The sequence below is a fragment of the Streptococcus tangpeifui genome (assembly GCF_011038795.1).
Lineage (GTDB): Bacteria > Bacillota > Bacilli > Lactobacillales > Streptococcaceae > Streptococcus > Streptococcus tangpeifui.
Map to the genome: position 1 here is coordinate 114914 of NZ_JAAKDU010000001.1, position 115343 is coordinate 230256.

At 41.8% G+C, this 115343-nt stretch carries 104 protein-coding genes, 4 pseudogenes and 1 riboswitch; of the genes and pseudogenes, 89 read left to right on the top strand and 19 right to left on the bottom strand.

The genetic code is table 11. The annotated features are described in order from the left end of the window. The first annotated feature begins 69 nt into the window (after positions 1–69). From G7Y32_RS00535 to G7Y32_RS00565, 7 genes are all read left to right on the top strand, one after another. The gene (locus G7Y32_RS00535) at positions 70–639 is read left to right on the top strand and encodes an ECF transporter S component (protein WP_165209159.1); all 570 of its coding nucleotides are present in this window, start codon (positions 70–72) and stop codon (positions 637–639) included. A gap of 21 nt (positions 640–660) precedes the next feature. After that, a complete protein-coding gene (locus G7Y32_RS00540) occupies positions 661–1302 on the top strand; it encodes a phosphatase PAP2 family protein (protein ID WP_165209162.1) in 642 nt (213 codons plus the stop codon). Between the two features lie 126 nt (positions 1303–1428). Beyond that, positions 1429–2676 carry a serine/threonine transporter SstT gene (gene sstT, locus G7Y32_RS00545; protein ID WP_004227231.1) on the top strand — a complete coding sequence of 416 codons (1248 nt, stop codon included), beginning with the start codon at positions 1429–1431 and terminating at the stop codon, positions 2674–2676. Positions 2677–2852: 176 nt separating this feature from the next. Beyond that, positions 2853–3695, top strand: coding sequence for an SAM hydrolase/SAM-dependent halogenase family protein (locus tag G7Y32_RS00550; RefSeq protein WP_165209164.1), 843 nt, complete (start codon positions 2853–2855; stop codon positions 3693–3695). 15 nt (positions 3696–3710) lie between these two features. Beyond that, positions 3711–4256, top strand: coding sequence for an ECF-type riboflavin transporter substrate-binding protein (locus G7Y32_RS00555; RefSeq protein ID WP_004229605.1), 546 nt, complete (start codon positions 3711–3713; stop codon positions 4254–4256). Positions 4257–4258: 2 nt separating this feature from the next. Beyond that, complete coding sequence (locus G7Y32_RS00560; RefSeq protein ID WP_165209167.1) at positions 4259–5941, top strand: ABC transporter ATP-binding protein; 1683 nt, start codon at positions 4259–4261, stop codon at positions 5939–5941. Further along, positions 5931–6761, top strand: coding sequence for an energy-coupling factor transporter transmembrane component T family protein (locus tag G7Y32_RS00565; protein ID WP_165209170.1), 831 nt, complete (start codon positions 5931–5933; stop codon positions 6759–6761). Before G7Y32_RS00560 ends, G7Y32_RS00565 begins: the two co-directional genes overlap by 11 nt. Before the next feature lie 778 nt (positions 6762–7539). Here the strand turns inward: G7Y32_RS00565 and G7Y32_RS00570 are convergent. The 3 genes from G7Y32_RS00570 to rsmG all read right to left on the bottom strand — a co-directional run bounded on the left by G7Y32_RS00570 (position 7540) and on the right by rsmG (position 10401). Then, entirely contained in the window at positions 7540–8211 is a 672-nt protein-coding gene (locus G7Y32_RS00570) for a potassium channel family protein (RefSeq protein WP_165209173.1), read from the bottom strand. Between the two features lie 79 nt (positions 8212–8290). After that, a complete protein-coding gene (locus tag G7Y32_RS00575) occupies positions 8291–9670 on the bottom strand; it encodes a TrkH family potassium uptake protein (protein WP_165209176.1) in 1380 nt (459 codons plus the stop codon). 17 nt (positions 9671–9687) lie between these two features. Then, entirely contained in the window at positions 9688–10401 is a 714-nt protein-coding gene (rsmG, locus tag G7Y32_RS00580; RefSeq protein ID WP_165209179.1) for a 16S rRNA (guanine(527)-N(7))-methyltransferase RsmG, read from the bottom strand. A gap of 287 nt (positions 10402–10688) precedes the next feature. Between rsmG and G7Y32_RS00585 the strand changes: the two genes are divergently transcribed. The 10 genes from G7Y32_RS00585 to G7Y32_RS00630 all read left to right on the top strand — a co-directional run bounded on the left by G7Y32_RS00585 (position 10689) and on the right by G7Y32_RS00630 (position 20618). After that, the gene (locus G7Y32_RS00585) at positions 10689–11240 is read left to right on the top strand and encodes a LemA family protein (RefSeq protein WP_004229648.1); all 552 of its coding nucleotides are present in this window, start codon (positions 10689–10691) and stop codon (positions 11238–11240) included. Positions 11241–11249: 9 nt separating this feature from the next. After that, on the top strand, positions 11250–12146 hold the full coding sequence (gene htpX, locus G7Y32_RS00590) for a zinc metalloprotease HtpX (RefSeq protein WP_165209182.1): 897 nt from the start codon (positions 11250–11252) through the stop codon (positions 12144–12146). Positions 12147–12673: 527 nt separating this feature from the next. Next, the gene (locus G7Y32_RS00595; RefSeq protein ID WP_165209185.1) at positions 12674–13210 is read left to right on the top strand and encodes a YceD family protein; all 537 of its coding nucleotides are present in this window, start codon (positions 12674–12676) and stop codon (positions 13208–13210) included. Between the two features lie 90 nt (positions 13211–13300). Next, complete coding sequence (locus G7Y32_RS00600) at positions 13301–13987, top strand: response regulator transcription factor (protein WP_004227876.1); 687 nt, start codon at positions 13301–13303, stop codon at positions 13985–13987. Between the two features lie 143 nt (positions 13988–14130). Beyond that, entirely contained in the window at positions 14131–14628 is a 498-nt protein-coding gene (nrdR, locus tag G7Y32_RS00605; RefSeq protein ID WP_004225597.1) for a transcriptional regulator NrdR, read from the top strand. Continuing rightward, positions 14615–15784 carry a replication initiation and membrane attachment family protein gene (locus G7Y32_RS00610; protein ID WP_165209188.1) on the top strand — a complete coding sequence of 390 codons (1170 nt, stop codon included), beginning with the start codon at positions 14615–14617 and terminating at the stop codon, positions 15782–15784. The genes nrdR and G7Y32_RS00610 overlap by 14 nt, the downstream gene beginning before the upstream one ends. Beyond that, positions 15785–16684 carry a primosomal protein DnaI gene (dnaI, locus tag G7Y32_RS00615; RefSeq protein ID WP_165209191.1) on the top strand — a complete coding sequence of 300 codons (900 nt, stop codon included), beginning with the start codon at positions 15785–15787 and terminating at the stop codon, positions 16682–16684. A gap of 161 nt (positions 16685–16845) precedes the next feature. After that, positions 16846–18156, top strand: a complete 1311-nt coding sequence (der, locus tag G7Y32_RS00620) for a ribosome biogenesis GTPase Der (protein WP_004226789.1) — start codon at positions 16846–16848, stop codon at positions 18154–18156. Positions 18157–18946: 790 nt separating this feature from the next. Further along, complete coding sequence (locus G7Y32_RS00625; RefSeq protein ID WP_165209194.1) at positions 18947–19939, top strand: aldo/keto reductase; 993 nt, start codon at positions 18947–18949, stop codon at positions 19937–19939. Positions 19940–19943: 4 nt separating this feature from the next. Next, complete coding sequence (locus G7Y32_RS00630) at positions 19944–20618, top strand: endonuclease III domain-containing protein (RefSeq protein WP_165209197.1); 675 nt, start codon at positions 19944–19946, stop codon at positions 20616–20618. Between the two features lie 118 nt (positions 20619–20736). Here the strand turns inward: G7Y32_RS00630 and G7Y32_RS00635 are convergent, their stop codons facing one another. After that, a complete protein-coding gene (locus G7Y32_RS00635) occupies positions 20737–21324 on the bottom strand; it encodes a GNAT family N-acetyltransferase (RefSeq protein ID WP_165209200.1) in 588 nt (195 codons plus the stop codon). Between the two features lie 125 nt (positions 21325–21449). Between G7Y32_RS00635 and G7Y32_RS00640 the strand changes: the two genes are divergently transcribed. From G7Y32_RS00640 to greA, 6 genes are all read left to right on the top strand, one after another. Further along, positions 21450–24542 (top strand): pilus expression-regulating Snf2 family helicase, encoded by a 3093-nt coding sequence (locus G7Y32_RS00640; RefSeq protein ID WP_165209203.1) that lies wholly within the window; start codon positions 21450–21452, stop codon positions 24540–24542. Positions 24543–24622: 80 nt separating this feature from the next. After that, the gene (gene zapJ / locus G7Y32_RS00645) at positions 24623–25267 is read left to right on the top strand and encodes a divisome accessory protein ZapJ (RefSeq protein ID WP_165209206.1); all 645 of its coding nucleotides are present in this window, start codon (positions 24623–24625) and stop codon (positions 25265–25267) included. A gap of 20 nt (positions 25268–25287) precedes the next feature. Next, entirely contained in the window at positions 25288–26619 is a 1332-nt protein-coding gene (gene murC / locus G7Y32_RS00650) for a UDP-N-acetylmuramate--L-alanine ligase (protein ID WP_165209209.1), read from the top strand. Between the two features lie 61 nt (positions 26620–26680). Continuing rightward, entirely contained in the window at positions 26681–27166 is a 486-nt protein-coding gene (locus G7Y32_RS00655) for a GNAT family N-acetyltransferase (protein WP_165209212.1), read from the top strand. A gap of 103 nt (positions 27167–27269) precedes the next feature. Next, positions 27270–29180, top strand: coding sequence for an endolytic transglycosylase MltG (gene mltG, locus G7Y32_RS00660; RefSeq protein ID WP_165209215.1), 1911 nt, complete (start codon positions 27270–27272; stop codon positions 29178–29180). Positions 29181–29275: 95 nt separating this feature from the next. Further along, positions 29276–29758, top strand: a complete 483-nt coding sequence (greA, locus tag G7Y32_RS00665) for a transcription elongation factor GreA (protein WP_165209218.1) — start codon at positions 29276–29278, stop codon at positions 29756–29758. Positions 29759–29844: 86 nt separating this feature from the next. Here greA and G7Y32_RS10290 read toward each other — a convergent pair. From G7Y32_RS10290 to G7Y32_RS00675, 3 genes and pseudogenes are all read right to left on the bottom strand, one after another. After that, a pseudogene (locus G7Y32_RS10290) lies at positions 29845–30108 on the bottom strand (hypothetical protein); the annotation flags it as partial. 255 nt (positions 30109–30363) lie between these two features. Next, positions 30364–31290, bottom strand: coding sequence for a membrane protein insertase YidC (gene yidC, locus G7Y32_RS00670; RefSeq protein ID WP_165209221.1), 927 nt, complete (start codon positions 31288–31290; stop codon positions 30364–30366). A 299-nt stretch (positions 31291–31589) separates the two neighbouring features. Continuing rightward, complete coding sequence (locus G7Y32_RS00675) at positions 31590–31868, bottom strand: acylphosphatase (protein WP_165209224.1); 279 nt, start codon at positions 31866–31868, stop codon at positions 31590–31592. A gap of 56 nt (positions 31869–31924) precedes the next feature. Here G7Y32_RS00675 and G7Y32_RS00680 point away from each other — a divergent pair, with 56 nt between their 5' ends. The 3 genes from G7Y32_RS00680 to G7Y32_RS00690 are packed head-to-tail and all read left to right on the top strand — an operon-like array spanning position 31925 to position 33958. Next, positions 31925–32665: a TrmH family RNA methyltransferase gene (locus tag G7Y32_RS00680; protein ID WP_165209227.1), complete on the top strand. Its 741-nt coding sequence runs from the start codon at positions 31925–31927 to the stop codon at positions 32663–32665. A 36-nt stretch (positions 32666–32701) separates the two neighbouring features. Continuing rightward, complete coding sequence (locus tag G7Y32_RS00685; protein WP_165209230.1) at positions 32702–33205, top strand: HD domain-containing protein; 504 nt, start codon at positions 32702–32704, stop codon at positions 33203–33205. A 48-nt stretch (positions 33206–33253) separates the two neighbouring features. Continuing rightward, complete coding sequence (locus G7Y32_RS00690) at positions 33254–33958, top strand: Bax inhibitor-1/YccA family protein (RefSeq protein ID WP_435796729.1); 705 nt, start codon at positions 33254–33256, stop codon at positions 33956–33958. 193 nt (positions 33959–34151) lie between these two features. On the opposite strand, the gene G7Y32_RS00695 is transcribed toward G7Y32_RS00690, so the two are convergent. After that, complete coding sequence (locus tag G7Y32_RS00695; protein ID WP_165209232.1) at positions 34152–34796, bottom strand: DUF6287 domain-containing protein; 645 nt, start codon at positions 34794–34796, stop codon at positions 34152–34154. A gap of 135 nt (positions 34797–34931) precedes the next feature. Continuing rightward, positions 34932–35108: a DUF3042 family protein gene (locus G7Y32_RS00700; protein WP_002962393.1), complete on the bottom strand. Its 177-nt coding sequence runs from the start codon at positions 35106–35108 to the stop codon at positions 34932–34934. Positions 35109–35177: 69 nt separating this feature from the next. Between G7Y32_RS00700 and miaA the strand changes: the two genes are divergently transcribed. The 9 genes from miaA to G7Y32_RS00745 all read left to right on the top strand — a co-directional run bounded on the left by miaA (position 35178) and on the right by G7Y32_RS00745 (position 42869). Then, entirely contained in the window at positions 35178–36065 is an 888-nt protein-coding gene (gene miaA, locus G7Y32_RS00705; protein WP_165209234.1) for a tRNA (adenosine(37)-N6)-dimethylallyltransferase MiaA, read from the top strand. Positions 36066–36187: 122 nt separating this feature from the next. Further along, positions 36188–38320 (top strand): Tex family protein, encoded by a 2133-nt coding sequence (locus G7Y32_RS00710; protein WP_165209236.1) that lies wholly within the window; start codon positions 36188–36190, stop codon positions 38318–38320. Next, a complete protein-coding gene (locus G7Y32_RS00715) occupies positions 38307–38744 on the top strand; it encodes a SprT family protein (RefSeq protein ID WP_165209238.1) in 438 nt (145 codons plus the stop codon). Before G7Y32_RS00710 ends, G7Y32_RS00715 begins: the two co-directional genes overlap by 14 nt. A 151-nt stretch (positions 38745–38895) precedes the next feature. After that, the gene (locus G7Y32_RS00720) at positions 38896–39162 is read left to right on the top strand and encodes a PspC domain-containing protein (RefSeq protein WP_206221343.1); all 267 of its coding nucleotides are present in this window, start codon (positions 38896–38898) and stop codon (positions 39160–39162) included. 99 nt (positions 39163–39261) lie between these two features. Continuing rightward, positions 39262–40191 (top strand): HPr(Ser) kinase/phosphatase, encoded by a 930-nt coding sequence (gene hprK / locus G7Y32_RS00725; RefSeq protein ID WP_165209242.1) that lies wholly within the window; start codon positions 39262–39264, stop codon positions 40189–40191. Continuing rightward, a complete protein-coding gene (lgt, locus tag G7Y32_RS00730) occupies positions 40191–40988 on the top strand; it encodes a prolipoprotein diacylglyceryl transferase (protein ID WP_165209244.1) in 798 nt (265 codons plus the stop codon). The genes hprK and lgt overlap by 1 nt, the downstream gene beginning before the upstream one ends. Positions 40989–41005: 17 nt before the next feature. Then, on the top strand, positions 41006–41407 hold the full coding sequence (locus G7Y32_RS00735) for a DUF948 domain-containing protein (RefSeq protein WP_165209246.1): 402 nt from the start codon (positions 41006–41008) through the stop codon (positions 41405–41407). After that, positions 41407–41835: a YtxH domain-containing protein gene (locus tag G7Y32_RS00740; protein ID WP_165209248.1), complete on the top strand. Its 429-nt coding sequence runs from the start codon at positions 41407–41409 to the stop codon at positions 41833–41835. The genes G7Y32_RS00735 and G7Y32_RS00740 overlap by 1 nt, the downstream gene beginning before the upstream one ends. Positions 41836–42041: 206 nt before the next feature. Beyond that, positions 42042–42869 carry a DUF6612 family protein gene (locus G7Y32_RS00745; RefSeq protein ID WP_165209250.1) on the top strand — a complete coding sequence of 276 codons (828 nt, stop codon included), beginning with the start codon at positions 42042–42044 and terminating at the stop codon, positions 42867–42869. Between the two features lie 366 nt (positions 42870–43235). Here G7Y32_RS00745 and G7Y32_RS00750 read toward each other — a convergent pair whose 3' ends face one another. Continuing rightward, positions 43236–43544, bottom strand: a complete 309-nt coding sequence (locus G7Y32_RS00750; protein ID WP_165209253.1) for a DUF3270 family protein — start codon at positions 43542–43544, stop codon at positions 43236–43238. Positions 43545–43748: 204 nt separating this feature from the next. Between G7Y32_RS00750 and G7Y32_RS00755 the strand changes: the two genes are divergently transcribed. The 10 genes from G7Y32_RS00755 to G7Y32_RS00800 all read left to right on the top strand — a co-directional run bounded on the left by G7Y32_RS00755 (position 43749) and on the right by G7Y32_RS00800 (position 55976). Continuing rightward, positions 43749–44678, top strand: coding sequence for a peptidase U32 family protein (locus tag G7Y32_RS00755; protein WP_165209256.1), 930 nt, complete (start codon positions 43749–43751; stop codon positions 44676–44678). A gap of 11 nt (positions 44679–44689) precedes the next feature. Then, entirely contained in the window at positions 44690–45430 is a 741-nt protein-coding gene (locus tag G7Y32_RS00760; RefSeq protein ID WP_165209259.1) for a lysophospholipid acyltransferase family protein, read from the top strand. Positions 45431–46053: 623 nt separating this feature from the next. Next, positions 46054–46704: a helix-hairpin-helix domain-containing protein gene (locus G7Y32_RS00765; RefSeq protein ID WP_165209262.1), complete on the top strand. Its 651-nt coding sequence runs from the start codon at positions 46054–46056 to the stop codon at positions 46702–46704. Next, on the top strand, positions 46701–48932 hold the full coding sequence (locus G7Y32_RS00770) for a DNA internalization-related competence protein ComEC/Rec2 (RefSeq protein ID WP_165209265.1): 2232 nt from the start codon (positions 46701–46703) through the stop codon (positions 48930–48932). Before G7Y32_RS00765 ends, G7Y32_RS00770 begins: the two co-directional genes overlap by 4 nt. Before the next feature lie 139 nt (positions 48933–49071). Further along, entirely contained in the window at positions 49072–49977 is a 906-nt protein-coding gene (locus G7Y32_RS00775; RefSeq protein ID WP_165209268.1) for a DUF805 domain-containing protein, read from the top strand. A gap of 533 nt (positions 49978–50510) precedes the next feature. Beyond that, positions 50511–51194: a DUF805 domain-containing protein gene (locus tag G7Y32_RS00780; RefSeq protein ID WP_165209271.1), complete on the top strand. Its 684-nt coding sequence runs from the start codon at positions 50511–50513 to the stop codon at positions 51192–51194. A 99-nt stretch (positions 51195–51293) separates the two neighbouring features. Further along, complete coding sequence (holA, locus tag G7Y32_RS00785; RefSeq protein ID WP_004228518.1) at positions 51294–52334, top strand: DNA polymerase III subunit delta; 1041 nt, start codon at positions 51294–51296, stop codon at positions 52332–52334. Between the two features lie 170 nt (positions 52335–52504). Then, positions 52505–53113, top strand: a complete 609-nt coding sequence (gene sodA, locus G7Y32_RS00790; RefSeq protein ID WP_165209274.1) for a superoxide dismutase SodA — start codon at positions 52505–52507, stop codon at positions 53111–53113. 718 nt (positions 53114–53831) lie between these two features. Then, positions 53832–54878 carry a serine hydrolase gene (locus tag G7Y32_RS00795; RefSeq protein WP_004229723.1) on the top strand — a complete coding sequence of 349 codons (1047 nt, stop codon included), beginning with the start codon at positions 53832–53834 and terminating at the stop codon, positions 54876–54878. 270 nt (positions 54879–55148) lie between these two features. Continuing rightward, positions 55149–55976, top strand: a complete 828-nt coding sequence (locus G7Y32_RS00800) for a hypothetical protein (protein ID WP_165209277.1) — start codon at positions 55149–55151, stop codon at positions 55974–55976. A 478-nt stretch (positions 55977–56454) separates the two neighbouring features. Here the strand turns inward: G7Y32_RS00800 and queA are convergent, their stop codons facing one another. Then, positions 56455–57483, bottom strand: a complete 1029-nt coding sequence (queA, locus tag G7Y32_RS00805) for a tRNA preQ1(34) S-adenosylmethionine ribosyltransferase-isomerase QueA (RefSeq protein WP_165209280.1) — start codon at positions 57481–57483, stop codon at positions 56455–56457. A 122-nt stretch (positions 57484–57605) separates the two neighbouring features. On the opposite strand from queA, the gene nagB reads away from it, so the two are divergent. Further along, the gene (nagB, locus tag G7Y32_RS00810) at positions 57606–58307 is read left to right on the top strand and encodes a glucosamine-6-phosphate deaminase (protein WP_165209283.1); all 702 of its coding nucleotides are present in this window, start codon (positions 57606–57608) and stop codon (positions 58305–58307) included. A 48-nt stretch (positions 58308–58355) separates the two neighbouring features. Next, positions 58356–59072 carry a pseudouridine synthase gene (locus G7Y32_RS00815; protein WP_165209286.1) on the top strand — a complete coding sequence of 239 codons (717 nt, stop codon included), beginning with the start codon at positions 58356–58358 and terminating at the stop codon, positions 59070–59072. 5 nt (positions 59073–59077) lie between these two features. On the opposite strand, the gene G7Y32_RS00820 is transcribed toward G7Y32_RS00815, so the two are convergent. After that, positions 59078–59530 (bottom strand): GyrI-like domain-containing protein, encoded by a 453-nt coding sequence (locus tag G7Y32_RS00820; protein WP_277423841.1) that lies wholly within the window; start codon positions 59528–59530, stop codon positions 59078–59080. Positions 59531–59651: 121 nt separating this feature from the next. After that, positions 59652–59766, top strand: a riboswitch (FMN riboswitch). Between the two features lie 378 nt (positions 59767–60144). On the opposite strand from G7Y32_RS00820, the gene G7Y32_RS00825 reads away from it, so the two are divergent. The 9 genes and pseudogenes from G7Y32_RS00825 to G7Y32_RS00865 all read left to right on the top strand — a co-directional run bounded on the left by G7Y32_RS00825 (position 60145) and on the right by G7Y32_RS00865 (position 67233). Next, entirely contained in the window at positions 60145–60753 is a 609-nt protein-coding gene (locus G7Y32_RS00825; protein ID WP_165209292.1) for an ECF transporter S component, read from the top strand. A gap of 61 nt (positions 60754–60814) precedes the next feature. Continuing rightward, a pseudogene (locus G7Y32_RS10330) lies at positions 60815–61527 on the top strand (creatininase family protein). A gap of 525 nt (positions 61528–62052) precedes the next feature. Next, on the top strand, positions 62053–62871 hold the full coding sequence (locus G7Y32_RS00835; protein ID WP_165209295.1) for an oxidoreductase: 819 nt from the start codon (positions 62053–62055) through the stop codon (positions 62869–62871). A gap of 26 nt (positions 62872–62897) precedes the next feature. Then, the gene (locus tag G7Y32_RS00840; RefSeq protein WP_165209298.1) at positions 62898–63884 is read left to right on the top strand and encodes a helix-turn-helix transcriptional regulator; all 987 of its coding nucleotides are present in this window, start codon (positions 62898–62900) and stop codon (positions 63882–63884) included. After that, a complete protein-coding gene (locus G7Y32_RS00845; RefSeq protein WP_165209301.1) occupies positions 63884–64396 on the top strand; it encodes an HXXEE domain-containing protein in 513 nt (170 codons plus the stop codon). The genes G7Y32_RS00840 and G7Y32_RS00845 overlap by 1 nt, the downstream gene beginning before the upstream one ends. Positions 64397–64468: 72 nt before the next feature. Then, positions 64469–64927, top strand: coding sequence for a LytTR family DNA-binding domain-containing protein (locus G7Y32_RS00850; protein ID WP_206221338.1), 459 nt, complete (start codon positions 64469–64471; stop codon positions 64925–64927). After that, the gene (locus tag G7Y32_RS00855) at positions 64924–65301 is read left to right on the top strand and encodes a hypothetical protein (RefSeq protein WP_165209307.1); all 378 of its coding nucleotides are present in this window, start codon (positions 64924–64926) and stop codon (positions 65299–65301) included. Before G7Y32_RS00850 ends, G7Y32_RS00855 begins: the two co-directional genes overlap by 4 nt. A gap of 124 nt (positions 65302–65425) precedes the next feature. Continuing rightward, positions 65426–66277 (top strand): CPBP family intramembrane glutamic endopeptidase, encoded by an 852-nt coding sequence (locus G7Y32_RS00860; protein WP_165209310.1) that lies wholly within the window; start codon positions 65426–65428, stop codon positions 66275–66277. Further along, positions 66274–67233 carry a ketopantoate reductase family protein gene (locus G7Y32_RS00865; protein ID WP_004227024.1) on the top strand — a complete coding sequence of 320 codons (960 nt, stop codon included), beginning with the start codon at positions 66274–66276 and terminating at the stop codon, positions 67231–67233. The genes G7Y32_RS00860 and G7Y32_RS00865 overlap by 4 nt, the downstream gene beginning before the upstream one ends. A gap of 24 nt (positions 67234–67257) precedes the next feature. On the opposite strand, the gene G7Y32_RS00870 is transcribed toward G7Y32_RS00865, so the two are convergent. Together G7Y32_RS00870 and G7Y32_RS00875 are read right to left on the bottom strand one after the other, a co-directional pair. Further along, on the bottom strand, positions 67258–67644 hold the full coding sequence (locus tag G7Y32_RS00870) for a hypothetical protein (protein ID WP_165209313.1): 387 nt from the start codon (positions 67642–67644) through the stop codon (positions 67258–67260). After that, complete coding sequence (locus tag G7Y32_RS00875; RefSeq protein WP_165209316.1) at positions 67637–68239, bottom strand: TetR/AcrR family transcriptional regulator; 603 nt, start codon at positions 68237–68239, stop codon at positions 67637–67639. The genes G7Y32_RS00870 and G7Y32_RS00875 overlap by 8 nt, the downstream gene beginning before the upstream one ends. Before the next feature lie 176 nt (positions 68240–68415). On the opposite strand from G7Y32_RS00875, the gene G7Y32_RS00880 reads away from it, so the two are divergent. From G7Y32_RS00880 to G7Y32_RS00925, 10 genes are all read left to right on the top strand, one after another. Next, entirely contained in the window at positions 68416–68907 is a 492-nt protein-coding gene (locus tag G7Y32_RS00880) for a YkgJ family cysteine cluster protein (RefSeq protein WP_165209319.1), read from the top strand. Positions 68908–69026: 119 nt separating this feature from the next. After that, positions 69027–70010: a competence protein CoiA gene (locus tag G7Y32_RS00885; protein WP_165209322.1), complete on the top strand. Its 984-nt coding sequence runs from the start codon at positions 69027–69029 to the stop codon at positions 70008–70010. A gap of 32 nt (positions 70011–70042) precedes the next feature. Continuing rightward, complete coding sequence (pepF, locus tag G7Y32_RS00890) at positions 70043–71848, top strand: oligoendopeptidase F (protein WP_165209325.1); 1806 nt, start codon at positions 70043–70045, stop codon at positions 71846–71848. A 200-nt stretch (positions 71849–72048) separates the two neighbouring features. Continuing rightward, positions 72049–73896, top strand: a complete 1848-nt coding sequence (typA, locus tag G7Y32_RS00895; RefSeq protein WP_165209328.1) for a translational GTPase TypA — start codon at positions 72049–72051, stop codon at positions 73894–73896. 133 nt (positions 73897–74029) lie between these two features. After that, positions 74030–74332, top strand: a complete 303-nt coding sequence (locus G7Y32_RS00900) for a DUF3165 family protein (RefSeq protein WP_004229369.1) — start codon at positions 74030–74032, stop codon at positions 74330–74332. Positions 74333–74764: 432 nt separating this feature from the next. Then, complete coding sequence (gene murD, locus G7Y32_RS00905) at positions 74765–76120, top strand: UDP-N-acetylmuramoyl-L-alanine--D-glutamate ligase (protein WP_165209331.1); 1356 nt, start codon at positions 74765–74767, stop codon at positions 76118–76120. Between the two features lie 2 nt (positions 76121–76122). Next, positions 76123–77205 carry a UDP-N-acetylglucosamine--N-acetylmuramyl-(pentapeptide) pyrophosphoryl-undecaprenol N-acetylglucosamine transferase gene (locus tag G7Y32_RS00910; protein WP_165209334.1) on the top strand — a complete coding sequence of 361 codons (1083 nt, stop codon included), beginning with the start codon at positions 76123–76125 and terminating at the stop codon, positions 77203–77205. A 33-nt stretch (positions 77206–77238) separates the two neighbouring features. Continuing rightward, the gene (locus G7Y32_RS00915) at positions 77239–78402 is read left to right on the top strand and encodes a cell division protein FtsQ/DivIB (protein ID WP_165209337.1); all 1164 of its coding nucleotides are present in this window, start codon (positions 77239–77241) and stop codon (positions 78400–78402) included. A gap of 586 nt (positions 78403–78988) precedes the next feature. Continuing rightward, complete coding sequence (locus G7Y32_RS00920; RefSeq protein ID WP_398601168.1) at positions 78989–80368, top strand: hypothetical protein; 1380 nt, start codon at positions 78989–78991, stop codon at positions 80366–80368. 889 nt (positions 80369–81257) lie between these two features. Beyond that, a complete protein-coding gene (locus tag G7Y32_RS00925; RefSeq protein WP_165209343.1) occupies positions 81258–82802 on the top strand; it encodes a peptide chain release factor 3 in 1545 nt (514 codons plus the stop codon). A 991-nt stretch (positions 82803–83793) separates the two neighbouring features. On the opposite strand, the gene G7Y32_RS00930 is transcribed toward G7Y32_RS00925, so the two are convergent. Then, the gene (locus G7Y32_RS00930; RefSeq protein ID WP_165209346.1) at positions 83794–83946 is read right to left on the bottom strand and encodes a hypothetical protein; all 153 of its coding nucleotides are present in this window, start codon (positions 83944–83946) and stop codon (positions 83794–83796) included. A 220-nt stretch (positions 83947–84166) separates the two neighbouring features. On the opposite strand from G7Y32_RS00930, the pseudogene G7Y32_RS10510 reads away from it, so the two are divergent. Then, positions 84167–84299, top strand: a pseudogene (locus tag G7Y32_RS10510) (YSIRK-type signal peptide-containing protein); the annotation flags it as partial. A 347-nt stretch (positions 84300–84646) separates the two neighbouring features. Beyond that, positions 84647–86608 (top strand): annotated as a pseudogene (locus tag G7Y32_RS00935) (prolyl oligopeptidase family serine peptidase); the annotation flags it as partial. Positions 86609–86847: 239 nt separating this feature from the next. Here G7Y32_RS00935 and G7Y32_RS00940 read toward each other — a convergent pair. Next, positions 86848–88629, bottom strand: coding sequence for a glycerophosphoryl diester phosphodiesterase membrane domain-containing protein (locus tag G7Y32_RS00940; protein ID WP_165209367.1), 1782 nt, complete (start codon positions 88627–88629; stop codon positions 86848–86850). 109 nt (positions 88630–88738) lie between these two features. After that, complete coding sequence (locus G7Y32_RS00945) at positions 88739–89596, bottom strand: metallophosphoesterase (protein ID WP_165209370.1); 858 nt, start codon at positions 89594–89596, stop codon at positions 88739–88741. Between the two features lie 99 nt (positions 89597–89695). On the opposite strand from G7Y32_RS00945, the gene queG reads away from it, so the two are divergent. The 16 genes from queG (at position 89696) to G7Y32_RS01025 (ending at position 108397) form a co-directional block, all read left to right on the top strand. Further along, positions 89696–90820 (top strand): tRNA epoxyqueuosine(34) reductase QueG, encoded by a 1125-nt coding sequence (gene queG, locus G7Y32_RS00950; RefSeq protein ID WP_165209373.1) that lies wholly within the window; start codon positions 89696–89698, stop codon positions 90818–90820. An 84-nt stretch (positions 90821–90904) separates the two neighbouring features. After that, positions 90905–92003 (top strand): peptide chain release factor 2 gene (gene prfB, locus G7Y32_RS00955; protein ID WP_165209376.1). Its coding sequence is split into 2 segments (ribosomal slippage): positions 90905–90976 and positions 90978–92003, totalling 1098 coding nucleotides; the frame shifts between segments, so codons are not numbered across the junction. A gap of 12 nt (positions 92004–92015) precedes the next feature. After that, positions 92016–92708, top strand: coding sequence for a cell division ATP-binding protein FtsE (ftsE, locus tag G7Y32_RS00960; RefSeq protein WP_003048823.1), 693 nt, complete (start codon positions 92016–92018; stop codon positions 92706–92708). Further along, on the top strand, positions 92701–93615 hold the full coding sequence (ftsX, locus tag G7Y32_RS00965) for a permease-like cell division protein FtsX (protein WP_165209379.1): 915 nt from the start codon (positions 92701–92703) through the stop codon (positions 93613–93615). The genes ftsE and ftsX overlap by 8 nt, the downstream gene beginning before the upstream one ends. A 641-nt stretch (positions 93616–94256) precedes the next feature. Continuing rightward, positions 94257–95585 carry a hypothetical protein gene (locus G7Y32_RS00970; protein WP_165209382.1) on the top strand — a complete coding sequence of 443 codons (1329 nt, stop codon included), beginning with the start codon at positions 94257–94259 and terminating at the stop codon, positions 95583–95585. Between the two features lie 23 nt (positions 95586–95608). Further along, on the top strand, positions 95609–97390 hold the full coding sequence (locus tag G7Y32_RS00975) for a zinc ribbon domain-containing protein (protein WP_165209385.1): 1782 nt from the start codon (positions 95609–95611) through the stop codon (positions 97388–97390). Positions 97391–97943: 553 nt separating this feature from the next. Further along, a complete protein-coding gene (gene asnA, locus G7Y32_RS00980; RefSeq protein ID WP_165209388.1) occupies positions 97944–98936 on the top strand; it encodes an aspartate--ammonia ligase in 993 nt (330 codons plus the stop codon). An 83-nt stretch (positions 98937–99019) separates the two neighbouring features. Continuing rightward, the gene (locus G7Y32_RS00985) at positions 99020–100099 is read left to right on the top strand and encodes an MmcQ/YjbR family DNA-binding protein (protein WP_165209391.1); all 1080 of its coding nucleotides are present in this window, start codon (positions 99020–99022) and stop codon (positions 100097–100099) included. 182 nt (positions 100100–100281) lie between these two features. Continuing rightward, entirely contained in the window at positions 100282–100821 is a 540-nt protein-coding gene (gene rsmD, locus G7Y32_RS00990; protein ID WP_165209394.1) for a 16S rRNA (guanine(966)-N(2))-methyltransferase RsmD, read from the top strand. After that, positions 100811–101302 carry a pantetheine-phosphate adenylyltransferase gene (gene coaD, locus G7Y32_RS00995; protein WP_165209397.1) on the top strand — a complete coding sequence of 164 codons (492 nt, stop codon included), beginning with the start codon at positions 100811–100813 and terminating at the stop codon, positions 101300–101302. Before rsmD ends, coaD begins: the two co-directional genes overlap by 11 nt. Continuing rightward, positions 101292–102374 (top strand): SepM family pheromone-processing serine protease, encoded by a 1083-nt coding sequence (locus G7Y32_RS01000; RefSeq protein ID WP_165209788.1) that lies wholly within the window; start codon positions 101292–101294, stop codon positions 102372–102374. Before coaD ends, G7Y32_RS01000 begins: the two co-directional genes overlap by 11 nt. Before the next feature lie 157 nt (positions 102375–102531). Beyond that, on the top strand, positions 102532–103095 hold the full coding sequence (locus G7Y32_RS01005) for a YutD family protein (protein ID WP_165209399.1): 564 nt from the start codon (positions 102532–102534) through the stop codon (positions 103093–103095). Between the two features lies 1 nt (position 103096). Further along, positions 103097–104212 carry a dual-specificity RNA methyltransferase RlmN gene (rlmN, locus tag G7Y32_RS01010; RefSeq protein WP_165209402.1) on the top strand — a complete coding sequence of 372 codons (1116 nt, stop codon included), beginning with the start codon at positions 103097–103099 and terminating at the stop codon, positions 104210–104212. A gap of 6 nt (positions 104213–104218) precedes the next feature. Continuing rightward, a complete protein-coding gene (locus tag G7Y32_RS01015; RefSeq protein WP_004229467.1) occupies positions 104219–104749 on the top strand; it encodes a VanZ family protein in 531 nt (176 codons plus the stop codon). Positions 104750–104919: 170 nt separating this feature from the next. Then, the gene (locus tag G7Y32_RS01020) at positions 104920–106689 is read left to right on the top strand and encodes an ABC transporter ATP-binding protein (protein WP_165209405.1); all 1770 of its coding nucleotides are present in this window, start codon (positions 104920–104922) and stop codon (positions 106687–106689) included. Then, entirely contained in the window at positions 106652–108397 is a 1746-nt protein-coding gene (locus G7Y32_RS01025; protein WP_165209408.1) for an ABC transporter ATP-binding protein, read from the top strand. Before G7Y32_RS01020 ends, G7Y32_RS01025 begins: the two co-directional genes overlap by 38 nt. Before the next feature lie 176 nt (positions 108398–108573). Here the strand turns inward: G7Y32_RS01025 and G7Y32_RS01030 are convergent, their stop codons facing one another. Continuing rightward, the gene (locus tag G7Y32_RS01030) at positions 108574–110154 is read right to left on the bottom strand and encodes a putative cross-wall-targeting lipoprotein signal domain-containing protein (protein ID WP_165209410.1); all 1581 of its coding nucleotides are present in this window, start codon (positions 110152–110154) and stop codon (positions 108574–108576) included. Positions 110155–111036: 882 nt separating this feature from the next. On the opposite strand from G7Y32_RS01030, the gene G7Y32_RS01035 reads away from it, so the two are divergent. From G7Y32_RS01035 to G7Y32_RS01055, 5 genes are all read left to right on the top strand, one after another. Continuing rightward, entirely contained in the window at positions 111037–111879 is an 843-nt protein-coding gene (locus G7Y32_RS01035; RefSeq protein ID WP_165209413.1) for a DegV family protein, read from the top strand. Further along, a complete protein-coding gene (locus G7Y32_RS01040) occupies positions 111872–112714 on the top strand; it encodes an SGNH/GDSL hydrolase family protein (RefSeq protein ID WP_165209416.1) in 843 nt (280 codons plus the stop codon). The genes G7Y32_RS01035 and G7Y32_RS01040 overlap by 8 nt, the downstream gene beginning before the upstream one ends. Then, positions 112692–113288: a YpmS family protein gene (locus tag G7Y32_RS01045; RefSeq protein WP_165209419.1), complete on the top strand. Its 597-nt coding sequence runs from the start codon at positions 112692–112694 to the stop codon at positions 113286–113288. Before G7Y32_RS01040 ends, G7Y32_RS01045 begins: the two co-directional genes overlap by 23 nt. Before the next feature lie 257 nt (positions 113289–113545). Next, positions 113546–113821, top strand: a complete 276-nt coding sequence (locus G7Y32_RS01050) for an HU family DNA-binding protein (protein ID WP_004228960.1) — start codon at positions 113546–113548, stop codon at positions 113819–113821. Between the two features lie 68 nt (positions 113822–113889). Further along, a complete protein-coding gene (locus tag G7Y32_RS01055) occupies positions 113890–114075 on the top strand; it encodes a hypothetical protein (RefSeq protein ID WP_165209422.1) in 186 nt (61 codons plus the stop codon). 122 nt (positions 114076–114197) lie between these two features. Here the strand turns inward: G7Y32_RS01055 and G7Y32_RS01060 are convergent, their stop codons facing one another. Next, positions 114198–115235 carry an oxidoreductase gene (locus tag G7Y32_RS01060; RefSeq protein ID WP_165209425.1) on the bottom strand — a complete coding sequence of 346 codons (1038 nt, stop codon included), beginning with the start codon at positions 115233–115235 and terminating at the stop codon, positions 114198–114200. Between the last annotated feature and the right edge of the window lie 108 nt (positions 115236–115343).

Consider the following 115343-nt stretch of genomic DNA (forward strand, 5'->3'; position numbering starts at 1 on the left):
GGTACCTAGATCTTTTGTTCTAAAATGACTTAGCCTCCTTCAATTTGGAAAAAATTGGAGGAATTTTTTATGTCAACATCTATCAAATCGACGCGTCGTTTGGCCTATATTGCCATTCTTTCGGCGGTGTCCTTCTTACTCATGTATTTTAGCTTTCCGCTGATTCCAGGGGCTAGCTTTTTGCTGGTTGATTTTTCAATTTTACCAGTGCTTCTAGCACTTGCTATCTTTGACCTCAAGAGTGCTTTTGCAGTTCTAACTTTCCGCACTTTGTTAAAATTGCTTTTAAATAACGGAGGTATTGGTACCTTGATTGGTTTGCCAATGAACTATATTGCTCTCAGTCTCTTTATAGCAACGCTGGGGCTGACATGGAAAAAAAAGCAGACACTTAAATCTTATTGTCTGGGAGCTGGTTTGGGGACACTAGGTTTAACGGCTGCCATGATTATTCTAAATTATATTTATGCAGCTCCTCTCTATGCTAAGTTTGCTAATTTTGATATTAAGGCTATTTTGGGAATGGCGAACTACCTTTTTGCCATGGTCCTTCCTTTTAATCTCATTGAAGGGGTAATTTTTGCAGTCAGCTTTTATTTACTCTACTTGGCCATCAGACCGCTCATAGCAAAATTATAGACCCTGTGTTATAATATCTTTATGCATAATCGACAAAAATATTTTATTCGAGCTAGCTTTGCAGCCCTGCTCTTTGTTATTTTAGGTTATATCGTTAAGTTTGACCCTCGTTCCCTGCAAGGGTTCGATAAGTCTATTCAATCTGCTGTTCGAGGGGATTTACCGGCTCTTCTGACAGCCTTCTTTAGGACTATAACGCATTCTTCAAGCTTACTGATTATATTTGTAGTGATTGTTGGTTTTATGATTGGCAGGAAATGGTATATAGAAACTGGTTTTTTGACTCTGCTGGGGATCATTGATTTTGTCTTAGTAGTAATTTTAAAAAATCTTTATCAGCGCCCTCGTCCATCAATTCGGCATCTGGTAGTAGAAACAGGGTATTCTTTTCCCAGTGCGCATTCTCTAGTATTGATGCTGATCGTTGGTGGTATGATTATTATCGCCCGTCAGCGGATTAAACAAAAAGTTATTCGTTACCTTGTAGAATTTTTGTTAGGATTAGTTATCTTTCTTATCGGTCTGTCGAGGATTTATCTGGGAGTACATTATCCAACGGATGTTCTTGCCAGTTTTATCCTAGGCTACGGTGTTTTAAATTTAGTCTATCCATTCTACGATGAGCTTCGCTTTGAGTGGCGCTTCAAAAATAAACAAAAGTGAGGGAAGATCTTCGGATCTTCTCTTTTGTATCCTTAATTTTCCCAGCCGTATTGACGAGTTCAGTCTTTTGTATTAAGATGGTTTCATACATCATATTACATTTCAGCTTTATAAAGAGGTAGAATATTGAAACGAATTTTATCAACGTGGAATCGCACCAGCTTATTGAAACGAATTGCCATTGGTGTTGTCTGTGGTGCTGTTCTTGGTTTGGTCCTTCCCAAGCTTACCATCATTGGTCTCCTAGGAAAATTGTTTGTTGGTGCTTTGAAGGCTATTGCCCCTCTTTTGGTCTTTGCCCTAGTAGCTAACGCTCTATCACAAACGCGTGAAGGACAAAAATCCAATATGACCACTGTTATCGGTCTCTATATGTTTGGTACCTTTGCAGCTGCTCTGACTGCTGTTATCTCTCATTATCTTTTTCCCATTAAATTGACTCTATCTGGTGCAGCGACAAAGGCAGCTTCAAGCCTTTCTCAATCACCTAAAGGGGTGGGAGCTGTCTTTCAGGCTTTGCTTTTGAAGATGGTCGATAATCCTATCCACGCTCTAGTTGAAGCTAACTATATCGGAGTTTTGGTTTGGGCAGTTGTCTTTGGTTTTGCCATGCGGACAGCCAGTCAGCATACCAAGGAATTGCTTAATACGATTGCTGAGGTAACTTCACAGATTGTTCGCTGGATTATTAATCTAGCTCCTTTTGGAATTCTTGGTTTGGTTTTTACAACCATTTCAGAGAATGGGATTAGTGTTCTTTCCAGGTATGGTATTTTAATCCTTGTCCTAGTGGGTACGATGGCCTTTGTTGCTTTAGTAGTCAATCCAATCATTGCTGTTATCATGATGCGTCGCAATCCTTATCCCTTGGTTTTACGTTGCTTGAGAGAATCTGGTGTGACGGCCTTCTTTACTCGCTCATCGGCTGCCAATATTCCGGTCAACATGAAGCTTTGTGAGGACCTTGGCTTGGATCCAGATACTTATTCGGTATCTATTCCTTTGGGGTCCACGATCAATATGGCTGGGGCCGCTGTCACCATCAATGTTTTGACTTTGGCAGCGACTTCAACTCTGGGGATTCATGTAGATTTTGCGACAGCTCTGATTCTGAGTGTAGTGGCTGCTATTTCAGCATGTGGGGCATCTGGGGTAGCCGGAGGTTCATTGCTTTTAATTCCAGTTGCCTGCAGCTTGTTTGGAATTGATAATGATACAGCCATGCAGGTGGTTGGAGCTGGATTTATCGTTGGTGTTATTCAAGATTCCTGTGAGACTGCTCTCAATTCATCAACCGATGTTCTCTTTACTGCAGTTGCTGAACTGTCAGCCTGGGGGAGAGAAAAATCGACTAATAAATCAGTTAAACTTTAGCTATAACAAAAGGGCTCTGACTATCCATGGTCGGAGCTCTTTGCTTAGATGAGGTTGCTTTGAAATTAGCTAACCTGCTGAGAGATTATTATAACTGGTTATAGAAAAAATCTAAGCTGAAGAGCTGGTCAAATATGCTATAATGAAGGGCAACAAGAATGAAAAGAAGGACATCTATGGCAAATAATTTATTGGTCTTACAATCAGATTTTGGTCTCGTTGACGGAGCTGTTTCGGCTATGGTTGGGGTTGCTTTGCAAGAAGCTGGTGATTTGAAAATTCACCACCTGACTCATGATATTACCCCCTATAATATTTTTGAGGGTTCCTACCGTCTCTTTCAGACAGTAGAATACTGGCCTGAAGGGACGACCTTTGTTTCTGTGGTCGACCCAGGTGTTGGGTCTGACCGCAAAAGTGTCGTTGCTCTGACAGAGAAAAATCAGTATATTGTTACACCTGATAATGGGACTTTGTCTTATATAAAAAAACATATTGGCATCAAGGCTGTTCGTGAAATTTCTGAACTGAAAAATCGTCGTGAAAATACGGAACTTTCCTACACCTTCCACGGTCGGGATGTCTATGCCTATACGGGCGCTAAATTAGCTTCGGGCCACCTTGCTTTTGAGGATGTTGGGCCAGAATTTTCGGTTGAGGGAATTGTTGAACTGCCGGTTGTTAAGACTGTGCTTGAGAAGAATCTGATTCGTGGAGCAGTTGATATCTTAGATGTCAGGTTTGGATCGCTTTGGACTTCCATCAGAAATGACGAGTTCAACACTCTGAATCCTCAATTTGGTGACCGCTTTGAGGTAACTATTTTTAATAATGATATGTTGGTATACCAAAATCAGGTCACCTATGGGAAATCATTTGCAGATGTGCGGATAGGACAACCGATTATTTATATTAATTCACTGTATCGTGTTGGGCTGGCCATTAATCAGGGGTCTTTTGCCAAGGCCTACAATGTTGGTGTTGGTCCCCAGTGGCGTATTGAAATCAAAAAGATTTAACTGGAGGAGATCTTTATGACAAATAATTCTATTAAAACTGTTGTAGCAACAGGAATTGGTGCCGCTCTTTTCGTAATCATTGGTATGTTTATCAATATTCCGATTTTTGGGAATACTAGTATCCAGTTGCAATATGCGGTGCAAGCCCTCTTTTCGGTTATTTTTGGACCTGTAGCGGGCTTTTTCATCGGTTTTATTGGCCATGCCTTAAAGGATGGGATTCAATATGGTAATATCTCCTGGGCCTGGGTTTTGGCCAGCGGTCTGATTGGTTTAGGTATTGGTCTTTTCCGCCGCTTCTATGATGTCAGTAAAGGGAAATTTGCTCTTAAAGAATTGATTGGGTTCAATTTGGTTCAGATCATTACCGTTTATATCGCTTACGGGCTCATTTGCCCACTTGGCGACCGCTTGATGTATAAACAGGCTTGGTCCTATCTCTTTGCTCAGGGATTTATTGCTGGGACAGCTAATGTTCTGACTATTGCAATCGGAGGCACTATACTGTTAACAGTTTATGCTAAGACCCGAGTTCAGTCGGGAAGCCTTTCAAAAGATTAATTATGAAGCCATTTATTGAATTTAAGGATTTTTCTTTTAAATATGATGCCCAAAAGGAGCCAACATTAAAGTCACTTAACCTGACTATTGAAAAGGGGCAAAAGGTCCTGATTATCGGTCCGTCTGGCTGTGGAAAATCAACTCTGGCTCAGACCATCAATGGCATTATTCCTAATACTTATCAGGGTGAAAGTACTGGCAGTTTGATGATTAATGGTCAACCCGCTTTTCACACGTCCATTTATGAAAAATCCCACTTGGTCAGCACGGTCTTGCAGGACACTGATGGTCAATTTATCGGTCTGTCCGTGGCAGAAGATTTGGCCTTTGCTTTAGAGAATGACTGCTGTCAGCAGGCAGAAATGGTTCACACGGTCCATAGCTGGGCAGACAAGTTAGAACTTTTGGATTTACTGGATCATCGTCCACAAGATTTATCCGGTGGTCAGAAGCAGCGGGTCAGTTTGGCAGGGGTACTGATTGATGAGAGCCCGATTTTGCTTTTTGATGAGCCGTTAGCCAATTTGGATCCTAAATCTGGTCAGGATACCATTGCCCTTATTGACCAACTTCATCAGGAGACTGGTGCGACGACCTTAATTATTGAGCACCGTTTAGAAGATGTCCTTTATCGCTCGGTGGACAAGGTCGTTGTGCTGAACGATGGTCAGGTACTTTTTGAAGGGACTCCGGATCAACTTTTAGCCTCAGAAATTCTGGCTGAGAATGGCATTCGTGAGCCTCTTTACATCACGGTTTTACGTCAGTTAGGACTGGATGTGGCAAGTTTATCGTCTCTTTCAGATTTAGAGAATATGAATCTTCCTCAGATTGATTTTGCCGGACAAGGGATTAGTCGGTCTAGTCAGCCTAAGGAGCCTCTTTTAAGTGTTAATCAGCTTAGTTTTGGCTATAGATTCAATTATCCTATATTGAAAGCAATCCACCTAGACCTAGCAAGAGGAGAACGCATTGCTCTTGTTGGTAAAAATGGTGCTGGAAAGTCCACCTTAGCCAAAGCTTTGACCAAATTTGTTGAAGCTGATGGTGAATTTCTTTGGCAGGGACAGGATATTTCGAATGATTCGATCAAGGAAAGGGCCAGCCGAATTGGTTATGTCCTGCAAAATCCTAATCAGATGATTAGTCAGACCATGATTTTTGATGAAGTTGCTAAGGGATTGCGTCTGCGGGGACTTGGGGAAAAAGCAGTAGAGGAAAAAGTTTTTGCCAGTTTAAAAACTTGTGGGCTTTATGAGTTTCGTCAGTGGCCGATTTCAGCCTTATCTTATGGACAGAAGAAGCGAGTTACTATTGCTTCTATTCTAGTTTTAGAACCGGAAATTATTCTGTTGGATGAACCAACGGCTGGTCAGGATATGCAGCATTATACTGAAATCATGGATTTTCTGGATGAGCTCAATCAAGCTGGGCAAACGATTGTCATGATTACCCATGATATGCAATTGATGCTGGATTATTCAGACCGCTGTTTGGTGATAGCAGATGGAAAGATTTTGGCTGATAAATCTCCTATAGAAGTTCTCTCGGATCGAGATCTGTTACGGAAGGCTAACTTGAAGGAAACCAGCATCTTTCGGTTGGCTGATAAGCTAGGACTGGATCCTCTGGCTTTGAGTCAGTTTTACCGTCACAGGAAGGAGGAGCTTACTGGTGGCAAATAAATTTATTGGTTATCGTCAAGGCCAGGGTTTTCTCTACCAGCTATCTGGTAGCAGCAAGATGATTTTCTTCATTCTAGTCTCCATTGCCTGCATGGCTACTTATGATACTCGCTTTATTTTGATGCTTGGCGTTTGTGCTGTATTTCTCTTTCGTTGGGCTAAGATTAAATGGGCAGATATTTCTTTTGCTATGACAGTAGTTTTTTTGATTGCCTTGTTTAATTTACTCATGGTCTACCTTTTTGCTCCGTCCTATGGGGAGGAAATCTATGGGGCTAAAACGCTATTATTTGCCGGCTGGGGACGATTCTATGTTACCAGTCAGGAGCTTTTTTACCTTTTTAATCTGATTCTTAAATATTTTTGCACAGTTCCCTTGGCGATTCTCTTCTTAATGACTACCCATCCCAGTCAGTTTGCTGCCAGTCTCAATCGAATTGGTCTGCCTTATAAATTGGCCTATTCTGTTAGTCTAGCTTTGCGCTATATCCCCGATGTTCAAGAGGAATTCGGTATGATTAAGTTGTCACAAGAAGCGCGTGGCTTGGAATTGTCTAGGAAGGCCAATCTAGTCAGTCGGATTAAAGGCAATTTACAGATTGTCATTCCTTTGATTTTCGGTTCTTTAGAGCGGATTGATACCATAGCGACAGCAATGGAATTGCGGCGTTTTGGAAAGTATAAGAAGCGGACTTGGTATCAGGCTCAGCCGATGACTGGAAAAGATTGGTGGGTTCTAGTTTTAGCTTTTATTATTTTGCTTTGCAGTCTAGCTTTAATATTTTGGAATCATGGGCGGTTTTATAATCCTTGGACTTAATCGATTTATACTCATTAAAAGCAAAGGTTGATTCTGCCTTTGTCGTTAGGATTGGTGATGGTTAATAACGCCTTAAGAAGTATTTGTAGCTATATTAGTCTATTTTATCGTTTGTAGGAAGAGTCTGGGACAAACCGCGATGATTGTTGTGCAATCACCCACAAAGCATTGTAATCCCTGAAGATTACGTATAAAAAGTCCAAACTCGTTAGCATTATTCTAGATTTACCAAATTGACGCAGTGGTTGATTGCGGTACTTATGTCGGGCGCATTCCTATTTTCAGGTGCCCCCTTAAACAGTCACTGGACTGTTTAACTACCATGCAAGTGACAGCGGCCAACCTGTACCTAATGTGATGAACTTTGTTTATCTTATTTGTTTAGATTTTCCGCTTTGACCTTGTGGCAAAAGGGAAAACAATCAGCAGTGTTTCATTGGTGCTAAAGCACCTCATGAACTGTGCAGGAGTAAGATTTCTTGGCATAGCCAAGAAATCTTACTCCCAATCACTGTGTCAAACTGTTATTACTGCAAAAAAATAGAAGGCTGGGATACTTTTTTCCCAGCCTCAGGTTTGTTCTATCATCCATTGCTTGATCTATCATTTTTAAATGGTTGTTGAATATAGCTGAGCTGATGTTCAAATACGTTTTTCCCAACAGCTTAGGGAATGCAGTTCTATCGGTCTAACAACTTGGATGATTGATAAGACCCTAAAGGCAAAGAGCCTTGACCATAGTACATCAACTCATGGTCAGGGCCCTTTGTCTTTTTATTTATTTTAAGTAGTTGAGATAGTCGTACTTTTCAAAGGTATCAGAACTAGCGACTGCAACGATGGTCGCTTGCTCTGGGAAAATAGTGTCAGGATTAATGTCTGTGTTTAGTTTGGCGTCTTTTCGGAGCCGATAGCCGATGACATTGAGATCATATTTATCACGCAGATTGAGTTTGGCTAGCTCTTTATTCTGCCAACTATCGGGTAATTCAAATTCTACGATAGAAACCCCTTCTTCCAGATAAAAGATATTATGAATACGATGCCGCATCAGGGTTGAAGCGAGTGTGCGACCAGATTCTCGTTCAGGTGAGATCACACGATTGGCACCGATTTCGTAGAGTACTTCTTCGAAGGTTTCATTTTTAGCTTTAGCGGCTATGTAGGGAACCCCCAGCTTTTTACAATGCATGATAGCTAAGACGGAGCTTTCTAGGTTGTTTCCTGTTGCAATGATAACTTGCTGGCACTGGTCAATTCCGGCATCCCTGAGAGTCTCAATATTGGTAATATCGCCTATAATGGCTTTGCTGACTAAATCGGCAATATCTTGTACATGGTTGGGTTTGTTATCAATGACGATAACTTCTTCACCAAACTTGGCTAGTTTTTCAGCCAAAGTGGCCCCAAAAATTCCCAAACCTAAAACACCAATAATTTTTTCTGACATAAAAAATTCCTCTTAAAATAAAATTTAGACGGAAGCATTCTATCCAGTATTAGATAGAAGCACCTAGTATTCTCACCTTTTAACCCAGAGTAAGGTCAACACGGGCATAATTAATTGTTTGCTTGGACTTTTGTCTTAAACTAAGAAGCACAGTGATTGGCCCGACTCGCCCAAAAAACATCAAAGCCATGATGACCCAACGACCAGCTGTTGATAAATGGCTGGTAACATCCATCGAAACACCGACAGTTGCGAGAGCACTGCAGGCTTCAAAGAACAGCCTAAAAGGGGAGATATTTGGTTCAAATTCTAGCAAACAAATATAGCCAATGACTAAAATGACAAAAAAGAAGATGAGGATAGTCAAAGTTTGTTTAACAATACGAGTTGGAATAGTACGGTTATAAACGCTGACTTGAGTTTGTCCCAAAAATTCCGATCGAAAGATAAGGAAGGTAATAGCGGTTACGATGACTTTGAGCCCTCCGGCTGTACCACCTGGAGCCCCACCAATTAGCATTTGAATCATAAAAATAAAGTTAACAGCATTGCCAGCCTTGGTGTAGTCAATTGTTGCAAAGCCAGCTGTCCGCATAGTGACTGTCTGGAAGAAGCTGACGAGAACTTGGTGATAGAAACTTAGGCTTCCAATAGTGCCAGGATTATCTTGCTCTAAAATCCAAGCCAGCAGGGTACCAATGACGAGGATGATTGCTGTGGTAGTGAGGACCAAGCGAGTTTGAATAGTTAAATTCCTCTTGAGGAGGCTAAGTTTATGGGGAGACGCCTTGAACCAAGATTTAGCAAGGTCAATCAGAGCCATCCAATTGCGAAAACCCAATCCACCCGAAATAATGGAAAAGGCTACGACTAAGTTGACAATCCAGTTGAGCTTGTAATGAATCAAGCTGGTTGAGCCAAGATTATCAAAACCGGCATTACAAAAAGCAGAAACAGCTAGGAAGAAACTGTTAAAGACACCGTTCTGCCAGCCAAACCTTGGAACGAAATCAATCATTAAGGTTAGGGCGGCGAGACATTCGATAGCGAAGGTGATTTTGTAAATCCGAAAAAGATAGTGCCTGAGATCAGCACTGGAATTATTGCCGATAGAAGATTGAAGGATTTCCTGTTGTCTGAGGGACATCCGTCTGTTAATACTATAATAGCTAAAGGCGATCAGGCTGACCAGCCCTAATCCTCCGATTTGCATCAGGCACATCACGAGAAATTGTCCCAAACCATTATAAACATCTCCAATAGGAAAAACAGAAAGTCCGGTCACGCAAACCATGGACACTGTGTTAAACAGATGGTCTAAATAGCTTGTGGCAGGGGCATTATCGTATTGTGTAATTGGCAAGGATAAAAGCAGACTGCCAATCAGGATAACAGAAATAAAGCTGGCGCTAATTTGCTGAGCAACAGATAAATTTCTAATAACATTAAACTTTGTCATAGGTAAAAGGACTCCAATCAGAGGGGCTTCTTATTTGGAAGACCAGCCTTTCGAGGATACTTCTTGGGAGTCTCTTTCTTTTTTTCGAGGACTATGAGAGTGCGGCTGTCTCCATTAGGTAGTTGATAAGTGTTATTGGATTGAACCTTGGCAAATAAGAGGCTAAGAGCTTGCTTGGCTTGGTCCAGTTCCTGATCAGCGGCAGTGGCTTTGAGGGCCAATAATTTGCCGCCAATCTTAAGGAAAGGGATGGTTAGCTCAGAGAGAACCTGCATTCTGGCGACAGCTCGGGCAGTGACAATATCAAAGCTGGCGCGAAAATCTTTATTTTGTCCGAAATCCTCGGCTCGTCCATGAAAGAAATGGACTCCTGTCAGCCCTAAGCCTTTTACAACTTCATTAAGGAAGTTAATTCGCTTATTAAGAGAATCAATAATGGTCACCTCAATCTCGGGACAAAGTATCTTGATAGGGAGGCTGGGAAAACCAGCTCCAGCTCCGATATCTAATAAGCGAAGAGGACGATTCTTGATTAACCCTTGTAGGACAGGTGCGATGGAATCATAGAAGTGCTTGAGATAGACGTCCTTCTTATCAGTGATAGCTGTCAGATTGATTTTCTCATTCCAAGTCACTAGCAATTCAAAGTAGTCTTCAAACTGCTTTTTCTGCTGTTCTGATAGGGTAAAGCCTTGGCTGGCTAGTAACTCGTAAAATTCTTGTGGTGTCATTTTTCTCCCTCAAATTGAATAATAGCTTTATTTTACCACTGTAGGTCTCAAAGCTCAATAAAAGAAGACTAAGCCTACTTGTTCTGCTGTCAGTTTTGTCAGGATTTTGATGAGAGTGAAAGAAATCCATTTGTCCGACTATCTCCTCTTAGCAATTTTTGCTATAATAAAGATGATCGTGGAGGGATTTGAGAATTTTTCTTGTTGATCATCCGGACGATTTTTTTGATTTGAACTTAGTTTAATTTATAAGAGTTTAGATGATGTTTTAAAATGGAGGACAATTTATGTTATGGATTATAGTTGCCTTAGTGGCAGTTTTAGTGCTTTTGGTCATCATCAGTTACAATGGCTTGGTGCGTCTGCGGATGCAGACTCAAGAATCCTGGAGTCAAATTGATGTGCAGCTCAAACGTCGTAATGACTTAATTCCAAATTTGTTGGAAACAGTAAAAGGTTATGCAGCCTATGAAGAAAAAACCTTAACGAAAATTTCGGAATTGCGGGCACAGGTGACACAAGCAAAATCTCCTGCCGAAACGATGCAAGCTAGTGACGCTCTTACTAAGCAGGTTTCGGGAATTTTTGCGGTGGCAGAAAACTATCCTGATTTAAAGGCTAATACTAGTTTTGTCAAATTACAGGAAGAATTGACCAATACGGAAAATAAAATTTCCTACTCTCGTCAACTCTATAACAATACAACGGCTAACTACAACGCTAAGTTGCAAATTTTCCCTAGTAATCTGGTGGCTGCTATCTTTGGTTTCAAACCTGTTCAATTTTTGGAAACAGCTGAGAATGAAAAAGCTGTTCCCAAAGTTGATTTTAACCTATAGGAATTGCCTATGTTATATCAACAGATTGCTTCCAATAAACGCCGTACCTTTGTGCTGCTGATTCTTTTCTTTGCGCTTTTAAGCCTAATTGGGGCGGCCGTTGGCTATCTCTGGCTGGACAGCCTAGTTGGAGGAACTATCATCGCCCTCATCATCGGAACTATCTACGCCGTTTCCATGATTTTTCAATCGACCAATGTCGTTATGTCCATGAACAATGCTCGTGAAGTGACAGCTCAGGAATATCCTGATTACTACCATGTTGTTGAGGATATGGCTATGGTGGCTCAAGTCCCTATGCCTCGAGTCTTTGTTGTGGACGATCCTTCCCTCAATGCCTTTGCAACAGGCTCTTCTCCAGAAAATGCTGCTGTAGCTGCAACTTCTGGTATTCTTGCAGTCCTAAACCGTGAAGAATTAGAAGGGGTGATCGGGCATGAAATCAGTCATATCCGCAATTATGATATTCGAATTTCTACGATAGCAGTAGCTCTAGCTTCTGCTATCACTCTGATTTCTAGTATCGGCGGCCGCATGATGTGGTGGGGTGGCGGTCGTAGCCGACGTTCCAACAATCGTGATAACGGCGGCCTAGGTATCATCCTGCTGGTCTTTTCTTTGGTGGCTCTGATTTTAGCTCCTTTGGCTGCCAGTCTGGTTCAGCTGGCTATTTCTCGCCAGCGGGAATATTTGGCGGATGCCAGTTCGGTAGAGTTGACCAGAAATCCACAAGGGCTGATCAATGCTCTTAAAAAATTGGATCAATCTCAGCCTATGCAACAGCATGTCGATGATGCCAGTGCAGCGCTTTATATCAATGATCCTCAAAAGAAAGGTGGAATGAAGGCGCTCTTCTTTACTCACCCACCGATTGCGGATCGAATTGCGCGACTGGAGGCGGCTTAAAAGGTTCGCTCTCGAAGGAGGGATAACGGATAAGGCTTGCGTGAGCTAATTCTGAATAAAATTTAGAGACTGCGTCCTTTTATCTTTAATATAACAAATCAAGTCGCCCCTGTAGGGCGATTTTTGTTTGATTGTAAAGAGATTGAAAACTATTTCTGTTATATTAAGAGCAATCATTTTAGGGAGAAATTGAGATTATCCTTGTGATTACTACCTAATCCCCTTGAAGATCAAAACGAAGGGGTGTTGGCTTCAGCAAGCTACGCTTTGTCGCGACACGAGCCAAAGCAATCAACCGTTGTTTTTCAGCTTTAAGGCGACAGGTTCGAACAGTTTACTGAGTTATTTGAGTAGGGTAGGTGAGTTACGATACCTATTTGCTTCAGTCTATGATAGTAAAGTTACTAGGCTAGGTGGGTAAAGTTGTATCAGGCAGATGTTTAAAAGATGACTGTCTTATTTTGTTTGATAAGTGAGAAGCGGTAGGTTCTAATTGTTAGTTTCGTTCGGTCATACTAAGGAGAAAGATGTTTAATATTGCAGAATTAAAGAAGAATCCAGAGGGACTTCATTTCGACCAAGAGTTAGATATTAAGTCGCTGCTTTTAAGTCGAAATCCAGAGATTATTGATGTTAAAGACGTTAGAGCCAAGGGATTGGTAGGATTTGATGATGGGCTTTTCTTGCTCAATTATGATTTGACTTATCAGTTGACCCTGCCGTCCAGTCGTTCAATGGAACCGGTTGCCTTTGATAATAACTGCTTTGTTTCAGAGGTATTTATTGAGGCTAGCCGGGTTGAAGCTAAGAAAGACTTGGTTGATGAAGACCTAGTTCTGATCTTGGAAACTGATACCATTGATTTAGAGGAAAGTGTTGTTGATAATATTTTACTCAACATTCCGCTCAGAGTTTTAACGCAGGAGGAAGCTGAGGATGATAGCCTGCCAGCGGGTAATGATTGGTCAGTTTTAACAGAATCGCAATACCAGGCATTACAGGAGGAAAATAAAGAAGCTAATAATCCCTTTGCTGCTTTGGATGGTCTTTTTGATCCAGATTAGTAGAGAATCGAATGTTTAGTTTATTTGGTGATTTAGCTAGTCTCAGATGAAAATGTGGATTAGCTAAGAAAAAGAAGGAGGTAGTGGATAATGGCAAAACGCATTCTATTAATCGAAGGCGAGAAAAGTTTATCAAGGTTGGTGTCCTTGAAGTTACAGGAAAAAGGCTATCAGGCATTTGTCAGTCAGAATGGTCATTCTGGTTTAAAAATGGCATTGGAAAGGGATTTTGAATTGATTTTTATTGATTTCAACCTCCCTGATCAGGACGGCTTGAAACTCATGCAAGAAATCAAGAAGGTCAAGAAAGTTTCTACTGTTTTGATGGTCAATCGTGAAGATGTGGAAAATTTACCCAAAACAGAGGGCTTGGCAAATGATTACTTGGTTAAGCCCTTTGCAGTGGAAGAGCTTTTGGATAAGGTTGATGAAATTTTCCAACGCAAGGGTTTGAAACGCAAGCCTCCTAAGTCTAATCAAACGGCTTATCAGGATTTAATTATGGATGAGGCCAGCCGTTCGGTTATCCGCAGAGGAGAAGCCATAGCTCTGACTAAAAGAGAATTTGCTCTTTTGTCGACCTTATTGCGGCATATCAATACGGTTATGACACGAGAGGAATTGCTGGACTATGTCTGGAGCTATAACGATGGCACAGTTGAGACTAATGTTGTGGATGTTTATGTTCGTTACCTCCGTGGAAAAATTGATATTCCCGGTCATGAATCTTATATCCAAACTGTTCGAGGCTTAGGCTATGTCATTCGAGAACATTAGAGAAAACTTAGATAGGATAGATTCAAAAATAGCGTAAAAATGGGATAAGATTAGGTTTGGCAGGGAGAGTCAATCCTTTTTTTATGTCCCAAAGTATGGTAAAATAAAGTATTACTAAAATATGATAGAATTGGGGTGTTTTTATGCGTTGCCCAAGATGTAATAATAATAAATCTAGCGTCATTGACAGTCGTCAGGCTGAGGATGGCAATACTATTCGTCGGCGTCGTGAATGTGACCATTGTGGGACTCGTTTCACTACCTTTGAGCGAATTGAAGAAGTGCCCCTCTTGGTTGTGAAAAAGGATGGAACTCGGGAACAATTCTCTCGTGATAAGATTCTCAATGGTATTATCCAAAGTGCCCAAAAGAGGCCGGTTTCTAGCACTGATATTGAGAATGTTATTAGTCGGATTGAGCAGAAAATTCGCAGTGAGTATGATTCCGAAGTGTCGAGTGAGGTGATTGGCAATCTGGTTATGGATGAGTTGGCTGATCTGGATGAAATTACCTATGTCCGTTTTGCCAGTGTTTATCGCTCCTTCAAGGATGTTGATGAAATCGAGAATCTCCTCCAACAAATTACCAATCGTGTTCGTAGTAAAAATAAGAAAAATAAGGTAAACGATGAAACCAATTGATGATTTTTCTTTTGTGAAAAATAATCAGGTCAGCAGGGATATGACCAATTTGATCAGGCTCTACCTGCCTATTATAGGCAGCGATGCTGCAGTGGTCTATCAATATCTGACTAGTTTTTATGACGGCGGAGGAAGAATTCATAAGTTCGCCGAAATCCTTAACCATACCCTCTTTGACCTGCCTCGCTTTGAAGCGGCTCTGGCGGTCTTAACTGGTATGGACCTGGTGGCATTTTATCAAGATCTCTCTAATTATATCATTGAGCTGAGAGAGCCCCTGACTGCCCAAATTTTTCTAGCGAATCCAGTCTATCGTCGCCTCTTAGAAAGTCATATCGGCGATGTGGCGGTAGCAGAGCTGGAAATGGAAGACATCAGCCATCTGCGTAATCTCTCTAAGAAATTTTCAGACGTTTTTTCTGATAAGGGAGAAGTGGAACTACATCCTGTGCAGCCCAAAACTAATTTTGATTTGGAGAGCTTCAAACAGCGGATGACTCTTGATGGTCTCTATTTCGCTAATGAAAAGCAGGATGTCATCGCCCTCAATAATATTTCTGAAAAGTTTCAGCTGACTTGGTTTGATGTTTATCAGCTGGCTAAGGAAACGTCCAGCCACCATAAGATTCTGCCCAAACGGATTGTTGTTAAGCTGCGACAAGGACAAGAATCTCAGTCGGCTGCATTCAGCCACGAGGAAGAGGTCATCCTCAGAGAAGCCAAGGCTTCTACCCCAGAGAATTTCTTAGCTAAAGTTAAAACTGGTTTGGGAGCTGTAACAACAACTGCCAAGGAAAAGAAAATCTTGGCAGATTTGGTGGAGATGGATTTCCTTGATGAAGTTATCAATATCATGGTTGTCTATTATTTCAAACGTAATAATTCGGCTACCTTGGGCAGGAATGCTATGATGAGTCTAGCGAATATTGTTTCCTCAAAAAAGGCGATTAGTGCGGAATCTGCCCTGACAGTGCTCAGTCAGCATAGCCAAGGTTATTCTAAAAGTAAAGGTCAGGGGGCGGCTAAGCAGACGACCTCCAGTGTGCCAGATTGGAGTAATCCAGATTATAAGGAAGAGACCAGCCCTGAGGAGCAGGCAAAATTAGATGAAATGAAGCGACAAATGCTCCAGCGATTAGAAAAAGGAGGTGACTAGATGGAAAGTATCGGACAAACTCTTAATCGGACAGGGCATGCCAGTCGGGTTAATTTAGACGATTTGACCAATCAAATCATGGCAGATCAGGCGGTAGCTAGTTTTATTTCAGAGCACCAGCTGAGTCAGGCAGAAATCAAACGCAGCCTCCCCAAGTTCAACCAATTCTTGGTGGAGCGACGGAAGTTTCAAACAGGCGATAGCAGTTACATAGCCAAGGGTTACGAGCCTATTTTAACCATGAATGAAGGCTATGCAGATGTTTCCTACAAGGAAACTAAGGCCCTCAAGCAGGCTCAGGCGCAAAGGGCTATCGAAGATCGCATCCATGTAGTCAGCCTACCTAAATCCTATAAGAATATCACCTTTCAAGATGTTGATCTTACAGGATCGCGTTCAGATGTCTTCCAGTATTTGGTCAATTTTGTTGATCGCTATCCAAGTCCGAATCAAAAGGGACTTTATATCTACGGAGACATGGGGATTGGGAAGTCCTTTATATTGGCAGCCATGGCCCATGAGTTATCCGAGAAAAAGGCTGTTGAGACGACCATGCTTCATTATCCCAGCTTTGTTATTGATATTAAAAATGCTATCAATTCTGGCAGCGTCAAGGAGGAAATTGATGCAGTCAAGGCGGTTCCAGTCCTTATCCTAGATGATATTGGGGCTGAACAGACCACTTCTTGGGTCCGGGATGAAATTCTCCAAGTAATTCTGCAGCATCGAATGTTGGAAGAATTGCCGACCTTCTTCACTTCCAACTATAGCTTGGCTAATTTGGAAGCTAAGTTTGGCAATATCAAAGGGGCCGATGAATCTTGGCAGGCTAAGCGTGTCATGGAACGTATTCGCTATCTCGCTAAGGACGTTCACCTCTTAGGTGAGAATCGGCGGTGATTTTGAGGGTAGCGCAAGGTGAATGGCTTCCTAGGCAAGGAACTTGCTCCTGTTTCGCCTGCTAAATTTAATTTGCCAGAAAGTATTGCTTGGCTCCCTAGGAGCTAGATTTATAAATAACTGACTCTTTTACCTATAAGTCAGACAAGAAAGGAAAACAAATGGCCTTACCTACTGTGGCTATTGTGGGTCGTCCTAATGTGGGGAAATCGACCCTTTTTAATCGGATTGCGGGTGAACGCATTTCCATTGTTGAAGATGTGGAAGGGGTAACCCGAGACCGAATTTATACTAAAGCGGAATGGCTTAATCGCCAGTTTTCTATTATTGATACAGGTGGTATCGATGATGTTGATGCTCCCTTTATGGAACAGATCAAGCATCAGGCGGATATTGCTATGACTGAAAGTGATGTCATCGTCTTTGTTGTTTCCGGCAAGGAAGGTGTGACAGATGCCGATGAATATGTAGCCAAGATCCTTTATCGCACCCACAAACCGGTTATTCTGGCCGTCAACAAGGTGGATAATCCGGAGATGCGTAACGATATTTATGATTTTTATGCACTGGGCTTAGGGGATCCTTACCCTCTTTCCTCTGTTCACGGCATTGGGACTGGTGATATTCTCGATGCCATTGTTGAAAGTCTTCCGGTTGAAGAAGACGATGACAATCCTGATATTATCAAGTTCAGCCTGATCGGCCGCCCCAATGTTGGCAAGTCCAGTCTTATCAATGCCATGCTGGGTGAGGAGCGAGTAATCGCCAGCCCTGTCGCTGGAACTACGCGGGATGCTATTGATACGGACTTCGTTGATGATGAGGGACAAGAGTACACCATGATTGATACTGCAGGCATGCGGAAATCTGGGAAGGTCTACGAGAATACCGAAAAGTACTCTATTATGCGTTCTATGCGGGCAATTGACCGTTCGGATGTAGTCCTCATGGTTATCAATGCTGAGGAAGGCATCAGAGATTACGATAAACGAATTGCTGGCTTTGCCCATGAAGCTGGTAAGGGAATTATCATCGTGGTCAATAAGTGGGATACCATCAAAAAGGACAACCATACAGCCAGCAAATGGGAAGAAGATATTCGGGATAATTTTCAATTCTTAAGCTATGCTCCGATTGTCTTTGTCTCAGCGGAAACGAAGCAGCGCCTGCACAAGTTGCCTGAACTGATTAAAGGCATCAGCCAGAGTCAAAACACGCGGATTCCATCTGCTGTACTTAATGATGTGATTATGGATGCGGTTGCTATTAATCCAACACCGACTGATAAAGGCAAGCGCCTGAAAATTTTTTATGCAACTCAGGTTTCGGTTAAACCGCCGACTTTTGTTATCTTTGTTAATGACGAAGAGCTCATGCATTTTTCCTATATGCGTTTTTTAGAAAATCAAATACGTGAAGCCTTTACCTTTGAAGGAACACCTATTCATTTGATTGCTCGAAAGCGAAAATAAGCTCAAGTGAAGCTGGAAGCCGAAAGATGCTTCTTTGCAACTGTATTTGCATTGTCGGATAGTATCAACGGTTTAGTAACACCAAATGCGTGCTGATTGGTCAAGCGTAAAGATTGAGTAAATTAGTGGAGACGGCCCATTTGTTTACTTAAAATAGTCAGGAATTATTGAGGTTCTGATAAAATAACAGCAAGAAGAAGCAGGTTACTGGTGCTCAAATGATTCACAATGTTTCTCGTAGCAATCGGCTATTATGTCAAAATCGATCGCTAGCGCAGGGGTGGGATGATCAGGTTGAACTGTGAAAAGCTAGTTGGATAGCTCTATTAAGCCAAGCTTACATCTAATGATATTCTCACGGACATTCTTTCACAGACTTGCTACTTTTGCAATGCCTACAATCGTCTGTTTCTTAACAGCACGAAGCTAAGGCTCCTAAGAGTTCTGAGAAATGGCTCTGTTATCTGATAAGCAGCGAGCACATAGAGCAGGAAGTAATCGAAAAAATGTTGTGGGCTTCTTTGAACCCTTGGTCAAGAAATTACTATGGAATGCGCTGTCGAACTTAACCAATTGCTTTCTTTTAAAATGGAGGCTCGATTGAATGAGTTCAATCGTGACTGTAAGACAGGACTGGGATTGACTTTCTCGGTCTTTTACTTTTGTTATTATCAATGTTTGTGCTTCAAATCCTGTTAGAAATAATTGCCTGTTTTTAAAGTTTTAACTTGACTGATAGCGGACTTCAAGGTGTAAAATGGGGATGAAATTCCTAAAGGAGGTCATTATCATGGAATATGTAAAATTAGGCGCAACAGGTTTGGACGTTTCTAAGTTTTGCTTAGGCTGTATGAGTTTTGGGGATGCCACACGGGGATTTCACTCGGGCTGGCTTCTTGATGAGGACCAGAGCCGTGTCATTATCAAGAAGGCTTTAGATCTAGGTATTAATTTCTTTGATACGGCTAATGTTTATGCGGCCGGCAGCAGTGAAGAGTACCTAGGGCGAGCTATTCGTGATTTTGCTAATCGTGAAGATGTCGTGCTCGCAACCAAATGCTTTTTCAGTGATTTACCTAATGGTAAAAGTAAGCCCAACAACCATGGTCTGTCACAAAAGGCGATTTTCCATCAAGTTGAGCGTAGCCTCAAGAGATTAGGAACCGATTATATCGATATCCTCTACATTCATCGCTGGGATTATCAGACACCGATTGAAGAGACTATGTCCGCTCTCAATGATTTGGTACGCAGCGGTAAGGTTCGCTATCTAGGAGCTTCAGCTATGTATACTTGGCAATTCCAAAAAGCGCAATACATTGCTGAAAAGAACGGCTGGACCAAGTTTGCTGTCATGCAAAATCACTACAACCTTCTCTATCGTGAAGATGAGCGTGAAATGATACCTTTTTGTCGGGAGACAGGCGTTGGCTTAGCTCCTTACAGTCCTTTGGCATCAGGCCGTGTCGTGCGCGACTGGATAGCTGATACGGCCCGCAGTAAGACGGATACAACGGCCCAAAGCAAATACGACAGTACACAAGAGCAAGATATGGCGATTGTTAAACGGGTCGCTGGACTCGCCGACCAATATGATGTCACCCGCACGCAAATCGCCTTGGCTTGGTTGTGGCAAAAAGGTATCCACTCACCTATTGTCGGTGTCACTAAGGAAAAGTATTTGGATGACTTTATGGGAGCTTTTGACCTTCACTTAACTCAGGAAGATATGGACTACTTGGATGAAAATTACCTGCCCCACAAGGTTGTCGGAGCTTTGTAATAAAATGAATTTAACCCTATACGACCTCTATCAAAAGATGTTGGCTCACATGGGGCCGACCAACTGGTGGCCAGCTGACAGTAAGCAGCAAATTATTATTGAAGCTATTTTGATTCAAAATACAACAGAGCGCAATGCTGTTCGTGCGTCACAGCTGATTAGAGCCCAGACTGATTACGATTTCCACCGTATTCGGCAGCTGCCGCTGGAAGATTTGGAGGGACTGGTTCGGCCAGCCGGCTTTATGAAGAATAAGAGTAAGGCGATTAAAACATTAATTCAGTGGTACTTATCTTATGATCAAGATTCTGAGGCCATTGTGGCGCAGTACGGTGAGACCCTGCGTAACACTCTTCTCCAGCTGCATGGTGTTGGTCCTGAAACAGCTGATGTGCTGCTGACTTATATTTTTGATCAGCCGCAATTTATAGCAGACAAGTATGCTCGTACGCTTTTTAGTCTCTTAGGTGTCGAGGGACTGACCAGCTACCAAAGTTTGAACCGCCAGCTGTCAAGACTGCCAGATCCTTTTACTTATCAGGACGCCCAAGAATTTCACGGCTTGATTGATGAGTTTGGTAAAGTCTATTTTCATCCCATTGATAATTTTCAGGACAGTTTTTTAATGGGGGACTGTCTAGACTGGGCAAAGATAAATGCCAATTCAACACAAAAATAAGCAGTAGAGCATTAACAAGATAAAGGGAGAGTGTTATCTAATGTGTCTATGTCAAAAGAGTCTGGAACCGCTTTGGGTTCCAGACTCTTTTATGCTGATTGACAGGACGCCGGCTTCTCTAGTCTTGCTCATAATCCCTGAAAAGTTTGCTTTCTCGAAACTTTTTAATAGGCTGTGGTTGGTCGTTTTTCTTCGCTAAGTCTTTTTCCAGCCATTTCATGTCATACCAATGTTCAAATTTATAGCCTGAATTTTTGAAATGCCCGATCTCCTTAAAGCCTAGGTGCTTGTGGAAGTTTAAGCTTTTATTGGTGAGATAGTCATCTGGATGCTCAGTTGTCGCGATGCAGGCCAGAATGGTCAAAATTCCTTGAGCTTTGAGACAAGTTTCTAAATGTTGGTAGAGAAGCCGGCCGGTTCCTTGGCCCTGAGCATAGGAGTCTAGGTAGATAGTGACTTCTGCCAGCCACTGGTAAGCCTCTCGTTGGTGAAAAGGCGAGGCATAGGCGTAACCTAGAATTTGGTCGTCCTGTTTGGCTATTAAATAAGGATAGGTTTGGCTAATGCTTTGCCAACGCTGGCTAAATTTTTGCAGGTTTGGAACTTGGTATTCAAAGCTGATAGCTGTTTTTTCGACATAAGGTGCATAAATAGCTAGGAGCTGAGGCAGGTCAGCTTCTTTAGCGTTTTGGATGATTATTGACAAGGCACTCTCCCTTCGTTTTCTTCTAGTATAGCATAAGCTTTGTCTCTAAACTATTTTTTATGAAAATGCTATTTCATTTTGTTATAATAAAAGGATAAGTTAATTTAGATTGGACATGGATAATTATGGCAAGATTGATTCCTGGACGGGTTCGCAATGAAGGTATCGCCCTGTCTCAAGCGGGTAAAGTCAACATTAAATCAACAGCGAATAAGATTATCAAGGCAGAAGTGGCTGATGTCGCCATCCAGTTCTCTTTTGATGATGATAAGGTCAGCTGTTCTTGCCCTACATTTGCTCAAAAGAACTATTGTTCACATTTGGCGGCCATAGAATTTTATCTGAAAAATGATTCTGCTGGCAGGGAGATAGTCGACCAGTTGAAAAATGAAGCAGCTAGTCAAAAGCAACAGGAGAGGTTACATTCCTTTGGTAGTCTCTTTTTAGATGGTTTGGCGGTTAATGAGGATGATAGCCTTAAATATCGTTTGTCCGTTTCAGGTGAGCAAGATTTGTATTCGTCTGCTATTTGGTGGACTATCCATATTAACCGTCTTCCTGATGAACGCTCATACATTGTACGAGACATCAAAAACTTTCTGCAGGTTTTAAAGCGCGAAGATGCTTATCAAATTGGAAAGAATTATTTTGAGCCAATTTCATACCTGCAGTTTGATGAGCCTAGTCAGGAATTTCTCGACTTTCTTTTGCGGCTGATTCCTGATGAAGACCTCAATCATTTGGATTTTCTTTTACCTAATCGTGGTCGTCACTTGGCTCTGCCTGGGGGTTTCTTCGAGGAAGGGATTCAACTGATGCAGGATCTTTATGATTTCCATGTTAACCTTAATGGACGAGATTATAAGGATCTTTATTTTAAAGAATTAACAAAAGAAGATAATCTCTTTCATTTTAAGATTCTTGTTCATCGGCAATCTTTAGAAATGGTTATCGCTGAAAAAGCCAGTCAGGCCTACTTTGATCAAACCTATTTGCTCCACCGACAGACCTTTTATCATCTTAATACTAAGCAAAGACGCTTGGTTAAGGCGATTAAGAGTTTGATGATTGATCAGGATTTGAATAAGCATGTTCACTTTGATTTGGAGGATCAAGGGAAGCTAGCGGCAAGTCTTTTAGATTTTGCTGAAATTGGCCAGATAGATGCTCCTAAATCCTTTGCAATTCGAGATTTTAAACCCATTTTTAAGCTTGATTTGTCTGAAAATGGTGAGATTTTACTAAATCTTATCTATGACTATGATGGGATTCAAGTCGGTAGTCGAGAAGAGCTGCAAGCCCTTCCTTTTACTAGTAATTTTAAGCGAGAAGAACGTATCAGTCAGGTTCTGACTAGTGAAGGTTTTGTGGGGCATTTCTCTGCTCGCCATCAGCCAGTCTATGATGAGAAACTCTATGATTTCTTTATGAGGACTATTCCTCACTTAGAGCGTCTGGGTCAGGTGATTTTGAGTTCAGATTTAGATGATTTGCGAGCCTACGAAAGGCCTCAGATTAAGGTTTCTACTGAAAAAGGCCTCTTAGATGTTTCTTTTGATTTTTCTTCAATCTATGAGGGAGATATTAGTCAGGCTTTACAAGCCCTTTTTAAGAATGAGGCCTACTATATCAGTGATAAGGGACATTTGGTTGTCTTTGATGAAGAAACTCAAAAGGTTAGTAAAACTCTGCAAGCTCTGCGGGCCAAACCAATAGCCAACGGTCACCTGCAGTTGGATAATTTGGCGGCCTTCCAGTTGTCAGAACTCTTCAAGGATTCTGAGCGGGTTGATTTTTCCAAGGACTTTCAACAATTGGCTTACGATTTGAGGCATCCAGAAGCTTTTGAATTACCTGAACTTGCAGTTAAAGCCAGCTTGCGTGATTACCAATTAGCAGGGATTAAATGGCTATCGATGCTTGACTATTATGGGTTTGGCGGTATTTTGGCAGATGATATGGGGTTAGGTAAGACCCTGCAAACCATAGCTTTTTTGACGGGTAAGATGAAATCGGACTCTAAAGTCTTGATACTCTCACCATCTAGCCTAATTTATAATTGGAAGGATGAATTTACTAAGTTTGCTCCAGAGCTTGATGTGGTTGTATCTTATGGGCTTAAACAGGAGCGGCTGGCTACGATAGCTGAAAATCGTCAGGTGACGATTACTAGCTACACCTCTTTCCGGCAAGATTTTGATAGCTATCAAGCTGGCCACTATGATTATTTGATTTTAGACGAAGCTCAGGTTATGAAAAATACTCAGACTAAGATTGCCCAACATTTACGGGCTTTTGAAGTCGGAAATTGTTTTGCCTTATCGGGGACGCCTATTGAAAATAAGCTCTTAGAAATCTGGTCTATTTTTCAGATTGTTTTACCTGGGCTACTTCCAAGTAAGAAGGAATTTTCAAAAATGGAAGCCAGTCAGGTAGCCCAATATATCAAGCCTTTTGTCATGCGGCGCAAGAAGGAAGATGTTTTGCCAGAGTTACCTGATTTGACAGAAACTACCCACTATAATGAATTGGAAGATAAGCAGAAAGCCATTTATCTGGCTCAATTGCGACAGATCCAAGCGAATGTCCGTCAGTCCAGTGATGCCGAACTCAATCGTCAAAAGATCCAAATTTTATCTGGAATTACCCGTCTGCGGCAGATCTGTGATACGCCGGCTCTCTTTATGGATTATCAGGGAGCTAGTGGCAAGGTTGAGAGTTTGCGCCAGTTACTCAGTCAAATCCAAGCGAGTGCCCACCGGACCCTTGTTTTCTCGCAATTCCGCGATATGCTTGATATTGCTGAGGAAGAAGTATCTAAACTGGGTATGACCAGTTACAAGATTACTGGCTCCACCCCAGCTGAAGCAAGACAGGAAATGACCAAGGCCTTCAATAATGGCAGTAAGGATGTTTTCCTAGTTTCTTTAAAGGCTGGTGGTGTTGGCCTCAATTTGACTGGGGCAGATACCGTCATTCTGATTGACTTATGGTGGAATCCTGCGGTAGAGATGCAGGCTATCAGCCGGGCCCACCGCCTTGGTCAAACAGAAAAAGTAGAAGTTTACCGCCTGATTACTCGAGGAACCATTGAAGAAAAAATCCTTGAATTACAGGATTCCAAGAAAAATTTGGTGACAACTGTCCTGGATGGTAATGAGAGTCGGGCTAATATGACTATCGAAGAAATCAAAGAAATTTTAGGTGTCAAAGACTAATATCCTTTTGACATGCTACCTTTTTAGGGTATAATAGAAATGTTAGAGTCATGCTCAAAAAATTGGGGGAAAGGATACTTATGGCTAGAAAAAATCGCCAGTTTCCACTCGTAGCAGATGATGAGTCGGTAATTGCAGCAGCTCCTCAAATGCACTTGTACGATAATGAAGATTTAATCAATAATATTCATGGAGACTATCAGGATAAGACCTTTCAGGACCAGCCCGATAATGATACTTCCACTGTAACGGCTTCCAAAAGGGGTCAAAGTCCGCTCAGTGATAGAAAGGCTGGTCAGTCTTACGCTGAATTAGCTCGGCAGGAAGCTAAGCAAGATCTCAAGCGCAAGCGCCAATCTTTTATTGCTAAAGAAGCGAAGTTGCCGAGTAAACCAAGTTTTCAGCGTCGAGAATCTGCTGGAACAATTACCAAGTCGACCAATTCAAAACCGACCCTTTTCTTTAATGGTCGGTTGGCAGATGCCAGTCAAGACTTGCCTAATAATGAATTAGCTCGTTTTAGCAAAAATCTCCATCAAGATCATTATATCTTAGCAGAATTACCTAGAGTTTATAAGGAGCCTAAGAATCCTTCTACTAAACAAAGTCAAAAGAATAGTTATGACTTTTTAAAACGCAGTCAAATTTATAATCAGGAAGAAAGCAGACAGCGTCGCACTCATCAAATTGCCAAAGAATTAAATTTGATGATGGATGAGGAGTAGGCAAAGGAGAAAAGAAGACTATGTCAAAAACCTATCATTTTATTGGAATAAAAGGCTCTGGAATGAGCGCTTTAGCTTTGATGTTGCATCAAATGGGCTACAAGGTTCAAGGATCTGATGTTGAGAAATACTATTTTACCCAACGGGGGCTAGAACAGGCTGGCATTAAGATTTTACCTTTTGATGAAAAAAATATCACAGCTGATGTTGAATTAATTGCAGGGAATGCTTTTCGGGAAGATAATAATGTTGAAGTGGCTTATGCGCTGCATCACGGCTTAGCTTTCAAACGTTACCATGAGTTCCTCGGTGACTTCATGAACCAATTTACCAGTCTCGGTGTCGCGGGTGCCCATGGGAAGACATCGACCACAGGTCTTTTGGCTCATGTCTTGCGAAATATTACTGATACTTCATTCTTGATTGGTGATGGAACGGGGCGTGGTTCTAAGAATAGCCAATACTTCGTCTTTGAGGCTGATGAATATGAGCGCCATTTCATGCCTTACCATCCAGCCTATTCTATCATTACTAATGTGGATTTTGATCATCCTGATTACTTCACCTCTATTAATGATGTCTTCTCGGCCTTTGATGATTATGCCAAACAGGTTCAAAAGGGTCTCTTTGTTTACGGCGAAGATCCTTACTTGCGAAAAATTACTTCTAATGCTCCCATTTACTACTATGGTTTTGAAGACAATGATGACTTTATTGCCTGTGATATTGTTCGTACGACTCATGGTTCCGATTTTAAGGTTCAGCATGAGGGCCAAATTTTGGGAAGCTTTCATGTGCCGGCTTTTGGCCGTCACAATATCTTAAACGCTACAGCGGTTATTGCAAATCTCTATGTTGCCGGTTTTAATATGGAGTTAGTAGCTGAGCATCTTAAGACTTTCATTGGCGTTAAGCGTCGCTTTACGGAAAAAATTATCAATAATACTACCATTATAGATGATTTTGCCCACCATCCAACTGAAATTATTGCTACCTTGGATGCCGCTCGGCAGAAGTATCCATCAAAAGAAATAGTGGCTATTTTCCAGCCTCACACTTTTACGCGGACGATTGCTCTTTTAGATGAATTTGCCGTAGCTTTAAATGAAGCTGACAGCGTTTATTTGGCAAAGATTTATGGGTCTGCACGTGAGCATGACAACGGCCAAGTTAAGGTTGAAGATTTAGCTGTTAAGATTAAGAAGCCAGCAGAGATTGTGACAGTTGAGAATGTCTCTCCTCTTTTAGACCATGACAATGCTGTTTATGTCTTTATGGGAGCTGGCGATATCCAGCTCTATGAACGCTCTTTTGAAGAATTGGTGGCTAACCTAGCTGCCAATACCCAATAAAAGTATTAATAGTCAAAAACTGGGTTTGCCCAGTTTTTCGTTTAGTTTATAGGAGATTTTTATGATAATTAGACAGGTTAGAATGGATGATTTTGGGGAAATTTTTGATATTGAGGAAGCCAATTTTTCTGAAGAAGAAGCGGCAAGTCCTCAAGCTCTGCAAGAGCGGATTGCTATAATTCCAGATACTTTCTTAGTCGCTGAACTTTCTGGGCGTGTGGTGGCTTATTTAGTTGGTCCAGCCAAAGCAGATCGCTATCTGACCGATGATCTCTTTGAACACGTTGACCCTAATCCTGCAGCTGGTGGTTTTATCCAAATTCAATCTTTGTCAGTGGCACCTAAGTACCAAGGACAAGGGTTGGGAACAGCTCTTCTAGCGGCTCTTAAAGATCTAGCTCTGGCTCAGGAACGGCAGGGAATTAGTCTAACCTGTCATGCTGAATTGATTCCTTACTATGAGATGAATGGCTTTCGTGATGAAGGTCTGTCAGATTCCCAGCATGGTGGTCAAACTTGGTACAACCTAGTTTGGGAAAATCGTTAAAGTTTTTTTCCTCTATTGCAGCTTGGTGATAAAACTTATAAAATTTGCATTTACCATTAATTTAAGATATAATGGCGACTGATAACTATGAGGAGGATGAGCTTTGACCGATTTTAAGGATGATAAGTCAAAATCTGTAGCCAGTGACAAGAGCTTTAAGGAACAGATTTTGAACGAATTAGAAGAAGCCAATCGCTTAAAAGGAATCCAAGATGACGGGATCGTTAAATCGATTGTTGAAAGTCTCAATGCTGACGGCAATCGTGAAATTGATCCCGATTTTAATTGGCAGGAAGCTGCTGCCCAACTGAAAAAGCAGGAGGAGCAGGCAGCTAAGTCAGCCGAGGAAGAGCAAAAACGTGCTCTGGCTGAGGCTCAGGCCATTAAGAAAATTCGCGAGAAGGAGCATCTCAGAGAGCTCAATGAGCTCAATCCTTTGGGTGAGGACTTGACTGATGAAGAGCCGCTAGAAGAGAGTAGTGCTTATGCTAGCACTGTTTCAACGGCAGCTTCCGAAGCTGCTGAGATTGCTGATGTAGATCTATCAGGTTTTACAGTCCCTATTCCTATACAAGATATTCATTCGGCTAGTCCGACAGTAAACTTGTCTGAAGAACAATCAAGTCGGTCACAGAAGTCTGAGACAGAGCCCCATTTTTCTTCTGTTTCGGAGCAGGAAGCTGGTTTTGCTTCCGAAAGTGACTCAGAAGTAAAAGTCTCATCTAATCAGTCGTCGTTGTCTCAAAATACTTATGACAATGACACAATTGAAGATAATGAGCTGGATGATGAAGAAGATTGGGAGGAAGAGGAGCCCTCTTCCCGTCGTAAGGATAACAAGCGTAAGCAAAAAAAGAAAAAACGTTTGGCTCGTCGTATCAGTACTTGGATTATCAGTCTTATCTTGCTCGCTCTCTTAGCGGGCGGCGGATTTGGTTATTATTATATCAATGCTAGTTTAGCTCCGCTGGATGCTCAGTCAACTAAGTATGTAACGGTTGAAATTCCTAAGGGAGCTGGCAGTAAACAGATTGGCCAAATCCTTGAGAAAAAGAGTATCATTAAAGATGCCAATGTTTTCAATTATTATACCAAGTTTAAAAATTACAGTAATCTCAAGAGTGGTTACTATAATTTGAAAGCCAGCATGAGTATTGATGATATTATCAAGGAACTTCAGGATGGAGGGACGACTGAACCAACCGATCCTAATGCTGGTAAGATTGTTATTCCAGAAGGTTATACTCTCGAGCAAATTGGTAAGGCTGTTGAGAATAACGCTAATACTAGAGTTAAGACGGATAAAACGCCATACAGCTCTAAAAAATTCCTCAACTTAATGAAGGATAAGGATTTCATCGAAAAGATGAAAGAAAAGTATCCTAAGCTCTTGGCAGACCTGCCAGAATCTGATAAGGTCAAGTACCAATTAGAGGGTTATCTTTTTCCAGCAACCTATAACTACACTAAGGATGTCAGTCTTGAAGATCTTGTGGATCAGATGCTAGGAACTATGGATTCCTATCTAAGTGAATATTATGATAAGATTGAACAGTCTAAGTACAATGTTAATGAGATGTTAGCGCTGGCCTCTCTGGTGGAAAAGGAAGGGCAAACGGATGAAGACCGTCGCAATATTGCTAGTGTCTTCTATAATCGTTTGGATGCTGATATGCCCTTGCAATCTAATATTTCAGTGCTTTATGCTTTAGGTAAACTTGGTGATAAGACTTCCTTGAAGGAAGATGCCAATATTGATACCAATATTGATTCGCCTTTCAATGATTATAAGAACAAGGGAGTTATTCCCGGCCCAGTCGATAGTCCAAGTTTATCTGCGATTGAAGCAGTTGTTAATCCGTCAGATACAAAATATCTTTACTTTGTTGCTGATGTTGAAACTGGCAATGTCTATTATTCTGAGACTTATGAGGATCACCAAAAGAATGTTGATACCTATGTTAATAAAAAAGTTTCGGATAGTAGCGAACAGGACTCAGAGAACAAAAATTAAAATTGAGCCTCAAACAAGAGTCTGTGACGAAAGTTCTCGGACTCTGTTTCTGTGTCAGACCCCTGATCAAAATAAAAAATAGAAAAGAGAAAATCATGGCAGAAAAAACTTACCCTATGACTCAAACAGAAAAGGAACAACTTGAGCAGGAATTAGAAGAACTCAAATTAGTTCGTCGTCCAGAAGTTATCGAGCGGATTAAAATTGCCCGTTCTTATGGTGACCTATCTGAAAATTCCGAGTACGATGCAGCTAAAGATGAACAAGCCTTCGTCGAAGGTCAAATTCAAATTATTGAAACTAAGATTCGTTACGCCGAAATCATTGACAGCGATGCCGTGGCTTCTGATGAAGTTGCTATCGGTAAAACAGTTGTTGTTCAAGAAGTTGGTACTAAGGATCAGGATACCTATTCTATCGTTGGAGCTGCTGGTGCTGATGTTTTCGCTGGTAAAATCTCCAACGAAAGCCCTATTGCCCAAGCTCTGATTGGCAAAAAAGTTGGTGATAGGACTACAATTGAATCGCCAGCAGGTAGTTATGATGTTGAAATTGTCAGTGTTGAAAAAACTCAATAACTCATTGAAGAGTTTGGAACTTTGGCTCATTATCAATCAACTGTAGTGGGTGACTTATAGCTAGACATGAGAGGAGACGCAGTCCGTCTTCTCTTTTTCAAACGAATGAGGCTGAGAAACCGGCAACCGGCAATGGCGATAAAGGGAATTTTAGACGGTTTTTGGAAGTCATACTTGATCAGATTTCTCCTGCAGTGCTTTCATTTAGGAGGATAATAATCTAGTGTAGCTACAATTTCGATAGGTGTATCGTGTTGAATGGCTTTATCCAAGGTGATATGTTGGTCTTTAATTCCGATGATTGGTGGAAGAAACAGCCTAGGTATGATTATGGTATTAGTCTTCAACATCAAGCGCAGAATACTTAGATAATAACATCCTGAGCATCTTGAAAAGCTACCCAGAAATGGGAATGAAAGGATCCTGAGAAATTTTTACTTGAGCTTAATCATTAAATGAGGGAAATCCAGACTTCGTTTATTAATTTCTGGCACGTCATCTTATAGACGACCAGATTTTTTGAGTGAGGAGTCGCAGTCTCTCTCTTTTTGGCTAATAAAAAAGATCTGCCCCATTATAACTGGGACAGATCTTTGTATTTTAAGCTATTTTTTCTTACGGTTTTGTTTACCAGCATTGCGATTTTGCTTTTTAGTTGTAATAGCTTTATTCGTTTGATTTTGTGGCGTCACATCTTTTCGAGCTGCTTTAGCTGCTTTAGGCGCCTTAGGCGGGTTCTTCTTGAATTCTTCTTCAACTTGTTTAGCAAGTTTTGGTTTGATCAGGAAGTTGGTAATCAGCTGTTGAATAATGGAGAAAATACCCCCAACGAACCAATAGAGGACAACAGCTGAGGGTTGTGCCAGTCCGAAGAAGACCATCATAATAGGGGTCATATACATGGTCATACCGGCCTGTTTGCGCTGCTCCTCTGGCATCTGCTTGACAGCCAGCCAAGACTGAACCAGATAGAGGCCAGCGATGATAATCATCAGAGGAATATCACGATGGCCCAAATTGAACCAAAGGAAATCAGACTTAAGAACTCCTGGGGTATAGCGAGCTGCGAAGTACATAGCCGAGAAGAAAGGAATCTGAATCAAAAGTGGCAGGCAGCCCATGCCTCCTAGCATACTGACGCCGTTTTCTCTTTGAGCCTGCATGAGCTCAGTTTGAGCAGCCATTTTTTCTTCCTGAGTTGTCGCTTCTTTCATTTTCTTATTGATAGGCTCAAAGATGGGAGCCAGATAGTCACGTTTAGCAGCTTGATAGGCAGCACTACGTGATTGATGGAGCCCAAGTGGAAGAATTAGTAAGCGCACTAGGACAGTAACAAGGATGATTCCCAGTCCAAAACCTAGTCCGAGATTATTAGCAAAAAAGGTGATAAGGTGTCCCATAGGTTCGCCCAAGAGATGCCAAACTGTTCCAGTTGGTTTGCCGTTTTTACCAAGGCGGACACAGCCAGACAAGACAAAGAGCATAGATAGGGCAATACCTGAGAGAAGTATACGTTTTGAAGTTTTATTCACAATAAGTTCCTTTAAATTTAGTAATACTGTTCTATTTTACTTTTTTTTAGACAAATACTCAATAGTTCCCTAGTAGGATTTTAGCGGATTTTTAAAATCCTACCTCGGATATCATAATGACGCCATTGACCTAGAGATTTTTTATAAAAAATTGTGGCTGGACAAGAATTTTAGTGTTTTGTGAGACTAGTTAATTAACATGGACTAAAGCCCAGTAAAAACGATGTAAATCCTAGAAAATCAGGATTTTCTGTCGCACTCCTATTCATACGGCTTTTTAAACACCCTAAGTATCTTTTTTAATTTGCCATGCGGAAATCTGTAAAGTCTTCGAAGTTAGCCATGGTAACATCCACATAGGTGACCTTGGCCCAAGGAGATGGCCCTTTGCGTATTTCTTGAATAAACTTAGCCATCTTAGCTGGATCAGCTGATTGGGCTAAGATCTCCACAGTGCCATCATCCTTGTTCCGAACCTGCCCATAGATATCGCCGATTTCTTTGGCAAGATTGAAGGTTGAATAGCGAAAGCCAACCCCTTGCACACGACCAGAAACAATCATTTTTACCTTTTTCATAAAAATTCCTCCTTTGGACTGAGCATTGATTTTTCTAGATATGCTATAATAATTATATGATTATTATAACCTCAAAAGCCAATAATCTCATCAAAAAGACAAAAAAATTGTTGCAAAAAAAACACCGAAAGCATTCTTATCTGATTGAGGGCTGGCATCTCTTCGAGGAAGCTCGTACGAATGGTGCAGTTTTTGAACATATTTTTGTCCTTGAGGAGATGGCTGACAGAGTGAGTCACCAAGAGAAAGTTGTTATGGTGACGCCAGAGGTGCTTAAGGAATTATCTGAGAGTCCTACCCCCCAAGGAATTGTTGCGGAAGTTCAGTTAGAACAACCAGCTTTGCCTGAGACTTGGCAAGGACCTTACCTAATTTTGGAAGATATCCAAGATCCGGGAAATCTTGGAACTATGATTCGGACAGCTGATGCTGCTGGCTATCAGGCAGTCTTTATCTCAGATAAGTCGGCTGATATCTATAATGCTAAGACGCTTCGCTCTATGCAGGGCAGTCATTTCCATCTGCCTATCTACCGCGGTCCGGTCATGGACTTTGTGACAACTTTAAAAAATGCTGGAGTCCGTTTACTGGCAACAACTTTATCAGAGCAATCCATTGACTACCGTGAGTTAGTTAAGCCAGCTAGATTTGCTTTGGTTATGGGAAATGAAGGCCAAGGGATTTCTCAGGAAATGGCTCAGGCAGCCGATCAGTTGATTCACATTAGCATGCCAGGCCGGGCTGAGAGCCTAAATGTGGCAGTCGCAGCCGGTATCATGATGTTCCAATTTATTTAGGAAATCCCAGCTAGTTACTAGCAAAAGGAGAACAGTATGAAAGCCTATCAAAAAGATAAAGAATTTATGAAGATTGTTGGGCCCTTGATTGAAAATCCTAGATTTCAACGCTTAGACGAGATTACCCATCATCATTATTCAACACGGATGAAGCATTCCATCAATGTGGCCTATACAAGCTATAAGGTTGCCAAGAAATTCGGTTGGGATGCTAAGTCAACAGCTCGTGGTGGTCTCTTACACGATTTCTTTTATTATGACTGGCGAGATACCAAATTTAATAAGAGTCATGCTTGGGTCCATCCTCGGATTGCAGTAAAGAATGCCAGAAAGCTAATTAACCTCAACAAAAAGGAAAAGGATATTATCCTCAAGCATATGTGGGGAGCAACTATTGCCCCCCCTCGCTACAAGGAATCTTATATCGTTACCTTTGTTGATAAATACTGGGCGATCAAAGAAGGTTCTTATCCTATGCGCCAACGCTTTAAAAATCGTAAGATTTTTAAACGTAAACAATTGGGTTCTCACAATCATTAAATTTTGTTAAAATAAAAGAAATTGAAAAAGAATTTGGAGGATATTTATATGAATATGAATAATATGGGGTCAAATCCCGTTATTACACAGGCCGACACTGGCTTGAGTCGTTTCTTTGCCAAGATTTATAGCTTAGTTGGAGTTGGTATTGGTTTATCAGCGGTCATTGCAGCTCTCATGCTCTTTGTCTTTCCAGAAAATATGATTGCTATTATGACCAGTGGCCGGCTGATCTATCTGGGAGCTATCGGTCTTGAGCTGGTTTTGGTCTTCGTGGCTTCGAGTGCTGCTCGTCGCAACACACCTTGGGCTTTGCCTATTTTCCTTATCTATTCAGCTTTGAATGGTTTTACCATGAGTTTTATTATTGCGGCTTATACAGGGGCAGAAGTTCTCGGTGCCTTTGTTAGTTCATCTGCTGTCTTCTTCATTATGGCGGCCATTGGTGCAACTACAAAGAAAGATTTATCAGGCATGGCCAAGGCTTTAATTGCTGGTTTGATTGGGATTATTATCGCAGGATTTATCAATATTTTCTTGGGGTCAGGCATGATGTCCTTCTTAGTCAGTGTGGCCTCCGTTGTGATTTTCTCTGGCTTGATTGCTTATGAAAATCAGCTGATTAAACGTGTTTACGGTCAAACACGTGGTCAGGTTCACGATGGCTGGGCAATTTCTATGGCTCTCAGCCTCTACTTAGACTTCATCAACCTTTTCTTGAGTATTTTGAATCTCTTTGGTCGTCGCAATTAGTCGGCTATAAAGGTGATAAAAGCAGTTGGTTTAAGAAAGCTAACTGCTTTTTTATTTTAACATGACATGAAAGAAATAGTCCTTAGCAATATTTTAGGTAGAAGCGAGAGAATTTTTGGATAATAAAAAGGTCCTGTGGACCTTTTTATCCCGAGCCTTAGAATTAGGAGGCGAGGCTGGTTCTGTGAACCTTTTATTGAACTAGGCTGCTGTAATCATCAGAGGATTTATAGAAGACCTGATTTTTAAATTGGTCCGTTCCACTTGAATCTAAAATGTCACTGTAGGCTGTAACGAGGCGGTCCTTGCTAGTATCGGATGGATCAACTTGGCCATTTTGAAAGTGACGGTCAGGAATGGCTTGACCAGCTCCATACATGAGAACACCAAAGCTAGTACCGTCATCATAGGTAACCGTCATTAAAGCTTCTCCTTTACCATCTCGACTAACAGAGATGCTGCCAGTTGTCCCTAGAACACTGATGCGTCCTTGAGGAGAGATGATGACCACTCGCCCGCTGCTATCTGCCCAGGTACCAGAAATGCTAGTATAGTCGCCTTTAGTTAGGGCCTCGAGATTAAAGGAGGAGCTGGCAGATGGTGTTTCTGCCTCCTTATTGTCTGAGTTGTTCCCTGCTTGGTTGCTTGAAGAAGATGGCTTAGCCTCTTGTTTGGTCGAAGCTTTGTGAGATGAGGCTTTAGCAGCTGATTCCTTTGATTTTGATGTCTGATGTGTTTTTGTCTGACTGGGTTTCTTATTTGACTTGTTGCAGGCAGTCATACCAATGCTTAGACAAACTACTAGGGCAAGCGATAGTAGTCGAAATGATTTTCTCATAGCCTTTCCTCCTTTGCTGTACTTGCCTTTAATCATACTATTTTTTGAAAGAAATGTAAAACGTTTTCAAATGTCTTTCAGCTTGTTAGATGGAACAATGAGGCTATAAAAAAACGGCCTTGAGGCCGTTTCTCACTAACGAGCAATGCGCCTGCGAGCCGCTTTTTTACGATTTTCTTCGATGAAAGCCGCTTTCTTTTCCTCAGGTTCAATAATTGTCTTTTTGACAGCAAAGACAGCACCTGCGACAGTTGCAGCAGTTCCAACAACGCCAGTAGCAAGGCCACGAGCGAAAGCATGTTTTTTAGCCATGATCGTTTCTCCTTCTTTCTTATGTTATAATTATACTAGCTAAATTTTAGATTATTTTCAAGGAAAAAGATGAAAACAAAAGTAATAGTGGTGGCTGGTCCGACGGCGGTTGGTAAGACCGCCTTGGGTATTAGTTTGGCCCAAAAATTTAATGGTGAAATTATCAGCGGAGACAGCCAACAAGTCTATCGTAAACTGGATATCGGAACAGCCAAGGCAAGTTCGGCAGAGCAGGCTGCAGTTCCTCACCATCTGATTGATGTGCGAGATGTTGATCAGACCTATTCTGTCTACGACTTTGTTCAGGAAGCTAAAGCAACCATTTCTGAAATTACTGATCGGGGGAAGGTACCCATTATTGTTGGGGGAACAGGGCTTTATTTACAGAGTCTGTTAGAAGGCTATCATCTTGGAGGACGAGTTGATCAGGAGGCTGTTTTAGCCTACCGAAAAGAGTTAGCAGCACTGTCAGATGCTGACTTGATGGCTCGAGCTCAAAGACTGTCACAAAAGCCTGACCAGCCTAATCGCAGACGATTAATTCGTGCCTTGGAGTTAGAAAAGTTTGGTAAAGATTTGGTTAATCAGGAGACTGAGTACGCTCCCCTTCTAATCGGTCTTAATGATGAGAGGGTTAGGCTGTATGATAGGATTAATAAACGGGTTGATAATATGTTGGACCAAGGGCTGCTCGAAGAAGCTTACTGGCTCTATGAGCATTATCCAGAGTCACAGGCGACTAAGGCTATTGGTTACAAGGAGCTTTTTCCTTATTTTAGGGGGGAACAAGACTTGCAGACGGTCATCGATAAGCTCAAACAGAACACCCGTCGCTTTGCCAAACGTCAGCTGACTTGGTTTCGAAATCGCATGGCTGTCAACTTTTATGAGATTTCTGATCCTGATTTTAAACAGGCAGTTGAGCATGCAGTGGGAGAATTTTTAGAGAAAGACTGAGCCAATTAGGGTTTAGCCTTTTTCTTAAGAAAAAGGCTAAACAAAATCACTGACTAGTACTAACAGCAGCCAATCCTGCTCTGTCGGCTTATTTTAAAGCTTTATGGTATAATAATAACGTTATGGAAAATTCTAATATTACTCTTATTGCTCAAAATTTGGGCATTAAGGCATCGCAAATTCAAGCAGTCCTAGATTTGACTGTCCAAGGGAATACCATTCCTTTTATTGCTCGCTATCGGAAAGAAAAGACAGGCAATCTGGATGAAGTCGCCATCAAGGCGATTATTGATCAGGATAAATCTCTGACAGCTCTAGCTGAGCGAAAAGAGACGGTTCTGGCCAAGATTGAAGAGCAGGGCAAGCTGACCCCTGAATTGAAAAAGGCTATTGCAGCTGCAGATAAATTAGCTGAGGTGGAAGAACTCTATCTCCCCTATAAGGAAAAACGTCGGACTAAGGCGACCATCGCCCGCGAAGCAGGTCTGGCTGATTTGACACGGTTGATTTTGCAGAATGTCCCTGACTTAGACGTTCGGGCTGAGAATTTTATTTCAGATAATTTCCCTACCGCTAACAAAGCTTTAGCAGGAGCGGTGGATATTTTAATAGAATCTCTGTCGGAGGATAATCGTCTGCGTTCTTGGACCTATAATGAAATTTGGAACTACAGCCTGCTGGTTTCCAGTCTCAAAGATACCAGTTTGGATGGCAAGCAGGTTTTCCAAATTTACTATGATTTTTCAGAAAAAGTCAAAGACCTGCAGGGATATCGGATTCTAGCTCTTAATCGTGGAGAAAAGTTGGGTGTGCTTAAGGTTAGCTTCGAACACCACTTGGATAAGATTATCCGTTTTTATCAAGTCCGTTTTAAAGTTAGAAATACCTACATTGATGAGGCTATTGCCAAGGCAGCCAGAACCAAGATTATCCCAGCTATGGAAAGACGGATCCGCAGTGAATTGACTGAAACAGCAGAAGATGGGGCTATTTCACTCTTCTCTGACAATCTGCGTCACCTGCTTTTGGTGTCCCCACTTAAAGGGAAGGTCGTTCTTGGTTTCGATCCAGCCTTTAGGACAGGAGCTAAGCTAGCGGTAGTGGATCAGACTGGTAAGCTCTTAACCACTCATGTTATCTATCCTGTAGCTCCAGCCAGTCAGGCTAAAATTGCTAAGAGCAAGGAGGAATTGGCTGATTTGTTACAAGCTTATCAAGTGGAGATTATTGCTATTGGTAATGGGACAGCTAGTCGGGAAAGCGAAGCCTTTGTAGCAGAAGTGCTCAAGGATTTTCCGGAGGTTTCTTATGTTATTGTCAATGAAAGTGGGGCTTCGGTCTATTCAGCTTCTGAACTAGCACGGCAAGAGTTTCCGGATTTGACGGTTGAAAAGCGCTCTGCCATATCTATTGCACGACGACTGCAGGATCCTTTGGCTGAACTGGTTAAGATTGATCCTAAATCTATCGGTGTTGGTCAGTATCAGCACGATGTCAGTCAGAAAAAGCTGACAGAAAATTTGGATTTTGTTGTGGAGACGGTTGTTAACCAAGTTGGGGTCAATGTCAATACGGCCAGTTCTGCCCTCCTTTCCCATGTTGCGGGTCTCAACAGGACTATTTCGGATAATATCGTTAAATTCCGTGAAGAAATGGGACGCTTAACTTCAAGGGAAGAAATCAAAAAGGTCCCACGTCTAGGAGATAAGGCCTTTGAACAGGCGGCAGGTTTCTTACGAATTCCTAATGGTGACAATATTTTAGACAATACAGGCGTGCATCCCGAGTCCTATTTGGCTGTAGAAGAACTTTTCAATCGTCTGGAAATTAGAGAGCTAGACCAGACAGCTAAGGATAAATTGACTGCGCTTGATTTAGCTCAGATGGCTTCTGAACTAGGTATTGGTCAGGAAACTCTCAGGGATATTATTGCTGACCTACTGAAACCTGGCCGAGATCTACGGGATGATTTTGAGACTCCAACCCTCAGGCAAGATCTCCTAGAACTCAAAGATTTACAGATAGGCCAAAAACTGGAAGGCACTATCCGTAATGTAGTTGATTTTGGAGCCTTTGTTGATGTTGGTGTCCATGAGGATGGTCTGATTCATATCTCTGAAATGTCCAAGAACTTTGTCAAGCATCCCAGTCAGCTGGTCTCCGTTGGTGACATTGTGACTGTTTGGGTTTCTAAGGTTGACTTAGAGCGCGAGAAGCTCAATTTATCTCTGGTGGCTCCACGTGAATCTAACTGACTACGTTAAGCAGGTCTCGCTTGAGGATTTCGGTCAGCCTTTTAAGCACCGAGCGTTTTGGAATAGACGACTTCGGACGACAGGCGGACGTTTCTTTCCCAAGGATGGGCACTTGGACTTTAATCCTAAAATTTATGAGGCTGTGGAGCTGACTATCTTTAGGAAAATTGTCCGTCACGAGCTTTGTCATTATCACCTGTACTATGCTGGCAAGGGCTATAAGCATGGCGATAGGGAGTTTAGACAGCTGCTCAAAGAAGTGGATGGCTTGCGATATGTTCCTAAGCTTCAGGAGCAAAATTTTCGTTATCTCTACCAGTGCCAAGCTTGTGGTCAGACCTACCCTCGACAGAGACGCGTGAACCTTAATAAGTTTCGTTGCGGTCGATGCCAAGGCAGGTTGATCTTGCTTGAGCAGACCTAGTTCTCATTTTCTGCCTTTTTTCTGATAAATCAGCCTTAGGGCTGATTTTATTTTTGGCAAGTAGCAGTATAATAAATTTGTAAGCTGAGGGGGAGTCTGAAATAGAACAGGAATTTCAGTCAACCCAGTCTTAGGAAGTGAGGAAACCATGATGACAGGTCTTTATAAGAAACGGCAGGGGCGGATTCTTGCTGGCGTGTTAGCCGGCTTGGCTGATAAGTTCGGATGGGATATCACCTTAGCCCGTGTGCTTTACGCTGTTTTTACCTATTTTTCAATTGGTTTCGGAATCTTTCTCTATGTCCTATTGGCCGTCCTTCTCCCCTACAAAGAAGATGAAGAACGTGATAAATACGGTACTGGTCCTCGTCGACGCAAGGATGCCGAAGTTGTTGATGATGACAAGTGGTTCTGGTGATTTTATAGCTTGCCTTGGCTTTATTAGAAGCTAGGGCATTTTTGTTTCCGTTTGCATTTATGTTATAATGGGGATATTAAATAGAAATGAGAAAAACTTATGGCAGTTACTGTTGAGATGCTGGCTAAGAAGGTTAAGTTAGAGCCAGTTTATTCCAGACCAGAACTTTTAAAAAAGGAAATTATCACCTCTGATATTTCTAGGCCCGGACTGGAGTTGGCTGGCTATTTTGATTATTATTCCCCTGAGCGAGTTCAGCTCATGGGGATGAAGGAATGGTCCTATATGATGACCATGACCCCTCATAATCGCTATTCGGTGCTCAAAGCCATGTTCAAGTCTGAAACGCCGGCTCTAATTGTTGCGCGGGACTTGGAGATTCCTGAGGAAATGATTCGGGCAGCCAAGGAAGGTGATACTCCGATTTTTCAGGCTCACCAAGCAACTTCTAGTGTTTCTGGTGAAATCTCTTGGTACCTCAATTCTTGTTTAGCAGAGCGAACCAGTGTTCACGGTGTGTTGATTGATATCTATGGCATGGGTGTCCTGATTCAAGGAGATTCTGGTATTGGTAAGAGTGAAACTGGTCTAGAACTGGTTAAGCGTGGTCACCGTTTGGTTGCGGATGACCGTGTTGACATCTATGCTAAAGACGAAGAAACCCTCTGGGGAGAACCAGCTGAGATTTTACGTCACTTGCTAGAGATTCGCGGTGTTGGTATTATTGATGTCATGAGCCTCTACGGAGCCAGTGCTGTCCGAAATTCTTCTCAGGTTCAGCTTTCTATTTATCTGGAAAACTTTGAGCAAGGCAAGGAATTTGATCGTCTGGGTAATGGTAATGAAGAAGTCGAATTGCAGGGGGTTAAAATCCCTCGAATTCGGATTCCCGTTAAAACCGGTCGAAATGTTTCAGTTGTCATCGAAGCGGCAGCCATGAATCATCGGGCAAAACAGATGGGATTTGATGCGACTAAGACTTTTGAGGACCGCCTAACCAATCTGATCACAGAAAATGGTGCTGACTGATGGCAGCTGTTATTGATCCAATCGTTTTTCAATTTGGTCCTATAGCGATTCGTTGGTACAGTATCTGTATTGTAACAGGCATGGTTTTAGCGGTCTGGTTGGCCATACGGGAGGCACCTCGTAAGGGAATGACCTCGGATGATGTCCTTGATTTTATCCTAATTGCTTTCCCTATCTCCATTTTAGGAGCGCGCCTCTACTATGTCGCTTTTGAATGGAAGTATTATCAGAACCATCTGAATGAGCTTCTGGCAACTTGGAATGGCGGTATTGCCATCTATGGTGCTCTGATAGCAGGAGCTCTAGTTATGCTGATTTTCTCTTGGAAACGGAAAATCAATGCCTATGATTTTTTGGATATTGCTGCTCCTGGAGTCATGCTGGCCCAGAGTTTTGGCCGTTGGGGGAATTTTTTCAACCAAGAAGCTTATGGAAGGGCAGTCGCCCATCTGAATTATTTGCCCAAGTTCATTCAGCATCAGATGTATATTGATGGCAGCTATCGGGTACCCACCTTCTTATATGAATCTCTCTGGAACCTGTTTGGCTTCGCTCTGATTATGAGTGTAAGGCATCGTTCAGGACTTTTAAAACGTGGGGAAGTTGCCTGGTTCTATTTCATCTGGTATGGCTGCGGTCGCTTTGTCATTGAAGGTATGCGAACAGATAGTCTGATGTTGGGAGGATTGCGAGTATCTCAATGGCTGTCTCTGATTCTGGTGATCTTTGGACTGGTCATGACCTATTACGGTCGAACCAAGGGACGGCAACCCGATTATCAACAAAATAAGAATTAAATTAGTAGGAGTAAAACATGGTAGGATATGCAATGTTAATTATCGCTTTGGCTTTTGTTGCTTTGGTCATCTATTTGGCTATCGTCTTGCACAAGGTAGCTGGAGCGGTCGACGAAACGAAAAGGACACTGACAGTTCTGACAGCAGATGTGGATGTCACTTTGCACCAAACTAATGACTTGATTGCTAAAGCTAATGTTTTGGTGGATGATATTAATGGTAAGGTGGCTACGATTGATCCGCTCTTTGATGCGGTTGCTGATCTCTCACTCAGTGTCTCTGATCTCAATAGCCAAGCTCGTGTTTTAGGCAAAAAGGCAAGCAATGCTGGTTCTAATGCTGCTAAAGCGGGGACAGTTGCGACGGCCCTGCGTTTTGCCAGCAAGCTATTTAAGAGTAGAAAGAAAGGGGAAGAATAATGGGAAAATTTTTAAAAACTATAGTTTCTAGCGCAGCTGTCGGAGCAGCGGTTGGTTATTTCTTAACGACTAAGAAAGGGCAAGAAATAAAGGAGAAGGCTGTAGATTTTGCTAACGGCTATAAGGACAATCCTGAGACTTATAATCAAGCTGTTAAGAAGAAGGCTAATCAATATAAGAATTGGGCCGTCAACACTTTCAATGATTATAAAGAAAAGTTTGAAACAGGTGAATTGACCAAGGAAGATGTACTTGACGTAGCTAAGGAAAAGGCAACTCAGGCATCTGAATTTGCCAATGACCAAGTTGTGGCCTTTCGTGATAAGTTTGTCAAGGCTAAATCAGAATCATCGTCAGACACACAGGCTGAGGTGGATGACATCGTGATTGACTATCCTGAGTCCGATGAAACTAGTCAAGAGAATTAGATTGAAGTCAGATGTGGCATAATGTTTAGCCTATCTGGCTTTTTATTTTCTTGGATATTCGCAAATGTAGATAAAATGAGAAAACTGTTAAGATTTTGATTCTTTTTGATTTTGTTAAGAGTTAGTAATTATTAATGAAAAGGCTTACTGCTTATGTTAGACTGTATTTAGTGGGGAGTTTATAAATTGAAAAGGAGGAAGGGCTGATGAAAAAGTTTATAAAAATTACAGTTCTCATTTTTACGAGTCTTTTAGTTTTAGGTGCCTGCCACAGTAAGGTAACGGATAAGTTAAAAAACACTCAAGCTAGAATGACTGTCAGTCAGCTGATAAAAAAGGCCAAAGCAGCTAACAAGAAGGTTGAGACTGTTCACTTTGACATGGATTTGAGCACGACTTCTCTTGGTGAGAGAAAAAACCAGAAAATGGAGGCTGATCTTGACTATGGTGATCAGGCTGGTGATGTGGAGAGAGCTAATGGCTTTATTTCTACGAAGCAGGATGGCTCAGAAGAGTATCAAGCCTTTAAAATGCCAGGAGGCGGTGATATCTACTCAAGGGGCAGTCGAGATGCTCCTTGGAGTCTCAAAAGCATTGATGGTTACAATGTTGATCCAGATTACTTTGATTTCCTCGATATTGTTTATTCCATGAAAGATGATCTCAAGCTTAAGGATGACGGAACTAACTACACTCTGGTTCTCAAAAGTCAAAATGTGGACTTGGTGTCTCTATTTGAAGATGAGTTAAACATGTATTTGACAGGTGATAGCCAGTCAAGTATGAAGAAAACATTTGAAGTCAGTTTTGATAAGGAGAATTTTCGTCTGAAATCTTTTAAACTTAAAATGGTAAGTAAGGTACGCGCTAACCGGCTATCTATGAAGGTTGAGTCTAAGTATTCAAAATGGAATAAGATTAGCGATTCTAAGTTTGAAGCCCCTGATAATGTCAGTGATGCTATTACCTATGATAGTAATGATGATGCGGGCGATACAAGTGATGACAGTCAGGAATTTTCTGATCTAAACTAACTGTGAAATCAGTTTAAAATTCCTGTTATTCAGTAGCCTAATTTTTTCTTAGATAAGTGCCTCTGCTGTCGTTATTTTAGAGCGAAGGGAGTGGGACAGACGGCTATGATGGCTTTGTTCTTAACTACAAACAGTTGTCATCTCTGAAGATTAGGATATAGAAAATAATTTTCATTTTAGAATTATGGTTCTTAGTTCTATTTCTTGATAGGAAAAATTAAAAAAACGGACAAAGTTAGAGACTTCGAAATCTAACTTTGTTCGTTTTTAATGTTATGATCAAATTTTTTATATGTCATCTACAAAGGAAGATGATAGTATTCTGTAGATAAGAGTGCAGCACTCAAATCAGTCTGTTTTAAACTCTTATTTTTTCTTCATTGAAAGGACAAAAGTCGAGACTGTTGATGTAATAGCAATTCCCAGTAAAATAGCTAGGCTAAAGGAAACGACTGTTCCCCAACCCATCGTGAGGAATAGGAAGCTTAGGAGGACAGATGAGATACAAAAGAGAGCGATGCGGGCAAAGAAAAGTAATTCCCGCAATTTAGCACTCTGCGTATCGACTTGGTAAAATTCTTGATATTTTTGTTGTGATTGATTAGCTTGATTGGTTTGATTTTGTGATTCCTGATTATCATAATAATCAAAATCGTGTTGGCGTTGGGCTGCCATAGCATTCTCCTTTCCACTGGAGTAGTGGGGTAAACTTTGTTACTTAGGTAGTATTCTATCATAAATTATTAAAATTGTCATGAAGATTTAGCGAGGGGCTGCTCTATAGACTCTTGCTTTAATGCGAAAATGTTGTGCACAGATGTTTTAGACCTTTTAAATCGTTTCAGATTTTCTATGAAAATTTGATATAATAATAAAGCTATGGATAAAATTATTATTACTGCAACAGCAGAGAGCCTAGAACAGGTTGAAGCTCTGTTAAAAATTGGTGTTGATCGAATTTATGTAGGGGATAAGGCCTTTGGTCTTCGCCTGCCTAAGACTTTTTCAGACAAGGATTTAAAGAAGATTGCCCAGTTGGTTCATGAGGCTGGTAAGGAATTGACCGTCGCTGTTAATGCTCTCATGCATCAGGGAATGATGGATGCTCTGCCTGAGTATCTGGATTTCTTAGAGGAAATCGGAGCTGATTATATCACGGTTGGAGATGCTGGCGTTATCTATATCTGTCAGCGAGACAATCGGCCTTTTAAGTTGATTTATGATGCGTCGACTATGGTGACTTCTAGTCGTCAAGTTAATTTCTGGGGTAAAACAGCAGGTGTTTCAGAAGCTGTTTTAGCTAGAGAAATTCCGTCAGCTGAGCTCTTTAAAATGTCGGAGAATCTAGAAATTCTAGCAGAAATATTGGTTTATGGAGCGAGCGTTATCCACCATTCCAAGCGTCCCCTCCTACAAAATTATTATAACTTCACCCATATTGATGATGAGAAGACTCGGCAGAGAGATCTCTTTTTAGCTGAACCTAGCGATAAGGATTCCCATTATTCTATCTATGAAGATAATCATGGGACTCACATCTTCGCCAACAATGATCTTGATTTGATGACTAAGTTGTCTGATTTGGTCGAGCATGGCTACTATCACTGGAAACTGGATGGTATCTATTGCCCAGGTGAAAATTTTACTAGAATTGCTGAGTGTTTTACTAGGGCGCGTGATTTGTTAGAAGTTGGCCAATGGTCGACCGACCAAGCCTTCCTCTTCGATGAAGAAATTCGTAAACTCCATCCTGCCAATCGGAATTTAGATACTGGTTTTTATGAATTTGATCCAGACTTAGTTAAGTAGGAGGTTCATTCATGTTTTATGCTTATTTACGTTGGCTGGTTTCTTTCCTAGTTTGGGTCGTCAATGGTAATGCCCATTACCACAATCAGGAAAATCTCCTAGATATCAAGGAAAACTATATTTTAGTTGCTCCTCACAGGACTTGGTGGGATCCTATCTATCTAGCCTTTGCCACCAAGCCTAAGCAATTCATTTTTATGGCTAAGAAGGAGCTTTTTAATAATCGCATCTTTGGCTGGTGGATTCGGATGTGTGGTTCTTTCCCCATTGACCGGGATAATCCCAGCCAGGAGGCTATCAAGTATCCTGTCAGGATGTTGAAGAAAAGCCATCGCTCTTTGATTATGTTTCCAAGTGGAAGCCGGCATTCAACAGATGTTAAGGGCGGTGTGGCAGTCATCGCCAAGATGGCTAAGGTTAAGATTCAGCCGGTTGTTTATGGTGGTCCAAGAAAATTTTCTGGCCTTCTAAAGGGAGAAAGGATTGACATGAACTTTGGTCAACCGATTGACGTGTCGGATATCAAACGTCTCAATGATGAAGGTATAGAGATGGTGGCTAAACGGGTTCATGATGCTTTTGATCAGTTAGATGAACAAAATGAAACTTACAATAACCATAAAAAGCTCAATCCGCTGACCTATATTTATCGGATTCCGCTGGGCATTGTTGCTCTGATTCTGGTTCTTTTGACCATGGCTTTCAGTTATGTGGCCAGCTTTGTTTGGACACCAGAAAAACATCTCAAATAAGCTTTGTATTGGGAACTAGTGGGGCTTAATTACTTAGTTTATATTCTTGTTAGCATAAATTATTTTGTAAGAGGTTGAGACAAAAGTTCTCAGCCTTATTTATTTGGTCAATTTTATTGACTAGGCGCAGTGGTTGGAGAAAGATTTGTTGGCTCTGCCAAGAAGTCTTTCCCCTGCACAGTTCATTAGGTGCTTTAGTACCAATGAACCACTGCTGATTGGCAGTCCTTATTCCTTTCGTAACAAATGAGAGTGGCCAGCCTGTACTAATGTGATGAACTTTGTTCATCTTATCTCCAACCTCCAAAGGTTCCCCGGACCTTTGGAGCTGTGCGGAGGTGGAATTGAAATGCTCCAGTGGACTTTGACAGTCTGGGGATAGACTGCCAAAGCTTACCACCTAAAAATAAGAAAGTGGCAGAGGCCTGAGCCTTAAAATAGGAGAGCGAGGAAAATCAAAGTTGTGATTTTATCACGATTTACTGATTTTTGCCCCGCTCTCATTTTTTATTTTCGGATAAATAGGTAAGAGGTTTTATGAAAGCAGAAACAATTTATCTATTAGCTGTTCTTGTCTTGTTAGGAATGATTTTGTTATTGGCTATTATTAGCGGGGGAAGTCTATGATTGAAGAATGGATTGAAAAAATTAAAGAAAATAAACTAGCGGCAGGGCTTGCTGTTGTGGTACTTATTCTTAGTTTAGCGTTGTTTGCTAGTTTGGCTCACCAAAAATCTTCCAGAAGTCAATCGGATTTTCCTCAAATTTCCAAGACTAGCCAAGTCAGTAGAAGCAATTCATCATTATCGACGGCTGAAAAATCAGCTACTATTGTGGTTGATGTCAAAGGAGCAGTTAAAAATGAAGGAGTTTATGAATTGCCAGCTGGCAGTCGAGTGACAGATGCTATCCAGAAGGCTGGTGGTTTAGCGGCTAATGCTAATAAGAAATCGGTTAATCTGGCGCAAAAGTTGGAAGACCAAGCAGTGGTTTACGTCGCCGCTGATGGTGAAGATGTTGATGAAGTTATAGACACGAGTTCTTCATCTGGCACTCAGGCAGGGACATCAGCCAGCAGTCAAGCCAAGATTAATCTTAATACAGCCAGTAAGGAAGAGCTCCAAACTCTTTCAGGGATTGGAGAGAAGCGAGCCCAAGATATTATTGATTATCGGGAGGAGCACGGTGGCTTTAAGTCTGTAGAAGAGTTAAAAAATATCTCTGGCATCGGTGATAAGACCTACGAAAAAATTGCTCCTGAGGTGACCGTATGACTAAGTATGTCCCAATCAGGCCAATTTACTTGGCTTTTTTGCTAGTTTTGCTAACTTATTTTATTTACTCTTACTATTGGTTGGTTGGAGTGATTTTGGCTTTTACACTCTTTCAGCTTTGGCGTCATCATGGCTTAAAAACAAGTGTTCAGGTTTTACTGATATTATTAGTGTTTGGTCTGGTATTTTTTGCCTATCAAGCTAAAGGAAATTATGATGATAGATCTGCTCCGAGTCAGCTTCAAGAATTAAGAATGATTCCAGATACTATCTCTGTTAATGGCGATCAGCTCAGTTTTCGGGCCAGAAGTCAAGGACGAATCTACCAGGTTTTTTACCGCCTGAAAACACCGGAAGAAAAGCAGTTTTATCAAAATGTGACAGTTGAGCTTGATTTGGTAGTCTCGGCTAAACTAATAAAGGCTCAACCACAGCGAAATTTCCATGGTTTTAACTATCGGGCCTATCTCAAACACGAGCGAATTTATCGACTGGTAGCTATTGAAAAAATTAAGTCTTTGGAACCAGCTAAACGACTTTCCTTACTTGATCACCTGCATATTCTAAGACGGCAGGCTCTGGTTAATTGCCAGCAGAACTTTCCGAGTCCTATGAACCACTACATGACTGGGCTCCTTTTTGGATATCTGGGAAAGGATTTTTCTGAGATGAGAGATATCTACACTGGCCTTGGTATTATTCATCTTTTTGCTCTATCGGGCATGCAGGTTGATTTTTTTATTGGATTTTACCGAAAATTTCTCTTACGCTTAGAAGTGAGACGAGACTGGGTAGATATCCTTCAAGTTCCCTTTTCTATCTTTTATGCAGGAATGACAGGTTATGCCCCATCAGTTCTTAGGAGTTTACTTCAGTCTTTCTGGAGAAATTTGGGCTTGCAGCGATTGGATAATCTAGCTTTTAGTGTGTTTAGTATGTTTTTACTAAGGCCAAATTTTCTGCTGACAACCGGCGGTCTGCTTAGCTTTGTCTACGCTTTTATTCTAGCTGTCGTAGATTTTAAAGGCTTAAGTAGACGTACAGCTGCGTTAGCCAAAGGGGTGAGCTTGGCTTTAGGGGCTTTTCCTATACTTGCCTATTTATTTGGTGTTTTCCAGCCACTATCTATTGTATTAACCTTCATTTTTTCGCTTATTTTTGATTATCTTATCCTACCTTTTTTGAGCTTAGCCTTTTTGCTAACTCCTTTACTCAAGCTGACTTGGGCGAATCCTGTTTTTATTTTGCTTGAGAAGACGGTCGTCTGGACTCATAATTTTATTGGCCGACCGCCTGTCTGCGGCAGTCCTAGCTTGGCCATATTATTGACTATGCTGGTCTTATTGGCTTTTCTCTATGACTATTGGATGCATAAGAAGATTCGCTGCCTGCTCATTGTGCTTTTCTTGATTCTAGTCTGTCTGGTTAAGCATCCTTTGACCAATGAGGTGACCGTTCTTGATGTTGGTCAGGGAGACAGTATTTTTTTGAGAGATAGTTGGGGAAAGACAATTTTAATCGATACGGGTGGTCGAGTAACCTTCGGGCAGGAAGAGGCTTGGCAAAAGGGAAATGAAGATAGTAATGCCGATAGGACGGTTGTTCCTTACCTCAAGAGCCGCGGCGTGGGGAAGATAGATCAGCTGGTCCTAACGCATACTGACACCGATCATATTGGTGACTTGGAAACTGTAGCTCGACACTTTAAAATTGGTGAGGTTTTGGTTAGTCGGGGAAGTTTGACCAGGCCTTCCTTTGTCAGGAGGCTCAAGACACTGAAAGTCAAGGTGAGAACGGTGGAAGCAGGAGACAATTTAGCCATTATGGGCAGTTGGCTTCATGTCCTCTATCCTAAAACGATCGGTGATGGTGGCAATAATGACTCTCTAGTCCTCTATGGCCATTTGCTAAATAAGAATTTTCTCTTTACTGGAGATCTTGAGAAAGAAGGGGAGGAAGATTTATTACGAACCTATCCTGACCTCCGTGTTGACATTCTAAAGGCTGGTCACCATGGTTCTAAGGGGTCATCCAGTCCAGATTTTTTAATGGGGATAAAACCAGAGACAGCCTTGATTTCGGCAGGAAAAAATAATCGTTATGGCCATCCTAATAAGGAAACTTTAGAGCGCTTTAGGGCTCAGAATATGGCTGTTTATCGGACAGATCAAGTAGGGGCAATTTCCTATCATGGGTTGTGGGAGTGGCATCTTGAAACTGTCCGCTAATTGTGAAGGTGGGTGAAATATCGCCGTTAAGGCCTGTTAACCTAAACTTTATCCCAGATTTAAACGATCTTGTTAAGTTTGTGTTTCAGCCTAAAATGTGCTATTCTAATAAATACCAAATTTATTTAGGAGATTGCTCATGTTTACAGCTTATGCAAATTTTTGGAAACACTATATTGATTTTAAAGGACGCACCAAACGTTCAGAGTTTTGGTGGCCTTTTCTCTTTAATAACTTGATTCGACTAGCTTTTTATTTGATTGTCTTGGTGGATTTGATTATTCCTTTCGGTCAGCGCATGAGGCTGATGGAAGACAGTGCCCTTTCAACCGACGGCCTTTCTATTTGGACAGATATTTCACCTCTGATGGTGACTATCCTTATCTTGTGGGGACTGTTTGAATTAGCTATTTTGGTGCCAAGTCTGTCTATCGGTGTCCGTCGTCTGCGTGATGCAGCTTTCCATTGGGCCTTTATCTTTATGTATGGAGCAGCCTTGCTTCTCAGCTTCATTCCATGGGTCGGCTGGTTCTTAGCGGCAGCCCTGCTGATTGCGAGCATTGTTCTCTGGGCCTTTCCAAGCCGTGAACCAAAGCCAAAGGCGAATGTTCTTTACGCTCCCCTTGGCAATCAATTTACAACAGGTCCTCAGCAATCAGCTGTCCCTCAACAAATGGCTGGTTTTCAACAGCCTAATCCAGCTATGATTCAAGCACAGCAGGCTTCGGCTACCCCTCAGCAGTCTGGCTTTATGAATTCACAAGTTTCTCAGCAGGGGCCAGCTGTTTCGCAAGGACAAATGCCGACTTCGTCTCAACCAGCTGTGGGACAAGGGGCTGTTCATCCGCAATTTTCTAATGTTCCGCAGCAAGGGATGCCTGTCAATGGTCAAGCCGCAGGTGGCCAGCAAACCGCTCCAAATCAAGGACAGGTAGCACCGCAAGGACAGGTTTTCCCACAAGGGCAAGTTGCTAATCCGGTGAATCCACAATCCAATCCATCTCCTCAAGACGGTCAAGTCCCTCTTGAGCAAACCAATAAATAGAATTTCTTAGGGAGTGGGATCAACCCCAAAATTGAAAATTTGAGTTCGTATCCTCCCCCCGTACAGCTCAAAAGTTTGAGGTGGGGACCCTTTGAGGTTGGAAATAAGATGAACGATGGTCATCACATTTGTTTAGGCTTTCCGTTTTGACCTTGTGGCCAAAGGAAAACCAGCCAGCAGTGGGTTTATTGAGGCTGGGAAAAGTATTCCAGCCTTCTTTTTTGCAGTAATAACAGTTTGACGCAAGTGGTTAATTTGAGGTCCTAACCCCTTATCTCCACAATTGTTAGCGGCTATCTTAATCAACTGTGTGGAGGTGGGATGACGAAGTCGATTGATATAAAAAATTGACTTCTGTCCCACTCTCTAATGGACTGTGCGGGGGCAAGACTTCTTGGCCTAGCCAATAAGTCCTGCTTCCAATCACTGCGCTAAGAGCTTATTTCAAAAGAGGAATACTAATACTGGGCAAGCTTTTGTTCAGCCTCTTTCTACTAGGGTAAAATAACTGTAATTTATTAAAGGAGTCTATTATGATAGAAGCGTATAAAAATTATTGGAAACAGTATGCTGATTTTACGGGTCGCACCGATCGTCCAGGCTTTTGGTGGCCTGCCTTGATGAACTTTATTATTTCATCTATTTTTGGCTTGAACTTTATTCTTCTCGTTGTGATTGTCGGCTTAGGAATGGTCGCAGAATATGATAGTACAGGTGACGTCACTTCTAGTGCTGTTGGCTTAGGAATCTTAGGAATTTTCATGTGGGTGATTGCTGTGATTTGGGTCCTTGTAAATTTTGTTCCAAACCTTGCAATTATTATTCGTCGTTTGCGTGATGCTGGCTATGACTGGCCTTGGATTTTCCTTGCCTTTGTTCCTATTGGGAATATTGTCCTTTTAGTTTTTCTTTGCCAGCCAACCAAGGCGCCAATGTTTACCAATTATCAAGGTTATTATAACCAAACTGGCTCTAACAATGGTTATCAGCAAGGCTTTCCAGGGCAAAACCCAAGCGGCCAACAGCTGATGAATCAAGGCCAAGCAGGTTTTACTAATCAGCAGATGTCTGGTCAAGTCCCTCAACAACCGGTGCAAGGAGCAACTGTTCAGCAGCCGGTTCAAACAGCCTTTTCAGAAAGCGCAGCTGCTCCTGTTCAGGAGTCAAATTCAGCAGTTGGTTCCGAATCAAATTACACCGGAAGTCCCTTCCAATAGATAGAAGGTAAATTCGTCAGCAGTTAGGAGGAAATTTCTAACTGTTTTTTTATACTTTTTATTTAAAGAGCCAAACGGCTTTTATGGTACAATGACTATATGATTGCAATTGAAGAAGCTGATGCTTTAATCAAGGAAAAACTTCCTTTGATTACGCTAGTAACGGGTGATGACTTGGGGCAGTACAGCCAGCTCAAGCAACTCTTTTTAGAACGGATTGGTTTTGACCCCAGTGATTTGACCTATTCTTATTTTGATTTTTCAGAAAATAACTTTGCTGATGCTCAGATGGATTTAGAAAGTCTGCCTTTTTTCTCAGATGAGAAGGTGGTGATTTTTGATAATCTTTTGGATTTGACAACAGCCAAAAAGTCTTACTTAGATGATAAGGAAGCTAAGAGTTTGGAAGCCTACCTGACCAATCCAGTAGAAACAACGCGGCTGGTTATCTTTGCACCCGGGAAATTGGATGGAAAACGTCGACTGGTTAAGTTAGTTAAGCGGGAGGCTAAGATTTTTGAAGCGAGTCAGCTCAAGGAAGCCGAACTGCGAACGCATTTTCAAAAGCTAGCTCATCAAGCAGGATTGGTTTTTGCCAAGGGGGCTTTTGATCAACTCTTGATTAAGTCTAATTTTGATTTCAGCGAAATTCAGAAAAATCTAGCATTCCTTAAGGCTTATAAAGCTGGTGGTCAGGTTGATCAGATTGATATTGACCAAGCCATTCCTAAAAGCTTGCAGGATAATCTCTTTGATTTGACCCAATATATTTTACAGGGAAAGATTGATCAGGCCCGTGATTTGGTTAGGGATTTGCGTCTACAGGGTGAAGATGAGATTAAACTGATTGCCATTATGTTGGGGCAATTTCGTCTCTTTACCCAAGTTAAAATTCTCGCTCAGGCTGGCAAGAATGAATCAGCCATGGTCGCCCAGTTATCGGATCTCTTAGGGCGGAAAATCAATCCCTACCAAGTTAAATTTGCCCTTAGGGATAGCCGTCCTCTAGCTTTATCATTCTTGAAAGAAGTCATGACAGTCTTGATCAATACAGATTACCAAATCAAGCAGGGAAGGCTAGATAAGGCCTATCTCTTTGATGTGGCCCTTTTGAAAATTGCTAGTTCTAGGCAGAAATAAGGCTGGATGGGCCTATTTAGCAGCAGATAATTCAACAATACTAACTAGTAATCAAAATCCTTGAAAACCCTATCCCTTTCCTTTACAATGTAAGTGTTTAAGGACTTTTATTCCTTCTTCCTTGCCCTGTTTTAGGGGCAAGCTCTATTAACAGAAAAGAGGTAACCTTTATGGCTATTATATTACCTGAACTTCCTTACGCTTACGATGCTTTGGAACCTTATATTGATGCTGAAACTATGACCCTTCACCACGATAAACATCATGCGACCTATGTAGCTAATGCTAATGCAGCTCTGGAAAAGCACCCTGAAATCGGAGAAGATCTTGAAGAACTCTTGTCAGATGTGGAAAAGATTCCTGCTGATATTCGCCAAGCCTTGATTAACAATGGTGGCGGTCATCTCAACCACGCTCTCTTCTGGGAACTCCTGTCACCGGAAAAGACTCAAATTACCAAGGAAGTGGCAGCTGCTATTGAACAAGCCTTTGGTTCGTTCGAAGCCTTCAAAGCTGATTTTACAGCAGCTGCAACTGGTCGCTTCGGTTCAGGCTGGGCTTGGTTGGTTGTCAATAAGGAAGGAAAACTTGAAGTGACTTCAACAGCCAATCAAGATACTCCTATCATGGATGGTAAAAAGCCAATCTTGGCTTTGGATGTTTGGGAACATGCTTACTACCTAAGCTATCGCAATGTTCGTCCTAATTACATCAAAGCCTTCTTTGAAATCATCAACTGGGACAAGGTAGCAGAACTTTATGCTGCCGCTACAAAATAATTGAGGTTATAGAAAAAAATTGCCTTAGGCTATCCTTCGTTTGGAGGGTGGCCTTTTAGCTTGATCGCACTTATTTTGCTAATAGTGTCAGACGACTCATCATCAGTGGCTATTAATCTAAAAACTTGTATTTACATTTTTTTGACAGTTAGCCTTATGTGGTAGGGACGCAAGCGACCTCCTAACGGAGTTTCATTGCTCATTTTCAAGCCTAGGGTCTTGAAAATCCCCTCGACTATTGACTTAAATAGGGCCAATCGTCTTTTTACCACGGCGGCAACTATCTGTTTTGAGAGTGGGACAGAAGTCGATTTTTTATATAAATTGACTTCGTTGTCCCACCTCCGCACAGTTGATTAGGATGGCCGCTAACACTTGCGGAGTCGTTAAACAGTCCAGTGGACTGTTTAAGGGGGCGCCTGAAAATGGGACTGCACCCCAAGATAAGGACCTCCAATCAGCAGTGGTTCATTGGTGCTGGCTAAAGCACCTAATGAACTGTGCAGGGGTAAGACTAAGTCGGCAGAGCCAACAAGTCTTTCTCCCAACCACTGCGTCAAACTGTTATTACTGCAAAAATAGAAGGCTGGAATACTTTTTTCCCAGACTTTTTCCAGTTGATGCTAAGAATTTAAACTTGTGAATACAATTTCTAAAAAATTTTGGATAGTGCTTGCAAAAAATCAATTTTCCCTTAAAATAATAGTGAGGAGAAACTATGTCAAAAAGAATTACGGTTGTTTTAGCGATCATTCTTGCAATTGTCCTAGGTATCCTAGGCAGTTTTTATTTGCAGCAAGGACAGAAGGAAACCCAAGAGCAGAAGCATCACCAGACGAGAGATTCGAGGCAGGCTAAGAAGAGTCCTCAGGAGTTGGTGACTCCAAGAAACAAGTCAGCTGAAGAGAAACAGGCAGTCATGGAGGCGGATAGTGAGCGGATGAATTCGTTGGGGCTATACTATGACTATGCCAATATGAGTCTTAACGACACCGTTAATGCCTTTCTAGCTGAGCAAGGGATTGATCAGTCTCAGGTAGCCTTTTCTTATAGGAATACAAGAACCAATGAGACTTTTTCCATGAACGATGCCGAATTGATGACAGCAGGTTCAACCTATAAGCTACCACTCAATATGTTGGTCGTTGATGGGGTTGCTGAAGGAAAATTTACCTATGATCAAGAAGTTGATATCACAAATCTGGACTATGAGTATCAAGGAGAGCACGATGCTTATGTTAATAATTATGGCGGTAGCATGACTATCCCTGAGATGCAGTATGGCTCTTTAGTCGTTTCAGAAAACACTCCTGCCTATGGCTTGGCCAGCTTACTAGGCGGTATGGAAAATGCCTACAGTCAATATACCCGCTATGGTAAATCCACTAATCCTGATGTGCCAGCCTTTCAATACGAAGGCAATAAAACAACCAGTTCTTATTACCTTCAGCTTTTGGACTATTTGTTTAAATATCAGGATAAGTATAAAGATTTGTTGGATTATCTTGGCCAATCCTTCCCAGACGAATATTATAAGACTTATTTGCCAGATGATTTGACTATCTACCAAAAGCCAGGTTATGTTCGTGAAGCCATCAATGTTGATGCCATCGTTATGGAAGATAGCCCTTACTTGATTGCCATTTACACCCGTTATTTAGGAGGTTCAACCGAGAGTAGCTCAGAAATTAATGGTGCCGGTTATAATCAGTTAGCTATGCTGACCTATGTCATCAATGAATGGCATCGGGTCAATATGAATTGAAATCTCCCATCTTGCTTAAGTTAGGGGGACATAGAGAAACTGCTCTTGGCTAATCTTGTGGCAAGTCTAGTAGAAAAGGTAAGCTTACTTTGTCCCTCAGAGTTTTTTCAACTTAGGAAAGATTGTGATATAATAGAGGCAATTTTGAAGTTTCACTAGCCATAGATATGATCTATTTTAAGACGAGTAATGGATTCTGGTTTTGTTTTCAGGCAATTCAGAAACCCAAGGCAATATTTTAGTTTTAATTGTTAAGAAAAAGGAGAAGTTATGCTGACATCATACCGTGACGGTCAAATAGACGATATTAAGAATAGAATGTACACCTACTTAACTGTAGTGCGCAATTGGTTCTTACTTTTCTTGCTGCTATTTGTAGCGTCTGTGATTTATTGGTTCTTGAACCCCAAGAATATTATGGGAGCGGCCTTTAGTTTGGTAAGTTTTTTACCTCTCTTGGCTTTGGCTGTTCAATATGTGCGGGAAAACAATATTTATCGTCGCGATTCTTTGAAAATTTTGACCGAGGATCTTGCCTTGGACAAGTATGAAGATATGCTGAGCTATGAATCGCAAGCTGCTCTCAAGACTAATTGGGATCGTACCATTATCCGTCAGGCAGAATTGGCTTTTTTACGGGGCAACTTTAATAAGTCGGCTGAATTTATCGAAATGGTCAATCCTGTGAAAACTCAGTTATCTCCTAAGGAACGGACACCGCTCCTGCTAACCTATTATGTTGTTGATTTTGCCAACAAGGTTTTGGGCAAAGAAGACTATGATCTAGAGGCTAGTTTGGCAGCTATCCATAATTTGGTCGTACAAAATGATATGGAACAGGTGCAAAAACGTTATAGCCAGCAACTTCTTCCGTTAATTGAAGCTGTTGTCTGTAAAGGAGAAGCTTTGGAAGACCTTGAGGACATACAAGCTAGCAATAAATTGGAAGAAGTCCTGCGTGACTACTTCTTAGCTGAAAATGCTCGCTTAGCTGGGGATAAGGCCCTAGCTAAGAAGCTCTTTAAGCATGTATCACAAGCAGAGAGTTCTCTCTTTATGGTTGAAAAAGCTAAGGGAAGTCTGAAAAAGATGAAATAAAAAAGGCCTTGAGAGGTCTTTTTAAATGCTCTTGAAAATACGGAAACGCAGGCTGGTCCAAGTCTAGCGGTTTTGTTCCTTCGGATGCAAATACGAGAGACTTTTCGTCCACTCTCTATACCCTCTGCACAGTTCATTAAGTGCTTTAGCACCAATGAGCCACTGTTGGATGGTCTTTCTTTTGCCACAAGGCTAAAGGGGAAAACTAAACGAATGCGATGGCAATCGTTCATTTTATTTCCAAGCTCAAAAGGTTCCACAGACTTTTTGAGCTGTGCGGGGGTGGGTTAAAAAGGTTTGGAAGGCTTTTGTAATCGGGAAATGAAGCTGGCAAAGCAAGTGTCAAAAACGGTCTGGGAAGAGAGTTTCAGGTCACCACTTAGAAGTTAAGAAGTGGTGAGAGCAAAAATGTTCAATTTTTGGGTTGATTCCACTCCCTTTTCTAAATTTTTAAATCGTTTGATCGCATTTTGCTAACTTATTTGACGAACATGGCATCACCGAAGCTAAAAAAGCGGTAGTAGTTATCAACGGCGTGTTTATAAGCCTCGAGGACAAATTCTCGTCCGGCAAAGGCTGAGACCAACATAACAAGGGTCGATTTTGGTAGGTGGAAATTGGTTGAGAAAGCATCGACAATCTTAAACTCGTAACCAGGCTTAATAAAGATATTGGTCCAGCCAGAATCAGCCTGAATATCTCCACTAAACTTATTACCGATAGTTTCCAAGGTCCGGATGGAGGTAGTCCCGACAGCAACGATACGACCGCCGGAAGCTTTGACCTGACGCAGAGTCTGTGCAGCTTCTTCGGAGAGCTGGTAAAATTCTGAGTGCATCTCATGGTCTTCAATATTATCGACAGAAACAGGTCGGAAGGTGCCCAGACCAACATGGAGAGTCAGGTAGATCAGTTTTACCCCCTTGGCCTCAATTTTTTCTAACAGTTCTTGGGTAAAGTGCAGACCGGCTGTTGGAGCAGCAGCAGAGCCATTCTCCTTGGCATAGACCGTTTGATAGCGCTCTTGGTCTTTTAACTTTTCATGAATATAAGGCGGCAGGGGCATTTCACCAAGACTCTCGAGAACTTCGAGGAAAATCCCATCATAGTGAAATTCGACAATCCGACCACCGTGGTCTAGTTCTTGGACAATAGTAGCGGTCAAGCGGCCATCGCCAAAGCTAATCTCGGTCCCGACATGCAGACGTTTAGCTGGTTTTGCTAGGACTTCCCATTGGTCATCTTGAGTATTTTTCAGCAGCAGAAATTCCACATGTCCATGGGTTTCAGACTTCTCCCCATGAAGGCGAGCAGGCAGAACCCGAGTGTTGTTCATGACTAGGGCATCGCCTGGATTTAGCTCATCGAGAATGTGATCAAAATGGCTATCTACCATGGTGTGGGTTTTGTGATCGATGACTAGGAGTTTGGAGCTATCACGTTTTTCCAAAGGAGTTTGAGCAATCAGTTCCTCAGGTAAATAAAAATCGAAATCTTGTGTATTCACTTTTTTCCTCTTTATTTTGTTTAATACTGACCTATTATATCACAAAATCGCTTGACAAAAATTGGTCTATACCATATAATGAAGATAATAATCGGTATAGACCAAAACAGGGGGTATCCAGCATGAAAATTATCACCGTAAAAAATCAAACAGAGGGAGCAAACTGTGCCTTAGATATCTTAAGAAAAAAATTATCTCAGGGGGCTAAGACTTTGGGCTTGGCGACAGGGAGTTCACCAGAGGCTTTCTACAAAGCGTTAGCTGCCAGTGATCTTGACCTATCGCAGATGACTTCTATTAATTTAGATGAGTATGTCGGCTTGCCAAAAGAAAATCCCCAGTCTTACCACTACTTTATGGAAGACCATTTGTTTCGGTACAAGTCAGTTAAGGAGCATTTTCTACCTGATGGTCAAGCGACTGATTTGCATCAAGCTGCACGTGACTATGATGATACGATTGCTCGGTATGGCATAGATTTCCAAATTTTGGGAATTGGCCGCAATGGGCATATTGGTTTTAATGAACCAGGAACCGATTTTTCTAGTGGGACTCATGTGGTTGATTTGACTCCAAGCACCATCGAAGCCAACAGTCGTTTCTTTGACAAGAAAGAAGATGTACCAACTCAGGCCATATCTATGGGGATTGCTTCTATTATGTCGGCTAAGTCTATCGTCCTCTTTGCCTATGGTAAAGAAAAAGCCCAAGCTATCGCTGGTATGGTTCAAGGACCAGTCACACCAAGTCTGCCAGCCAGCGTTCTGCAGGAACATCCGGATGTTACCGTTATTTTGGATCAAGAAGCTGCCAGTGAGTTATGAGACAAAAGTAAGGAGCTGCCTAAGCTTCTTTTGTGTTACAATGAATGTATGCGATTAGACAAACTATTAGGTCAGGCGGGTTTTGGCTCTAGGAATCACGTTAAGAAATTGATTCGTAGTCTGCAGGTGCGCGTGGATGGGCAGTTAGCGCGTTCTGACAGCCTCAATGTCGCTCCCAATCTGCAGACCATTACCGTGTCAGGTCAAAAGCTCAGTCATTCTCCAGACACTTATTACATTCTCAATAAGCCCAGCGGTGTGGTTTCAGCGGTAAGGGATACCCAGCACCAGACAGTCATTGATCTCATTGCTCCCAGTGACCGCAAAGAGGGTCTCTACCCTGTTGGCCGCCTGGATCGTGACACGGAAGGGCTGGTTCTGATTACCAATAACGGTCCCTTAGGATTTCGCCTGCTCCATCCCAAGCACCACGTGGACAAAACCTATTATGTGGAGGTTAACGACCAGCTTTTTTCTGATGCGCCTGCTTTTTTTGACAAGGGCATCGCTTTTTTAGAGGGTAGAGTTTGTAAGCCAGCTAAACTACAAATTATCAGCTCTAGTTCAGAGCTCAGCAGAGCTTATATTACCATTTCGGAAGGTAAGTTTCATCAGGTCAAGAAAATGTTCCTAGCCTATGGTGTTAAAGTTACCTATCTCAAACGTATCTCTTTTGGCCCCTTTGCATTAGGCGATTTACCTGTTGGAGCCTATCGGGAGTTGACAGAACAGGAAAAAGAAGGGCTGAAAAGGTATTTGGTTTAAGTCATTCAGTCAATAGGTAACAGCATTTCACATAAATCTGCTTTTATCATTTTATCCTGATAACGCTCAATGATGGGAGTAGGTCTCGGTGTGAGCTGATAGAGTTGAATCAACTTATCTAATTCACTGTACCAGTCAGCAACAGCTTGGACATTATGAGCCAACTGAAAGACAGCAAACTTGCCTCCAGTAAATTCACCATATTTTAAAGGGAACTTAGCAGAGGTTGTTGTATCATTCAGAATCAGACAAACATCGTATCGGCAATGCTCAGTACTTGTTGTTAGTGGATTATCTTGTGCAATACCAAGGATAGTAGGATTTTGAAAAAGATGTTGATTGCGAAGTTCCTGTTTAAATGTTTCCATCAACAGATGATTCTCTGCACCGTAAGCTCCGACTCTTCTCATGTAAAGAATCGGTGTTTTGGATATATATTCGATTTTCAATAGTTCCACCTCGTTTTTATGATATTAAGTCAACTTGTTTGATAGTATACTGCCAGTTAAAATGATTTTCAAGTCTACACTCTCAAATCAGTTGACAGACCAATACACCTGTGTTAGAATGGCGGCGTTAATAATTCTTCGGGGTCAGGTGAGAGTCCTAACCGGCGGTATAGTCCGCGAGCCATAAGGCATGAACTGGTGTAATTCCAGTACCGACAGTATAGTCTGGATGAGAGAAGAATTTAGCTGAAAGACCTCCTTAGCACTTGGAAACAGTTAAAAGGAGCTTATTTGCTAAGTCTCAAAAAAACCTCGCATTTCATTTCGAAGTGCGATTTTTTCATCATATAGCTATTTCGATCTAAGCAGTCCCAGTGTTAGTCGGCCAGCCTTGTTTTCGCATCAGTGAAGCAGTTTTCAAGGTAAGCTCAACAGTGCTAGCGATACTTTGAGAATTAAGCAATGGCAGATTCTTTGGAGATAGTTTCACCTATTTTTGAGTGACGAAAGAGTCTTTTGATTATTGCCTTGGGTAGAATGATGGTATTTTTACTGGATGGATGAAAAAGGGTTTCTCATAAAATTTTCCCATGATTGTTGACGCATCTAGAAAGGAGGATTTTATGAAAAATCCGAAAATAAAATATGTCACCTACACGGCCATGTTTGCAGCTATCGCAGGCGTCCTGATGTCTCTTGAAATTTCGGTTCCCTTCATGCCTGTCTTCTACAAGGTTGACTTTTCAGATGTTCCTACGATCATCGCAACCTTCCTTTTAGGCCCTACGTCAGGTTTGATTATCGAGGTTCTAAAGATTCTGATCAAACTTTTTACTGTCGGTAGCAATAGCATGTATATCGGTGAGTTCGCCAATTTAATTTCGGCTGTCTTCTTTGTCTATCCTCTGGGCTTGATTTTTAAAAAGAAAGGTAAGACTTTAAAAGCAGCAGTTTTAGCTCTCTTGGCAACGATTGTGATCAAGACCCTGTCTGCTACAGCCATCAATCTCTTTGTTAGCCTGCCCTTGTATGCAAAAGCTGTAGGAATTGATTTGGAAAGTTTAGCCAAGTCTTTTGGTTCTATTAACCCAGCCATTTCCAACTTGACTAGCTTTATTCTTTTGGCGACGGTTCCCTTCAACATAGTCAAGGTTAGCTTGAACGGAGCAATTGCTTACCTTTTATACAAACGCTTTATCTATAAGATAAGTAAAGGAGATAAAAATGGCTAGATATTATCGTGAATTAACAAGGCTTGATATGGAGGTGCTTAATAAAGAAGAGACAATTGTTATGATTCCTCTTGGAGCCATTGAACAGCACGGCAATCATGCCCCACTGGGGACAGATGATTTGATTGCTGAGAAAATGGCTAATTTGATTCTACAGGAAGTCAACCAGATTGACGAGAATTTTCCGCTCTTGATCCTTCCCAATATTTCTATTGGTTTGAGCACCGAGCATGCCAATTTCTGTGGCAGCCTTACCTTTTCGACAGAGACCTACTACCATATGCTGAAAGAAATCATAGAGTCTCTGTATCACCACGGATTTAGAAAATAGCCCTCCTCTCTTGTCATGGCGGAAATACCCCCATTGCTAATCTTCTCAGTCGAGAACTGCGCCATTCACATGATTTGGATATTTTTATTTTTAATTTTGGGGCATTTGATGATCCGCGCGTACAAGCGACAATTTCCGAAGGAAATACCTTCGATTTTCACGGTGGAGAGATGGAGACATCTATGGTCATGGCTATAGATGAAGACTTGGTTAAACTTGATAGAGTGCTTGCAGGACAAGCTACGGGGTACGTCTTTGATAGTAAGCTAAAGGAGTGCAACATCAATTTGAACTGGATCGCTGAAGATTTTATAGATAAGGACGGTAATCCAATTGGTATCGGTGGAGATCCTTCTGGTGCAAGTCCAGAAAAAGGGCAGATTATTTTTACTGTCAATATTGAAAAAATGGTTGAGGGATTAAAATATATAGCTGGTTATTGAGGGGAGCATCTAAAATATTTACCCCTTCTGAGTTTATAGAGTTTTCTCTTTTAATAGACTTGTTCAGTAACCAAAAGTGATACATTAAACTCATAAAAAACATATACAAGAAAATTCCAAGGTTTAGCTCATAAAATTTCCTCAGGTAAATGCTTTTGTTCAAGGCGATTTTACTGAAGATTTTATGAGTTTTTTTTATTGTACTTATATTGTAAATTCTAGTACTGGATTAAATTAATTTATGTTTTATTCTCGTATCATATTTGTTATTGATATTAGTAAACTCGAACACCCTTTGTTTTCTACCAATTGCTATGATAGTACAAGGATTAGATTTAGGTCTGATAGCAGGAAGGGTTAATAATTGAGCTGTAGCAAATTTGATAATTATTTAGCTCCTCACAAAGTATCCTTGTTTTGGGTTCTTTCTCCACTCTTTTTGGCATTAATTGTCATTATAATGTCGTTCATTGTTCTATACAAAAAGTGAACAATTGATTTATAATTTTGTGGAAGGAGAAAAAGATGCGAAAGGTAATTTTATTAACAGGTGCTTCTTCGGGAATCGGCTACCTAGCAGCACAAGGTCTGGCAAGAGCGGGACATAGGGTTTATGGTGGCGCCAGACGCTTGGAAAAATTGGAAGAGTTAAAGCAAGATGGTGTCCGGCCGCTTTATCTTGATCTTACCAATGAACAAACCATTAAACAGGCCCTTGCAGTGGTTATTCAAGCAGAAGGCAGGCTTGATGTCTTGATTAACAATGCTGGCTATGCTGCTTTTGGTGCGGTTGAAGATGTTGCGCTTGAGGCGGCTAGAAAGCAATTTGAAGTCAATCTTTTTGGTCTGGCTTGTTTAACTCAGGAAGCTCTTCCTTATATGCGAGCTCAGAAATCGGGGCGCATTATCAATATCTCTTCAATAGGTGGCCGCATCACTACCATTATGGGTTCTTGGTATCATGCCTCTAAGTATGCCCTTGAAGCCTTATCCGATAGCCTTCGTATGGAAACAAAAGCATTTGGAATTGAGACGGTGATTATTGAGCCAGCCAGTATTAAAACACCTTGGAGCCAGATTGCTGTAGAAAATCTAAGAATCTCTGCAGTTGGAGGGGCCTATGAAAAGATGGCCAAAAAGGTCTCCCAAAGTATTGCAAGAATGTATGCAGGCCGATTGGTTTCTGAGCCTGACCTTGTAGCAAGAAGGATTGTCAAAATTGTCAATGCCAAACGAGTTAAACCGCGTTACCTCGTTGGTAGGGGCGCTAAAACTATTGTTTTTCTTCACGCAATCTTGCCTGCTGGGGTATTTGACTGGCTGGTTGTTAAGAGTTTGACTTGAGGTTAATATTTTTAGACAATAAGATTATGAAACTTATTATCACTAAACAATTTCAGATCTTCTTAAAAGAATTAGGAATAGACATTAGGCTGATCTTACAAAAAGCACAGTTGCCAAACAAACTTTGGCAGGAAGAGCTGACTTATAGCGCTCAGGATTATTATCACTTTATAGCGACTTTGGATAAGCAAATTACAGATGAAGCCCTATTAGCATTGAGCAATATTGACAATATTAAAATGTTTGTACCAGCCCTTTTTGCTGCTTTATCAAGTCCAGATGGTTTGACAGCCCTACAGCGCTTCTCAAAATATAAAAGTTTGATTGGTCCAGTAAAGGTAGAGATTCATGAAAGAGACGATGAAGTTGCTGTAAGCTATGCCTATCTATCATTACACTCGCCGCTTCCTCGCATGTTACTGCTGCAGGAGCAGTTGCTACTTTTAAGTATTTTACGGACAGGAACAGGAGCGTCAGTTCTTCCCCGCAGGGTCAGTTCGCCTTATGATTACGGAGCGGTTATTGAGAATGAGGTAGGCATCCTCCCACAAAAATCACAAGGGGACTTCTTGGTGCTATCTAAAGCAGATCTTGAAAAACCTTTTATCACTGAGAACAATGTCATGTGGCATTATTTGGAACCGAGTCTTAATCGGCAGCTAGCTCAGGAGGAAAAAAGCAGCAGGCATTTCACACAGACGCTTCAAAACGAATTGCTGTCGGCTATCCCCAGCGGTCAGTTCTCCCTTACTGCCGTAGCTGAGAGGCTTGGCCTTAGCGCCAGGACACTGCAGCGCCAATTAGCTGCTGAAAAGACGACATTTAAGGAAGAGGTTCTACGTATACAGAAATCAATGGCCTTTTCTTATCTTGATTTATCCATGTCGGTTGATGAGATCGCTTATCTCGTAGGTTACTCAGAAACTTCCAGCTTTCTGCGTGCTTTTAAAAACTGGACTGGCAAAACGTTCAAACAGTATAGAGAAACTAACCAATCGAAGGAGGAGAAATAATGACCCCCACCTTGCTTGCTTTTCTTGCGCTCATGCTTTTTATGGTCCATGAGTTTGAAGAGATTATTTTAGTCTGTCCATGGATTGCGAAGAAAAAGAGTGATCCAAAGTTTACTAATGAAATCTTTGTCGCTGGCAGAGCACATTATCCTTCAACAGAAACAATAGCCGCTAGCATTTTGGAGGAATTTGTTTTAGCTAGTCTGATTTTGCTTGCAGGTATTCTTTTTAAATTACCAGAGTTAGTGCTGGCGATTACGCTGGGACATACTGTTCATCTTTTATCCCATATCAGTCAGGCCATCCGATTTCGAACTTGGGTTCCTGGCAGCATGACTGCAGTTTTCACCATGCCTTTGCTTATCTTCAGTATCTTTCTGTTTTGTCTGAACAATCCCCTTCATTGGCTATTGTTGTTGGTCATCACCCCGCTTATTTTTACAGCCCTCATCGCCAACCTTGTTTTTCTGCATCGGCAGGCTGAACAGGTTGAAAAATTCCTACACTCGTAAATAATGTATCTCAGTTCCTCTATCCTGCATCTTGGTTGATGCGGGATTTTTTGGTAGAAAAGCTGTGCTATAATGAAAACTATGAAATTACGAATTGAACAGGATGCCAGCTTCAAGGAGTTGGAAGTCAGCTTAAAATATAGTGACAAAAATAGGCTGGTTGAGCGGATTTTAACATTTTTGGAAAGTGTCGATAAGCAAATCAGCTGTTATGAGGATGGGGTTGAGTATTTGGTCAATCTTTCGGATATTTACTATATTGAAAGTGTTGACAAGAAGACTTTTGTCTATTTAGCAGATGACATTTATCAAACGGATTTGAGACTCTATCAACTGCTCCATGACCTGAAAAATGACGGGTTTGTTCAGATTTCTAAGAGCTGTCTGCTTAATATTAATGTCTTGGAAAGTATTCGGCCGCTTTTTAACAGCCGCATGGAAGCGACTTTGCTCAATGGTGAGAAGGTCATTGTCAATCGCCGCTATTTACAGGCTGTTAAAGAAGCCTTAAGAGGAGGTGAGCCAAAATGAAAAAATGGTTGGTTAATGTCTTTGCCACGACAGGCGTATCGTTGCTCTTATTAACTCTGGCTGCCTTGTATTTGAAGGCGGAGTGGCTCCTGCTAGTGAGTATTTTTCAGGTCTTTTTTCTTAACGGTCTCATCCAATTGCTGGTTTTATTTATACGCAAACTAGAGTGGGAATCCTTTATGTTGCAGGTGCTGGTGGAAATTGTAGCGATTGAAGGCTTGACAATGGGGATGGGCTGGCTCTTTCATTGGAATCAGCCTTGGATGTTTCTTCTTATTGGGATCGCTGTTTATGTCATTTCACAAGTCTTGGATCTTTTTGATCTCAGCCAGGAAGCGCGTGAAATTAATTTATTGATTAAAAACCGTCGTTAATTAAACACGCCTACACTCCTAGAAAAAAATGTTTCTTTGAATCTTTAGTGATTTATCGTTAGGTTCCCTATTTTTCTTTGGAGCGCTTAACGGCTTTTGTGTCTTAGTGTAAGGAGGATTATCTATGCTACCCAAAAAGAAAAAAATCGAGTTAGCAGTCTTGGCTATCTATCTGCTCTGCTATGGTTTGCATCTCTTTGACTATTTTATTTTACGAACCGATCAAACCTTCTGGAACGAAGCCTTTGTGCACAAACTATTGGGGATCGTGGTCATCTATGCAGTCCTCAAATTTTTTCAGCTCACTTGGCAGGAGATAGGTTTTAGGCAAGAAGGTTTCCTCAAAAACACTTGGAATGGACTGCTTTTTGGCCTTGTCGTTTTTGTGCTGGCTTATGGTGCGGAAATCCTATTGCTTGTGAGCCAGGCTACATTTCAAGGATTGGATGTCTATGTCAGTGCCTATGCTGTGGATAAGAACGTTGGCAGAGAAACCGGTCTAATCTTCTTTCTCATCTGCTTTGTAGGAAATGTCATCAATGTCATCATGGAGGAAGGAGCCTTTCGGGGACTGTTTCAAAAACTTTTTGAGCAGAAATACAGCTTTATAACCTCAGCCGTCTGCTCCTCAACACTCTTTGGCCTGTGGCATTTAGTAGGGCCACTGCGCAGTTACTTAGATGGGGGCATGAATTTTTCAGGATTTACACTTAATGCGCTGATGCTGGTTGTCACCTCTGCCATGGTAGGATTTAAGTTTGCACTCATGACCAGACTGTCAGGAAGCCTTTATATGGCTATGTCCCACCATTTTACTAATAACTTTTTGATCAATATCATTCATACCCTATCTGATACGGGGGCAGATGAACTTATGTTTGTCAGAGTCGCCATTGCACAAATCCTATCTTTTGTTCTGGTCTTGCTTTGGTATTTACTGACTGCAAAAAAGAGTAGAAAGGACGTTTCACAGTGAAAATTTTAGTGGTTGGTTTAGGTGTTATTGGGGCAACTCATGGCTATCTTTTTCAAAAGGCAGGTCATGAGGTCGAGCATTTGCTGCGGGATACAAGCCCTAAGCGAGGCATTAAATATTTATCCGTTGATTTATTGGATGGTCGGATAGACAGACAGGGGCAGGCTATCAAGGATACTTATCGGATTAATCCATGCAGTCAAAAGAAGTATGATTTTATTTTTGTCAGCGTGTCCAGAGGACAGGTTAAAAAAGTTATTGAAGACCTCGATCGTCTGGCTATTACGGGCAGTTTGGTCCTGGCCTGCGGTATCTGGGAGGATAGGACTAAGTTAGAGCGATGGCTGAGTCAGCGGGATTATTTGCTGGGGTACCCCGTTGCTGGTGGTAATTTGATTGGGAATCGTCTGGCCTGCTGTGTCTTTGATCACTTTATGCTGGAATCCGAGGAGAAGTCTAGGATATCTAATTATCAAGATCTGGTAAAACTCTTTAATAGCTGTCAGATTAAATTGGAATTTCCTTATGATATGTTGGAATGGATTTGGTTACACATGGCTATCAATGCCGGTGTTATCTCAGTAGCAGGCTGTTATGCAGATAGTGAAAATCCTAGTGCAGCTGCTGAAACTGTTATGAATTCTGCTAGACTACTTTCTCAGGTGATTAAAAGTATTCGTGAAACAGCTCAGATAGTGGAGAATAGGGGAGTCGATCTTAGGCACTACCGCACTGAACTGCTGCCTTATCATTTACCAATTTGGCTTTCAGCACCGCTCATGAAACGCATGTTTGCTAAAAACCTCCTGAGCCGCAAAATCATGACCTTGCACAGTAATCTGCCAGACTTGCTCTTTATCTGTCAAAAACTCTATAAGTTGGGGCAAGAAAGGCAAGTCGAGGCCCCAAATTTTTATAGAGCCTTTCAAGTCTGTTTAGAGAAATGGTACAATTAAAAAACAGCTCTGAGCTAGTCTTGTTCAGAGCTGTTTATGTTTTTTGATTTCGATGCCTAGACCAATTAACCAAAGCAGGACAAAGGCGTAATTTTCCAAACTGCCGACTAGATTAGCAGTGGCTGATGGTTGTGCTAACCAACCGAGTAAGTGATTGCTGGCGAAACCAAGACCACCAATTATGGCAGAGATGGCACAGACTTTTGTAAAAAAGTAATCTTTTTTATAAAGAGCAGCTAGAAATATAGGGATCACAGCCAGATTCCAAAAAGAGATTTCTCTTTGCCAGTCAGGAGCAAGACCGAAATTAGTCTGAGAACCAAGAATCTCTGGTCTGAATAATTGCAAGAAACTGGCTCCCAGCATGGCCAGAATCATGAGGATAAAATTAAAACGAAGGAGTCTATTCATGGATTTTCCTTTCACTAAAAAGACCGTCAACCAAGCAGTTGATCATGATTTTGACTGCTCGGTCATAATGGCGGCCAAAATCACTAGAGCGACTGGCAGAAGATAGGATAATCTCAATGATTATAAGGAGATCTTCTAAGGGGACTGCTGCTGTTAATCGCAGATCCTGTAAGAGGTCTTTAATGGCTAGTTTATCTTTTTTCTGCAGGTCTTTTTGTAATTCAGGGGGCAGGCGGCGAATAGTTTTTTCAAATTCTGGTCCCGATAGATTTTGTAACCAAGGGTGAACTTTTAGTTCCTTGATAATCAGGAGGAGGATTTTCTTAAGCTTTTCTTTTTCGGTAATGTCTTTATTGGAAGTCATTCGCTGGGCTTTTTTAACCATCTTATCTTGGGTTTGGTTAATAAGGGTGATAAAAAGCATTTCCTTTGTCGGGAAAAAATGGTAAAAGGAGCCCTTGGCAATGCCAGCCTCTTGCACCAAATCGTCAATGGTGATTTTACTAGGTCGCTCTTTGTGTAATTTTCTTTCAAAAATAGTGATCAGTTTTTGTCGAATATGTTTTTGTTCTTCGGCTGAAAATTTCTTACCCATACTCTCTTATCCCTTTAAATCCTTTGTAATTTTATGACTAAATAATCAAAAATAGTCATATAGTATTTTAAAATAGTCTTCTGAAAATGTCAAGATGGCTTTAATTCCTTTCAACTGACCCACCAAAGCTGAAACGAATTTGTTATAATAGAAATAAGAAAGTTGAGGCGTAAAGCATGGCAGTTGATATCGAGCGCTATAAAGATCTGGCTCAGCAAAAGCAGAAGGAACACCGCAAGTTCTTGGCAGGCTTGAAGAAAAAGGCCCCTAAAAACTTAGATAAACTTGTCCAAGAGATCCACAGAGAGGTCTTCAATGAGATTGACTGTACCCAGTGTGCCAATTGCTGTCGGACTCTAGGTCCCCTCTTTACCGAGGCCGATATTCAGCGGATTTCCAAGGTTTTTCGGATGAAGCTGTCGGTTTTTGAGGAGACTTACCTGCGGATCGATGAGGATGGTGATAAGGTTTTTCAGTCTATGCCCTGTCCTTTCCTTGGTGAGGATAATCTCTGTTCCATTTATGAGATGAGGCCTAAGGCCTGTCGGGAGTTTCCCCACACTGAACGCAAGAAAATTTATCAAATTAATCATCTGACCATCAAGAATACCTTGATTTGTCCAGCTGCCTACCTTTTTGTGGAAAAACTTAGGAAGCGCTTGGGCTAGAAAAACCTGAAAAAATTGCAACAATCATCCCAGTATCGTTGGCTTTGCTAACGATGCTTTTTATGTGTCATTTTTCGAATCAATAAGTAAGGTAATTTTAGTCAAAGGGAGGTGTAATAATGCTCGTCGCTAAAGACAATGATGGCCACTTGGTTTCTCTTTTAGAAGGACAAATTGAGGTTGGGAAAGCCCCTTTTACCTGTCCAGGTTGCGGAGCCTTAGTTCGTTTGAAAAAGGGCAAGATTAGGCGACCTTATTTTGCCCACCTTTCTCTGAAGAACTGTCAATTTTTTTGGGAAAATGAGGGTCAAGAACATTTGGGGCTCAAGTCTGAACTCTATCGCTCCTTGAAACCAGTCTGTCAGGTGCGGATTGAAGTGGTTCTGCCAGATTTACAGCAGGTGGCTGATCTCTTGGTTGAGGATAACTTGGCCTTAGAAGTTCAATGTTCGACTTTATCGAGAGAGCGTTTGAAGGAACGAACTCATGCCTATCGCTCTTATGGATTTCAAGTGCGTTGGCTTTTGGGCAAAAAGCTCTGGCTGAGAAAGTCTCTGACGGCCCTGCAAAAAGATTTCCTCTATTTTTCAGCTAATATAGGCTTTCATCTCTGGGAGCTAGATTTGGCAAAACGCTGTTTACGCCTAAAGTACCTGATTTATGAGGACTGGCATGGGCATGTTCACTATTTGATTAAAGAGTGTCCTTTTTCTGAGAACTGTTTGGACTTTCTGCGCCAGCCTTACGTCAGGCAGCCTCTAGCTTCCTATAAGGTCAAGATGGATCAGCAACTTCTTGGCTACATTCAGCGCCAGCTCTACAGCAGAAATCCTAGGTGGTTGAAGCGTCAAGCTCAAGCTTATGAACGTGGGGATAATTTACTAGCCAAATCGCTAGCAGACTACTATCCGCAAGTTCGACCTCCTAAGGGGCCTTTCTGCCAAATGAAACGAGATTTGACGACTTTTGAGAACAATTTTCTGGCCTACTATCAGACTGCTCATAATCAGACTGTACAAGTGCTTTATCCACCAGCTTTTTATGATAAAATAGAAGGAAAATCTATGAAGGGAAATTTTGAAAAGGTGCAGGTGAAGAACTAGCTTCTTCAGCGTCAATTCAAAAGTAAAGGCTTATGACCAATAATCGTGCTCATATTGATAAAAAATATAAATGGGATTTGACTAGCGTTTTTGCAACCGATCAGGCATGGGAGGCTGAATACCAATCGTTAGAAAAGGCGGTAGTCGAAGCAAAGGATTTGGCTGGACAGCTTGGTCAGTCTGCGACTAAGCTCCTGCAGGTAACGCAAATCTATCTGGACTTGGCTCGCCGGCTGGAGAAGGTCTATGTTTATGCTTCCATGAAAAATGATCAGGATACAAGAGTCGCCGCCTATCAAGCAATGGCTTCGAAAGCGACAACACTTTATGCTAAGTATGGTGAGGCTTTCGCCTTTTTTGAGCCTGAAGTTCTAACCATGGGGGAAGAAAAGTTTGCAAATTATCTGCAAGAAGATGCCAAGCTAAATCTTTATCAGCACTTCTTCCAGCAAATTTTTTCCCAAAAGGCTCACGTCTTAGCACCAGATCAAGAGGAACTCTTAGCTCAGGCTCAGGAAGTCCTAGGAGCAGCCGGTGAGACTTACGAAATTTTGGATAATGCTGACCTGGCTTTTCCAAGTGTCCTTGACGAAGCTGGTAAAGAAGTCGAGTTGACTCACAGCAACTTTATCACCTTGATGGAATCTCAAAATAGAGAGGTTCGCAAGTCTGCCTATCGAGCTTACTATAGTATTTATCAGCAATTCCAGCACACCTATGCCAAGACCTTGGCGACAACGGTCAAGAGTCATAATTTAACTGCGAGGATTCGCCATTATGATTCTGCCCGTCAGGCTGCTATGGCTGACAACCATATTCCAGAGGCTGTTTATGAGACCCTGCTTGCAACAGTTCATAAATATCTTCCCTTATTGCAACGTTACATACGTCTGCGGCAGGAAGTTTTAGGGATAGCAGATTTAAAAATGTATGATGTCTATACGCCCCTGTCCAAGCTGGACATGTCCATTACTTATGAAGAAGCTCAGGCCAAAGCTTTGGAGGTTTTGGCAATCTATGGGTCAGACTACACTGAGCGGGTAAAAGAAGCTCTGTCTCAGCGGTGGATTGATGTTCAGGCCAACAAGGGCAAACGTTCGGGAGCCTATTCAGGTGGTTCTTACGATACCAAAGCTTTTATGCTACTCAACTGGCAGGACACGCTGGACAACCTCTATACCTTGGTTCATGAGATGGGGCATAGTATGCATTCGACTTTTACCCGTGAGAATCAGCCCTATGTCTATGGGGATTATTCAATTTTCTTGGCTGAGATTGCCTCGACTACTAATGAAAATATTATGACCGAGACTCTGCTCAAGGAAGCGAAGACTGACAAGGAGCGTTTTGCTATTCTTAATCATTATTTGGATAGTTTCAAAGGGACGGTATTTCGTCAAACTCAGTTTGCAGAATTTGAAGAGAAGATTCATCAGGCAGACGCCCAAGGTCAAGTCTTAACGAGTCAGTATTTAAATGAGCTCTATGCGGACCTCAATCAAACTTATTATGGCCTAGCCAAGGAAGGTAATCCTGAGATTCAATATGAATGGGCACGTATTCCTCATTTTTACTATAATTACTATGTCTATCAGTATGCGACAGGTTTTGCGGCTGCCAGTTATCTGGCTGAAAAAATTATTCATGGTTCTCAGGAAGATAGGAAACGCTATCTCGATTATCTTAAAGCCGGAAGTTCTGCCGACCCACTGGAAGTTATTGCCAAGGCAGGAGTGGATATGACTCAGGCAGATTACTTAGAGTCTGCTTTCCAACTCTTTGGCAAACGCTTGGATGAATTTGATCGCCTAGTTAAAAAGAATAAGTTAAGGAGTTAAGTTAAAGAAGGATAATTTTTCAGTAAAGGCTAGCATGGCCCACGAGGGAGAGCAAGATGATTTTATCTGGCTCTCTTTTGAGCTTGAAAAAAATTTTACTCTTGCTTTTTAAAAACGTTTACATGCATTGCTGCCTGATTTTTGGGGGAATTCGTGCTATAATAATAAGGTTGAAAACTTATAGAATAATCGAGGAAGACATGACTAAACTTAGAGAAGATATTCGTAACGTCGCTATCATTGCCCACGTTGACCATGGGAAAACAACCTTGGTAGATGAGCTCTTGAAACAATCTCATACACTGGATGAACATAAAGAGTTGCAAGAGCGAGCGATGGACTCTAACGATTTGGAGAAAGAGCGTGGGATTACTATTCTAGCTAAGAATACTGCCGTTGCCTACAATGGTACACGCATTAATATTATGGATACCCCAGGACACGCCGATTTCGGTGGTGAAGTGGAACGAATCATGAAGATGGTTGACGGGGTTGTCTTGGTTGTAGATGCCTACGAAGGAACAATGCCACAAACACGTTTTGTGCTGAAAAAAGCTTTGGAACAGAATCTAATTCCAATCGTTGTGGTTAACAAGATTGATAAGCCAGCAGCTCGTCCAGCAGAAGTTGTTGATGAAGTGCTGGAGCTCTTCATTGAACTTGGTGCTGATGATGAACAGTTGGATTTCCCAGTCGTTTATGCGTCAGCTATCAATGGAACTTCGTCTATGTCAGATAATCCAGCTGATCAAGCACATACTATGGAACCAGTCTTTGATACCATCATTGATCATATTCCAGCACCAATTGATAACTCTGATGAGCCTCTACAATTTCAAGTTTCTCTTTTGGATTACAATGATTTCGTTGGCCGTATTGGTATCGGGCGTGTTTTCCGCGGTAAAATTAAGGTCGGTGACCAAGTTACCCTGTCTAAATTGGACGGGACAACTAAGAATTTCCGTGTTACCAAGCTCTTTGGTTTCTTCGGTCTTGAACGTCGAGAAATTGACGAAGCTAAGGCTGGTGACTTGATTGCCGTTTCGGGTATGGAAGATATCTTCGTCGGTGAAACTATCACACCAACCGATGCTGTTGAACCATTGCCAATTCTTCACATTGATGAACCAACCTTGCAAATGACTTTCTTGGCTAATAATTCACCATTTGCTGGCCGTGAAGGAAAATGGGTAACCTCACGTAAGGTTGAAGAACGTCTCCTGTCTGAATTGCAGACTGACGTTTCCCTTCGGGTTGACCCAACAGATTCTCCTGATAAATGGGTTGTTTCCGGACGTGGGGAATTGCACTTGTCTATTCTGATTGAAACCATGCGTCGCGAAGGCTATGAATTGCAAGTTTCACGTCCTGAAGTTATCATCAAAGAAATTGATGGTGTTAAGTGTGAACCATTTGAACGGGTACAAATTGATACTCCTGAAGAATATCAGGGAGCTATTATCCAGTCCCTCTCAGAACGTAAGGGAGATATGCTGGATATGCAAATGGTCGGCAACGGACAAACGCGCTTGGTCTTCTTGATTCCGGCTCGTGGTCTAATCGGTTACTCAACGGAGTTCCTTTCTATGACGCGTGGTTACGGTATCATGAACCATACCTTTGACCAATACTTGCCAGTTGTTCCTGGTGAGATTTCCGGTCGCCACCGCGGTGCCTTGGTTTCTATTGATAATGGTAAGGCCACCACTTACTCCATTATGCGAATTGAAGAACGCGGGACTATCTTTGTTAATCCAGGGACCGAAGTTTACGAAGGAATGATTGTTGGGGAAAATGCCCGTGATAATGACCTTGGTGTTAATATTACAACGGCTAAACAGATGACCAATGTTCGTTCAGCAACTAAGGATCAAACAGCAGTCATCAAGACTCCTCGTATTTTAACTTTGGAAGAGTCGCTGGAATTCCTCAACGACGATGAATACATGGAAGTTACACCAGAATCAATCCGTTTACGGAAGCAAATTTTAAACAAGGCAGCCCGCGATAAGGCTAACAAAAAGAAAAAAACAGCAGCAGCTGAGTAAGGAATGAGAGAGCAGTCGTAAATTTCAGCTGTTCGATGCTTCCTTGTACTTAGATGCTTAGCTATACTGGGATGGGGGCTAAACTATTAAAATTAGTGTTACCAGCTCATCACTGCGTTAGGAGGTACCGGCAATGTTTTATCTATTTGTTGCAATCTTGATTGCCATTTATTATTTCTTTGCGGCTCCTAAGACCGTAAAAAATACGATGAATATGATTTCAACCATGGGAATTGTTGCGGTCCTGATTGTCATGTCTATTCTCGGTTTTGTCAAACTGATTCAATCCCCCCCAGAAGTTTTTGTAGCCCTAGCTATGGTAGGATTGGCTTATTTCAGCCTCCGGGATGTTGTTGGTCTGTCTACTCGGCCCAACAAGCATCACAAACTTTGGGTTGGTTTTAAAAATTATATTGTCAATCATTTTAAGTCATGATAAAGAGAACGGGCAAAAGCTCGTCCAGTATCTTTGTTTTGGAATAAACTCTTGGTGCAGTGGCTGGTTTTCCTTTTGCCATGAGGACAAAGCGGAAAAACTAAGCGAATAAGATGAGCATCGTTCATCTTATTTCCAACCTTAAAAGGCCTGTGGAACCTTTTGAGCTGTGCGGGTGTGGAGTGAAAAGGTCTGGGAAGAGACCGTTTCAGGTTACCGCAAAGAAATTAGGAAGTGGTGAGAACCAAAATTTTCAATTTTTTGGTTGTTCCCACTCCCTTTTTTAGAGCCCTAAATAAACAGTTAGTCAAGGACAAATAAGTCTGCTTTGAAGGGAAAAGTCGAGAGGTCTTGTCTGTGGTGCTAGGCTTGAAAAACCACTCAATTAAAGGTAAAATAAAGAGAACTATACTAGTTGGAAGTGGGCTTATTATGAAAGCAGTTAAAGACTTTGAGAACAAGAAGGTGCTGGTTTTGGGATTGGCGCGTTCAGGCGAAGCAGCAGCGCGTCTTTTAGCAAAATTAGGAGCCATTGTAACGGTCAATGATGGCAAGCCTTTTGAAGAAAATCCTTCGGCTCAGGCTCTCTTGGAAGAAGGGATCAAGGTTATCTGTGGCCACCATCCCTTGGAACTTTTGGACGAAGATTTCGCCTATATGATTAAAAATCCCGGAATTCGCTACGACAATCCTATGGTGGCAAAGGCTCTGGGAAAAGGTATTCCTGTCTATACTGAAGTTGAATTGGCCTATCGGATTTCTGAGAGCCCAATTATTGGGATTACTGGTTCTAATGGGAAAACGACAACAACAACCATGATTGCGAATGTCCTTAATGCAGCTGGTCAGTCGGCTCTCCTGTCTGGAAATATTGGTTTTCCAGCTTCAGAAGTGGCTATGACAGCAACTGATAAGGATACTTTGGTGATGGAGTTATCGTCCTTCCAATTGATGGGAGTTGAGAGGTTTCACCCTCACATGGCAGTTATCACCAATCTTATGCCAACTCATATTGACTACCATGGAACATTTGAAGACTATGTGGTAGCTAAGTGGCACCTGCAAGATCAGATGACGGCTGATGACTATCTGATTCTTAATTTTAATCAAGATTTGGCTAAGGAGCTGGCTTCTAAGACACAAGCAACCGTCCTGCCATTTTCAACTCAGGAAGAAGTCGATGGTGCTTATCTCAAGGATGGTTACCTCTGCTTTAAAGGTGAGCAAGTCATGGCCGCAGATACTATTGGTGTACCTGGCAGTCACAATATTGAAAATGCCTTGGCAGCTATTGCGGTTGCTAAGTTATCAGGTGTAGATAATGCTGTCATCGCTCAAACTTTGTCCAGTTTCAGTGGAGTCAAGCATCGTCTGCAATTTTTGGGACAGGTAAAGGGCGTTTCCTTCTACAATGATTCTAAGTCAACCAATATTCTTGCTACTCAAAAAGCTTTGTCTGGCTTTGATAATAACAAGGTCATCTTGATTGCCGGTGGTTTGGATCGCGGAAATGAATTTGATGAGCTAATACCAGATATTGTCGGCTTGAAAAAAATGATTATCATCGGTCAATCTGCCCCTCGTGTCAAGCGAGCTGCAGATAAAGCGGGCGTTCCTTATTTGGATGCTGAGGATGTCAAAGATGCTGCAAGCATTGCCTTTAAAGAAGCGGCTCCTGATGATGTGATTCTCCTGAGCCCAGCCAATGCTTCTTGGGATATGTATAAGAGTTTTGAGGTGCGTGGAGATGACTTTATCGCTGCCTTTGAAAGCCTAAAGGGAGAGTGAGCATGGCTAAAAAAATCGTCTTTACCGGTGGTGGAACTGTCGGCCATGTTACTCTCAATTTGATTCTGATTCCCAAATTTTTGAAAGATGGCTGGGAAGTTCACTATATTGGTGATAAGCATGGCATCGAACACCAACAATTGCTCCAGTCGGACCTAGATGTTAAATTTCATAGTATTGCGACAGGGAAATTACGGCGTTACTTTTCTTTTCAGAACCTGTTAGATCTCTTCAAGGTTGGTTGGGGTGTCCTGCAGTCTTTGGCTATCATTGCCAGAATTAGGCCGCAAGCATTGTTTTCTAAGGGAGGTTTTGTCTCGGTTCCGCCTGTTGTAGCCGCTAAACTTTTGCGCGTTCCTGTCTTCGTCCATGAATCAGACCTGTCTATGGGGCTGGCTAATCGGATTGCCTACAAGTTTGCGACCAAGATGTTCACTACCTTTGAGCAAGGGCAGGGCTTGAGCAAGGCTCAGCACGTAGGAGCTATTACTAAGGTGAATCAGACCGACCAAACTACTCCTGATTCTGAGCAAATTAAGAAAATTAAAGCAGCCTTTGATTCCAATCTGAAAACTCTCCTCTTTATTGGTGGGTCTGCTGGGGCCAAGGTCTTTAACGATTTCATCACCAACAATCCTGACTTGACTGAGTCTTACAATGTCATCAATATTTCCGGTGATAAGAGCCTAAATGGTTTGCAGTCTCACCTCTATCGGGTTGATTATGTGACTGATCTCTACCAACCTTTGATGGATTTGGCGGATGTTGTAGTGACAAGAGGAGGCTCAAATACGATTTTTGAGCTTCTGGCTATGCAAAAACTCCATATCATTGTCCCTCTTGGTAAGGAGGCCAGTCGGGGAGATCAGTTAGAAAACGCAGCCTACTTTGAAAAAAAGGGCTATTCAACTCAGCTGCTAGAGCCTGACTTGACATTAAAAAATCTTGAAGCAAAGCTAAAGCAACTTTTATCCGCTAAAAAAAGCTATCTATCTGCTATGGCAGATACGACAGAACTTAAATCGCCAGAAGAGTTTTATCAGCTATTAAGCATGGCTATCTCTCAAGGATCATCGAAAAGCTAGCAGTTGTTTGTTTTTGTCGAAAAGGGGGAAATCTTGGCTAAAAAATCAAAAGATGAAAAAAATCAAAAGCAAGAGCAAGCTCCTCTGACTGAGTGGCAAAAACGCAATCTTGACTTTTTGAAACAGAAGGAAGAAAAGAAGAAGGAGCAAGAAAAGCTCAAGAAGGAGTTGGCCGATAAGAATCGAGCTCGTTTCACAGGCCAATCTTCGTTTTCTAAAGAAGATAATGAAAGCAATGGCAAGGGAAAAAAGCAGAAGTCTCAGGCTGGTTCTAAGAAAAAGTCTAAACCTGCTAAAAAGGCTTCAGTAAAGCCTTTGCCTAAAAAGCCCAAGCCTAAGTCAACTAAGTTCAAACGACGTCTGACCAGTGTACTTGTCCCTGCATTTTTAGGGCTTCTCTTGGCACTCTATATGATGACTCCGCTTAGCAAGATTAAACAGGTAACGGTTGAAGGGGTTAATCAAACCGATAGTCAGTCGGTCTTGAAGGCTTCTGGTTTAAAGGATAGCGACTATACCTTAGCTACTATCTTTAATCGTTCTCGGTTAGCCCAGTCGATTGCTAAAAATGATGTTTGGGTCAAATCTGCCACGGTTGATTATCAATTTCCCTTTACTTTCTCGATTAAGGTCAAGGAATACAGTATCGTTGCCTATGCTCAGACAGATCAGGGGTATGTCCCAATCCTAGAGAGTGGGACTCGTCTCAACAGTGTTGAAGCAACGGCTTTGCCTGATGCGTTTACGACTATAAATCTTGAAAATGGTAAGTACTTGTCCAGTTTGATTAGAAAACTGACCAAGATGGATAAATCTTTGATTTCTGAAATTAAGGTCATTACCTTGGCAGATTCTAAGACAACACCTGATCTCCTCAATTTGGAAATGCAGGATGGAAATACAGTGCGCGTGCCTCTGTCTCAAATTGATAAAAAGCTTCCTTACTATGATAAAATTAAGGATAGCTTGAAGGACAACCATATTATTGATATGGAGGTTGGTATCTTTGCGACCAATAATGAAGGCGAACAAGAAGATACTGGAAATTCTGATGGCGACAATCCTGATCAAGCTCCAGAAGAATCGCAGTCAGATGATTCGGGCGATCAAAACCCAGATCAGAATGCAACGGAATCTTCTTCAGAGACCGATGGCTCTGAGCAAGCTAACAATGATCAAACAGCAAATCCTCAGTGAGTTGCTGTTTTTTATCTCTTCTTTGGGAATTGCTGCTAATTTTTTAAAGGTATCAGTGGGATTGGCCTGCTGATGTTTTCTAGCTAGAATTGTCTTTCTTTTGAAATAAATCTTAAATTATCATTAAGATTGCTTTGCAAAGGTTCTAAAAACATGCTAGAATAATGATAATTGTTATTGACGGTTTAGTTATACTTTTTGAAAATCAAAACTATACATCGTTGACTTCTGCTTGCTGTACATCGGTACTGCCTGCGCTTCGTCGCCTTGTCTATTTTTGATTTTCTTTGAGTATTAGTTCTAAATGATAAAAAGCTAGTAGATATTACTGATGTATCCCTATCTTGTTTGAAGAAAGTATTTAGACTAGCTCTCTAACAAAAAAATAAGGAGATTTCCTCATATGGCAACCAAAGAAGAATGGGTAAACCTATTTGAATCCACTAAAGGTCGAAAACCAACAGCTGCTGAATATGCGCAGGCGATGAGAAACGATTTTGATATTAGCGAGTTTGCTCCGAGACAAGCTCAACAAACACCAGTTCAAGAACCAGCTACGAGTCAAGCGGATGCTCGAGAAGACTGGATGAAATTATTTGAATCAGTTTCTGGTCGAAAACCAACAGCTGCTGAATTTATGCAGGCTAAAGCAACCGGCTTTGATAAAGCTCAAATGGCTAGTATCCTTAACCCTGCTCCTGTTAGCAGTTCAGTGGCTGAAACAACTCAAACAAGTGCTGAATCTGAGAGTTTGACTTCTGAAGCTAGTCCAGAGATAACAAATTCAGCTGGTCAAGCAGACCAACCAGTCCGAGAGGCAGCGCCTTTGGTTCAGCCAGCAGAGTCAGTTGTTCAGCAGGGGGCACCTGTCCAGCCTGTTCAGGGACCAGCGAATCCAACTCAAGAGCCTGTTGAACCAGCAAATTCAGCCTTTAATCCAGCTGGTCAAATGCCAGACTCTGGTCTGTCTGCCTCAGCTCAACAAGTGTCAAGCCCAACATCAATTCAGACTGGTTTTCAACCGACTGCTTCAGCTATGCCGCAAGGACAGATGACAGGAGTGGCTCCGGCTAAGTCTAGCAACTTTCTGAGCCTAATTTTACCAATTATTTCCTTGACTCTGTCAGTGCTCTTTATGATTTTATCTTTCCTACTGGCAGCTCCCCTATTCTTAGGTTTATCGGTGCTTGGTTTAATCGGCGCTGCCGTCCTGATTATCCTGAATCTTAAAGGCAAGCCAGTCCTTTCGATTGTTGCGACTGGTGTTGCTCTGCTGGCTCTCATTGTTACTAGTGTTGCCACTTTTGCTTCTGTGTCGCATAAAACTACAGACACTAGTTCAGCTTCAATCAGTAAAAAAGATGGTAAGGTCAAAGATGACAGTACAGATGTCAATGACTATATTGATAAAGATTATAAATTTGAATGGAAGCAGGATGACTTCAAGGACTTGGAGGCCAAATCAGACTCGGTTTCTGATGTTATTGAGAAACATGGTAAGGCTTCTGACGCACAAATTTCGGGTGATCGTCTGACTTTGACTTATAAGGACAGCAAAGCTGGAAGCAACAATAGTGTCACGGTGATTTTTGAAAAGCAATACAATGGCAAGTTCGTTCTTTCAAGCGGAAATGCGAATTTTAATGCTGATGATATTGATTCGAGCAGGGATTATAAATCTGACTGGAAAAAAGAAGACTATGATGCATTGAAAGAAGGCGACAGTGAAACGGGTGCCGGCGGTAGCAGTTGGAATGATATTAAGAATAAGCATCCAAAAGTTTCTTCAGCCTATTATAATCTGTCTTTCTATGGTGACGAAGATATCAGCTATGGTTTGTCAGTCACTTACTCAGATTATGGTACTGATGATTCTCATTTGACCTATGTAGGTTTAACCTTTAAATCAGACGATGGCGGAAAAACTTATAACTTGTCTTCTAAGTATAGTGACAAGGATAACTAATGTAAGAGAGCTATAAAAAAGGGCTGGGCGAAAACTCGTCCAGTCTTCCTGTTTTGTAATAAACTTTTGGCGCAGTTGTTGGAGGGTAAGACTTACTAGCTATGCCAAGAAGTCTTACTCCTGCACAGTTCATTAGAGAGTGGGACAGTTGATTAGGATGGTCGCTAACACTTGCGGAGTAGTTAAACAGTCCAGTGGACTGTTTAAGGGGATGCCTGAAAATGGGGCTGCACCCCAAGATAAGGACTCCCAACCACTGCGCCAAACTGTTATTACTGTAAAAATAGAAGGCTGGAATATTTTTTCCTAGCCTCGATGAACCACTGCTGGCTAGTTTTCCTTTTGCCACAAGGCTAAAGCAGAAAATCTAAACGAATGTGATGGCCATCGTTCATCTTATTTCCAACCTCAAAAGGCCCCCAGCCCTTTTTAATCGGGAAATGAAGCTTGCAAAGCAAGTGTTAAAAACGGTCTGAGGGGAGACCATTTCAGGTCATCACCTAAAAACTAGGATGTGGTGAGAACCAAAATTTTCAATTCTTGGGGTGTTCCCACTCTTTTTGATTGTTAGGCTAAGTCTCAGAGTAAGTTTTAGAAACTGTATAGCTGGCATTTAGGTTGAGAATCCTACATGAAATTAACGGAATTTCGCCTCAGGCGACGTTCTGTTTTTGTTTACAAGAAAAACAGTTTCATAAGGGGGGCAGCTAAGCAGTTCCCCCGAAAAATGTGTACAGAAGGTACGAGACTTTAGGTCTTGCCATGGGAGCTTGAGTTGCTTTCACTTTCATTTTTAGCTATAATGAAAGGGTTGCAGAGTATTTTGGCTTGTGTCTAGCTGAAATTAGCTCTGCTAGATTTAGATTGAACATGATAAGATTGGAAAACAATGACTTTACAAGACGAGATTAAGAAACGGCGCACTTTTGCTATCATCTCTCACCCAGATGCTGGAAAAACAACGATTACAGAGCAGTTGCTTTATTTTGGGGGTGAAATTCGTGAGGCTGGTACTGTCAAGGGGAAAAAAACTGGGACTTTTGCCAAGTCAGATTGGATGGATATTGAGAAACAGCGTGGGATTTCTGTAACATCCTCGGTTATGCAGTTTGACTATGCTGGCAAGCGTGTCAACATCCTAGATACACCGGGGCACGAAGATTTCTCTGAAGATACCTATCGGACCCTGATGGCTGTTGATGCAGCAGTCATGGTAGTCGATTCTGCTAAGGGGATTGAGGCGCAGACCAAGAAACTTTTTGAGGTCGTAAAGCATCGTGGTATCCCCGTTTTTACTTTTATCAATAAGTTGGATCGTGATGGGCGAGAACCCTTAGACCTCTTGGAAGAATTAGAGGATGTCCTAGGTATCGCTAGCTATCCTATGAATTGGCCAATCGGTATGGGACGATCCTTTGAGGGGCTCTATGATATTCATAATCAGCGTCTGGAGCTCTACAAGGGTGATGAGCGCTTTGCTGAAATTTTAGATGGAGATACCCTCTTTGCCAGCAATCCCTTCTACGAACAAGCTAAGGAAGATATCGAGCTTCTGACTGAGGCGGGTAATGAATTTTCAGAAGAGGCCATTTTGGCGGGTGAGCTGACCCCTGTCTTCTTCGGCTCCGCTTTAACAAACTTTGGGGTACAAACCTTTCTAGATACCTTCTTGAAGTTTGCCCCAGAACCTCATGGTCACCGAACGACAGATAATCGTATGATTGATCCACTGGATAAGGATTTCTCTGGTTTTGTTTTTAAAATTCAGGCCAATATGGATCCTCGTCATCGCGACCGTATTGCTTTTGTTCGCATCGTTTCTGGTGAGTTTGAGAAAGGTATGTCAGTCAACTTAACGCGGACGGGTAAGGGGGCTAAATTGTCCAATGTTACTCAATTTATGGCGGAATCGCGGGAAAATGTAGAAAATGCTGTTGCTGGTGATATTATTGGCGTTTACGATACGGGAACTTATCAAGTTGGTGATACTCTTACCGTCGGCAAGAATAAGTTCGAATTTGAGCCGCTACCAACCTTTACCCCAGAACTCTTCATGAAGGTTTCAGCCAAGAATGTCATGAAGCAGAAGTCCTTCCATAAAGGAATTGAGCAGCTGGTACAAGAAGGAGCCATTCAGCTCTATACCAACTACCAAACTGGCGAATATATGCTGGGAGCTGTCGGTCAACTACAATTTGAAGTTTTTAAGCATCGTATGGAAAGTGAATACAATGCTGAAGTTGTCATGACCCCGATGGGCAGCAAAACTGTGCGATGGATTAAGCCTGACGACTTGGATGAGCGTATGTCGTCCAGCCGTAATATTCTCGCTAAGGATCGTTTCGATCAACCCGTTTTCCTTTTTGAAAACGACTTCGCTCTGCGTTGGTTTGCAGACAAGTACCCCGATGTGGAGTTGGAAGCCAAGATGTGAGAGGCCCAACCGCCTAAGTTTTGAAGAACTTGGTGGCGAATGGTGAGCTCATTCACTGACTTCGCCAAAGTAGTATTATTGGCTGCTTTGGCTCTATGTCATGATTGAAATCTGGAATTGAGTACGATGGTGCTTTGCCTATTCCCCTCACTCATTTAAAAGAGATGGCCATTTGACCATCTCTTTTTCATGTCATAATGCCCTAAAATTTAAAGGAGAAATTGAGTCCGGGACAAAAATCCATATCCGTTAGCATTATTTCTAGATTTACCAGATCGACGCAGTGGTTGATTGGCGGTCCTTATCCCTTTCGTAGCAAGGGATAGCGACTAACCTAATCAACTGTGCGGAGGTGGGTGAAATGCTCCAGTGAACTTTGGCAGTCTGGGGATAGACTGCCAAAGCCTGCCACCTAAAGATAAGAAAGTGGCAGAGACCTGAGCCTTAAAATGGGAGAGCGAAGAAAATCAAAGTTGTGATTTTATCACGATTTACTGATTTTTTATACGTAATCTTCAGAGATTACAATGCTTTGTGGGTGAGGGCTAAGCTATCATGGCTGTTTGTCCCACTCTCAATTTTTGTGTTCTAACTGAAATATTTCTACGTAAGTTCTGATGAATGTAATAGTCTGCGACAAGTACTGTAGGTACTTTGTTTACTTATTTTACTGACTTCATAAGGACAGTATGGTATATTGGGAATCTTTTTCCTTACTGTATGAAAAAGATTTCTAAGAATGGAATGAGCTTTTAAAAACATAACGGCGATCATCAAGAGGTCTCACTATTTCTTTTAGTGGGATAATTGTCGATAAAAGCTGCACCTTGGCTCGCAAAGTTCAAACCTTGCTAGCGCGGTCCTTCCCTCGATACGCCTGTTTTTTGAATGTTGAGTCTATCCAGGTGGGCTGAGCTGGCCTTTTTACTGCTCTCTTGATTGGTTTGTGCCAAGTTAGGAAGAGTGAGGATTTTCTTAGTAGTATCGCTGATTAGGTAAGCTTGAGCGGAGCCATTTCGATTACCATGATGGCCCGTCCTAGATCGTTGGCTAGGCTAGGCAAGAAAACACTATAAGCATCATGAGGATCACTGGTAATGCAATCAAGAGGTGCCTTTTCTGGTAGAAAGGCAGCTTCTTCCATGCCTAAGGCCTGATTTTTCCTTCTTTCTTTTTATGAAAGAAGTGTTAATGCAGGAATGTGATTTCAGTATGGTCAAAGCGGGTCTTGATAAATCTGTTAGAAGTCAGAATTTTTATAGGCATATTGAAAATAGCTCAAACAAAACTTAAATCAGACTTAAAAATTGTTTGATAGCGCAAAATGTGCTAAAATGACAGGGATTACAAGGAGGAATGATATTATGTCATTGGAAAAACATCAACGTTACAGTTTTCGTAAATTGAAATTTGGCTTAGCATCTGTTGCGGTTGCTGCCTTTTTATCAGGAACAGCTGGTTTAGCTCAAGCTGATGAAACAAGTGCTGATGAGCAAGAGAATAATAACCAAATTGCTGCACAAACAGGTAACGATCAGGACAATCAAGTTCAAACTGATACTGAGCAGAGTAGTTCTAGCCAGACTGCTGTTGCTCCAACTGAAGTCAATAATCAGCAAGAAGCCGTCACGCCGACAAGTACCAGCGAAACTAGTATGGTTGCTCAGCCTGCTACCGAATCAGTAGCGAATCCCGATGCGGCAACGACGACGTTAAATCTAGACCAAGGGAGTGAGACTGCCAGCTTTGAGGCTAATCTAGCTGATTCTAAGATTGCGACCGGGACTGGTGCTCAGGCTGATAAGCTTGATGCCGCCTTGGCTAAAAGAGCCGTCACAGCTGATGTTAAATACAAGAATACTTTTGTTGATGATGGACAGGGCAACTGGTACTATCTTGATAATAATGGTAACAATGTGACTGGCCGTCAAGATATCAACGGTCAAAGGCTCTATTTCGCTCAAGATGGGAAGCAGGTCAAAGGTCAAGAGGCTACCATTGATGGTAAGGTCTATTATTTTGATAGGGATAGTGGTGAGCTGTGGATCAACCGTTTCCGCCAAGCAGATGATCAACAAGGTTGGTTCTATTATGGTTCTGACGGTGCTCGTGTTGTTGGGAGCCAAGAAATCGGTGGCCAAAAGCTGTACTTTGATCCAACTACTGGCAAGCAGGCTAAGGGACGTTTGGTCACTGATAGTGATGGGAAGATTCGCTATTATGATCAAGATAGTGGCAATCTTTGGACCGACCGTTTTGCTCAAATTGATGGCAGATGGTATTATTTTGGTTCTGACGGAGCTGCCGCCACAGGTACTCAAACGATTAATGGACAAGATCTCTATTTCAATGCTGATGGTAGCCAAGTTAAAGGCGGTCTCGTTCAAGTTGATGGCAAAACTCATTATTATGATGAAAATTCAGGCCAAATGCTTAGAAATACTAGTCTGTTGATTGATGGTGTAACCTATAGATTTGATAATAATGGCGATGGTCAGGCTCAAGATAAGATTCAGGTTGTCAAAACCAGTATTGTGGTTGATAGCTATGAATTTGGCCCTGCTGTTTCTAAAATCATCTTACAATTTGATCATAAGGTAACCCCATCGGTTATTCATAATGGTGCCAGTGTTATGACCGCAGGTGTAGCTCGTCAAGTCTTGAATTCTTATGTTTCAGATGCGACTGGTCATGTGGTCTATTTCGACAGCAGCAATTATGTAACACTGGAATTGAACATCCCTTATGATAGTAATGATACCAGCAAGAATGCTTCTCCATTTAATTTTGATATGGCTACTTTTTCTAACCAGTGGGCTAGTGCCTATAATGTTAAAGTAGATGGCTTGTCTGTTCAATATGATGGTTCTGTTTATCATCAAAATCTTACTTCGGAACAAAATGCTATTGCTAACCGAGTGATTCCTGAGACAGAACGTTTCTCAGAACGTGCTACTTATGGCGATTTTCATTACGCAGCCTATACGCCGGAAAACGCCAAGGCTGGTGAAAAGAATCCATTGATTATCTGGCTGCATGGTATTGGTGAAGTTGGTACAGATGTTGATATTCCGATTCTTGCCAGCAACGCTGTCAACTTGACAGAAGATCCGATTCAAAGTCATTTCACTTCAACTGGCAAGGGTACCCAAAAAGGCGCTTATGTCATGGTATTGCAGAGCCCAACGTCTTGGGAAAAAGCAGATAAGACTCAAGTCATGGCCGCTATTCGCTCTTATGTTGCTGCCCATCCAGATATTGATAGTAATCGTATTTATTTGGCCGGTGCCTCAAATGGCGGCGGAATGACTTGGGCTTTAGCTGCTGCTTATCCTAATTACTTTGCTGCTCTAGTTCCGATTTCTGCACCGTATGATGTTATTTTGACTAACAATAATAATAATATTAAGGTGGATGTGCAAGCTGCTTTAAGGAATCAACCAATGTGGCTGATTTCTTCTAAGGCAGATGCAACTCTTGATGTTGACAATCATGTCTTGCCGTTCTATAAAGATATGTTGCAGGCTGGCGGGCAAAATAAATGGCTGTCTTACTTTGAAACCAATGTTGGTGAGTTTGCTAATCATCCAACTTACAATGGACACTGGTCATGGGTTTACTTTATGAACGACCAAGTTACCGGTGTGCAAAATGCTACTAATGCTGAAAATTGGGCAGGTTTGACCGGTATGGTACCAACCAATGCTACCCGCGGCGGTGATGCTCAGGCGGTCTATAAGGGCAAAAAATATGCTAATATCTTTGACTGGATGAATGCTCAAAATAAAAAGAATCGTAAAGCCTAATCAAGGAGAACACGGGCATAAATGCAAGTGGGACAGATGTTCATGAGCGATACGCTCTACTCACAGGTTCTGTCGTCTCTGAGATGACAGACAAAGGCTAGTAACAAATAAAAAGCGAGCAAAGTTAGATTTCTAATGACGAAAATTCTAATTTTGTTCGCTTTTTGGTTTTCTATATGAAGAAACATGAATTAATGGCAAAGATTTTTAACTCCCATTATCCCAATCATGTTTTGAGCTCAAGAGTCTGTAAACTCGATTTTTAAGAGACGGATTACTCTGTCAAAATACGAATCCTGAGGATCGATTTCTTTTTGGTTCGTTTTAAAATCAGTCAGTTTATCGGTAATGATCCCATTGACTGGGCTGTGTAAGAAACGGAATAAGAGACTATCATCATTGACGGTCCAAACATAGAGATCCTTTTTTTGTTGATAGGCAGACAGGGCCGCTACATTATTATAAGAGAATTCTTCAATAGCGTAAAAATCAACCTTGTGGGGCGGAAGTGGTCCAAACTGGAGAGAAACCAGATAGCCGGTATCAGCTTGGGGTAGCTTTCTTTCAATCGCTTCGATGACTGGCAGTTTCATGGACATAATCTTGTTGCCTTGAACGGCTTTTAGATCCTTAAGCTTCTTAAGAAATATATCAACATAGTTGGCTGGCTCATGTCCATAGGGTTTTAATTCGATAGCAATTTTCTGATGACAAGCCTGAGCGGCCTTCATAAATTCATCTAGTGAAGCAATATGATCGCTGTGGCCATTCTGGTAAGTTTTAAGTTTAATTACTTGGGCTAAAGTTAAATCAGAAATATTTTTATCTAAACCAGTCAGACGTTTGAGGTTATTGTCGTGACTGACGACGAATTGCTGATCTTTGGTCATGACAACATCCATCTCTGAATAATCTGCTCCAGCCTTGTGGGCGGCCTGCATAGCTGTAATAGAATTTTCGACACCGTGGGTATCATCTCCCCGATGGGCGATTAGGAGAGCCTGAGAATGGTGTGGCAGGAGGTAGAGGCTGAGGCCGTTGGAAATTAAGCAGGTTAAAAGTGTTAGTGGAATCAGGAGCCGAGTCCAGTGAGGAAAGCCCCAAACTGGTCTGTCTTCGGATCGGTAGGAAAGGTGTAACTGATACTTTTTATGCTTTAAGAGATGACTAGTTAGGAGGATAATCAGAACATATTTTAGTTCCAAAATAGTTCCAAAATTGAGGAATCGCACCAGATTGTCGAAGCTTGTCTGAAGTAGGAGGTTGTTACCTGCTTGATCTAGCTGGTCAAAAAGCAGGGCGGCCCCACTATAGATAAGGGTGAGGCCAAGTCCTGTAGATAGGCTGTAACAGCCAAAGAAGGCTAAGACTTTGATCTGAGTTCCTCTGGTTAGCTGCCAAGAGTCTCGCAAAACCTGACTGGGTTTGCGGTTGTTGATGGTATAGAGGGGGATAAAATAAATAAAACGGAGGTTGAAATAGACAATTAGGATCAGACCAGTCAGATAACTAAATTTTCCTAAGCTGGATTTTACTAATGGATCTGAAATGACATTAGGAATATTAAAGTGAGAAAGCAGACCGAATTTCAAGCCATAGACGGCCAGAGGCACCATGAGGGTAAGATAAAAAAGAAAGACTAGGAGCTGGCAGCTACAAAGCTCTCGCCATTTTTGAGGCAGATCTTTAATAATTTGACGAATAGAAAGAGGCTGGTAGGTCCTGGCAACAGTAATGGTTAAAATGGCAAATTCTAGGTAGATGGTTCCTGCTAAGACTAAGAGGTAGAGGCAGAAAAAGAGTAAAGCTAGCGGATGATGGCGGATAGCCGACCAACTATCAGGCGTCAAGTTGATGAGACCGGCAAAGCCGACCACTCTATTAAAGAGGAAGGAGAGCAGTCCCTTGGCCAAGTAGGCTAAGCCAATTTGCAAAATAATAGCTGTCAGTAGATAGGTCCATAGATGCTGCCACAAATTTTTCCAAGTCTCTTTTAAGAGGGCTCTAAACGATACTATCATGAGATTCCTTTCGTCAGAATAATTTAGTGCTATTGTAGCATAAAGTGGTAGTAAGCAGGAAAATGCTAAGACCTACTCTTTCTATTATAAAAAGACCTCATCGGTCTTTTTAACAGTCAAATATTGTCATGGAGTTGAGCAATTCAGTTTTGAATTGCTCTTTTTTATAGGCCTGATAGGCAGGATTCTTTCTAACCAGATTGTAGCGTTTGGAGAGGTTCCAGGTACCGCTGGGGTTAAGTTCGGGGTTGTCGGAAACAAAGTTAATGGTTAGATCCCACTCCCTGATATATCCTAAGGGGTGAGAGTGGTAGTTGACTCCATCTAGAATCACATGGCCATAGGAGCGATGCTCATGTCCAAAAATTACATGGGCTACACCATACTTGGCAAAGAGATGATGAAATTTTTGGCTGCCTAGGAAGGCATTGAAGGGAGCAAATTTTGGATGGGTCATGGTGAAATCTTGGTGGGGCACGAAGTGCATGGCGACGATAAGGTCAGTGGTATCTAATTGCTTGAGCTGATTTTCAAGCTTGGTGAGAATTTTTTCGGTAATAGTAGGGTCATCTGCCTGCCGGTGGAGTCGACGGTCAAACCAAAAAGTTTGCTTACGGCGCAGGATTTTATCCATCGGTTCTTGGCTAAATGAGTAATCGTACCAACCATGAAAGGCTAGGAGTTGGCGGCTGCCCAAACTGTAGAGCTGAAAGTCCAATCTATCAACTTCCTCATCTGTCAAATCCAACATATCATGATTGCCCAGATTATAGGTAACTCTCAGGCTTTTTTGAAGTTCATTGATAAAAGGCAAGGAAATATCCTGATGGTGATTAGAAATATCACCAGCTAGGTGGAGGTGATCAATGTCTTTTTCCTGCAAAGTTTCCAGAAGGGTCTTTTTTTCAAAATCACCAAATTTATTAAGATCGATGTGGAGGTCGCTCATAATCGCTAGTTTTGTCATAGGTCTATTCTAGCAAAAAAATTTAAAAAGATAAGAAAGGTTGGCCTGAAAGTGAGAACGAGTCTTGAAAGCTGGCGTATTTTCCATTATGATAGACTTATGGATATTAAGGCAGAAATTCAAACATTAGCCAAGGATCTTGGTATTTCTAAAATTGGTTTTACGACAGCCGATGATTTTGCTTATCTGGAAGAATCCCTGAGGGCTTCAGTAGATGAAGGTCGAAATTCTGGTTTTGAGCACAAAAATGTTGAAGAGCGAATTAATCCTAAACTGAGTTTGGCTTCGGCAAAGACCATCATTTCTATTGCGGTAGCCTACCCTAGTCAGCTGCCAGTTCAGCCGCCTAAAACTCAGTACAAGAGAGGGAAGATTACGCCTAATTCGTGGGGATTAGATTATCACCGTGTTTTGAATGACAAGCTGACTCGTTTGGCTAAAGGAATAGAAGATCTTTGTGCGAATTTTCCTTTAGAACATAAAGCTATGGTAGATACAGGAGCCTTAGTGGATACAGCGGTAGCCCAGCGTGCTGGGATTGGCTTTATCGGTAAAAATGGTTTGGTTATTTCCAAAGAGTATGGTTCTTACATGTTTCTAGGTGAGCTAATCACCAATCTTGAGATTGAACCAGATAGTCCAGTTGACTATGGTTGTGGGGACTGCCGGCGCTGTCTGGATGCCTGCCCAACTGCCTGTCTACTTGGCAATGGCTCTATGGATGCCAAACGCTGCCTGTCCTTCCAAACTCAGGACAAGGGGATGATGGCAATGGAATTTCGCAAGAAGATTAAGACAGTTATCTATGGCTGTGATATCTGCCAAATTTGCTGTCCCTATAACAAGGGAATTCAAAATCCTCTGGCAACTCCGATAGATCCCGAACTGGCCTGGCCGGAGCTTTTGCCTTTTCTAGAGCTATCGAATAGCGATTTTAAGAAAAAATTTGGCGAGATTGCTGGTTCTTGGCGCGGTAAGAATATCTTGCAGCGCAATGTTATTATTGCTCTGGCCAATGCTCATGATAAAAATGCCCTTGTTAAGCTCATGGAAATTATTGATAAAAATAACAATCCTATCCATACAGCGACAGCTATCTGGGCCTTGGGAGAAATTGTCAAAAAACCAGACCAAGCTATTAAGGATTATATGAAGGCTCTTAATCCTCGAGATCAAGCTGCTAAAGAGGAGTGGCGTTTAGTTTGTATAAAATGGCAAATTTAAGGGCTTTGTGTTAGAATAAGAACAATTGTGGCTAACTTCTATTAAGGAGTTTAGCTTTCTGAATCTACAGAATGGAGAAAAATTATGGAAGTGGCTGAAATTCGCCAAAAAATAGTAGAAAATCAAGAGAAGTTGACTAGCTTCAGGAGGTCTCTTTGACCTCGATCGCTTAGAAGAAGATATTGCTCTTTTAGAAAATAAGATGACCGAGCCAGACTTTTGGGATGACAATGTTGCTGCCCAAAAGACTTCTCAGGAGCTCAATGAGCTCAAGCAAACCTACGATACCTTTAATCAGATGGAAGAACTCTCAGAAGAAACAGAGCTCTATCTGGAGATGTTGGAAGAAGACGCCAGTGTCCAAGAGGATTTGGAGGACACCTTGGCTAAGTTGGATAAGATGATGGCAAGCTATGAAATGACTTTGCTTTTGTCTGAACCTTATGACAACAACAATGCCATCTTGGAAATTCATCCAGGATCTGGAGGTACTGAGGCTCAGGATTGGGGAGATATGCTGCTGCGGATGTACCAGCGCTATGGAAATGCCAAAGGTTTTAAGGTTGAAGTCTTAGATTATCAGGCAGGGGATGAAGCTGGTATTAAGTCGGTGACACTTTCCTTTGAAGGGCCTCATGCTTATGGTCTTCTCAAGTCTGAGATGGGTGTTCACCGTCTGGTTCGGATTTCGCCCTTTGATTCAGCCAAGCGGCGGCATACTTCCTTTACATCGGTTGAGGTTATGCCTGAATTAGATGATACCATTGAGGTTGATATTCGCGATGAAGATATTAAAATGGATACCTTTCGTTCAGGCGGTGCGGGCGGACAAAATGTCAATAAGGTTTCAACAGGTGTTCGCCTGACACATATCCCAACAGGCATTGTTGTGGCTTCGACCGTTGACCGAACCCAGTATGGCAACCGTGACCGGGCTATGAAAATGTTGCAGGCGAAACTCTATCAATTAGAGCAGGAGAAGAAGGCCGAAGAAGTCTCTGCCCTCAAGGGTGATAAAAAAGAAATCACATGGGGCTCACAGATTCGCTCTTATGTTTTCACACCTTATACTATGGTCAAAGATCACAGAACTGGCTACGAGGTTGCTCAGGTAGACAAGGTTATGGATGGCGATATTGATGGCTTTATCGATGCCTACCTTAAATGGCGATTAGAAGAATAGAAAGGAAATTAAATGGCACTTATTGAACTAAATCGAGTCTCTAAAAAGTATGCTCATGGTTCGACTGCCCTGCGTGATATTACCCTCGATGTAAGAAATGGAGAATTCGTCTATATCGTTGGTCCTTCAGGAGCAGGGAAATCAACCCTTATTCGCATGCTTTATCGTGAAGAAGAAGTGAGCCGAGGCTCTATCAAGGTGGGACAATTCCGCCTCAACAAGATTAAAAAACGGCAGATTCCCATTTTGCGCCGCTCTATTGGTGTAGTTTTTCAAGACTATAAACTGCTCAACCATAAGACAGTTTATGAAAATGTCGCTTTTGCTATGGAAGTTATCGGCGAAAAACCGCATTACATTAGAAAGCGGGTTAAAGAGGTCCTTAGCTTGGTAGGACTTAAACATAAGGAACGCTCCTTCCCTAATCAGCTCTCTGGTGGGGAACAACAGCGGGTGGCTATTGCCAGAGCCCTCGTCAACAATCCTAAAGTGCTTATTGCTGATGAACCGACTGGTAACTTGGATCCAGAGATTTCTGAAGAAATTATGCAGCTTCTAGAACGCATCAATGAGCAGGGAACGACTGTCTTGATGGCGACCCATAACAGCAGTATTGTTAATACGCACAAACATCGGGTGCTGGCTATCGAAGATGGTAGGTTGGTGCGTGATGAAGAGGAAGGAGAGTACGGCTACGATGATTAGAAACTTTTTCCGTCACATAAAAGAATCTTTTGTCAGTCTCAAACGCCAGGGGTGGATGACCTTCGCAGCGGTTTCCTCGGTAACTATTACTCTGACTTTGGTAGGAATTTTTCTTGCAGTTTTGCTCAATATCAATAAGTTGGGGACTGATGTGGAAAATAATTTGACCATTAATGTTTATATGGAAACCAATGTTTTTGATGATTCCCCAAATAAGGCTGATGGGTCGGTCAATGAAAATTACCATGCCATTTACAACAAAATTCAAGAAATCAACGGCGTCAAATCCATCAAATTCTCGAGTAAAAATGATCAATTAGCAGATTTACAAAAGCAATATGGTGACGCTTGGTCTTACGATGAAGGCTCCAATCCTCTCTTTGATGCCTATCTTGTCAAGGTTAAGTCAGCCAAAGATATGAAAAGTATCTCTAAGCAAATCAAGGAAATTGAGGGGGTTAATGATGCTAACTATGGCGGTGTTGATACGGACCGTTTGACTGCTGTTGTTGGGAAAATTAGGACCTGGGGCTTGGCTGGTACAGTACTTCTGGTTTTGGTTGCTATCTTCCTGATTTCTAATACGATTCGTATTACTATTATGTCGCGTAAGGATGACATCATCATCATGCGTTTGGTCGGAGCTAAAAACTCCTATATTCGAACGCCGTTCTTCTTCGAAGGAGCTTGGGTTGGGATTTTGGGAGCTATTTTACCTGCTCTGATTGTCTATTACCTCTATACAATTACCTATAATCGAATCAATCCTTCCATGGCAGCTGAAAATCTCGGTCTCTATCCTGCTAATCCTTATCTTTATTATTTAATCGGTGGGCTCTTCCTAATTGGTATTGTCATTGGTTCCATCGGTTCTATGATTTCTATTCGTAGATATTTGAAAGCCTGATGGCAAAAGTCTGTTGAGATTCTAAAGTTCTTTATAGACTACGGTAACACTTATCTTCCTACTAATGACCAAAGGGTGAAATCAACTTTGCTTTTCAAGACCCAAATCGTTAAGACCAATCAAACGGTTTAAAAGTTTTGAGTGATAGCGGTAGTCGTCAACTTGCCTATCTCTTACTAAATTCAAAGGAAAGCACATTCGTCTTTCCTTTTTTTGTGTCGTGGGGAGTAAGATTAACTTCATCAGTTAAGATAGGGCAAGCGTGAGGATAGCTTTCCTGTTTTCATCACGAACTATAGTATTGTCAGCCGTTAGTGTTTTGAGATTGTAAAGCAGGCTTGAAAATTGAGCGGATTGGGAAGCTGATTTTTAGCGATTTTCTCCTAGAAGGGCAAAGGATAACACTAGTTAGTAATGAAAAACCTTGATTTATCAAGGTTTTTTATCTAAAAACGTTATTGTTCTCTGATTCAATTTATAGTATAATGGGGAAGTATTCTAAAAGAAAACTGAATAGAAGCTTTGTCTCATTTTCTATGTTTAGTCTTGATTTGCTTCTTTATGGGGCAAGAGTTACATTCTGATAGAAATGGAATATTCAAATGCCAACATCAGTTTTTTAAAATGATAAGGAGAATAACATGAACAAACAGGATTGGATTGAATATTTTGAGGCCATCAATGGTCGAACACCCTCAGAGGCTGAGGTGGCCCAAGGACTTGCGGCGGGAGAATTTGTGGCAGAAGATGTGGCAGCAGCTCCAGAACAAGTCCAACCAGTAGCGCCGCAGGAACCAGTTGCTCCGCAGCCAGCACAAGCAGCAAACTCAGCAGAGGCCCAAGCTGAACAAATGGCGCAAACTCAAGCTCCCATTCAGCCACAAGCAGGACAGGAGTCTGTTCAAGCAGCGGCTCCGCAAGATTTTGCAGAGGCTTCTGGTCAAGCACAAGCAATGCCGAGCTTTCAAAATCCTCAGGCCGATCAAGCCAGTCAATTTGCTCAGGTCCAACAAGGTTCAGTTCAAGCTGGTCAACCAATGTCAGGTCAATTTACTCAGCCAGGCCAAGTAGCACAACCTCAGCAACAAGTCTATTATCAACAAGGTCCAGACGGTCAAGTTCAAGCGGTTATGGCTCCAGCACCTAAGCAACCCAATCCACAAGTAGAAGCCTTTAAGAAAGGATTTAAGGATTACTTTGCCTGGTTCTTGAAAGGCTTCAAGAATCCTCAAGCTAAGGAAGAAGAGGCTCATCCTGTTTTTGGTTTGGTAACGATTGGTTTGGCTTCTTGGTTCATTTCATGGGGCTTAGTCAACTTCTTCCATAGATTATTGATGATGTTCCCTAATGCTACAGCTGATGGTGAAAGCTTTAAGGAAGCAGATCATGAAGCCTATAAGGAAATTGTAAATAGTATTTCTAGTCATTTTGGTTTTCTTAAGACTTTCGCATTCATCTTTATCTTCTTTGTCTTTTATGTCCTTGTTATGGGGGCACCTGCTATTTTTGATAAAGATAAGACCAAGACCTTCTTCAAAAAATTTGGTCAATATTTCTCTTATAGTCCAATTGTTTTGGTCTTGAATATCCTAGCGTTCTTCAGTAGTTTTATTGTTACGAACCAGTTAGATGTTGATACCTCAGCAATGGATGCCTTTGATACTTCTGATTCTTTATTTGGATCTTTTGGAATGTTTGCCAAGCTGGAACAAGCATTGCCAGCTCTTAAAACGATTACTGTTGGCGGAGGATTTGTGACCTTCTTTGTTATTCTTGGTCTTCTTTTCATCTTTGTGGCTCTGCTCAAAAACATTAATCTTTCTCTTAAGAAAGTTAACAATTTTTACATGTCAGTGCTAGTTGGTTTGGTGTTTGCCTTGGTTCTGTTCATCGTTTACAAGATTTCAAGTTCGATGATTATTGGTGGTTTAAGGGATATTCTCACAGAGTTATCCTCTAACTTTTTCTAATTGACAATACATTAGGTGCGACTATGGCTACGAAAGAAAGATGGACAGAATTATTTGAAGATGTTGTCGGCCGCAAACCTACGCCTCAGGAATTTATGGCTGGGAAAAAAGCTGACTTTTCACCTAAGGAGATTCGTCGAATTGCTGGCTTGGAAAGTATTGATGGGGTTATTACAAGCGCCCAAGCAGTTTCTCAGGACAGTGATGTTACACAGAAAGCGTTTGTCTCCGATTTAGCCGATCAAGATTTTTCGAAAACAACTGCAGGTCAGGAGAAAGAGCCCAGTCAGTCTGTCGAAAGAATGTCCGAAACAGGGATTCATCAGTCCAATTTATCTGAGCAGGATGATCTTGATAAATTGCAAAAAGATGCTTGGATTTCAGCCTTTCAGAAATATGTTGGCCGTCAGCCTCGGCCAGAAGAATTTTTAATCGGTAAGGCAGCAGGGTTTGATCTGACGAGTGTCAATCAGTTTTTAAATTCTAGTCCCAAGCCTGTTAAACCACCGATGGCGACTTGGAAAAAGTTTTTAATCGCTTTCGCCACCCTGGCCGTTCTAGCCCTAATCAGTATGATTGTTTACGGCAGTCATTATTATTCGCGTGACGCTGTGGCAAACCGCTATTTGGCTGTAGCTGGTAAAAATTTTAAACAGCAACTAACCTATGAAGTTTGGGCTGATAATAAAAAGGCTATCAAGGATTCGGACTTAAAATACACGAATCCCTCTAAAGTCTTCTCGAATACCAGTAAGTCAGATCTGATGAAGGGCTCCAATATGGTACAAGTGGGGCGTGAGTATCTCCTATTTCCTAAATGGAAAGTGGCTATTCAGCCTGTTTCAGCAAAGGTTTCAACGAACACTAAGGATTTGAAAATCAGCATTAATGATGTCAACTTTTCGACTTCTGATAGCGATAGATACAGTTCAACTCTAAAGCGCCTTTATCCTGGGACTTATGATTTTGTGGCAGCGGGCAAGGTTAAGGGTCAGACTCTTGAAGTCAGTTCAGAAAAGAAACTGAAACCCGATCATTCAAGTAACTCTCTGACAATTGCTCTTAATGTCAAGTACCTTAGTTTCACTGTCAATAGTAATTTGACGGATGGTGATGTTTATGTCGGCAGCAAGAAAATTGGGAGCATGAAAAATGGTCAATATTCTGCCTCGAAATTGGCGGTTACAGACAGCGCCTCGGTCTATGTTCAGAAGAAATTTAGCGATGGTACTAGTGTTAAATCAGACACTACATCAATTGAAGATATCAGTGATGGTGACAGCTTGAATTTAGATGCGGATGGTATCTTAGAGCGTGATACAGCAGATGACCTTATGACAGCTGCCTATAGTAAAATGGAAGATTACGCTGCTGATAATACGACACCGGATGATTTAACTGACATTTTCCAAGGTGGTACGGATAACAGCATGTATAAGGATCTCAAAGATATGATTGACACCAATACCATTAATGCTAAGGTTCGTAAGGCGGATAGTGTTACCTTTAGCGATGTCGATGTCACTAGCGTTACCCAAACCAGTGCGAAAAGTTATACAGTGAATTTCACAGTAGTATGTGATTTCTACTATGCTTATGATTCAGACCATGAGTCATCTGGTGATATTAAGGATAAGGTGTCATGGTCTGCGAAGGTAGATTATAATGATGGCCAGTCTGCTGATTCAAGCAGTGACAACGATGATTATGATGATGATTCTAGTTATGAGGATTACGCAGACTATATTATTACAGGTAAGAATGGTAATTCGACTAATATTAGTCGGGAAGATACTGTGAAATAAGGTAAAATGGGGGAGGAAAGAATTCAAAAATTGAAAATTTTGATTCCCACCCCGTTCTGGTTTTAAGGTGGTGACCTGAAACGGTCTCTTCCAAGACCATTTTGACACTTGCTTTGCAAGCTTTATTTCCCGATTAAAAAGGTCTTCCAGACCTTTTTAACCCACTCGCCGCATAACTCAAAAGGTCCGAGGGATCTTTTAAGGTTGGAAATAAGATGAACGATGGTCATCACATTCGTTTAGGTTTTCCGCTTTAGCCTTATGGCAAAAGGAAAACCAGTCAGCAATCACTGCGCCAATCTGGTAAATCTAGAATAATACTAACGAGTCTGGACTTTTGTCCCAGACTCACTTTATTTTTTGATCATTGATAATGTCAAGGCTGTTTTCCTGTAAGGACAAGGGGTCGCTGTCTTGTCTAGTAACTGTTGACTGTTTTCAAAAGTTTCCAGAAAAATTCAGGAAAATCAAACTTTTATGCTTCAAGCTATTTATTTTTTAGGTAAATGGGAGTATAATAGCTTCATATTAAATTTTAAAGGAGGGAAAGCTTATGAAGAAGAGCTTTATTCACCAGCAGCAGGAGATTTCTTTTGTCAAGAATACCTTCACCCAATACTTGATTGATAAGCTTGATGTCGTTGAAGTGCAAGGACCTATTTTGAGCCGGGTCGGGGACGGTATGCAAGATAATTTAAGTGGGGTTGAGAATCCTGTGCGCGTGAATGTCCTCCAAATTCCTGATGAAACCTATGAAGTTGTTCATTCTTTGGCGAAATGGAAACGCCACACCTTAGCACGTTTTGGTTTCAATGAGGGCGAAGGCCTCTTTGTTCACATGAAAGCTCTGCGCCCTGATGAAGATTCTTTGGATCAGATTCACTCAGTTTATGTTGATCAATGGGATTGGGAAAAAGTTATCCCAGATGGCAGACGTAACCTCGCCTACCTCAAAGAAACGGTTGAAAAGGTCTATAAGGCAATTCGTTTGACAGAGTTGGCTGTTGAAGCTCGTTTCGATATTGATGCAATCCTGCCTAAGAAGATTACCTTTATCCACACCGAGGATCTGGTTGAGCAATATCCTGATTTAACACCTAAAGAACGTGAAGATGTGATTGCTAAGGAATATGGTGCCGTCTTTTTGATTGGAATCGGTGGTATCCTGCCAGATGGTAAACCTCATGATGGCCGGGCACCTGACTATGATGATTGGACCAGCGAATCTGAAGCGGGCTATCATGGTCTTAATGGTGATATTATCGTTTGGAATGACAGTCTAGGTCACGCCCTTGAACTCTCCTCTATGGGAATTCGTGTCGATGAAGATGCCCTTAAGCGTCAGGTTGAAATCACCGGTGACCAAGATCGTTTGAAATTGGAATGGCATAAGTCCCTCCTTAACGGTCTCTTCCCTCTGACCATCGGTGGCGGTATTGGTCAGTCTCGCATGGCTATGTTCCTCTTGCGTAAAAAACACATTGGGGAAGTCCAATCCAGCGTTTGGCCAGACCAAGTCAGAAAAGACTTTGATAACATTCTATAAAATGAAGAGCGAGTGGGTTAGGAAAACCTGCTCGCTTTTTTGCTATAATAAGAAGGCAGCAAGAGGTCAGAGGAGATGTTGTAATGATATTTGAAAGTCAATATTTTAAACGTAGAACCGTGAATGTCCAAAAATTATTGGATTTTGGCTTTAAAAAAGAAGGAACTGACTATCGTTATAATCGTGCTATTATGTCTGGGGATTTTCAAGCTCAAATTCTAGTGACTGAGGAGGGTCAGGTGTCCGGTCGACTCATGGATACCGACCTTGATGAAGAATACACGGCTATTCATGTCATCGGTCAAACCGGATCCTATCTAGGTCAGGTCAGGGAAGCCTATGGGGAGCTGCTTCAAGAGATTGCGGATGCCTGCTTTGAAGCCACACCTTTTGACCTACCTCAGACCAATCGTCTGGCCCAACATTTAAAAGATAAGTTCGGCGATGATTTTGATCATCCTTTTGCCAAGTATTCGCAATATGCTTCTTTTCGTCACCCGACTAACAATAAATGGTATGCTCTGGTCTTTCCTCTCAAATTAGACAAATTAGATAGTGAAACCAAGCCTCTAGTAGGATCAGATTTGGATCGGGAAGCTGAGGTTGTCAATATTAAAATTGATAAAAGACTCTTAGATGAGCTTTTGGAAAAGCCAGGCATCTATCCTAGTTATCACATGAACAAGCAGTCGTGGATTTCCCTGATTATGGACGATAGTCTACCAGATAAGGAACTTTTTGAGCTGGTGGAGGCCAGTCGTGCTTTGGTTGGTCCCAAGTCCTTTAAGGCCGAAGAAGGGCCGGACTACTGGCTGATTCCAGCTAATCCCAAATACTATGATATTGATGCCGAATTTGCCGTTTCAGATACCATTCATTGGACTCAGAAGGCCCAGATTAAAAAAGGGGACTGGGTTTTCATCTATATGACGAGTCCCATTCAGGCGGTTCGTTATGCTTGCCAAGTTTTAGCTAGCAATCTCCCCAATGAAGGCTATCGGGAAGGGTCAGATATCAAGGAGTTTATGACCATCAAGCGGGTCAAGACTTTTGCAGATCGAGAGTTTCCTCTGCCAGTCCTCAAGGAATCTGGAGTCAAGGCCGTTCGAGGGCCTAGACGGATGACCAAAAAATTGATTGATAAGATTAAAGTGAAACTCTAAGAGAGTTGGGGAAAAAGGAGACAGACAGAAGGCCTGTCAATCAGAAGTTCAAATAGTTAACAGATTATTGTGTTCGTGAGGGGAGAAAGAAGTGCTGCTCGCAATTCTTGTAGCCAGACTAAAAAAATTCGAGCTGGATTTTAATCCTTTATGGATTGTGAAATTTTGCTATAATAGCTGTTATGAGAATTATTGCAGGAAATTTTGGCGGTCGTACGCTTAAAACCTTGGAAGGACAAACTACTCGGCCAACCTCAGATAAGGTCAGAGGAGCTATTTACAGTATGATTGGTCCCTTCTTTGATGGGGGGCGTGTCTTGGATCTCTATGCTGGCAGTGGCGGTCTCTCCATTGAGGCTATTTCCCGAGGTATGGAGCAGGCCGTTTTAGTTGAACGGGATAGACGGGCCCAGGCTGTCATTGAGGCTAATATCAAGATGACTAACACCCAAGATCAGTTTCAGCTAATTAAGCGAGATGCTAAACAGGTCCTGCCAACCTTGAGGGGCCAGTTTGATTTGGTTTTGCTGGACCCCCCCTATGCTAAGGAAGAGATTGTTCAGACGATTCAACAGCTTCAAGACTATGACTTGCTTGCACCAGCTGCTATGATTGTTTGTGAAACTGACAAGGCAGTTGTGCTGCCAGAAACTATCAATGATTTAAAAATTTGGAAACAAAAAATATATGGAATTAGTAAGGTGACAATTTATGTCAAATAAGATTGGCTTGTATGCAGGCTCTTTTGACCCTGTGACAAATGGTCATTTAGATCTTATCAAGCGGGCTAGCCAGCTCCTTGATCAGCTATATGTAGGCATATTTTATAATCAGGATAAGGCAGGCTTCTTGCCGTTAGCCAAGCGTCAGGCTTTGCTGGAAGAAGTGGTTAAAGACCTTCCTAATGTTTCTGTCCTGACTTCGCACGACCAACTGACTGTTGATGTAGCTGAATCACTTGGGGCAACGATTTTGGTAAGAGGGCTTCGCAATGGTCAGGATTTGACCTATGAAGCTAGTATGGACCATTTTAACCATGATTTGGATCCGAAGCTAGAAACCATCTATCTTTTAGCTCAGCCAGATTTATCCTATGTTTCATCGTCAAGAATCCGTGAGTTGACGTATTTTGGCGCTGACATTCGGCCCTATGTTCCAGAAGTCGTGGCTTTAGAATTGGAGAAAAAATATGATGGTAAATAAGGCAGCAAGTCAGGTCAGTCCCCAAAAAGGGAGTTTTGTTAAACGCTTTAAATGGTGGCTGATTGGCGGTTTTGCCCTCTTGGCTCTGGCCTTCTGTTTTATAGTTCCTCTCCCTTATTATGTTGAAGCTCCTGGTGGTGCCTTTGATATTAATCAGGTTATGACGGTTAATGGCAAGACTAATAAGGATAAAGGTTCTTACAATTTCGTAGCGGTCGAAGTTCGGCCGGGGACAGTTGTTAATCTCGCTTATTCTTGGTTCAATAAAGACACAACCGAGATTGTTTCCAAGGAAAAGATAACCGGCGGTGCTAGCACCAAAGACTATGAACTGATGAATCAGTACTATATGGAAAATTCCCAGAATACGGCTGTTTATCAGGCCCTCAAGCTGTCTGGTAAAAAGGTTAATTTAGACTATAAAGGTGTCTATGTCCTTAATATCGCTGACAATTCAACCTTTAAAGGCATTCTCGATATTGCTGATACTGTGACAGGTATCAATGGCAAGAGCTTCAAATCTTCTAAGGAATTGGTCAAGTATGTCACTGGTCTTAAATTAGGGTCCAAAGTCACTGTCCAATATACCAGTCAAGGTAAGAAGGAGTCGTCCAAGGGTAAAGTGGTCAAGCTAAAAAATGGTAAAAATGGTATCGGGATTACCCTGACCGATCATACCGAAGTTAGCTCGCCTGAAAAGGTTAAGTTCTCCACCCAAGGGGTCGGCGGACCTAGTGCGGGTCTTATGTTTACCTTGTCCATCTATGATCAACTCAATAAGGAAAATCTGCTTAAAGGACGGATGGTTGCTGGAACAGGCACTATCGAGCCAGATGGTTCAGTCGGTGACATCGGCGGTGTTTCACAAAAGGTTGTTTCTGCTGATAAATCGGGTGCTGAGATTTTCTTTGTTCCCGATAACCCTGTGACTAAGGCGGATAAGAAATACTATCCTCAGGGAAATAACTATCAAGAGGCCAAAATGATGGCTAAGAAGATTGATAGCAAGATGAAAATTGTCCCTGTCAAGACAGCTCAGGAGGCTATCGACTATCTAGAAAAAACCAAATAAAAGTGAGCAACTGTCCGGGAAGGAGCAGTTGCTTTTGCTGTCAGCAGAGCTCAGGAGGTCTAGTAATCAGCATTTCAGTATTACAAAATGTCCAAAATAGTGTATAATATAAAGGTTCTAAGCTATTTAAAATCATAATAAAAAAGAAAGGAGCCCCATGCGAAAAGATATTACCCCTGATATGCTTAATTATAATAAGTTCCCAGGGCCCGAGTTTGTCTATTTTGATAATCAGGTTCGTTCGGAAGGTATCGAGTTAGAGCTGGTTGATAATTATAAAGACGGCTTTAAACTGGAAAATTTTCAGCAGCGTTTTTCACGTATTTTACTTAAATATGATTATATCCTTGGGGATTGGTCCAGTGATGAGCTCCGTTTGCGGGGGTTCTATAAAGATGAGCGAGTCGTAAAAACAGACAGCAAAATCAGTCGTTTGGATGACTACCTTAAGGAATATTGTAATTTTGGTTGTGCCTATTTTCTCTTAGAAAATCCAGAGCCAAGGGAACCTAAACAAGAAGAAGAGAACTGGCCTCGCCGCAAACGGGATAACCGCAAACGTCGCTCTCGTCAGAAGTTCAAGCAGGATTTTAAGAGGCATGAGCAAGATAATTCCTATAAGCAATTCAATCAAAGGCGTCATAAGTCGGGGCCAGATAGCAGAAGGCGTGACGATAAGAATCAGAACCAACATTTCACCATAAGAAAGAAGGGCAACTAAGATGGCAGCTACTAGCAAGAAGGATCAAGAAAATACAGAAATGAAACCATCAATCTATAGTTTGACGCGAGACCAATTGATTGACTGGGCTATGGCACATGGTGAGAAGAAATTTCGGGCGACACAAATTTGGGATTGGCTTTATAAAAAGCGGGTGCAGTCCTTTGAGGAAATGACCAATATTTCTAAAGACTTTATTGCTGTTCTCAAGGAAAATTTTGACTTCAATCCCCTTAAGCAACGCATTGTTCAAGAGTCTGCCGATGGTACTATTAAATATCTTTTTGAGTTGCCAGATGGCATGCTGATTGAAACGGTGCTTATGCGGCAGCACTATGGCCTGTCTGTCTGTGTAACAACTCAGGTTGGCTGTAATATTGGCTGTACCTTCTGTGCCAGCGGTCTGATTAAGAAGCAGCGGGACCTCAACAATGGAGAAATTACAGCTCAAATTATGCTGGTGCAAAAATATCTGGACGACCAAGGTAAAGGCGAAAGGGTCAGCCACGTAGTGGTTATGGGAATTGGCGAACCTTTTGACAACTATGACAATGTTATCCGCTTCCTAAGAACCATCAATGATGATAATGGCTTAGCTATTGGGGCTCGCCATATCACCGTTTCCACCTCTGGTTTGGCTCATAAAATCCGTGACTTTGCCAATGAAGGGATTCAGGTCAATCTGGCCGTTTCTCTCCATGCTCCTAATAATGAGCTGCGCTCGAGTATCATGCGAATCAATCGTTCTTTCCCACTGGAAAAACTTTTTGATGCCATTGAGTACTATATCGAGACAACTAACCGTCGGGTAACCTTTGAATACATTATGCTTAATGAGGTTAATGACAGTCCTGAAAATGCTCAGGAGCTAGCGGATTTGACTAAGTCTATCCGCAAGCTTTCTTATATCAACTTGATTCCTTACAATCCTGTATCCGAACACGATCAGTACAGCCGTTCAACAAAGGAGCGTGTAGATGCTTTCTATGATGTCCTCAAGAAAAATGGTGTTAACTGTGTTGTTCGTCAGGAACACGGAACGGACATTGATGCAGCCTGCGGTCAGCTGCGGTCTAACACCATGAAGCGGGATCGGCAAAAAGCGATGGCAAGGTAGCTAAAGATGGCTAAATTTATCAGGAGATTCTTTGACGAAGAGGCAGAATTGACACATTTAGGATGTAAGTTAGTTTGGTTTCTGCTGGAAGGGTATTTTCTCTGCCTGCTCTATCTTTGTTTTTGTCCTCAACCAATTAGTTTAAAAGGTGTTGATACGCCCAATATCCATTATTGGGGACGGGTGCCCTACCTATTAGTGCCCTTCAATTCCTTTGTTTCTATCGGCAAGCTAGATACCTTTAAAGAACTTTTCTGGGTTATCGGGCAGAACTTTTCCAATCTGCTCCTATTAACACCCTTGGTTTTGGGACTTTTGGCCTTGCGTCCGGATTGGCGGCCTTGGCCCAAAGTCTTGTTAATGAGCTTTGGCATGAGCCTGAGCATTGAAACAACCCAAGTTATTATTGACTGGCTTTTCAATGCCAATCGGGTCTTTGAAATTGATGACCTCATTTTTAATAGTCTGGGCGGATTGTTTGCCCTCTGGCTGGTGTCTGTGGTAAAATTCTTTATAAAGAAAGTCAGAAATAAATAGCCCAATGTTAGGGTTCAATAAGTATAAAAAAGGTTGGGAAATCTTCCCAGCCTCTTGTTGTGGTTGAAATTTTTGCAGATGCAGACTGGATGCGTTGTTTCTCTGCTCGGACATTGGTTTTTCAATCGTTCAGTCTCTATTACAGTAATCCATTTTTTGAAGGAAATAGCATGATTATAAAAAAACTCTGGTGGTTTTTCCAGCAGGAAAAGAGCCGCTATTTAATTGGGATTTTCTCCCTCAGTTTGGTCAGTGTCCTCAATCTGATTCCCCCAAAGGTCATGGGGCAGGTTATCGATTCCATTGATGCTAAAAATCTGACCCTCGGCTCACTTTTGACCAAGCTGGTCATTCTTCTTGCGGCTGCATTGGGCATGTATCTCTTGCGGCTGATTTGGCGGTTCTATTTACTTGGGACTTCTTATCGGCTTGGGAAAATTCTCCGCAGCCGCCTCTTTGAGCATTTCACTCAAATGTCTCCTTCTTTCTTTCAGAAGTATCGGACTGGGGATTTGATGGCCCATGCTACTAATGACATCAATTCCTTGACCATGTTGGCTGGAGCAGGGGTCATGTCGGCAGTAGATGCATCAATTACGGCCTTAGTGACCCTCTTTACCATGTTCTTTACGATTTCTTGGCAGATGACCCTGATTGCTATCCTCCCTCTGCCCTTGATGTCTTTGGCTACAGGCCGTTTGGGTCGCAAGAACCACGAATCTTTCAAGGCTTCTCAGGCTGCTTTTTCGGATCTCAACAACAAGGTGCAAGAGAGTGTTTCGGGTATCAAGGTAACTAAGTCCTTTGGTTATCAAAACCAAGAATCGGCCTCATTTGCTGAGACTAACCAGCAGACCTTTCAAAAGAACCTAGTCAGCATGCGGTACAATAGTATGTTTACTCCCGTCACTATGTTTTTTGTCGGGATGTCTTATGTTTTGACCCTCTTGGTTGGTTCCTACCTGATTACAGCAGAGACGGTCACGGTTGGTAGTCTGGTTACCTTTATCACTTATCTGGACATGTTGGTTTGGCCACTTCAGGCCATTGGTTTCCTCTTTAATATCAGTCAGCGAGGAAATGTTTCCTATGACCGGATTTCTAAGCTCTTGGCGGAAGAGAGCGATGTTCAGGAAGCAGACCAACCGCTTGCAACTATTGAAAATGGCCCGATTACTTATGCGATTAATAGCTTTAGCTATGATGATGATGCAACCCTGAAAGATATCCATTTCGAATTGGAAAAGGGTCAGACTCTAGGCCTGGTCGGCCAAACAGGTTCCGGTAAAACCACTCTCTTGAAATTGCTCTTGCGAGAATACGATGTTACAGATGGCTTTATCAGCCTTAATGGTCATAATATCAAGAATTATCGACTCTCAGACCTCCGCAGTCTAATTGGTTACGTTCCTCAGGATCAATTTCTTTTTGCTCTGTCCATCTTGGAAAATATTCGTTTTTCTAATCCAGATTTGACTTTAGACCAGATCAAGGAAGCCGCTAAATTGGCTCAGGTCTATGATGATATTACAGCCATGCCAGATGGTTTTGACACCTTAATTGGTGAAAAGGGAGTTTCTCTTTCTGGCGGTCAAAAACAGCGGATTGCCATGGCTCGGGCTATGATCATGGATCCTGAAATTTTGATTCTGGATGACTCCCTATCAGCTGTTGATGCTAGGACGGAGAATGCTATCATTGATCACCTTAAGGAAACTCGTCAGGGCAAGACTACCATGATTACGGCTCATCGCCTCAGTGCAGTGGTACACAGTGATTTGATTTTGGTTCTGCAGGATGGTCAGATCATTGAACGGGGGCGTCATGAAGATTTGCTGGCTCAAGACGGCTGGTATGCAAGAACTTACGCTTCACAACAATTAGAAATGGAAGGAGGAGAGTATGGAAGTGAAACCAATGAGTCAGTGGCAGACTTTTAAACGCCTGATGGCCTACCTAAAAAACTACAAATGGTTGACCAGCTTAGCTCTTATCTTTCTTCTCCTGACAACGGTCGTTCAAACTCTCATTCCTTTAGTGGCCCGTTATTTTATTGATCACTATATCCAAAATGTTAGTCAGACGGCGCTAGTCATTCTAGTTGGTTACTTTTTGCTCTATGTATGGCAAATGATTTTCTCTTATGTGGGGAATTACCTTTTTGCTAAGGTAGCCTATTCTATTGTTCGGGATATTCGTCAAGATGCCTTTGACAATATCCAGCGCCTGGGGATGGTTTATTTTGACCAGACCCCTGCAGGTTCTATTGTCTCTCGGCTGACGAATGATACCGAGGCCATTAGTCAGATGTTCACTGGGATTCTGTCCAGCTTTATATCAGCCATCTTTATCTTTACAACCACCCTTTATACCATGATTGTTCTGGATATTCGTCTGACTATTTTAGTTGCTTTCTTTCTACCCTTCATCTTTATTTTGGTTGATCTTTATCGTAAAAAATCAACCAGCGTGATTGAGGCCACACGGGCCCGACTCAGTGATATCAATACTAAACTATCTGAATCCATTGAAGGAATCCGGGTTATCCAGGCTTTTCGGCAAGAAGAACGACTTAAGGGTGAATTTGAAGCAATCAATTCCAGTCACTTAGCCTTTGCCAATCGCTCGGTTCTGCTGGATTCTATCTTCCTAAGGCCGGCTATGTCCTTGCTCAAATTGCTGGGTTATGCGGTCCTTATGGCCTATTTTGGACTAACTTGGCAAAGCATCGGCATCACAGCTGGACTTATGTATGCCTTTATCCAGTATATAAATCGTCTCTTTGATCCTCTGATTTCAGTTACTCAGAACTTCTCGACTCTGCAGACCTCTATGGTTTCAGCTGGTCGGGTCTTTACCTTGATTGACCGTGATACTTATGAGCCTAAACAAGCTAACCGAGATTTGCAGGTGACTCAAGGGAATATCGAATTTAAACATGTTAGCTTTTCCTATGATGGCAAGCGGCAGATTCTCGATGATATCAGCTTTAACGTCAAGAAAGGCGAAACGATTGCCTTTGTCGGGCCAACTGGTTCAGGAAAATCTTCTATCATTAATGTTTTCATGCGCTTCTACGAATTTGAATCAGGACAGGTTCTTTTAGACGGTCATGATATCAGAGACTATTCACAAGAGGAGCTTAGACAGTCTGTCGGCTTAGTCCTACAGGATCCCTTCCTCTATCATGGAACCATTAAATCCAATATTCGGATGTATCAGAATATTTCTGACCAAGAAGTTAAGTCGGCGGCAGAATTTGTCGATGCTGACGACTTTATTGAAAAGCTACCTCAGGGCTATGATGAACCCGTAACCGAAAGGGGTTCAACCTATTCAACAGGGCAGCGTCAGCTCCTAGCCTTTGCTAGAACAGTTGCTAGCCAGCCTAAGGTTTTGATTTTGGATGAAGCAACAGCTAATATTGACTCGGAGACCGAGGATGTTATCCAAAATTCCCTCAGGAAGATGCGACAAGGGCGGACGACCATCGCCATCGCCCATCGTCTTTCTACCATCCAAGATGCCAACTGTATCTATGTCTTGGATAAAGGTCGGATTATTGAAAGCGGTAATCATGAAGAGCTTCTAGCCAAACGAGGAACCTACCACCGTATGTATCAGTTACAAGCAGGTATGATGGACTAGATCGATATAACAGTAAGAAAGTCGAGCAATCAAACTCGGCTTTTACTGTTTTTAATCGTTAACTCAACCTTGAACTTTAATAGTAGTAGGAGAAGAAGCTTATTCTGAAGTGGACAGAAAAAAACGTTCCTCGCTGTTTTTACGAAGAACGTTTTTTAGAGTAGTCTTAATTTATCTTAGTCTTGACCTTGGATTTTACGTTTCGTTGCAAGTCCAAGTCCAGCCATGACCATAACAGCACCAATAGCTGTTACGGCAGTTTGAGCAGAATCACCTGTAGATGGAAGGTTCTTATCTCCCTTGGCGGCAGTAGCAGATGCATTAGCACTACCCATACCTGCTCCCTTGTTAGCCAATTCAGCTGTCTTAGGCATTACAGCAGGAGCGCCAGAACCAGCTTGGCCGTTACCAGCAGCTCCATTACCTGAATTGCCAGCTGCAGGATTGGCTGGATCGTTAGCTTGTGCGCCATTACCAGCAGCCGGATCATCGGCTTGACCGCCATTGTTTTGGTTTGGATCTGGTTTAGCATTAGGGTCTTTGGTAACATAGTGGAAGGTTGTCTTAGGTAAGAACAGGACTTGTTTACCGTTGTAAGTCAAGATCCAGTTGCCATTTGCATCCTTGGTATCAGCAGCAAAACCATCATCATTTTTCACATTAGAATTGCTACCGAATTCCAGCATAGCATAGAAACCGCCATTTTCTTTCCCCGTACCGTTAGCAAAGCCTAGAGCCATACCGTCTCCGCTATTGGAAAGGATAGAAAGGGCATGACCAAATGATGTCAGGCCATTTGCATCATCCTTGCTGCCAGCGATATTGAAGTAGTCAGCAAACCAGCTGAGGGCCAAGTAGTAAGCTGTTGCCTGATCAGAGCCCAAATTTTGGCCAGCTTGATTGGTTGGTGCAATGGAAGAGAGAGAATCTTCATGACCATCTTCTGAATAGACAGAAACACCGGAAGGGAAGGCCAATTTTGTTTGGTGATCAATGCTGTCAGCTTCGGAAGCTTCCTCGTTAGCACGTCCTTGAGCCCAGCTCTTCATCAAATCGTTAGCTGGCGGAACAGGAACATTGATACCGTTGATATTACGCAATTGTGTCAAGTACTCATTCAAGTACTTAGCAATGTTATCCGCATTTGGTGTATAAGGTTGGCTTGGATCATCAACCGTGATGTAGACATCCTGAGAACCGTTGTAGTTAACATCGGTAACAGGAGCCGTTTTTGCTGTACTGGTCAACGTTTGATTGAAGTCAACACTGCCGTACTCAGTTGTATCTGCTGGTTTAGTTGCGATATTATCAGCAGATTTTGGTTGTTGAGTATTTGTGTTCATTTGGCTGGCTGGAACACTAGCCTGATTGCTGTTTTCAGTGCTTGCAGCAGTGGCAGGTGCTTGTTGAACAGGTGCCTCAGCAGCGGTTGAAGTATTTTCGTTTGCTGCGGGAGCAGTTTGTCCAGCTGTTACAGCTGTTTGAGCAGGACTGCTAGCAATCGTGAAAGTGCCTGTCGGTGTCGTTACCTGTGTATCTTGGCTGGTATCAACAGGAGTCGTTTCAAAGCTTTTTTGGTCTTGCTTTGTATCTGCAGGGGTTGTTTCTTGAGCAGTTGCATCAGTAGCTGATGGTGCTGCCGTTTCATCAGCCTGAACGGTTGCGCCAACCCCCATAGCGATGGTCGTTGTAGCAAGGATGGCTCCACAGAGACCGGCGAATTTTGTTTTACGTTTGCTGAATGTGTTCTTCTGCATAATACTTCCTATCTAAAAATTTTATTTTTATTTTAACAGTAAAATATTCTATCACAGTTTTTGGATTACGCAATAAGGCTTCAGAGATTAAAATTGTCCTCGCAAACGATTTTTGCAAATAAGACAAAATGATTGCTAGTCAAAAATCCTTGCTAGATAAAGCCCAATTTTACTTTTGTACTTTTTTTAATCGGATAAAAGGTTAGAAAATTAAAAAAGCATGTCGAGTTTATTACAAAGGTCTCAAATGTGACCAGGCAAGCAACAAAGCTTGATTTAAAGCTATTTATGATAATTATCGAGTACTACCATTTTCAAAACTTTCCTGTCTATAATTTTTTAATCCATCAAAATCCTTGAAATTATCAGAAATTTTAACTTTTATTAGAACCTATTATTCCTCAACAACTTGGATTTTCTTTGGTGACTGCTTTACTGATATCTTGTTAATCAACGGGGAAGTGACAAGTGGCTTTACTGTTCTAATGGCTTACCTTGGTATCTTTTTAGTAATTCTAGGGATGTGTATGGTCAGCAGGTCAATAAAGAAAGTAATCCGTTCATGTTAAATTTGACTTTGAGTGTGTTTTTTCCACCTTGTTTGTCTGTAAACCAGCTGCTTCTTTGTTCATCAAAATCAGTTCTTGATGGTGCTCTTCTTTGTGAGGACTATGACGAGGTCTATTCGTTTTTTAACCTCAGCCATTTGGCTAACTTTAATGACTAAAAATTAGCCTTCTATTCAATTTTTGGATGACATTTTTGAAGCTTTCGAGGACTTGGCTCAGTCTTGAGTTTTAAATTGGCTAATAGAACCCAAAAACCATTAGAATTTGGTATAATGGAAATGTTTTATTAGAAAGAATGAAGTAGGAAGCAGCAATGTCTAAAATTAAAATTGTAACGGATTCTTCAATTACTATTGAGCCAGAACTGGTAGAGAGTTTGGGAATTACTGTTGTCCCCCTGTCGGTTATGATTGATGGGGTTATTTATAGTGATAATGATTTAAAGGAAGAAGGCAAGTTTCTAGATCTGATGCGACAGAGTAAAGAATTGCCTAAAACCAGCCAGCCGCCCGTTGGAGTCTTTGCGGAAGTTTATGAAAACTTGGTCCAAAAAGGTGCGGATCAAATTGTCTCTATTCACATCACTAACAGCCTTTCTGGAACGGTTGAAGCCGCTCGTCAAGGGGCAAGTATTGCTGGTGCGAATGTGACGGTCATTGATTCAACCTTTACTGATCAGTCTATGAAGCATCAGGTGGTTCAGGCTGCCCTTCTGGCTGAACAAGGAGCTAGTCTGGAAGAAGTTTTGGCTAAGGTAGAAGAAGTGCGAAAAAAATCCGAACTTTTCATTGGGGTTTCAACCTTAGAAAATTTGGTTAAAGGTGGCCGTATTGGGCGTGTTTCAGGAATGCTTTCTTCCCTTTTGAATATCCGAGTGGTGATGGAACTCAGAGATTCTGCCTTAAATCCTGTTGTTAAAGGTCGGGGACAGAAGACCTTTGTCAAATGGTTGGATAGTTTTATTGAGCATGCTAGAGGACGTAAGGTTGCTGAAATTGGTATTTCTTATTCAGGAACACCTGATTGGGCCAATACCATGAAGGATAAGCTTGAAGTTTTGGTTGATGGTGAACACATTTCGGTTTTAGAAACCGGATCTATTATCCAAACTCATACGGGTGAGGGAGCTTTTGCGGTTATGGTGCGCTATGAATAAGCGATTGTTTTTAGCTCCAGCTTTTTTTATCATCTGCCTCCTCTTTTTTGGCTTGATTCTTAATTTTCTCCTGCCCGGCGCTAAAGGTCGATTAACAAAGGCTGATTTTAAACATTCTAGAAAGGTTAGTACTTTTAGCTATGTGGCTTTGGGAGATTCACTGACAGAAGGAGTTGGTGACTCTACTAATCAAGGGGGCTTTGTTCCCATCTTATCTAGGCAGGTAGAAACAGATTATCATTACCGGGTGACATCAAAAAATTACGGTGTAGCTGGTAATACTAGTCAGCAGATTTTAACGAGAATGCAGGATAAGGCTGATATTCAAAAAGATTTGAAACAGGCTGATCTGATGACCTTAACTGTCGGGGGCAATGATGTCATGGCAGTTCTGAGAAAGAATCTAGCAGACTTGAGTCTTGATAGTTTTACTAAACCTGCTCAAGCTTATCAGGAGCGCCTGCGAAAGATTATTGAGTTGGCTCGTCAGGATAACAAGGATCTGCCGATTTATATCCTCGGCATCTATAATCCTTTTTATCTCAACTTTCCCGATCTAACTCAGATACAAGACGTTGTTGATTCATGGAATGACGGAACTCAGGCGGTAACGGACGAATATGATAATGTTTATTTCGTTCCTGTGAATGACTTACTTTATAAGGGCATTGATGGTCAGGAAGGAGTCGCAGAAGCCTCAGACAGTCAGTCTAATACGTCTGTTAAAAATGATGCTCTTTTTGAAAAGGATCATTTCCACCCTAATAATACTGGCTACCAGATTATGGCTAATGCTGTTTTGGAGAAAATTAATGAAACAAAAGACAAATGGTAAAAAAAATCTATGGAAGTGGGGCTGTCTTGCCCTGCTTGCTTTTAATCTTGCTTTCGTCAGTATCATTTTCTTGCGGATAGGCACTCTTAGAGAACCAGCTGGTCATATCAGCAGCCAGCAGAGCCAATCGGATGTTATGGTAGGGACCTTCAGTTCCTCGCGGAATCAGCTTAATGATACGGTCGAGGCTTATCTCAAGCAGTATCAGACTGATAATAACAGTTACAGTTTTAAGGCGACAGAAAAAGAAGTGGTATTTGAAGGGACCTATACTTTCTTGGGGTATCAGGTTCCTCTCTACGTTTATTTCACGCCTGTTGTCTTGGAAGATGGCAGTATTCAGCTTAATGTCAGCTCAGTTTCTGCTGGGACTCTGTCCCTTCCAATTTCTGATGTTTTGAAATTTATCGCTTCTAGCTATCAGTTACCTGATTTTGTTGAGGTTAATAGCAAGAAGGAAGCCATTGTGCTTAACTTGCCGAAAATGGATAATAAGGCAGGCCTCTATGTTAAAGCGACTGACTTCGATTTGGTTAATGATAAATTACGTTTTGCTATCTACAAGAGAAAGTAGTTTTTCGACAATTTCCCTAGCAATAAAAATTCTCCGACCTAGGAGAATTTTTGCTAGCTAAGACTTGTTGAATGCTTTAAATTGCATTTTTCCTTAATCTCTGTTTTGGCTGACTTTTTACAAATTAGTTTATACGGGGAAAAATGGCTTAAAATAACGTTTTATACTTGACCTAGCAAGGAAAATCAGATATGATAGTCATTGTTAAAGCTCAAGTGAAGACTTGAAGGCTTAATAATATTTGGAGGATTAGTTAAATGGCTAATAAACAAGATTTGATTGCAAAAGTTGCAGAAGCAACAGAATTGACTAAAAAAGATTCAGCTGCAGCAGTTGATGCAGTCTTCTCATCAATTGAAGAATTCCTTTCAAAAGGTGAAAAAGTTCAATTGATCGGTTTCGGTAACTTTGAAGTTCGTGAACGTGCCGCTCGTAAAGGCCGCAACCCACAAACTGGTGCTGAAATCAAAATCGCAGCTTCAAAAGTTCCAGCATTCAAAGCTGGTAAAGCTCTTAAAGACGCTGTTAAATAAGAATGATTTCTTGATAGCAAGAAGAGGCTGGGATTTGCTCCCAGCCTCTTTTTAGAAAAGTAGATAATATGACTAAAACAACATTTTTTATTGTCTTATTGATTTTGCTGGGGCTGACTTTTGTTAAACTTTTGATTTTTGGCTCTATGTTTAAAATTTTTAAACCGCAAGAAATGACGGAAAAAGAAAAAAGAGACTTTGACCGAGAAATGGACGGCGAAGACGAAGATGAAGATTTTGAGGATTTAACTTAAAAAAAGACTTCAAGTGATTCAACCATTAATATTAATTAAGCAGCCTTTTGCTCCAGATAATAGGGGTTCTGTTTGAACAGTTATATAAAAAAGCTTGGACGACTCAAGCTTTTTTATATACTTTATTTAACCTGTCCTCTTTGATAGGAATTATTGTAAGGCTTGAAATCGTGGTCATGCAGAACTTGAGCGGCATAGGCAGGCCAGTTAGGATTACGAATGAGACCGCGTCCGATTTCAATTAGGTCAGCCTGTTCGGTTTGCAAGAGATATTCGTTTAGTTCGGGACTATTTAGCAGACCGACTGCTGTCACAGGGATAGAGACAGCCTCTTTCATTTTAGCGGTGTAGGGAGCTTGATAACCGCCATAAATAGGGATATTTGGCCGGGTATCAAGCAGACCGCCTGTTGAAATATCTAGACAATCAAGGCCGTCCCTTTCAAGCCAACGGCCAAGAGTCTGCCAATCTTCAATGGTGTTTTGCTGACCGGACTCATCGTAGGCTGTCATTGACAGGCGAATCCAGAGAGAACCAGAGAAAACCTGACGAATGTCTGGCAGCATTTCTCCGACGAAACGATAACGATTTTCTAAACTAGCACCATACTTGTCTGTCCGGTGATTCGTTAAGGGTTCTAAGAATTGATTGATGAGATAACCGTGGGCTCCGTGGAGTTCGATTAGGTCAAAACCTGCTGCTTGAGCGCGCTTGGCTCCTGCGATAAAGGCCCTTTGGACTCGACTGATGTCGTCAAGAGACATTTCACGTGGTTTTCCATAGTTGTCATTGTAGGCTAGGGGACTGGGAGCCATTTTATCCTTAGCATCTTGAGCTTTGCGGCCGCCGTGGCCTAATTGGATACCAACCTTGCTTCCTAGACTATGGAGTTCATCGACCAAGGACTTAAGTCCAGAAATGTGGTCATCGCTCCAAATACCAAGGTCTTTATTTGTTAGGCGGCCATCTGGTTCAACGGCGGTTGCTTCCAAGATAATAAGGCCGACCTGACCGATAGCCCTAGATCCATAGTGGGCATGGTGAAAAGGTGTGACTTTACCATCTTCTTCATCGACCACATACATACACATAGGTGGCATGACCACTCGATTTTTTAATGATAAGCCTGCTATTTCGGCAGGTGAGAGTAGTTTGGACATGTTTATCCTCCTTCTTGCTTTTTGAGCTCATTATAGCAAATCATTTGTGATTTTTCAGATTAGGAAAATAGAATGGCATAATAAGTAGTTTCCCAACCACTGTGTCTA

Excerpts from the sequence above, each read along its gene's own strand:
- G7Y32_RS00945 (WP_165209370.1), bottom strand. The coding sequence starts at position 89,596 with ATGACAAAACTAGCGATTATGAGCGACCTCCACATCGATCTTAATAAA.
- G7Y32_RS01020 (WP_165209405.1), top strand. The coding sequence starts at position 104,920 with ATGATTATAAAAAAACTCTGGTGGTTTTTCCAGCAGGAAAAGAGCCGC.
- miaA (WP_165209234.1), top strand. The coding sequence starts at position 35,178 with ATGAAAACAAAAGTAATAGTGGTGGCTGGTCCGACGGCGGTTGGTAAG.
- G7Y32_RS00740 (WP_165209248.1), top strand. The coding sequence starts at position 41,407 with ATGGGAAAATTTTTAAAAACTATAGTTTCTAGCGCAGCTGTCGGAGCA.
- G7Y32_RS00600 (WP_004227876.1), top strand. The coding sequence starts at position 13,301 with ATGGCAAAACGCATTCTATTAATCGAAGGCGAGAAAAGTTTATCAAGG.
- der (WP_004226789.1), top strand. The coding sequence starts at position 16,846 with ATGGCCTTACCTACTGTGGCTATTGTGGGTCGTCCTAATGTGGGGAAA.
- G7Y32_RS01030 (WP_165209410.1), bottom strand. The coding sequence starts at position 110,154 with ATGCAGAAGAACACATTCAGCAAACGTAAAACAAAATTCGCCGGTCTC.
- htpX (WP_165209182.1), top strand. The coding sequence starts at position 11,250 with ATGTTATATCAACAGATTGCTTCCAATAAACGCCGTACCTTTGTGCTG.
- G7Y32_RS00970 (WP_165209382.1), top strand. The coding sequence starts at position 94,257 with ATGAACAAACAGGATTGGATTGAATATTTTGAGGCCATCAATGGTCGA.
- G7Y32_RS00780 (WP_165209271.1), top strand. The coding sequence starts at position 50,511 with ATGATAGAAGCGTATAAAAATTATTGGAAACAGTATGCTGATTTTACG.
- G7Y32_RS00655 (WP_165209212.1), top strand. The coding sequence starts at position 26,681 with ATGATAATTAGACAGGTTAGAATGGATGATTTTGGGGAAATTTTTGAT.
- G7Y32_RS00885 (WP_165209322.1), top strand. The coding sequence starts at position 69,027 with ATGCTCGTCGCTAAAGACAATGATGGCCACTTGGTTTCTCTTTTAGAA.
- dnaI (WP_165209191.1), top strand. The coding sequence starts at position 15,785 with ATGGAAAGTATCGGACAAACTCTTAATCGGACAGGGCATGCCAGTCGG.
- G7Y32_RS00555 (WP_004229605.1), top strand. The coding sequence starts at position 3,711 with ATGACAAATAATTCTATTAAAACTGTTGTAGCAACAGGAATTGGTGCC.
- G7Y32_RS00595 (WP_165209185.1), top strand. The coding sequence starts at position 12,674 with ATGTTTAATATTGCAGAATTAAAGAAGAATCCAGAGGGACTTCATTTC.
- coaD (WP_165209397.1), top strand. The coding sequence starts at position 100,811 with ATGTCAAATAAGATTGGCTTGTATGCAGGCTCTTTTGACCCTGTGACA.
- G7Y32_RS00860 (WP_165209310.1), top strand. The coding sequence starts at position 65,426 with ATGCTACCCAAAAAGAAAAAAATCGAGTTAGCAGTCTTGGCTATCTAT.
- G7Y32_RS00575 (WP_165209176.1), bottom strand. The coding sequence starts at position 9,670 with ATGACAAAGTTTAATGTTATTAGAAATTTATCTGTTGCTCAGCAAATT.
- queG (WP_165209373.1), top strand. The coding sequence starts at position 89,696 with ATGGATATTAAGGCAGAAATTCAAACATTAGCCAAGGATCTTGGTATT.
- G7Y32_RS00920 (WP_398601168.1), top strand. The coding sequence starts at position 78,989 with ATGAAATTATTTGAATCAGTTTCTGGTCGAAAACCAACAGCTGCTGAA.
- G7Y32_RS00760 (WP_165209259.1), top strand. The coding sequence starts at position 44,690 with ATGTTTTATGCTTATTTACGTTGGCTGGTTTCTTTCCTAGTTTGGGTC.
- G7Y32_RS01050 (WP_004228960.1), top strand. The coding sequence starts at position 113,546 with ATGGCTAATAAACAAGATTTGATTGCAAAAGTTGCAGAAGCAACAGAA.
- G7Y32_RS00735 (WP_165209246.1), top strand. The coding sequence starts at position 41,006 with ATGGTAGGATATGCAATGTTAATTATCGCTTTGGCTTTTGTTGCTTTG.
- G7Y32_RS01000 (WP_165209788.1), top strand. The coding sequence starts at position 101,292 with ATGGTAAATAAGGCAGCAAGTCAGGTCAGTCCCCAAAAAGGGAGTTTT.
- holA (WP_004228518.1), top strand. The coding sequence starts at position 51,294 with ATGATTGCAATTGAAGAAGCTGATGCTTTAATCAAGGAAAAACTTCCT.
- G7Y32_RS00675 (WP_165209224.1), bottom strand. The coding sequence starts at position 31,868 with ATGAAAAAGGTAAAAATGATTGTTTCTGGTCGTGTGCAAGGGGTTGGC.
- G7Y32_RS00685 (WP_165209230.1), top strand. The coding sequence starts at position 32,702 with ATGAAAGCCTATCAAAAAGATAAAGAATTTATGAAGATTGTTGGGCCC.
- G7Y32_RS01015 (WP_004229467.1), top strand. The coding sequence starts at position 104,219 with ATGGCTAAATTTATCAGGAGATTCTTTGACGAAGAGGCAGAATTGACA.
- G7Y32_RS00550 (WP_165209164.1), top strand. The coding sequence starts at position 2,853 with ATGGCAAATAATTTATTGGTCTTACAATCAGATTTTGGTCTCGTTGAC.
- G7Y32_RS00690 (WP_435796729.1), top strand. The coding sequence starts at position 33,254 with ATGAATATGAATAATATGGGGTCAAATCCCGTTATTACACAGGCCGAC.
- G7Y32_RS00640 (WP_165209203.1), top strand. The coding sequence starts at position 21,450 with ATGGCAAGATTGATTCCTGGACGGGTTCGCAATGAAGGTATCGCCCTG.
- G7Y32_RS00680 (WP_165209227.1), top strand. The coding sequence starts at position 31,925 with ATGATTATTATAACCTCAAAAGCCAATAATCTCATCAAAAAGACAAAA.
- G7Y32_RS00880 (WP_165209319.1), top strand. The coding sequence starts at position 68,416 with ATGGCAGTTGATATCGAGCGCTATAAAGATCTGGCTCAGCAAAAGCAG.
- G7Y32_RS01005 (WP_165209399.1), top strand. The coding sequence starts at position 102,532 with ATGCGAAAAGATATTACCCCTGATATGCTTAATTATAATAAGTTCCCA.
- G7Y32_RS00800 (WP_165209277.1), top strand. The coding sequence starts at position 55,149 with ATGCTGACATCATACCGTGACGGTCAAATAGACGATATTAAGAATAGA.
- G7Y32_RS00985 (WP_165209391.1), top strand. The coding sequence starts at position 99,020 with ATGATATTTGAAAGTCAATATTTTAAACGTAGAACCGTGAATGTCCAA.
- G7Y32_RS00535 (WP_165209159.1), top strand. The coding sequence starts at position 70 with ATGTCAACATCTATCAAATCGACGCGTCGTTTGGCCTATATTGCCATT.
- G7Y32_RS00855 (WP_165209307.1), top strand. The coding sequence starts at position 64,924 with ATGAAAAAATGGTTGGTTAATGTCTTTGCCACGACAGGCGTATCGTTG.
- G7Y32_RS01035 (WP_165209413.1), top strand. The coding sequence starts at position 111,037 with ATGTCTAAAATTAAAATTGTAACGGATTCTTCAATTACTATTGAGCCA.
- lgt (WP_165209244.1), top strand. The coding sequence starts at position 40,191 with ATGGCAGCTGTTATTGATCCAATCGTTTTTCAATTTGGTCCTATAGCG.
- G7Y32_RS00775 (WP_165209268.1), top strand. The coding sequence starts at position 49,072 with ATGTTTACAGCTTATGCAAATTTTTGGAAACACTATATTGATTTTAAA.
- hprK (WP_165209242.1), top strand. The coding sequence starts at position 39,262 with ATGGCAGTTACTGTTGAGATGCTGGCTAAGAAGGTTAAGTTAGAGCCA.
- sodA (WP_165209274.1), top strand. The coding sequence starts at position 52,505 with ATGGCTATTATATTACCTGAACTTCCTTACGCTTACGATGCTTTGGAA.
- G7Y32_RS00795 (WP_004229723.1), top strand. The coding sequence starts at position 53,832 with ATGTCAAAAAGAATTACGGTTGTTTTAGCGATCATTCTTGCAATTGTC.
- G7Y32_RS00930 (WP_165209346.1), bottom strand. The coding sequence starts at position 83,946 with ATGGAAGAAGCTGCCTTTCTACCAGAAAAGGCACCTCTTGATTGCATT.
- rsmG (WP_165209179.1), bottom strand. The coding sequence starts at position 10,401 with ATGACACCACAAGAATTTTACGAGTTACTAGCCAGCCAAGGCTTTACC.
- G7Y32_RS00570 (WP_165209173.1), bottom strand. The coding sequence starts at position 8,211 with ATGTCAGAAAAAATTATTGGTGTTTTAGGTTTGGGAATTTTTGGGGCC.
- G7Y32_RS01025 (WP_165209408.1), top strand. The coding sequence starts at position 106,652 with ATGGAAGTGAAACCAATGAGTCAGTGGCAGACTTTTAAACGCCTGATG.
- zapJ (WP_165209206.1), top strand. The coding sequence starts at position 24,623 with ATGGCTAGAAAAAATCGCCAGTTTCCACTCGTAGCAGATGATGAGTCG.
- G7Y32_RS00825 (WP_165209292.1), top strand. The coding sequence starts at position 60,145 with ATGAAAAATCCGAAAATAAAATATGTCACCTACACGGCCATGTTTGCA.
- G7Y32_RS00835 (WP_165209295.1), top strand. The coding sequence starts at position 62,053 with ATGCGAAAGGTAATTTTATTAACAGGTGCTTCTTCGGGAATCGGCTAC.
- G7Y32_RS00625 (WP_165209194.1), top strand. The coding sequence starts at position 18,947 with ATGGAATATGTAAAATTAGGCGCAACAGGTTTGGACGTTTCTAAGTTT.
- G7Y32_RS00630 (WP_165209197.1), top strand. The coding sequence starts at position 19,944 with ATGAATTTAACCCTATACGACCTCTATCAAAAGATGTTGGCTCACATG.
- G7Y32_RS00975 (WP_165209385.1), top strand. The coding sequence starts at position 95,609 with ATGGCTACGAAAGAAAGATGGACAGAATTATTTGAAGATGTTGTCGGC.
- G7Y32_RS00765 (WP_165209262.1), top strand. The coding sequence starts at position 46,054 with ATGATTGAAGAATGGATTGAAAAAATTAAAGAAAATAAACTAGCGGCA.
- G7Y32_RS00770 (WP_165209265.1), top strand. The coding sequence starts at position 46,701 with ATGACTAAGTATGTCCCAATCAGGCCAATTTACTTGGCTTTTTTGCTA.
- greA (WP_165209218.1), top strand. The coding sequence starts at position 29,276 with ATGGCAGAAAAAACTTACCCTATGACTCAAACAGAAAAGGAACAACTT.
- G7Y32_RS00560 (WP_165209167.1), top strand. The coding sequence starts at position 4,259 with ATGAAGCCATTTATTGAATTTAAGGATTTTTCTTTTAAATATGATGCC.
- G7Y32_RS01060 (WP_165209425.1), bottom strand. The coding sequence starts at position 115,235 with ATGTCCAAACTACTCTCACCTGCCGAAATAGCAGGCTTATCATTAAAA.
- G7Y32_RS00750 (WP_165209253.1), bottom strand. The coding sequence starts at position 43,544 with ATGGCAGCCCAACGCCAACACGATTTTGATTATTATGATAATCAGGAA.
- G7Y32_RS00910 (WP_165209334.1), top strand. The coding sequence starts at position 76,123 with ATGGCTAAAAAAATCGTCTTTACCGGTGGTGGAACTGTCGGCCATGTT.
- G7Y32_RS01045 (WP_165209419.1), top strand. The coding sequence starts at position 112,692 with ATGAAACAAAAGACAAATGGTAAAAAAAATCTATGGAAGTGGGGCTGT.
- murD (WP_165209331.1), top strand. The coding sequence starts at position 74,765 with ATGAAAGCAGTTAAAGACTTTGAGAACAAGAAGGTGCTGGTTTTGGGA.
- typA (WP_165209328.1), top strand. The coding sequence starts at position 72,049 with ATGACTAAACTTAGAGAAGATATTCGTAACGTCGCTATCATTGCCCAC.
- asnA (WP_165209388.1), top strand. The coding sequence starts at position 97,944 with ATGAAGAAGAGCTTTATTCACCAGCAGCAGGAGATTTCTTTTGTCAAG.
- G7Y32_RS00875 (WP_165209316.1), bottom strand. The coding sequence starts at position 68,239 with ATGGGTAAGAAATTTTCAGCCGAAGAACAAAAACATATTCGACAAAAA.
- G7Y32_RS00745 (WP_165209250.1), top strand. The coding sequence starts at position 42,042 with ATGAAAAAGTTTATAAAAATTACAGTTCTCATTTTTACGAGTCTTTTA.
- G7Y32_RS00900 (WP_004229369.1), top strand. The coding sequence starts at position 74,030 with ATGTTTTATCTATTTGTTGCAATCTTGATTGCCATTTATTATTTCTTT.
- nagB (WP_165209283.1), top strand. The coding sequence starts at position 57,606 with ATGAAAATTATCACCGTAAAAAATCAAACAGAGGGAGCAAACTGTGCC.
- G7Y32_RS00585 (WP_004229648.1), top strand. The coding sequence starts at position 10,689 with ATGTTATGGATTATAGTTGCCTTAGTGGCAGTTTTAGTGCTTTTGGTC.
- ftsE (WP_003048823.1), top strand. The coding sequence starts at position 92,016 with ATGGCACTTATTGAACTAAATCGAGTCTCTAAAAAGTATGCTCATGGT.
- G7Y32_RS00720 (WP_206221343.1), top strand. The coding sequence starts at position 38,896 with ATGACAGGTCTTTATAAGAAACGGCAGGGGCGGATTCTTGCTGGCGTG.
- rsmD (WP_165209394.1), top strand. The coding sequence starts at position 100,282 with ATGAGAATTATTGCAGGAAATTTTGGCGGTCGTACGCTTAAAACCTTG.
- G7Y32_RS00850 (WP_206221338.1), top strand. The coding sequence starts at position 64,469 with ATGAAAACTATGAAATTACGAATTGAACAGGATGCCAGCTTCAAGGAG.
- G7Y32_RS00815 (WP_165209286.1), top strand. The coding sequence starts at position 58,356 with ATGCGATTAGACAAACTATTAGGTCAGGCGGGTTTTGGCTCTAGGAAT.
- nrdR (WP_004225597.1), top strand. The coding sequence starts at position 14,131 with ATGCGTTGCCCAAGATGTAATAATAATAAATCTAGCGTCATTGACAGT.
- G7Y32_RS00840 (WP_165209298.1), top strand. The coding sequence starts at position 62,898 with ATGAAACTTATTATCACTAAACAATTTCAGATCTTCTTAAAAGAATTA.
- murC (WP_165209209.1), top strand. The coding sequence starts at position 25,288 with ATGTCAAAAACCTATCATTTTATTGGAATAAAAGGCTCTGGAATGAGC.
- G7Y32_RS01040 (WP_165209416.1), top strand. The coding sequence starts at position 111,872 with ATGAATAAGCGATTGTTTTTAGCTCCAGCTTTTTTTATCATCTGCCTC.
- G7Y32_RS00710 (WP_165209236.1), top strand. The coding sequence starts at position 36,188 with ATGGAAAATTCTAATATTACTCTTATTGCTCAAAATTTGGGCATTAAG.
- rlmN (WP_165209402.1), top strand. The coding sequence starts at position 103,097 with ATGGCAGCTACTAGCAAGAAGGATCAAGAAAATACAGAAATGAAACCA.
- G7Y32_RS00755 (WP_165209256.1), top strand. The coding sequence starts at position 43,749 with ATGGATAAAATTATTATTACTGCAACAGCAGAGAGCCTAGAACAGGTT.
- G7Y32_RS00540 (WP_165209162.1), top strand. The coding sequence starts at position 661 with ATGCATAATCGACAAAAATATTTTATTCGAGCTAGCTTTGCAGCCCTG.
- G7Y32_RS00845 (WP_165209301.1), top strand. The coding sequence starts at position 63,884 with ATGACCCCCACCTTGCTTGCTTTTCTTGCGCTCATGCTTTTTATGGTC.
- G7Y32_RS01055 (WP_165209422.1), top strand. The coding sequence starts at position 113,890 with ATGACTAAAACAACATTTTTTATTGTCTTATTGATTTTGCTGGGGCTG.
- G7Y32_RS00940 (WP_165209367.1), bottom strand. The coding sequence starts at position 88,629 with ATGATAGTATCGTTTAGAGCCCTCTTAAAAGAGACTTGGAAAAATTTG.
- G7Y32_RS00925 (WP_165209343.1), top strand. The coding sequence starts at position 81,258 with ATGACTTTACAAGACGAGATTAAGAAACGGCGCACTTTTGCTATCATC.
- ftsX (WP_165209379.1), top strand. The coding sequence starts at position 92,701 with ATGATTAGAAACTTTTTCCGTCACATAAAAGAATCTTTTGTCAGTCTC.
- G7Y32_RS00700 (WP_002962393.1), bottom strand. The coding sequence starts at position 35,108 with ATGGCTAAAAAACATGCTTTCGCTCGTGGCCTTGCTACTGGCGTTGTT.
- pepF (WP_165209325.1), top strand. The coding sequence starts at position 70,043 with ATGACCAATAATCGTGCTCATATTGATAAAAAATATAAATGGGATTTG.
- G7Y32_RS00695 (WP_165209232.1), bottom strand. The coding sequence starts at position 34,796 with ATGAGAAAATCATTTCGACTACTATCGCTTGCCCTAGTAGTTTGTCTA.
- G7Y32_RS00610 (WP_165209188.1), top strand. The coding sequence starts at position 14,615 with ATGAAACCAATTGATGATTTTTCTTTTGTGAAAAATAATCAGGTCAGC.
- G7Y32_RS00870 (WP_165209313.1), bottom strand. The coding sequence starts at position 67,644 with ATGAATAGACTCCTTCGTTTTAATTTTATCCTCATGATTCTGGCCATG.